General features: G+C 62.7%; 85 protein-coding genes and 3 pseudogenes. 48 read left to right on the top strand and 40 right to left on the bottom strand.

Annotation, left to right across the window (positions count from 1 at the left end):
* Positions 1-306 (bottom strand): annotated as a pseudogene (locus tag AC1D05_RS32530) (IS630 family transposase); the annotation flags it as partial.
* Positions 307-562: 256 nt separating this feature from the next.
* Between AC1D05_RS32530 and AC1D05_RS32525 the strand changes: the two are divergent.
* Positions 563-868: a YbhB/YbcL family Raf kinase inhibitor-like protein gene (locus AC1D05_RS32525; protein WP_477446635.1), complete on the top strand. Its 306-nt coding sequence runs from the start codon at positions 563-565 to the stop codon at positions 866-868.
* Positions 869-928: 60 nt separating this feature from the next.
* Here the strand turns inward: AC1D05_RS32525 and AC1D05_RS32520 are convergent, their stop codons facing one another.
* Together AC1D05_RS32520 and AC1D05_RS32515 are read right to left on the bottom strand one after the other, a co-directional pair.
* The gene (locus tag AC1D05_RS32520) at positions 929-1819 is read right to left on the bottom strand and encodes an alpha/beta fold hydrolase (protein WP_477446633.1); all 891 of its coding nucleotides are present in this window, start codon (positions 1817-1819) and stop codon (positions 929-931) included.
* 155 nt (positions 1820-1974) lie between these two features.
* Positions 1975-4005, bottom strand: coding sequence for a lytic transglycosylase domain-containing protein (locus AC1D05_RS32515; protein ID WP_477446631.1), 2031 nt, complete (start codon positions 4003-4005; stop codon positions 1975-1977).
* 361 nt (positions 4006-4366) lie between these two features.
* Between AC1D05_RS32515 and dapA the strand changes: the two genes are divergently transcribed.
* The 3 genes from dapA to AC1D05_RS32500 all read left to right on the top strand — a co-directional run bounded on the left by dapA (position 4367) and on the right by AC1D05_RS32500 (position 6529).
* Positions 4367-5248 (top strand): 4-hydroxy-tetrahydrodipicolinate synthase, encoded by an 882-nt coding sequence (gene dapA / locus AC1D05_RS32510; RefSeq protein WP_477446629.1) that lies wholly within the window; start codon positions 4367-4369, stop codon positions 5246-5248.
* A gap of 25 nt (positions 5249-5273) precedes the next feature.
* Entirely contained in the window at positions 5274-5753 is a 480-nt protein-coding gene (gene smpB, locus AC1D05_RS32505) for an SsrA-binding protein SmpB (RefSeq protein WP_172230692.1), read from the top strand.
* 65 nt (positions 5754-5818) lie between these two features.
* A complete protein-coding gene (locus AC1D05_RS32500) occupies positions 5819-6529 on the top strand; it encodes a glycoside hydrolase family 25 protein (RefSeq protein WP_477446626.1) in 711 nt (236 codons plus the stop codon).
* A gap of 96 nt (positions 6530-6625) precedes the next feature.
* Here AC1D05_RS32500 and AC1D05_RS32495 read toward each other — a convergent pair whose 3' ends face one another.
* Entirely contained in the window at positions 6626-7516 is an 891-nt protein-coding gene (locus AC1D05_RS32495) for a DMT family transporter (protein WP_477446624.1), read from the bottom strand.
* Between the two features lie 140 nt (positions 7517-7656).
* On the opposite strand from AC1D05_RS32495, the gene AC1D05_RS32490 reads away from it, so the two are divergent.
* Positions 7657-8130: an Lrp/AsnC family transcriptional regulator gene (locus AC1D05_RS32490; RefSeq protein ID WP_477446622.1), complete on the top strand. Its 474-nt coding sequence runs from the start codon at positions 7657-7659 to the stop codon at positions 8128-8130.
* Between the two features lie 27 nt (positions 8131-8157).
* Here the strand turns inward: AC1D05_RS32490 and AC1D05_RS32485 are convergent, their stop codons facing one another.
* Entirely contained in the window at positions 8158-8520 is a 363-nt protein-coding gene (locus AC1D05_RS32485; protein ID WP_027045275.1) for a winged helix-turn-helix transcriptional regulator, read from the bottom strand.
* A 110-nt stretch (positions 8521-8630) separates the two neighbouring features.
* Here AC1D05_RS32485 and AC1D05_RS32480 point away from each other — a divergent pair.
* Positions 8631-9643 (top strand): annotated as a pseudogene (locus tag AC1D05_RS32480) (zinc-binding alcohol dehydrogenase family protein).
* Positions 9644-9663: 20 nt separating this feature from the next.
* Here AC1D05_RS32480 and AC1D05_RS32475 read toward each other — a convergent pair.
* The gene (locus AC1D05_RS32475; protein ID WP_477446620.1) at positions 9664-10320 is read right to left on the bottom strand and encodes a uracil-DNA glycosylase; all 657 of its coding nucleotides are present in this window, start codon (positions 10318-10320) and stop codon (positions 9664-9666) included.
* A gap of 11 nt (positions 10321-10331) precedes the next feature.
* Positions 10332-10913: a LabA-like NYN domain-containing protein gene (locus tag AC1D05_RS32470; RefSeq protein WP_172230683.1), complete on the bottom strand. Its 582-nt coding sequence runs from the start codon at positions 10911-10913 to the stop codon at positions 10332-10334.
* A 326-nt stretch (positions 10914-11239) separates the two neighbouring features.
* Between AC1D05_RS32470 and rpoZ the strand changes: the two genes are divergently transcribed.
* The 19 genes and pseudogenes from rpoZ (at position 11240) to AC1D05_RS32375 (ending at position 30340) form a co-directional block, all read left to right on the top strand.
* Positions 11240-11641 carry a DNA-directed RNA polymerase subunit omega gene (gene rpoZ / locus AC1D05_RS32465; protein WP_013896382.1) on the top strand — a complete coding sequence of 134 codons (402 nt, stop codon included), beginning with the start codon at positions 11240-11242 and terminating at the stop codon, positions 11639-11641.
* 128 nt (positions 11642-11769) lie between these two features.
* Complete coding sequence (locus AC1D05_RS32460; RefSeq protein WP_172230677.1) at positions 11770-13998, top strand: RelA/SpoT family protein; 2229 nt, start codon at positions 11770-11772, stop codon at positions 13996-13998.
* Between the two features lie 30 nt (positions 13999-14028).
* Positions 14029-14607 (top strand): orotate phosphoribosyltransferase, encoded by a 579-nt coding sequence (pyrE, locus tag AC1D05_RS32455; RefSeq protein ID WP_477446618.1) that lies wholly within the window; start codon positions 14029-14031, stop codon positions 14605-14607.
* 46 nt (positions 14608-14653) lie between these two features.
* The gene (locus tag AC1D05_RS32450; RefSeq protein WP_477446616.1) at positions 14654-15055 is read left to right on the top strand and encodes a VOC family protein; all 402 of its coding nucleotides are present in this window, start codon (positions 14654-14656) and stop codon (positions 15053-15055) included.
* Between the two features lie 261 nt (positions 15056-15316).
* Complete coding sequence (locus AC1D05_RS32445; protein WP_477446614.1) at positions 15317-15916, top strand: DUF2062 domain-containing protein; 600 nt, start codon at positions 15317-15319, stop codon at positions 15914-15916.
* Entirely contained in the window at positions 15913-16326 is a 414-nt protein-coding gene (gene acpS / locus AC1D05_RS32440) for a holo-ACP synthase (protein ID WP_027045284.1), read from the top strand. The genes AC1D05_RS32445 and acpS overlap by 4 nt, the downstream gene beginning before the upstream one ends.
* 78 nt (positions 16327-16404) lie before the next feature.
* Positions 16405-17154 carry a signal peptidase I gene (gene lepB / locus AC1D05_RS32435; RefSeq protein ID WP_027045285.1) on the top strand — a complete coding sequence of 250 codons (750 nt, stop codon included), beginning with the start codon at positions 16405-16407 and terminating at the stop codon, positions 17152-17154.
* A 2-nt stretch (positions 17155-17156) separates the two neighbouring features.
* Complete coding sequence (rnc, locus tag AC1D05_RS32430; protein WP_477446612.1) at positions 17157-17870, top strand: ribonuclease III; 714 nt, start codon at positions 17157-17159, stop codon at positions 17868-17870.
* Complete coding sequence (era, locus tag AC1D05_RS32425) at positions 17855-18787, top strand: GTPase Era (protein WP_477446610.1); 933 nt, start codon at positions 17855-17857, stop codon at positions 18785-18787. Before rnc ends, era begins: the two co-directional genes overlap by 16 nt.
* Positions 18788-19678, top strand: a complete 891-nt coding sequence (locus AC1D05_RS32420; protein ID WP_477446608.1) for an aminoglycoside phosphotransferase family protein — start codon at positions 18788-18790, stop codon at positions 19676-19678. It begins immediately after the preceding gene.
* 598 nt (positions 19679-20276) lie between these two features.
* Positions 20277-21442 (top strand): annotated as a pseudogene (locus tag AC1D05_RS32415) (porin).
* Between the two features lie 133 nt (positions 21443-21575).
* The gene (gene recO, locus AC1D05_RS32410) at positions 21576-22352 is read left to right on the top strand and encodes a DNA repair protein RecO (RefSeq protein ID WP_477446606.1); all 777 of its coding nucleotides are present in this window, start codon (positions 21576-21578) and stop codon (positions 22350-22352) included.
* Positions 22349-22867: a PaaI family thioesterase gene (locus AC1D05_RS32405; protein ID WP_477446604.1), complete on the top strand. Its 519-nt coding sequence runs from the start codon at positions 22349-22351 to the stop codon at positions 22865-22867. Before recO ends, AC1D05_RS32405 begins: the two co-directional genes overlap by 4 nt.
* Positions 22868-22950: 83 nt before the next feature.
* Positions 22951-25689, top strand: coding sequence for a DUF2339 domain-containing protein (locus AC1D05_RS32400; RefSeq protein ID WP_477446602.1), 2739 nt, complete (start codon positions 22951-22953; stop codon positions 25687-25689).
* A gap of 174 nt (positions 25690-25863) precedes the next feature.
* Complete coding sequence (locus AC1D05_RS32395) at positions 25864-26382, top strand: RNA polymerase sigma factor (RefSeq protein ID WP_027045295.1); 519 nt, start codon at positions 25864-25866, stop codon at positions 26380-26382.
* The gene (locus AC1D05_RS32390) at positions 26379-27170 is read left to right on the top strand and encodes an anti-sigma factor family protein (protein WP_477446600.1); all 792 of its coding nucleotides are present in this window, start codon (positions 26379-26381) and stop codon (positions 27168-27170) included. The genes AC1D05_RS32395 and AC1D05_RS32390 overlap by 4 nt, the downstream gene beginning before the upstream one ends.
* A gap of 207 nt (positions 27171-27377) precedes the next feature.
* Positions 27378-28484: a peptidase C39 family protein gene (locus AC1D05_RS32385; RefSeq protein WP_477446598.1), complete on the top strand. Its 1107-nt coding sequence runs from the start codon at positions 27378-27380 to the stop codon at positions 28482-28484.
* Complete coding sequence (locus AC1D05_RS32380) at positions 28481-29947, top strand: RimK family protein (RefSeq protein ID WP_027045298.1); 1467 nt, start codon at positions 28481-28483, stop codon at positions 29945-29947. Before AC1D05_RS32385 ends, AC1D05_RS32380 begins: the two co-directional genes overlap by 4 nt.
* Before the next feature lie 120 nt (positions 29948-30067).
* Positions 30068-30340: a DUF3303 domain-containing protein gene (locus AC1D05_RS32375; protein ID WP_475451620.1), complete on the top strand. Its 273-nt coding sequence runs from the start codon at positions 30068-30070 to the stop codon at positions 30338-30340.
* Between the two features lie 14 nt (positions 30341-30354).
* Here AC1D05_RS32375 and AC1D05_RS32370 read toward each other — a convergent pair whose 3' ends face one another.
* Positions 30355-31287 carry a LysR substrate-binding domain-containing protein gene (locus AC1D05_RS32370; protein WP_477446595.1) on the bottom strand — a complete coding sequence of 311 codons (933 nt, stop codon included), beginning with the start codon at positions 31285-31287 and terminating at the stop codon, positions 30355-30357.
* 113 nt (positions 31288-31400) lie between these two features.
* On the opposite strand from AC1D05_RS32370, the gene AC1D05_RS32365 reads away from it, so the two are divergent.
* Positions 31401-32291, top strand: coding sequence for a fatty acid desaturase family protein (locus AC1D05_RS32365; RefSeq protein WP_477446593.1), 891 nt, complete (start codon positions 31401-31403; stop codon positions 32289-32291).
* A gap of 16 nt (positions 32292-32307) precedes the next feature.
* On the opposite strand, the gene AC1D05_RS32360 is transcribed toward AC1D05_RS32365, so the two are convergent.
* From AC1D05_RS32360 to ygfZ, 3 genes are all read right to left on the bottom strand, one after another.
* Entirely contained in the window at positions 32308-34449 is a 2142-nt protein-coding gene (locus tag AC1D05_RS32360; RefSeq protein WP_477446591.1) for a putative bifunctional diguanylate cyclase/phosphodiesterase, read from the bottom strand.
* A 65-nt stretch (positions 34450-34514) separates the two neighbouring features.
* Positions 34515-35150, bottom strand: a complete 636-nt coding sequence (locus AC1D05_RS32355; protein ID WP_477446589.1) for an HD domain-containing protein — start codon at positions 35148-35150, stop codon at positions 34515-34517.
* Entirely contained in the window at positions 35150-36010 is an 861-nt protein-coding gene (ygfZ, locus tag AC1D05_RS32350) for a CAF17-like 4Fe-4S cluster assembly/insertion protein YgfZ (RefSeq protein WP_477446587.1), read from the bottom strand. Before ygfZ ends, AC1D05_RS32355 begins: the two co-directional genes overlap by 1 nt.
* 75 nt (positions 36011-36085) lie before the next feature.
* On the opposite strand from ygfZ, the gene AC1D05_RS32345 reads away from it, so the two are divergent.
* The gene (locus AC1D05_RS32345; protein WP_477446585.1) at positions 36086-37417 is read left to right on the top strand and encodes a dihydroorotase; all 1332 of its coding nucleotides are present in this window, start codon (positions 36086-36088) and stop codon (positions 37415-37417) included.
* Between the two features lie 33 nt (positions 37418-37450).
* Here AC1D05_RS32345 and AC1D05_RS32340 read toward each other — a convergent pair whose 3' ends face one another.
* The 4 genes from AC1D05_RS32340 to AC1D05_RS32325 form a co-directional block, all read right to left on the bottom strand.
* The gene (locus AC1D05_RS32340; RefSeq protein WP_477446583.1) at positions 37451-38242 is read right to left on the bottom strand and encodes a hypothetical protein; all 792 of its coding nucleotides are present in this window, start codon (positions 38240-38242) and stop codon (positions 37451-37453) included.
* A 55-nt stretch (positions 38243-38297) separates the two neighbouring features.
* Positions 38298-38555, bottom strand: coding sequence for a hypothetical protein (locus AC1D05_RS32335; RefSeq protein WP_015318556.1), 258 nt, complete (start codon positions 38553-38555; stop codon positions 38298-38300).
* A gap of 379 nt (positions 38556-38934) precedes the next feature.
* Positions 38935-39312 (bottom strand): TIGR02301 family protein, encoded by a 378-nt coding sequence (locus AC1D05_RS32330; RefSeq protein ID WP_477446581.1) that lies wholly within the window; start codon positions 39310-39312, stop codon positions 38935-38937.
* 92 nt (positions 39313-39404) lie between these two features.
* Positions 39405-39839: an NUDIX hydrolase gene (locus tag AC1D05_RS32325; RefSeq protein ID WP_477446579.1), complete on the bottom strand. Its 435-nt coding sequence runs from the start codon at positions 39837-39839 to the stop codon at positions 39405-39407.
* 126 nt (positions 39840-39965) lie between these two features.
* On the opposite strand from AC1D05_RS32325, the gene AC1D05_RS32320 reads away from it, so the two are divergent.
* Positions 39966-40727, top strand: a complete 762-nt coding sequence (locus AC1D05_RS32320) for an SOS response-associated peptidase (RefSeq protein WP_477446577.1) — start codon at positions 39966-39968, stop codon at positions 40725-40727.
* Positions 40728-40855: 128 nt separating this feature from the next.
* On the opposite strand, the gene AC1D05_RS32315 is transcribed toward AC1D05_RS32320, so the two are convergent.
* Both AC1D05_RS32315 and AC1D05_RS32310 read right to left on the bottom strand, forming a co-directional pair.
* Entirely contained in the window at positions 40856-41011 is a 156-nt protein-coding gene (locus AC1D05_RS32315; RefSeq protein WP_081294303.1) for a hypothetical protein, read from the bottom strand.
* Positions 41012-41121: 110 nt separating this feature from the next.
* Positions 41122-41262 (bottom strand): hypothetical protein, encoded by a 141-nt coding sequence (locus AC1D05_RS32310; RefSeq protein ID WP_477446575.1) that lies wholly within the window; start codon positions 41260-41262, stop codon positions 41122-41124.
* Between the two features lie 166 nt (positions 41263-41428).
* Here AC1D05_RS32310 and cysS point away from each other — a divergent pair, with 166 nt between their 5' ends.
* The 8 genes from cysS to rarD all read left to right on the top strand — a co-directional run bounded on the left by cysS (position 41429) and on the right by rarD (position 48398).
* Entirely contained in the window at positions 41429-42862 is a 1434-nt protein-coding gene (gene cysS / locus AC1D05_RS32305; RefSeq protein WP_477446574.1) for a cysteine--tRNA ligase, read from the top strand.
* A complete protein-coding gene (locus AC1D05_RS32300; protein ID WP_477446573.1) occupies positions 42859-43245 on the top strand; it encodes a VOC family protein in 387 nt (128 codons plus the stop codon). The genes cysS and AC1D05_RS32300 overlap by 4 nt, the downstream gene beginning before the upstream one ends.
* 6 nt (positions 43246-43251) lie before the next feature.
* Positions 43252-43743, top strand: a complete 492-nt coding sequence (locus AC1D05_RS32295) for a GFA family protein (RefSeq protein WP_477446571.1) — start codon at positions 43252-43254, stop codon at positions 43741-43743.
* Positions 43740-44216: a GFA family protein gene (locus AC1D05_RS32290; RefSeq protein WP_477446569.1), complete on the top strand. Its 477-nt coding sequence runs from the start codon at positions 43740-43742 to the stop codon at positions 44214-44216. The genes AC1D05_RS32295 and AC1D05_RS32290 overlap by 4 nt, the downstream gene beginning before the upstream one ends.
* Complete coding sequence (pip, locus tag AC1D05_RS32285) at positions 44213-45163, top strand: prolyl aminopeptidase (protein ID WP_477446567.1); 951 nt, start codon at positions 44213-44215, stop codon at positions 45161-45163. The genes AC1D05_RS32290 and pip overlap by 4 nt, the downstream gene beginning before the upstream one ends.
* Positions 45160-46782 (top strand): citramalate synthase, encoded by a 1623-nt coding sequence (cimA, locus tag AC1D05_RS32280; RefSeq protein ID WP_477446565.1) that lies wholly within the window; start codon positions 45160-45162, stop codon positions 46780-46782. The genes pip and cimA overlap by 4 nt, the downstream gene beginning before the upstream one ends.
* A gap of 4 nt (positions 46783-46786) precedes the next feature.
* Positions 46787-47326, top strand: a complete 540-nt coding sequence (locus AC1D05_RS32275) for a hypothetical protein (protein ID WP_477446563.1) — start codon at positions 46787-46789, stop codon at positions 47324-47326.
* 136 nt (positions 47327-47462) lie between these two features.
* Positions 47463-48398, top strand: coding sequence for an EamA family transporter RarD (rarD, locus tag AC1D05_RS32270; RefSeq protein ID WP_477446561.1), 936 nt, complete (start codon positions 47463-47465; stop codon positions 48396-48398).
* Here the strand turns inward: rarD and AC1D05_RS32265 are convergent.
* From AC1D05_RS32265 to AC1D05_RS32250, 4 genes are all read right to left on the bottom strand, one after another.
* Positions 48373-49371, bottom strand: coding sequence for a transporter (locus AC1D05_RS32265; protein ID WP_477446559.1), 999 nt, complete (start codon positions 49369-49371; stop codon positions 48373-48375). The two genes, rarD and AC1D05_RS32265, sit on opposite strands and share 26 nt — an antisense overlap.
* Positions 49372-49524: 153 nt before the next feature.
* Positions 49525-52242, bottom strand: coding sequence for a class I SAM-dependent methyltransferase (locus AC1D05_RS32260; protein ID WP_477446557.1), 2718 nt, complete (start codon positions 52240-52242; stop codon positions 49525-49527).
* Between the two features lie 94 nt (positions 52243-52336).
* Positions 52337-53410, bottom strand: a complete 1074-nt coding sequence (locus AC1D05_RS32255) for a glycosyltransferase (RefSeq protein ID WP_477446555.1) — start codon at positions 53408-53410, stop codon at positions 52337-52339.
* 149 nt (positions 53411-53559) lie between these two features.
* The gene (locus AC1D05_RS32250; protein ID WP_477219411.1) at positions 53560-53850 is read right to left on the bottom strand and encodes a muconolactone Delta-isomerase family protein; all 291 of its coding nucleotides are present in this window, start codon (positions 53848-53850) and stop codon (positions 53560-53562) included.
* A 110-nt stretch (positions 53851-53960) separates the two neighbouring features.
* Here AC1D05_RS32250 and AC1D05_RS32245 point away from each other — a divergent pair, with 110 nt between their 5' ends.
* On the top strand, positions 53961-54851 hold the full coding sequence (locus AC1D05_RS32245) for a LysR substrate-binding domain-containing protein (RefSeq protein WP_477446553.1): 891 nt from the start codon (positions 53961-53963) through the stop codon (positions 54849-54851).
* Between the two features lie 63 nt (positions 54852-54914).
* On the opposite strand, the gene AC1D05_RS32240 is transcribed toward AC1D05_RS32245, so the two are convergent.
* Entirely contained in the window at positions 54915-55526 is a 612-nt protein-coding gene (locus tag AC1D05_RS32240; protein WP_477446551.1) for an LOG family protein, read from the bottom strand.
* A gap of 143 nt (positions 55527-55669) precedes the next feature.
* On the opposite strand from AC1D05_RS32240, the gene AC1D05_RS32235 reads away from it, so the two are divergent.
* Complete coding sequence (locus tag AC1D05_RS32235) at positions 55670-57313, top strand: LysM peptidoglycan-binding domain-containing protein (protein ID WP_477446549.1); 1644 nt, start codon at positions 55670-55672, stop codon at positions 57311-57313.
* 12 nt (positions 57314-57325) lie between these two features.
* On the opposite strand, the gene AC1D05_RS32230 is transcribed toward AC1D05_RS32235, so the two are convergent.
* Positions 57326-58123, bottom strand: coding sequence for an NAD(P)H-dependent oxidoreductase (locus AC1D05_RS32230; RefSeq protein ID WP_477446547.1), 798 nt, complete (start codon positions 58121-58123; stop codon positions 57326-57328).
* A 93-nt stretch (positions 58124-58216) separates the two neighbouring features.
* Between AC1D05_RS32230 and AC1D05_RS32225 the strand changes: the two genes are divergently transcribed.
* The 4 genes from AC1D05_RS32225 (at position 58217) to AC1D05_RS32210 (ending at position 61909) form a co-directional block, all read left to right on the top strand.
* The gene (locus AC1D05_RS32225; RefSeq protein WP_477446545.1) at positions 58217-59149 is read left to right on the top strand and encodes a LysR family transcriptional regulator; all 933 of its coding nucleotides are present in this window, start codon (positions 58217-58219) and stop codon (positions 59147-59149) included.
* Between the two features lie 67 nt (positions 59150-59216).
* On the top strand, positions 59217-59564 hold the full coding sequence (locus tag AC1D05_RS32220; protein ID WP_477446543.1) for an ArsR/SmtB family transcription factor: 348 nt from the start codon (positions 59217-59219) through the stop codon (positions 59562-59564).
* A gap of 25 nt (positions 59565-59589) precedes the next feature.
* A complete protein-coding gene (locus AC1D05_RS32215) occupies positions 59590-61473 on the top strand; it encodes an ABCB family ABC transporter ATP-binding protein/permease (RefSeq protein WP_477446541.1) in 1884 nt (627 codons plus the stop codon).
* Between the two features lie 88 nt (positions 61474-61561).
* Complete coding sequence (locus tag AC1D05_RS32210; RefSeq protein ID WP_477446539.1) at positions 61562-61909, top strand: antibiotic biosynthesis monooxygenase family protein; 348 nt, start codon at positions 61562-61564, stop codon at positions 61907-61909.
* Positions 61910-61995: 86 nt separating this feature from the next.
* On the opposite strand, the gene AC1D05_RS32205 is transcribed toward AC1D05_RS32210, so the two are convergent.
* Positions 61996-62862, bottom strand: coding sequence for an SMP-30/gluconolactonase/LRE family protein (locus tag AC1D05_RS32205; protein ID WP_477446537.1), 867 nt, complete (start codon positions 62860-62862; stop codon positions 61996-61998).
* A gap of 293 nt (positions 62863-63155) precedes the next feature.
* On the opposite strand from AC1D05_RS32205, the gene AC1D05_RS32200 reads away from it, so the two are divergent.
* The 3 genes from AC1D05_RS32200 to AC1D05_RS32190 all read left to right on the top strand — a co-directional run bounded on the left by AC1D05_RS32200 (position 63156) and on the right by AC1D05_RS32190 (position 66259).
* Positions 63156-64448 (top strand): DMP19 family protein, encoded by a 1293-nt coding sequence (locus tag AC1D05_RS32200; protein ID WP_477446535.1) that lies wholly within the window; start codon positions 63156-63158, stop codon positions 64446-64448.
* 290 nt (positions 64449-64738) lie between these two features.
* Positions 64739-65437, top strand: a complete 699-nt coding sequence (locus AC1D05_RS32195) for a phosphatidylserine decarboxylase (protein ID WP_477446533.1) — start codon at positions 64739-64741, stop codon at positions 65435-65437.
* A gap of 3 nt (positions 65438-65440) precedes the next feature.
* Positions 65441-66259, top strand: coding sequence for a CDP-alcohol phosphatidyltransferase family protein (locus AC1D05_RS32190; protein ID WP_172230557.1), 819 nt, complete (start codon positions 65441-65443; stop codon positions 66257-66259).
* A gap of 27 nt (positions 66260-66286) precedes the next feature.
* Here the strand turns inward: AC1D05_RS32190 and AC1D05_RS32185 are convergent, their stop codons facing one another.
* Together AC1D05_RS32185 and AC1D05_RS32180 are read right to left on the bottom strand one after the other, a co-directional pair.
* The gene (locus AC1D05_RS32185; RefSeq protein WP_477446531.1) at positions 66287-68509 is read right to left on the bottom strand and encodes an AMP-binding protein; all 2223 of its coding nucleotides are present in this window, start codon (positions 68507-68509) and stop codon (positions 66287-66289) included.
* A 137-nt stretch (positions 68510-68646) separates the two neighbouring features.
* Complete coding sequence (locus AC1D05_RS32180) at positions 68647-69054, bottom strand: tautomerase family protein (protein ID WP_477446529.1); 408 nt, start codon at positions 69052-69054, stop codon at positions 68647-68649.
* A 112-nt stretch (positions 69055-69166) separates the two neighbouring features.
* Here AC1D05_RS32180 and AC1D05_RS32175 point away from each other — a divergent pair, with 112 nt between their 5' ends.
* On the top strand, positions 69167-70030 hold the full coding sequence (locus AC1D05_RS32175) for a LysR substrate-binding domain-containing protein (protein WP_477446527.1): 864 nt from the start codon (positions 69167-69169) through the stop codon (positions 70028-70030).
* Positions 70031-70199: 169 nt separating this feature from the next.
* Here AC1D05_RS32175 and AC1D05_RS32170 read toward each other — a convergent pair whose 3' ends face one another.
* Both AC1D05_RS32170 and AC1D05_RS32165 read right to left on the bottom strand, forming a co-directional pair.
* Positions 70200-71108, bottom strand: a complete 909-nt coding sequence (locus AC1D05_RS32170) for a DMT family transporter (protein WP_477446525.1) — start codon at positions 71106-71108, stop codon at positions 70200-70202.
* 54 nt (positions 71109-71162) lie between these two features.
* Positions 71163-72050 carry a DMT family transporter gene (locus AC1D05_RS32165; RefSeq protein ID WP_477446523.1) on the bottom strand — a complete coding sequence of 296 codons (888 nt, stop codon included), beginning with the start codon at positions 72048-72050 and terminating at the stop codon, positions 71163-71165.
* Positions 72051-72282: 232 nt separating this feature from the next.
* On the opposite strand from AC1D05_RS32165, the gene AC1D05_RS32160 reads away from it, so the two are divergent.
* The gene (locus tag AC1D05_RS32160; RefSeq protein ID WP_477446521.1) at positions 72283-72789 is read left to right on the top strand and encodes an OsmC family protein; all 507 of its coding nucleotides are present in this window, start codon (positions 72283-72285) and stop codon (positions 72787-72789) included.
* 109 nt (positions 72790-72898) lie between these two features.
* On the opposite strand, the gene AC1D05_RS32155 is transcribed toward AC1D05_RS32160, so the two are convergent.
* The 12 genes from AC1D05_RS32155 to rpsF all read right to left on the bottom strand — a co-directional run bounded on the left by AC1D05_RS32155 (position 72899) and on the right by rpsF (position 83918).
* A complete protein-coding gene (locus tag AC1D05_RS32155) occupies positions 72899-73117 on the bottom strand; it encodes a hypothetical protein (protein ID WP_027045347.1) in 219 nt (72 codons plus the stop codon).
* 159 nt (positions 73118-73276) lie between these two features.
* Positions 73277-74017: an SDR family NAD(P)-dependent oxidoreductase gene (locus tag AC1D05_RS32150; RefSeq protein WP_477446519.1), complete on the bottom strand. Its 741-nt coding sequence runs from the start codon at positions 74015-74017 to the stop codon at positions 73277-73279.
* 27 nt (positions 74018-74044) lie between these two features.
* On the bottom strand, positions 74045-75514 hold the full coding sequence (gene purF / locus AC1D05_RS32145) for an amidophosphoribosyltransferase (protein WP_477446517.1): 1470 nt from the start codon (positions 75512-75514) through the stop codon (positions 74045-74047).
* A 93-nt stretch (positions 75515-75607) separates the two neighbouring features.
* Complete coding sequence (locus AC1D05_RS32140; protein ID WP_477446515.1) at positions 75608-76270, bottom strand: CvpA family protein; 663 nt, start codon at positions 76268-76270, stop codon at positions 75608-75610.
* Between the two features lie 47 nt (positions 76271-76317).
* Entirely contained in the window at positions 76318-77721 is a 1404-nt protein-coding gene (gene radA / locus AC1D05_RS32135) for a DNA repair protein RadA (RefSeq protein WP_477446513.1), read from the bottom strand.
* 78 nt (positions 77722-77799) lie between these two features.
* Positions 77800-79296, bottom strand: coding sequence for a replicative DNA helicase (locus AC1D05_RS32130; protein ID WP_477446511.1), 1497 nt, complete (start codon positions 79294-79296; stop codon positions 77800-77802).
* A gap of 215 nt (positions 79297-79511) precedes the next feature.
* Complete coding sequence (locus AC1D05_RS32125) at positions 79512-80489, bottom strand: small ribosomal subunit Rsm22 family protein (protein WP_477446509.1); 978 nt, start codon at positions 80487-80489, stop codon at positions 79512-79514.
* A gap of 1 nt (position 80490) precedes the next feature.
* Positions 80491-80814, bottom strand: coding sequence for a YnfA family protein (locus AC1D05_RS32120; protein WP_477446507.1), 324 nt, complete (start codon positions 80812-80814; stop codon positions 80491-80493).
* 80 nt (positions 80815-80894) lie between these two features.
* Complete coding sequence (locus AC1D05_RS32115) at positions 80895-82187, bottom strand: class I SAM-dependent methyltransferase (protein WP_477446505.1); 1293 nt, start codon at positions 82185-82187, stop codon at positions 80895-80897.
* 175 nt (positions 82188-82362) lie between these two features.
* Positions 82363-82950: a 50S ribosomal protein L9 gene (gene rplI, locus AC1D05_RS32110; protein WP_477446503.1), complete on the bottom strand. Its 588-nt coding sequence runs from the start codon at positions 82948-82950 to the stop codon at positions 82363-82365.
* A 216-nt stretch (positions 82951-83166) separates the two neighbouring features.
* Complete coding sequence (gene rpsR, locus AC1D05_RS32105; RefSeq protein WP_006203718.1) at positions 83167-83415, bottom strand: 30S ribosomal protein S18; 249 nt, start codon at positions 83413-83415, stop codon at positions 83167-83169.
* A complete protein-coding gene (rpsF, locus tag AC1D05_RS32100; RefSeq protein ID WP_027045356.1) occupies positions 83415-83918 on the bottom strand; it encodes a 30S ribosomal protein S6 in 504 nt (167 codons plus the stop codon). The genes rpsR and rpsF overlap by 1 nt, the downstream gene beginning before the upstream one ends.
* Before the next feature lie 360 nt (positions 83919-84278).
* Between rpsF and AC1D05_RS32095 the strand changes: the two genes are divergently transcribed.
* Positions 84279-84437: transposase family protein (locus tag AC1D05_RS32095; RefSeq protein ID WP_477444718.1), on the top strand; the 159-nt coding region annotated here is incomplete at its 3' end.

The following is an 84437-nucleotide window of genomic DNA, read 5'->3' as shown; positions in this document are numbered from 1 at the left end:
CACCGCGTTGTGCGAGACTTTGACTCCGCGACCGGCCAACTCATCCTTCAGACCGTGCAGCGTCAGATGCGGCGTCTCACGGATGCGTGCCTCGATGAAGGCACGGTGCGGCTCCAGTACTCTCTTGCGGTGTCCACCCATCTTGCCTGGTGCCACCGAGCCGGTCGTTCCATGGCGCTGCAACAGCTTCACAGCGGCTGAAATCGAAATGCCAAACCGTTTGGCGGCCGACCGGCGGCTCTCACCACTCAAAACCGCAGCCACAACTCGCTCGCGAAGATCATTGGAAAGAGGTCGGGTCATCAGATGCTGGCCTCCACTCCAGCCAGCATCTTGAATCACAAATCCGACAAATCGGGAATCCCCTTCGATTCCATCAAGGCGTGAACCGCTCTAGCAGTAAATAGAGCGGGCGGCTTGCGGTCTAAAGTGGTAACCTATACTCTTGTCAAAGTGCTGTGATAGTGTTGTCTGGGCAATTTGACCTTGAGGGGGCAGGGCCGTGAAGGTATTGGTTTGTGCGGTTCTGCTATGCTGTTCTGTTGCGGCGGCCCAGGCTGGAATGTCAGTTTCTGTGGACTGGGGACCAACCAAAAAGTGCTTCGATAGTAAGTCACCACCTATGAAATTGAGTGGTGTCCCGGCCGGGACGGCCAAGCTTGACATTCGCATGTCTGATTTGGACGCGCCGGATTTCACTCACGGCGGCGGCAGAGTCACATTTTCCGGAAATTCCCTGCCTTACGGTGCATTTTCGTACAGAGGGCCATGTCCTCCATCGCCCCACACCTACCAGTTCACCGTCAAGGCGCTCGATGCCAGCGGCAAAACGGTGGGGATAGCGAAGGCAAGGAAACGCTTCCCGTAAGGGCTCGTATCGGGTGACGCGCCGGTCGAATCGAACTCGCGTCTTGCGCAGCCAATTCGATCAGTGACGAGCGTTTGCCTTGTCGATGAATTCAGCAATTCTCTGGGGCAAGTCGCCGGTCTCCAGGAACGGCGCGTGGCCCTGGCCACTAACGGTGATCGTGTCCATGCCGGGATGGCGCTTTTGCATGTCCTCAAGCGTTGCGGCGGAGAGCAGTTTCGACTTGCCACCACGTATGGCAAGCAGCGGGGTGGCCGCCAGCGCATCGAATTGCGGCCATAGATCCGGCAGCGGCTTGCTGAAGTCGACGCCGGCCAAGGTGTCGACAAGGGCCGGATCGAAATCCGGTATCAGCCCGGCGTCCGTCTTGCGATGGATGGCCCCCACCATCCGCGCCCAGTCCGCATGGGTTAGTGCCGGAAAGTCGTCGCCATGGGTGCGCCGTTGCGCATCCAATGCTTCATGGAATGTCTTCGGCTTCAGCGAGCGCTCAAGATAGGAGCGGATGTTGGCAAGGCCTTCGGCTTCGATCACTGGCCCGATGTCATTGAGCACAATGGCTTTTAGCGCGGCCGGCTTCAATGCCCCGAGCACATGGATGATCAGGCCGCCGCGCGAAGTGCCGATGAAAGCGGCGTGGTCAACGCCAAGTGCTGCGAGTCCCGCAAGGACATCGCCGGCTTCGACACCGACATTGTAGTGAGCGATCTCGGGATCGTAGGCCGACATCGCTCGCCCACGATAATCGAAAGCCACGACCTGGCGCGCAGTGTCGGCGCGCTGCGACAGATAGAGCGCAAGATCATGAAAGTCTCGAGCGTTGCGGGTCAGACCGGGCAGGCAGACCACCGGCCAGTGTCCGGAATTTGCTTCACCGTAGATGCGGGCGTGAAGTCTCAGCCCATCTGGCGCGGCGTAAAAGAAGTCGGAAAAGTCTTTAGTGCTCGACATCTGGACACGCTACCTTCTCGCCGCCTAATCCTCTCTGACTGCTACAGGCGAGGGCGGGGAGCGTCAATTCGGGGCTAGGTTAGCAATCTCCCCCTTGGGGGTCCTTTGGGGGATCGGCAGTTTCGGCTGACTCGCCTCTCGATCCGTCGGCTTCCTCAGCTGCGCCCGTTCACGAGATCGCCGACGATGTCGTATTTGCCGGAAATACGCATCTTGTAGACCTCGTAATTCTCCATCACGCGCTGCACGTAACTTCTTGTTTCCGTGTAGGGAATCCGCTCGATCCAGTCCACCACCGCATCGATGTCCTTGCCGCGCGGGTCGCCGTATTTCGCCACCCACTGGCTGGCCCGGTTGGGCCCCGCATTGTAGCCGGCGAAGGTCAGCACGTACGAGCCGTTGAAGCGGTCGAGCTGCTCGCCGAGGAAGGCTGAACCGAGAGTGGCATTATAGCCGGCGTCGGTGGTCAGCCGTGCCTGCGAAAACTGCAACCCGGCCTTCTTCGCCAGTTGCCTGGCGGTTCCCGGCATCAGCTGCAGAAGCCCGCGCGCGCCGGCACTTGATACGGCGCCGACGTTGAATTCGCTCTCCTGTCGGGCGATCGCATAGGCCAGCGCCTTGCCCGAGCCGGAAATGTTGACCGAATCAGGGATGACGCCGAGCGGGTGCGACAGCGCACCGACATCGATGCCACGTGCCCCGGCGATCTTTCCGACCTTCAGCGCCATGAAATGGTTGTCCTGCTTTTCGGCAAGGACTGCGAGCAGCGCCAGTTCGCCGGGGCTGGTCAACTGCCCGGCAAGGTCGCGATAGAGCGTCTCGGCATAGCGGTCATAGCCTGCCTCTTGCAATCGCTTGATGGCGCTGACGGCTTCGCGGCCGGCAAAATTCTGCCGGTCGGCGGCACTTGGCGTGGGATAGACGATGTTGAGCGCCTGCCGGCCGACACGCTCGGCGGCAAGCTGGCCGTAAAAGGTCGTACCGTAAGCGGCGGCGCGCCCAAAATAGTCCTTGGCATTGCCCGGGCCGCCGACTTCCGCCGCACGGCCGAGCCAGTAATAGGCGCGTGACAGCGTCATCGGCCCCTGGGCGAGGTCGGCAATGCGCGAAAAATGCGTTGCGGCAAGCTTGGGGTCGTTCAGGCCGCGCAGCGCATACCAGCCGGCATGGAACTCGGCTTCGGCCGCATTGGCAGCACTTTCAGCGGCATGCGTGGCGACGATCCGGTAAGCCGTCTTCATGTCGCCCTGGTCGACCAGTTCGCGCGACAGCACCCGGCGCTCGACCCACCAGGCGTCCGGATCGACCAGAGCCTCGCGGTCCGTCGGCGCCTTCATCACGACGGCAGCGGCGCCGGCAAAATCCTCCTGCTTGCGCAGATATTCCGCCTGCGCGAAGAAATAACCCGCCGAACGCTGGGGTGCCGGGACTGCCTTCAGCAGTTTCAACGCATTCTTGTCGCCTCTGTCGGCCGCGGCCCAGGCCTCGGCAAACTGCTGGGCGCCGGCAAGACCGGCAATGCGCAGCGCGGAATTCACCCGGTCGGCATAGAACATGCGGTCCATGCGAAAACGGTGGTCGGCGGCGGGGATCAGACTGCCGAATTCCTTGATCAGCGCCGTCTCGTCCTTGGCTTCCAGGACCGTGGTGCGCCAGAAAGGCGACAGCACCGAGCGTGCCGCCTTGACGTTGGCCGTCGCGACATAGGCGCGGGCAAGAACCATGACGCCTTCGAATGTCTGCGGCTGGCTGCCATCGAACGCCTGGATGACAACATCGGCGGCGGGGTTCTCGCGGCAGAGCGCGCGCTCGCTGTTCTTGCGCAGGGCAACCGTGCCCGGCCAGTTGGGCAGCATCTTCGCGGCAGCAGTGATGTCGCCGCTCGGAACCTTGTCGCCGCCATAAAGCGCGATCGCCCAGGCCAGTATGTGCTGGTCGAGCGATTGAGCGGGAAGCGCATCGCGTACGCCACGGGCGCCCGTGATATCGCCGGTCGCCAGAGCGTCCAGCCCGCTCTTCAACAGCGCGACGCTTGGCGAGGGGGCCTGCTGTGCGCTGTCCTGCGGGCTCGGCATCGGAATAGCCGAGGTGACCCGCACATCGACGCTGCCACTGATCGCCACGCCGGGCATCAGCCCGGCAATGGCGCCAAGCAGCGCGAAGAGGTGAGGCCGACTGGTCGGCATGATCTCGTATCTTTCCCTAATCCAGCATTTTATCAGCAGGCGAAGAAGCCTCGAAGCCTAAACTTAGGTCGTGAAGGGCTCGTAAACAAAGAGTTATCGAGGCCGTTCGAATTGCGCTTGCTGGCACCATGGCAATGCTTGCCGCGCAACCATGTCGAGACTATGGTGCGCCGCTTCGCTTTCGGTTAGAAGGCGCGCACGATAAACTGATCGACAAAACACCGATGCATGTTGCCTAAAAGTGGTTACCGGTTTTGGGACAACGACATGCATAAACAAGCCGAAGCATGTCGCCCAAAAGTGGATACCGGTTTTGGGGCAACGACATGCGTAAACAAAAAGTCCCAAGGAGTTGGACGACATGCTGAGAGGCTCGCTTACTGCGCTCGTGACACCGTTCGAAAAGAGCGGGCGTTTCGACGAGAAAGCCTTTCGCGCGTTTGTCGAATGGCAGCTAGGGGAAGGCACGACGGGTCTGGTCCCGGTGGGCACGACCGGCGAGTCGCCGACGCTGTCGCATGATGAGCACCGCCATGTCATCAAGGTCTGCATCGAGGTGGCCAAGGGTCGCGTCCCGGTCGTCGCCGGCGCCGGTTCCAACAACACCGAAGAAGCGGTCGGGCTTGTACAATATGCCGAGAAGGCCGGCGCGGATGCCGCCCTGGTCGTCACGCCCTACTACAACAAGCCGACGCAGCGCGGCCTCTACGAGCATTTCGCCGCCGTCGCCAGGGCGACCAAGCTGCCGATCATTATCTACAACATCCCGCCGCGCTCGGTCATCGACATGAGCCCGGAAACGATGGGCAGGCTCGCGCACGACTTCAAGAACATCGTCGGCGTCAAGGACGCCACCGGCAAGGTTGAGCGTGTCTCCGAGCAACGCATGACCTGCGGCAAGGATTTCATCCAGCTTTCAGGCGAGGACGCTTCGGCACTCGGCTTCAACGCGCATGGCGGCGTCGGCGCTATTTCGGTGACTTCGAACGTCGCGCCGCGGCTCTGCGCGGAGTTTCAGGAGGCGACCCTGTCCGGGGACAGCGCCAAGGCGCTGGAATTGCAGGATCGCCTGCTGCCATTGCACAAGGCGATCTTTATCGAACCCGGCGTTTCCGGCGCAAAGTATGCGCTTTGGAAGCTCGGCAAGATCGAAAACGTGCTTCGGTCGCCGCTTGTCACGGTCGAGGAGTCGACTGCGTTGAAGCTTGACGCGGCATTGAAGCACGCCGGCTTGATTAATTAGGGATGAGGCGCCACCTCTCCACATCATGAATCAAGTCAGAAAAGCCGATCCCAACAACAAGACCGTTTCGGAAAATCGCAAGGCGCGGTTTTCCTATGAGGTGCTCGACACGGTCGAGGCCGGCCTTGTGCTGACCGGCACCGAGGTCAAGTCGCTGCGTCAGGGTCAGGCCAACATCCAGGACAGCTATGCCTCGGTGGAGGGTGGCGAGATCTGGCTGATCAATTCGTATCTGCCGGAATATCTGCAGGCCAATCGCTTCAACCACGAGCCCAGGCGGCGCCGCAAACTCCTGCTCAACAAGCGTGAGATGGCCAAGCTGTCGCAGAGCGTTGACCGTGAAGGCATGACGCTGGTGCCGCTAAAAATCTATTTCAACGATCAGGGCCGCGCCAAGCTGCTGCTCGCCGTCGGCCGCGGCAAGAAATTGCACGACAAGCGCGAGACCGAAAAGCAGCGCGACTGGTCGCGCGAGAAGGGCCGGCTGCTCAAGGAGCGTGGGTGACACCAAGTTGCCATTCTTGGCAATGACAGTGCAGCAAGCCGGCTGACTTGCATGGGGCTGCTGATTTGAAAAAACGGTTGGTCCTTTGGGGGGCAGCGAGTCTGGTTTTCGCAGCGTTGGTCGTGGCCGGTGGCTTTGTCTACTTCCACACCTATTCTCCCGACCGTGGCAAATATCCGCTCAGAGGCATCGACGTTTCTCATCATCAGGGCGAGATCGACTGGCGGCGTGTTGCCGCCGACGATGTCGCCTTCACCATCATCAAGGCGACCGAGGGTGGCGATCATATCGATGATGCCTTTGCCACCAATCTGCGTGAGGCGCGCGCGGCTGGCCTTGCGGTCGGCGCCTATCACTTCTTCACCTTCTGCCGGCCGGGCGCCGACCAAGCGAAGAATTTCATCTCGGTCGTGCCGCACGATCAGCCCTTGCTGCCGCCGGTCGTCGATGTCGAGTTCGGCGGTAATTGTCCGCAGCGTCCATCGCCCGAACAGTTGAATGCCGAACTCCAGGCTTTCCTCGGACCGGTCGAGGCGGCATTCGGCAAGACGGCAATCGTTTATCTGACCGATGAGGCCGAGGCTGCCTATGCCGGGCAGATCGCCGCTCGCCCGCTCTGGCTTCGCTCACTGCTGGTGGAACCGGACCGCCACGACTGGATCTATTGGCAGTACCACAACAGGGGGCGCGTCGACGGTATCGCGGGTGATGTCGACCTGAACGTCCTTCAGGGCGGGCAGGACAGATTGGCGTCTCTGCTTGCGCCGGCGAATTGAGGTGTTGAATCGCCTGGGGAACTGCAAGCTCGAATCCGTTTCTTCATAAAACTAGCTATGCCATTGAAATAATTGATGATTTTGGTGACTTCACCGTTAAGCCTGTTGTGCAGCGCGTCTTGCCATTGCTGAAAAGCCCATCCCCGTGGCCATGATCGCTATGGCCGCGAATTGGATCGCAGTCGGTGCTTCGCCGAGCACGACCATGCCGACCGCCACCGTGGCGATCGGTACGCCCGGCATGAACAGCGATGCCGCCTGCGACCCGAGTTGCCCGACCATGTAGGTGTAGAGGAACATGGCGGCCGCACCGGCAAGAAGGCCCTGGATAACGACCTGGCTGACGATCTCGGCACCTGCCGCGGCATGGAAACCGCTTGGTGCGAAGAGGGCAAGAAAGGGCAACGGCACGCAAGACAGGAACACCACGCTCGCGGTCGCCGTGACCGGATCGACACGCCATTGCCGCACAAGCGTTGCGTAGGCGGAGAACATGAGGCCCGAACCGACGAACAGCAGATCGCCGAGGAGAATTTCATTGCTGCCGCCGCGTGCCGGCGCGATGAACAACAGCAGCCCGACGATTATGGTGGCGACGCCGATGGTGCGTTGATGCGAGGCGCGCTCCAAAAAGAGCGATAGCAGGAACGAGAAGAACACAATCGAGGCGGGGCAAAGTGCTGCGCCATGGACAGCGGGCGCATAGGTAAGGCCCCAATTGATGATCAGCGGATAAGGCAATCCGGCCAGAACAGCCAATACCAGTGCCCGCCGCCAGCCCAATGCCTTCATCCGTGAAACGCCGCTTCGCCAGACGATCGGCAGGAAGGCAGCAGCCGCACCGGCAAAGCGCAGGGTCGCCATGTCGGTTGCCGTCAGATGGTCTCTGAGGCTGAAGCGGGCGGCGACGAATTGCACCGCATAGATGCCGATCATGGTCAGCCCGGCGATGATTGCCAGCTTTGCGTTTCCTGAGCTTTCTGCCACGTCCGCCACCTGTAACCGACATCGCCGTCGGGCTGTCCCGAACATCACGGTAAGCACAGGATATTGCTGGCAAAGCCGTGATAGAATATGATTCTTTCAAGAAAATTAAGTGAAATTCACGCGAACAGGGCGGCAGAAAAGTGAATTCTGAATCAGGCGGTCTCGACGCCATCGACCGCAGTCTGCTGCGATTGCTGCAGGAAGATGGACGCCGCACCACGCTCGATCTGGCAGCCCGCGTCGGCCTCTCGCCGACGGGCACCAGCCAGCGCCTGAAACGCCTGTTCCGCGACGGGTTCATCACTGCTGTCAGGGCCGTGCTCAATCCGGCGAAGATTGGTCGCGGCACGCTTGTTTTCATCGAGGTGCGGCTGGATCACACGGCTCCGCATGTCTTTGACCGTTTCGCCGAGGCGGTGGCAAAGGCGCCCGAGGTTCTGGAGTGCCATATGGTCGTCGGCGGCTTCGACTATCTGGTGAAGGCGCGCATTGCCGAAATGGCCGATTATCAGGATTTTCTGAAACGTGTGATCCTGCCGTTGCCGGGGGTGAAGGAGACACACACCTATGCGTCGATCGGCGACGTGAAACCCGATGCCTTGCTGCCGGTGTGAACTTCGCCAGCCCTTACCGCCGCCGCTTCAAGCCGCTGCTTGCGAAACCTGCGGCGCCAGCGTCACATTCGCATCGCCCCACACTTTCAGGGCGGTGATCACCGGCTCCAGGCTTCGGCCGCGTGGCGTCAGGCTGTATTCCACCTTCGGCGGCACTTCCGGATAGATCTTGCGGGCAATCAGCCCATCAGCTTCCAGTTCGCGCAGCTGGTTGGTCAGCATGCGCTGCGTGCAGTTGGGAATGCGCCGGCGGATCTCGTTGAAGCGCAGCGTGCCCTCGAACAGATGGTAGAGCACGACGCCTTTCCACTTTCCGTCGATATAGCGGAGCGTTCCCTCCACGGTGCAGCCTGGGCTGCAATCGAAACGCTCATGGCGAATGCGCGGCATGACGGTATCCTGTTCGACACTATGTGCTTTATATGTGCATTCTTGCGCTTTGCGCACATAATCCGCATCTCTGCCCGACACAAAGCTCAACAGCAATCGCGGAGATCGAAATGCGCGCCGTCGGCTATCAAATCCCAGCCCCCATCACCGATGAGGCTTCCCTTGTCGATATCGACCTGCCCAAGCCGGAGCCGAAAGGCCGTCAACTGCTGGTCGAGGTGAAGGCGATTTCGGTCAATCCGGTCGACACCAAAATTCGGAAAAGTGCCAAACCCGAAGCGGGAGCGTGGCGGGTGCTTGGTTGGGACGCCGCCGGTCGGGTCGCGGCGACCGGTCCGGATGCCAGTCTGTTCAAGCCTGGTGACGATGTCTTCTATTCCGGTGCGCTCGCGCCGCAAGGCACCAATGCCGAGTTCCACCTTGTCGATGAGCGTCTTGTCGGCCGCAAGCCCGGCTCGCTCGACTATGCGCAGGCAGCGGCGCTGCCGTTGACGGCGATCACCGCCTTCGAGGCGCTGTTCGATCGAATTGACGTGAAGAAGCCTGTCGTGGGCGCCGCGAATGCCATCGTGATCATCGGCGGGCCGGTGGCGTCGGCTCGATTGCGGTCCAGCTTGCGCGCCAACTGACCGATCTGACGGTGATCGCCACGGCATCAAGGCCCGAGACACGCGACTGGGTGCTTGGACTTGGCGCCCATCATGTCATCGACCATTCCAAGCCGTTGGCTGCCGAAGTTACGGCCCTCGGCATCGGCGCACCAGCTTTCGTATTCTCGACAACCAACACCGACCGGCACCTCGCCGAGATCGCCGAATTGATCGCACCCCAGGGCCGGTTCGGCTTGATCGACGATCCCCAGACGCTCGACATCAATCCGTTCAAGCGCAAGAGCGTTTCGGTCCACTGGGAACTGATGTTCACCCGCTCGCTGTTCGAGACGCAGGACATGGCCGCACAGGGCGAGCATCTGAACGAACTGTCACGCCTTGTCGATCAAGGCACCATCCGCACCACCTTGGGCGAAACCTTCGGTGCCATCAATGCCGCCAATCTGAAGCGGGCCCATGCACTGATCGAGACCGGCAAAGCCAAGGGCAAGATTGTCCTCGAAGGCTTTTGATCCGGGTCGCCCGGCCGAATCTAACTTTGCAGGAAAGCTTCTATCTGGCCAAAAACATTGACGAACATCTCCTCCGTCAAGACGCCGGTATTGGTGTTGTAGCGCGAGCAGTGGTAGCTCGAAAACAGCGTGATGCCGCCGGCCGGCAATTGCCCGCCATGCTTGAACGGGTAGGCGGCGACGCGCCCGCCCAGTGCGCGCACGGTCGACTGGTGCGCGATCGAACCCAGTGCCAGCACGGCGCGCAGGTTTGGGAACCGGGCGATCGTCGGCACCAGGTATCTCCGGCAGGTGGCGATTTCGGCGCCGACCGGCTTGTTCTCCGGCGGTACGCAGCGCACCGCATTGGTGATCGCCGTACCGACAAGCTCCAGCCCGTCATCAGGCCGCGCCTTGAACTCCCCGCGCGCAAAGCCGTGAGCGATCAGCGTCGAGTAGAGCAGATCGCCGGCATAGTCGCCGGTGAAGGGGCGGCCGGTACGGTTGGCGCCGCGCAGGCCGGGCGCCAGTCCGATGATCAGAAGCTGGACGGTGTCCTCGCCCTCGAGCGGCAAAAAAGTCGGCACCGGCGCGTTGAACCAGGACGGCTCGCGCTGCCGCCATTCGGCAATGAAATCATGCAGCCGCGGGCAGAGCGGGCAGTCGCGGTTCGGTTCGGAAGCGGAGAGGGCGGTCAAGGCGACGGGCCTCAGTAGTCGTCCTCGTCGACTTCAGCCGGTTCGGGCCGCCGCACGGGCCGTTCGGAGGGATCGCGGCCGACTTCGCTCTTCAGCGTCGTCAGGTCGATGAAATGGTCGGCCTGGCGGCGCAGATCGTCGGAAATCATCGGCGGCTGCGAGGCCATGGTCGAGACGATCGACACTTTGCGGCCACGCCGCTGCAGCGCCTCGACCAGCGTGCGGAAGTCGCCATCGCCGGAGAAGATGACATAGTGGTCGACGACATCTGCGAGTTCCAGCGCATCGACGGTGAGTTCGATGTCCATATTGCCCTTGATCTTGCGGCGGCCGGTCGAGTCGGTGAATTCCTTGGCCGGCTTGGTCACCACCTTGAAGCCGTTATAGTCGAGCCAGTCGATCAGCGGGCGGATCGAGGAGTATTCCTGATCCTCGACCAGCGCCGTGTAGTAATAGGCGCGCAACAGATAGCCGCGCTTCTGGAAACTCGACAGCAGCTTGCGATAGTCGATGTCGAAGCCGAGCGCGCGTGACGTGGCGTAGAGATTGGCGCCGTCGATGAACAGCGCGATTTTTTCACGAGGGTCGAACATGGAAAATATTCCTTTTCGAAAAATGCGGCCGTCTAAACGAAATGCGGTAGCGACTATCGGTCTGGCTCATAATAAACCGGCTGACCTTGTCCATCCGAGATAACGCCAGTTTGGTGGCAATCCAAGGCGTGATGGGGCAATGCAAGCAATTGTGATCGCGGCGACGAACGCCATGAACACAACGGCGTTCCGCCTCAATCGGGTGTTTGACCGCGCGATTGAGTGTCCTGCAGCGCCGACTTTGGCATGATGCTTGTATTTTGGCGGCGTTCGGGTTATGGACCGCGCCTGTTTTCCATCAAATCCAGGCATGAAAGGGGCAGTCCATGGCCCGCGTAACCGTTGAAGATTGCATCGACAAGGTCGACAACCGCTTCGAGCTGGTGCTTTTGGCCGGCCACCGTGCTCGCCAGATCAGCCAGGGCGCGCAGATCACCGTTCCTCGCGACAACGACAAGAACCCGGTCATCGCCTTGCGCGAGATCGCCGACGAGACGCTGTCGCCCGACGATCTCAAGGAAGATCTGATCCATTCGCTGCAGAAGCATGTCGAGGTCGATGAGCCCGAAGCCGATGGCGAGGTGATCGCCGACCAGACCGGCGGTGCCGTTGCGGCCGCCGACACCGATGACGCCGAGGAGAATGTCACGTTCGATCGGATGACCGAGGAAGACCTGCTGGCCGGCATCGAGGGTCTGGTGCCGCCGGAAAAGAGCGACGACTACTAAGACAACGCTCCGGAAGCGCCTGGAACAATCCAGCGGCACTTCCGTCTGGGCAGTTTCGTGGCTATCTATGACATGCGCCGTACAGCAGTGCGGCGCATGATTCATTTCATCGCTGAGAGATTCCGCCCATGATGCGTCAGTATGAGCTTGTCGAGCGCGTCCAGCGCTACAAGCCTGACGTCAACGAGGCGTTGCTCAACAAGGCCTATGTCTATGCCATGCAGAAGCATGGCCACCAGAAGCGCGCTTCCGGCGACCCCTATTTCTCGCATCCGCTCGAAGTCGCCGCCATCCTCACCGAAATGCACATGGACGAGGCGACGATCGCTGTCGCTTTGCTGCACGACACCATCGAGGACACCACGGCGACGCGGGCCGAGATCGACGATCTGTTCGGTCCCGAAATGGGCAAGCTGGTCGAGGGCCTGACCAAGCTGAAGAAGCTCGACCTTGTCTCCAAGAAGGCCGAGCAGGCGGAAAACCTGCGCAAGCTGCTGCTGGCGATCTCTGAAGATGTGCGCGTGCTGCTGGTCAAGCTCGCCGACCGTTTGCACAACATGCGCACCCTCGACCACATGCCCGAGGCCAAACGCCTGCGCATTGCCGAGGAGACGATGGACATCTACGCGCCGCTGGCCGGGCGCATGGGCATGCAAGGCATGCGCGAGGAGCTGGAAGAGATCGCCTTCCGCTTTATCAATCCGGAAGCCTATCGCGCGGTCACCGCCCGGCTCGCCGAGATTTTCGAGCGCAACAAGGGCGTGCTGACCGACATCGAAAAGGCGCTGTCGGCGCTGTTTGAAAAGCATGCCATCAACGCCGGAGTGAAGAGCCGGCAGAAGAAGCCCTGGTCGGTGTTCCGCAAGATGGAGGCCAAGGCGCTGTCTTTCGAGCAGCTGTCCGACATTTTCGGCTTCCGCGTCGTCGTCGACAGCGTCGAAGACTGCTATCGCGCGCTCGGCGCCATCCACACGACATGGTCGATGGTGCCCGGCCGCTTCAAGGACTACATCTCGACGCCGAAGCAGAACGACTACCGCTCGATCCACACCACCATCGTCGGTCCCTCGCGCCAGCGCGTCGAACTGCAAATCCGCACCCGCGAGATGAACAAGATCGCCGAATACGGCGTCGCGGCGCACTCGATCTACAAGGACACCGGCGGCAAGACCAACGGCGCCGGCCATGCGATCTCGAAGGAGACCAACGCTTATGCCTGGCTGCGGCGCACCATCGAGCAACTGGCCGAAGGCGATAATCCCGAGGATTTCCTCGAAAACACCAAGCTGGAGCTGTTCCAGGACCAGGTGTTCTGCTTCACGCCGAAGGGCATGCTGATTGCCTTACCGCGTGGCGCCACGCCCATCGACTTCGCCTATGCGGTGCACACCGATGTCGGCGACACCTGCGTCGGCGCCAAGGTCAATGGCCGCATCATGCCGCTGATGACGGAACTGAAGAATGGCGACGAGGTCGAGATCATCCGCTCCAAGGCGCAGGTGCCGCCGGCGGCTTGGGAGTCAGTCGTCGTCACCGGCAAGGCACGCGCCGCCATCCGCCGCGCCACCAAGAACGCCATCCGCAAGCAGTATTCGGGTCTCGGCGCGCGCATTCTGGAGCGCGCCTTCGAACGGGCCGGCAAGACTTTCACCAAGGAAAGCTTGAAGCCTGTGCTGCACCGGCTGGCGCGCAAGGACATCGAGGATGTGCTGGCATCCGTCGGTCGTGGCGAACTGGCCTCTACCGACGTCATGAAGGCGGTCTTCCCTGACTACAAGGACGAGCGTGTCACGTCGGCAGCGCCCAAGCCGCGCGAGGAGGGCTGGTCGAAGATCCGCAATGCTGCAGGCATGCTGTTCCAGATTCCAGGCCGCGCCGCCCGCAAGGACAAGGACCAGCCGCGCGACGGTGCCGTGCCGATCCGTGGCGTGCGCGGCGACCTGCCGGTGCGCTTCGCGCCGGAAGGCGCGGTGCCGGGCGACCGCATCGTCGGCATCGTCCAGCCGGGGACCGGCATCACCATCTATCCGATCCAGTCGCCGGCGCTGCAGGCCTTCGACGACCAGCCTGAGCGCTGGATCGACGTGCGCTGGGACATTGACGAACGCACCAAGGAACGGTTTCCCGCGCGTGTCTCGGTCACCGCCATCAATGCGCCGGGATCGCTTGCCGATATCGCCCAAGTCGTTGCGTCCAACGACGCCAACATCCATACGCTGTCGATGGTGCGCACCGCGCCTGACTTCACCGAAATGCTGATCGATCTCGAAGTCTGGGATCTGAAGCATCTCAACCGGCTGCTGTCGCAGCTCAAGGACAATTCGAGCGTCAGCGACGCACGTCGTGTGAATGGCTGACGCGGCTGATCTATGAGGGGATAGGCGCAGATGAAGACCGATGAAGTGCTGGGCATTTTCCGCGAGGCGGGTGCTGTTCTGGAGGGGCATTTCATCCTGACGTCGGGCCTGCGCAGCCCGGTCTTCCTTCAGAAGGCACGGGTGTTCATGCACGCCGACAAGACCGAGCGTCTGTGCAAGGCGCTGGCGACAAAGATCCGCGCCGCGGTGCCGGGCAAGATCGACTATGTCGTCGGCCCGGCGATCGGCGGCCTGATCCCGGCCTACGAAACCTCGCGCCATCTCGGCGTGCCGGCGATCTGGGTCGAGCGGGAAGGGGGCGAGTTCCGCCTGCGCCGCTTCGAGATCGCCAGGGGTGCCCGTGTCGTCATCGTCGAGGATATCGTCACCACCGGCCTGTCGATCCGCGAAACCATTGAATGCCTGCGCGAGCTTGGCGCCGAGGTGGTGGCCGCCGCCTGCATCATCGACCGTTCGGCGGGCAAGACCCATGTCGGCGTGCCGCTGATCGCGCTCGCCGAATACGAGGTGCCAGCCTATCCGCCGGACCGGCTGCCGCCGGAGCTTGCCGCGCTACCGGCGATCAAGCCCGGCAGCCGCAACATTTGACCATGTATGTCGCCCTAAAGTGTGCAGCGGTTTTGGGAGTGACGACATGCCTGAAAACAAATTGGAAATGATCGTCGGCATCGATCATTTCGTGTTGACGGTGGCGTCGCTAGAAGCGACCTGCGCCTTTTACCAGCGCGTGCTGGGCTTTGAGCGCATCGATACGCCGGCCCGGCCGACAGCGCTGGCTTTCGGCAGCCAGAAGATCAATATCCATGAGGTGAACCGAACCTTCGAGCCGAAGGCCAAGTTGCCGACACCTGGGTCCGCAGATTTCTGCCTGGTCACCGACAGGCCGCTCGACGAAATCCGCGCCCATATCGAGGCCAATGGAGTGGTGGTGGAACTCGGCCCGGTTGAACGCGTCGGCGCCCGAGGCTCGATGCTGTCGGTGTATTTTCGCGACCCGGACGGCAATTTGGTCGAGGTCAGCGAGTACCGGTCTTAGGCGCCCGAAAGGCTAGGCCTTTCGGCCAAGCAGCTTCCGTTTCCATAAATTCGCCGCGATTGTCCGATGTTCGATCCAAAGAATGCTTGGCCCGAAAGTGCGGCAACAAGCACGCGCCGCTCAGGCGGTGTTCGGTTGTTCTTGCGCAAGCGCGTCGCTATATCAACGTTGCGATTGCCATCGGGCGATCGTTAAGCGCAAGATGATGTATCTCATTCCCGGCGGAAATTGCCGGCGCGAGAGTTGTGGAACGGGAACAGAGTGCTTTTTCGACGCCGCAAGCCTGATGGCCTTCTCGAACGGGTGCGTACCTACCTTTGGCCGCGCCGCTCATTTTCGCGCTCGCTTCAGTACTTGTCCAAGCGCATCCTGCGGTTGAAAGCCACCCCGCATGCGGTGGCCGCCGGTGTTGCCGCCGGTGTCTTCGCCTCGTTCTTTCCCGTCGGGTTTCATTTCGTCATTGCCTTCGTCCTGTGCTGGGTGATCGCAGGCAATCTGGTGGCGGCCGCTCTAGGCGCTGTTTTCTTCGGCAATCCGCTGACTTTTCCCATTCTGTGGGGCGCATCCTGGGAGACCGGCAAGCTCATCCTGCATGACCGACTGCCGGCGCATGGTCCGCCGGCACATCTGGGCGAAATGCTGCACACGCTTTCCTTCGCGAAACTGTGGCATCCCGTGCTGGAGCCCATGCTGATCGGCGCGGTGCCACTCGGGCTGGTGTTCGGCCTCCTGTTCTACGGTGTCACGCGCTGGGGTATGACTGTGTTTCGCGAGCAGAGGCGCAAACGGCTGGCAGAGCGCGCAAGCCGCCATGCGCAATCGTCCCATCCCGGCGGAAGCGTCGGTTCCGCCGCACAATGATCATCGGCATCGGCAGCGACCTGATCGATATCAGGCGCATCGAGAAATCGTTGGAGCGTCACGGTCAGCGCTTCGTCCAGAGAATCTACACCGAGGTTGAACAGGCGCGTTCGGAGAACCGTCGTGCCCGCGCCGCCTCCTATGCCAAGCGCTTCGCCGCCAAGGAAGCTTGCGCCAAGGCGCTCGGTACCGGTCTGGCGCAAGGCGTGTTCTGGCGCGACATGGGTGTCGTCAACCTGCCCAGCGGAGCGCCGACCATGGCGCTGACCGGCGGCGCATTGGTGCGACTGCAAAAAATCCTGCCGAAAGGCCATCGGGCGGCGATCCACCTCACCATCACGGATGATTTTCCGCTTGCTCAAGCCTTTGTGATCATCGAGGCGTTGCCCGTCGAAGAAGCGCCACATTGATTGCATCTGACGACCGGCATTGACGTTGCCCAGCGCGCGCCGAGACTCTATACCATCCAACGCACAATCGAGGACGACATGAGCGTGGCTGAAAAATCTCAGAAGAAATCCGGCGGGCTTGGCGAAACCGTCAGCGTCATCGTCCAGGCGCTTTTGCTCGCCCTGGTCATCCGCACGCTCTTGTTCCAGCCCTTTTCGATCCCGTCGGGATCGATGCGGCCGACGCTTCTGGAAGGCGACTATCTGTTCGTCACCAAATGGTCCTACGGCTACTCGCGCTATTCGCTGCCTTTCGGCCCTGACATTTTCTCGGGTCGCATCTGGGGCTCCGAGCCCAAGCGCGGCGACGTCGTGGTGTTCAAGTTCCCGCCAGACCCTTCCGTTGATTACATCAAGCGCGTGGTCGGCCTGCCTGGCGACAAGATCCAGATGAAGAACGGCCAGCTGTTCATCAATGGCGTCGGCGTGCCGCGCGTGAAGACCGGCCAGATCGACAATCCCGACATCACCGAAATGCCGCAGCCGATCGATGTCTACCGGGAAACCTTGCCCAACGGCGTCAGCTACGACACGCTCGACCTCAATCCGAATTCGATCGGCGACAACACGCGTGAATTCGACGTGCCGCCCGGCCATTATTTCATGATGGGCGACAACCGGGACAATTCCGCCGACAGCCGGTTCACCGTCGGCTACGTTCCTGCCGAGAACCTGGTTGGCCGCGCCAATCTCGTTTTCTTCTCGATTGCCGGCAAGGCAAGCCCTCTCGAAATCTGGAAATGGCCGTCGCTGATGCGCGCTTCGCGCCTGTTCCACTTCGTCAATTAGGGATGGCAGCGACGAAACGCCTGACCGCCGATGCGCTCGCCGAAGCGCTTGTGGAACGCACGGGCCATGCCTTTGCCGACCGCCAGCGCCTGCAGCGTGCGCTGACCCATGCCAGTGCCCGCAGCGCCAATGCTGGCACCGACTATGAGCGTTTCGAATTTCTCGGCGACCGGGTTCTCGGCCTGGTTGTTGCCGACATGCTGCTGGCCGCGTTCCCCGATGCGGCCGAAGGCGAGTTGTCGCTGCGGCTCAATGCGCTGGTCAATGCCGAGGCGCTTTCGGACATCGCCGAGGATATCGGGCTGCCGGAGCTGATCCGCGCCGGATCGGATGTGCGCGGGCTCGAAGGGCGCAAGCGAGTCAATCTGCGCGCCGACGCATTGGAATCGCTGATCGCCGTGCTCTACCTCGATGGGGGACTGCAAGCGGCACGCGCCTTCATCCACAAATACTGGCAGCCGCGTTCGCAGGCTTCGGGCGCGGCGCGCCGCGACGCCAAAACCGAATTGCAGGAATGGGCGCATCAGGCGGCGAGTGCCGTTCCTGCCTACCAGATCGACAGCCGCGAGGGGCCGGACCACGATCCGCTGTTCACCGTCAGCGTTAAGGTTGGTGCGTTTGAGCCGGCAACCGGCAGCGGCCGTTCCAAACGTGAAGCCGAGCAGGCGGCGGCGGCTGCCCTTCTGCTGCGCGAAGGTGTATGGAACGCGGCATGACGGATATTGAAACTGCTGAAGCCCCTGCCACCCATTCCGGCTTCGTCGCGCTGATCGGTGCGCCGAATGCAGGCAAGTCGACGCTGGTCAACCAGTTGGTCGGCGCCAAGGTGTCGATCGTCACCCACAAGGTGCAGACGACCCGCGCCATCGTGCGCGGCATCGCCACCCATGACAATGCGCAGATCGTCTTTGTCGACACGCCGGGCATCTTCAAGCCCAAGCGGCGCCTCGACACGGCGATGGTCACCACCGCCTGGGGTGGCGCCAAGGATGCCGATATCGTGCTGCTGCTGATCGATGCCGAGCGCGGCATTCGCGGCGATGCCGACGCCATCCTCGAACGGCTGAAGGACGTGCGCCAGCCGATGGCGCTGATCCTCAACAAGGTCGACCGGGTCAAGCACGAGACGCTGCTGGCCCTGTCCGCGGCTGCCAACGAAAAAGTGCCGTTTAAGCGCACCTTCATGGTCTCCGCACTGACCGGCTCCGGCTGCAAGGACCTGCTCGACTATCTGGCGCAGGCGCTGCCGGCCGGCCCCTGGTATTATCCGGAAGACCAGATCTCGGACCTGCCGATGCGCCAGCTGGCGGCCGAAATCACCCGCGAAAAGCTGTATCTGCGGCTGCATCAGGAACTGCCCTATTCCTCGCATATCGAAACCGAGAAATGGGAAGAGAAGCCGGACGGCTCGGTGCGCATCGACCAGACCATCTATGTCGAGCGCGACAGCCAGAAGAAGATCGTGCTCGGCCACAAGGGCGAAACCATCCGCGCCATCGGCCAGTCGGCACGCATGGAAATAGCGGGAATCCTCGAGCAGAAGGTGCACCTCTTCCTGTTCGTCAAGGTGCGCGAGAACTGGGGCGACGACCCCGAGCGCTACCGCGAGATGGGTCTCGAATTCCCGCATTAAATGGACGGCAAGGTCACCATCGATACGACGTTGGTCCGCCGGTTGGTCGCCACGCAATTTCCTCAGTGGAGGGATCTTGCCGTCAGGCCGGTTGCATCAGGCGGATGGGACAACAGGACCTTTCATCTCGGCGACGAGATGACCGTGCGGCTACCAAGCGCTGCCGCCTATTCCCTGCAAGTGGAGAAGGAACATCGCTGGCTGCCGCAGCTGGCGCCGCTTCTGCCGCTGCCCATCCCGGTGCCGCTGGCGATGGGCGTTCCGGCGGAGGGCTATCCATGGCATTGGTCCGTCTATGGCTGGATCGAAGGCGAGACCGCGAGGCGAGAGAACATCGCCGACCTGTCGAAATTCGCGGCTGACCTGGCCGGATTCCTGATTGCGTTGAAACGCATCGAACCGACTGGCGGCCCGTCGCCCGGGCAGCATAATTTCTTTCGAGGCGGACCGCTGACCGTTTATGACGGCGAGACAAGGCAAGCGATCACCGCACTCGGCAGCCGCATCGATGCCAGTGCCGCGAGTGCCGTTTGGGAAGCAGCCCTTGCCGCGACCTGGCAGGGACCGCCTGTCTGGTTCCATGGCGATGTTGCCTCGGGAAATCTGCTCGTCGAGGACGGCCGCTTGAGCGCCGTGATCGACTTCGGCACCTCGGGCGTCGGCGATCCCTCATGCGACCTCGTGATCGCCTGGACCCTGTTCGAGGGCGAGAGCAGGGAAGTTTTCCGCGCCGGCATCGCCGTCGATGACGCGGCCTGGGCACGCGGACGTGGCTGGGCGCTGTGGAAGGCGCTGATCATCGTCGCCGGTCATATAGACAACCCGGTTGAAGTCGAGAAATCGTGGCGCGTCATCGACGCGGTGCTGGCCGATCATAGGGATTCGGCGTGACGTGATTCCGTGATGCTCCTTGTTTCTCGCTCGCCTACGTTTATCGCGTTGGACTTGAGAAAGCGGTTCTGTACCGGCGCACGGTGAGCAACTGCCGTCACAATCGAGAGTGCCACAGCCCACGCCGGCGTGTTTCGACTGCCTTGGCGAGATTTGGCCGACCTGGCAGGCCACATTGGAATTTCCTCGCAACATTGCAGAGCGGAGGATGCCGCCTCATATCTGCTACACGCAAAATTGCGGTTACTTTTCGCGACAAATAGCCAAAAATGCCATTTTCAAGCAATTAATTGGAAATATCTCGCGCTGAAAGCATAGTTAGTCGGGAAGCTATATCAATATATATTGAATATATGACGTTGTGCCAATTGTGCCATCTGCTATGTGAGCAAGTTTTATTTGTGCAGTACAGCATTAAGTTGTTCACTGAATCGCTATTATTTCCAAAACCTTCATTGAAGGCGGAAGATTGATGGGTATGTTCGCCACGAAAAGGGGACGCGGTGCGCGCCTTTTTCGTTGTGGGGGTGAGGCGGGAAAACATATCCGCCAGCCACAAATCCGAAGCCATTTAAACTATGACTGGAGAGGTCAGAAAATGAACATCAAGAGCCTCCTTCTCGGCTCAGCCGCGGCCCTGATCGCGGTCTCCGGCGCTCGCGCCGCGGACGCTGTCGTCGTCGCCGAACCGGAACCGGCCGAATACGTCAAAATCTGCGACGTCTACGGCGCCGGCTACTTCTACATCCCGGGCACCGAGACCTGCCTGCGCATCGGCGGCTATGTCCGCTATGACATCGGCGTCGGCGATGCTGGTTCGTTCGATGGTGTCAACATGTTCCGGACCACCAGAACGCCGGCGACACGCACTCCACCTATTACAAGAACACCCGTTTCACGCTGAAGACCTGGGCGGGTCAGGAGACGGAACTCGGTACCCTGAAGACCTACACCGAGACCCGCTTCTACTACGGCAACAGCTCCGGCGACTATTTCAATCAAAAAGCCACCAACGCCGACGACTAGCAGGGCCGCAACAAGTCTCTTTCGCTACGTTTCGCCTGGATTCAGCTCGGCGGCCTACGCGTTGGTAAGGACGATACGGCTTTCGATACGTTCATCGGCTATGCCGGCAACGTCATCCAGGATACGATCGTGCCCTATGGCGGGCAGGAGAGCAACGTCGTTCAGTACTACTTCGACGCAGGCAACGGCCTCACGGCGTTAGCCTCTCTCGAAGAAGGCGCCGGCAAGGTCGGCACCATCGACAGCTATGTTCCGCATGTCGTCGGCGGCTTGAAGTACAAGGCCGACTGGGGCGCGATCACCGGCGTCGTCGCCTATGACAGCAACTACGAAGAAGTCGCCGGCAAGGTTCGTTTGGACGTGAATGTCAGCAAGGAATTTTCGCTGTTCATCATGGGCGGTTATGGCACGGACAACAATCTCACCGATTCGACCAACGCCATCGATGCCAAAGGTCGCGGCTTTTACAAGCAGTGGGGCGGCAACTGGGCAGTCTAGGGCGGCGGCACCTACAAGTTCAATGACAAGACTGCATTCAACGCCCAGGTCTCTTATGACGATTGGAAGAACCTCGGCATAGCCGCTAACGTTGCCTATACCGATGTGCCCGGCTTCACGGTCACGGCTGAAGTCGATTACCAGAACGTCGGCAATGACACCCCGGCGAACTCCATATGGGCTGGTGCCACCAAGAAGAGCAACGTCGGCGGCATTCTCCGCTTCCAGCGCAACTTCTAACAGACCGACTGACCTTATCAGGCCGCCCGTAGCGTATCGCTGCGGGCGGTTTTTTACGCGTTGTCGCAAGAGCCGGCCCCGGCGCCGGGCCCATACCTTGATTTCGTCACCCAACCGGTGACAAGCTCCGGGCATGGAATGGCGCGACGAGGGAATCGTTCTCGGCACCCGCAAGCATGGCGAAACCAGCGCCATTCTCGAGGTGATGACACGTGCGCATGGCCGTCATCTCGGCCTCGTCCGTGGCGGCCGCTCGCGCAAGCAGCAACCCGTTCTCCAGCCTGGCAATCGCGTCGATCTTCTGTGGCGGGCGCGGCTCGACGAGCATCTCGGCACCTTCCAGGTCGAGGCGATCGAGATGAACGCCGCGCGGCTGATGGACAGCGCTGTCGCCGTCTACGGGTTGCAGACCATGGCCGCGCATCTGCGCTTGTTGCCGGAGCGTGACGCCCATGGCGGCCTGTACGAAGCGCTCGCCGTAATGATCGTCCATCTCGACAATGCCGATGCCGCCGGCGAACTGGTGGCGCGCTTCGAGCTTCTGATCCTCGATGAACTCGGCTTCGGCCTCGATCTCAGCCAATGCGCCGCCACCGGCACAAAGCAGGACCTTGCCTATGTCTCGCCGAAGTCGGGCCGGGCTGTGTCGCGCGAAGCAGGCTTGCCGTGGCGCGACAAGATGCTGGCGCTGCCGGCCTTTTTGCAACGCGGCTCCGGCCTGCGCGCCGATCCAGCGGCGGTCGAGGATGCCTTCCGGCTCACTGGCTTCTTCTTTGGCCGCCACGTCTACGAGCCGCGTGCCATCGAACAGCCCGATGCCCGCGCCGGCTTTCTTGCCGCGCTGCGCAAGCACTATGCAGCGCGCAAAACCATTGCCGGAGAAAATGCAGCCAGAGAAATCATCACATGAGCGAAGTCGAGCTTTATCCGGGCCGGGTTTCGCCGCTCGGCCTCGGCACCATTCCGCACGCCGACATCCTGAAATACACTGGCCTGGAGTTGCTGCAGCGAATCATCGACGGCAAGTACCCGGCACCGCCGATCTCGTTCCAGCTCAGCTTCGCGCTGACCGAAGTGTCGGAAGGTCGAGCGATGTTCCGTGGCGTGCCGAATGAGCGCCACCTCAACCCGCTCGGCGGCGTGCATGGCGGCTGGGCGGCGACGCTGCTTGACTCGGCATTGGCTTGCGCCGTGCAGACGCTGCTCGAAAGAGGCGAGGCCTACACGACGGCGGAGTTCAAGGTGAATCTCACGCGGCCGATCACGCCCAGGACCGGCGAGGTGGTCTGCGAAGGCAAGGTGGTCCACAAAGGCCGCACGCTTGCCGTTTCGGAAGCGGCGCTCAGGGATGCCGGAGGCAAGCTGCTGGCTTTCGGCACCGAGACATGTTCGATATTTCCAGCCGCCAATCTGGCGGCACGTTGAGTTTTTCAGCCGTCTAGCCGCCGCATTTGAATGTCAGTGAGATGAAATGTCAGTGAAAACTGGCTTGGTTTGGGGGAACCGCCATGTTTGAAAGCCTGATCGGTCTTGTCGCCATCATCGCCTTGTTCGTCATCATTTCGCGCCAGCAGGGCCGCATCGGCCTTGTCGAACGCGAGCTTGGCGCGCTGCGCAGTCTCGTCCTTTCGGGCGCCGTGCCGCCGGTGGCCAAGCCGTCCGGGCAGGCCACGACGGACAGCGAACCCGCCGATGTGGTTCCAGCAGTAGCTGCCGCCGCCATGGCTTCGCCCGCGGTGAGCGAGGCCACCGCCGCGCCGGCGCCTGAGCCGGTAGCTGTGCCCAGCGAGGCTGTGTCCGGCCCGTGGGCCGCGGGCGAGCCGAAGGCAGCGGAACCCGCGGCGCCGACACCGCCGACCAAAGCGCCCGGCAAGCCGGATATCGAGACGGCGCTCGGCACGCGCTGGGCGGTTTGGGTCGGCGGCATCGCGCTGGCGCTGGGTGGCCTGTTCCTGATCCGCTACACCATCGAGGCTGGCATTTTCGGCCCCGGCGTGCGGCTCACCATGGCAGCGGTGCTCGGGCTGGTGCTGGTCGCCGGCGGCGAGTTCATTCGCCGCACCGGCTTCAAGGTGCCGGTGCAAGGCGTTGCCGGCGCCTATATTCCGGCAATCCTGACGGCGGCCGGTGCCTTCATCCTGTTCGGCACCGTCTATGCCGCCCATGGCATTTACGGCTTCATCGGCCCGGCGCTTGCCTTCACGCTGCTTGGCGCCATCGGCGTGGCGACCATCGCCGCCGCTCTCGTACACGGCCTGGCCCTGGCCGGCATAGGTCTCGTCGGTGCCATGGCGACGCCGGCGCTTGTGTCCTCGCAGGCGCCAAATCCATGGGCGCTGTTCGTCTATCTCGCCATCGTCCTTGCCGCCACCGCGGTGATCGCCCGCATGCGCGACTGGAAATTCCTGATGGCAGCGGCCTTCTTCGGCACCGGTCTCTGGACCATCGCCTACATGACGAATGCGCCCGGCGCCGACCTTGCCGTCATCCTGTTCATCGACGCGGTGACGCTGGCGATGCTTGCCCTTGTCTGGCTGCGCAGTCGTGGCGGCGAAGAGGAAACTGCAAGAACGGGTTTCGATTGGCCATCGATCGTGCCGGGCGTTTTTGTTGCGTTTTCGGCGCTGGGCCTGTCCGTCGACTCCACGCTTGTCGCGGCCGGCGATGCCTTGCCGGGCGCTTTGGTCATCGTCGCCCTTGTCGCCACCGCACTCTATCGGCCGCGCGCCGTGCCGCTGCTGCATGCCGCCGGGGTGGTGAGCGTGATGATCTATCTCGGCATCATTCCGCCAGCCACCATCGGCTCCGATTTGTCCCAAGGCAACATAGGCTTTGACGGCCTGCAGGTCGCGGCTGGAAATCCCTTGACGCTGCGCATCGGCATTGGCCTCGGCCTGGTCTTCGTCGGCGCGGGTTTCTGGGCTGCCCGCCGTTTCGCCGCCGTCGCGCAGATCCGCGCTGCATGCTGGGCGGCATGGGGCATTGCCGCGCCACTGGTCATTATGCTGGCGCTATGGCTGACCTACGGCAATCTCGATCGCGACCTTGCCTATGCCGCCGTCGCAGCGCTGCTGGTCGTGGTTTTCGCCGCCGGCGGCGAGTGGATCGCGCGCGCCGAAGAGCCGCCGCTCAAGGGCGGCATGGCAGTGTCGTTTGCCTTGGGCGGCGCGGCGATCGCCGGCCTCTTGATGCTGCACATGGCTTTCGACTCCGGCTGGACCACCATTTTGCTCGGTGCCGCGGCCATCGTGCCGGCGCTGGCGACGCGGTGGCGCTCTTATCCAGTGCTTGGCTGGATTGCGGTTGGCGCGGTGATTGCCGTGCTTGGCCGCGTCGCCTTCGATCCGACCATCGTCGGCGCCGAATTCCTCTCCAGGACGCCGGTGTTCAACTGGCTGCTGCCGGGATACGGCGTGCCGGCGCTCGCCTTCGGCTTCGCCGCGTGGCAGCTCGTCCGCACCACCAATGGCCGGCCGCGGCTCGCCATGGAAGCGGCGGCGGCGCTGTTTGCGCTGCTTGCCGTTGCCATGCTGGTGCGTCACGCCATGCATGGCGGCGTCATCGACACGGGTGCGATGACACTCGCCGAGCAGGCGATCTACACGCTGATTGCCATCGGGGCCGGCGCCATCCTGGTCGCCATCGACGTGCGCTCGCCAAGCTCGGTGCTGCGCTATGGTTCGATGGCCGCCGGCGTGGTTTCGGTCGCGTTCATCGTTATCAGGCACTTCGTGGTGCTGAACCCGCTGTTCACAGACGAATCGACCGGCCAGATCCCGGTGTTCAACCTGTTGTTCCTCGCCTATCTCCTGCCGGCGGTCGCTGCCGGTGGGCTGGCGCTGTACGCCCGCGACAAGCGGCCGAAATGGTATGCGCAGATGTTGGCCGTGGTGGCGGCCGTGCTTGCCCTTGCCTATGCCACGCTGTCGGTCAGGCGCCTGTTCAAGGGCGAGTTCATCGGCCTGTGGAGCGGGCTTGGCCAGCTGGAGACCTACACTTATTCGGCGCTCTGGCTGGTCATCGGCGTGGCGCTGCTCACCGCCGGCGTCTGGCTGAAGTCGCAGGTGCTGCGCATTGCGTCCGCCGCGCTGATCGCGATCGCCGTGCTGAAAGTCTTCCTCTTCGACATGTCGGAGCTGGAAGGTGTGCTCAGGGCGCTGTCCTTCATCGGTCTGGGCGCGGTTTTGATCGGCATCGGGCTGTTCTACCAGCGGCTTTTGACGCGCGCGGCGAAGGAAAATGGATAAAGGCAAGCAAGAACAATAAGATTTCAGTCCGGCCGGGAATAATTAGGCCAATGGGCTCGTTATCTCATTGCTTGGGTGACCGGGGCGGCGGACCGCTTCGCGCTGGCCGCTTGCGCCACGCCGGGAAGGCGCGTTCAATCGGGATCAACAAGGGCGACCTCAGAACCAGCGGTCATGGACGAAAAGAAGGCAGCAATCCTTGGCGAAATACCGCGCCTGCGCCGCTACGCACGCTCGCTTTTGCGCGACCGCGATTCTGCCGACGACCTCGTTCAGGACTGTCTCGAGCGCGCACTCATGCGGCTCGACAATTGGCAGACGGGAGAGAGCCCCAGGAGGTGGCTGTTTACGATCATGCATCATTTGTTCATCGACCAGATGCGCAAGGTGAACCGCCGCGGCGAAGCGGCGATGCTTCCCTTGGAAGCGGGCGAGGCGGTTGCCCAGCCGGCCGAGCAGTTGGAGGGCATCGCCTCACGCGAGATCATCGATGCGTTGCAGGCGATCAGCCCCGATCGCCGCGCGGCCCTTGTCATGGTTGCCATCGAAGGCTTTTCCTATGCCGAGGCCGCCAACATTCTGGGCGTGCCCGCCGGCACGCTGATGTCGCGCATTGCGCGCGGGCGTGAGGAGTTGCGCGGGTTGCTGGATGACACGGCGCGTCGCCGCACGATAAGGATCGTCGAGAAATGATCCGCCGCGATTTCTCCGAACGTGACATCCATATGGCGCTCGACGGCGAGCTGCCGGCCGACGAGCGTGCCGCTTACGATGCATGGCTCGACGCCAATCCCGAGATGAAGGCCAGAAGCGCCCGCTTCACTGCCGATCGGGAGGCGTTGCGCTCGGCCTTTGCCGGGGTGCTGGATGAGCCTGTTCCCGCGCGGTTGCGCAAGGTGGTGCTCGGCGAAGCGCCTGTTAAGGCTGCGGTGCCGCGCTCGCGCTGGTGGCTTGCCGCGGCCGCGGCCGTGCTTTTGGCCACGGGCGGATTTGGCGGCTACTTTGCCGGCATCGACGGCGCCGGACAGGAGGATCCGGCGGAGGATCGGCTCGCCGAGCAGGCGATTGCCGCCCATGTCATCTACGCCGCCGAGAAGCGGCATGCGGTGGAAGTGCCGGCCAGCGACAAGGATCATTTGCAGACCTGGCTGTCCAATCGGATCGGGCTGAAGCTGGTGGCGCCGGATCTGACCGCGAACGGTTTTCAACTGGTCGGCGGCCGGTTGCTGCCGGCCGGCGAAGCCAAGGCCGCGATGCTGCTCTACGAGGACGACAAGGGCGAGCGCATATCGCTCTTCGTCACGGCGGAATCGACGGAGAACGCCAAGGGCACCTATGCCTCGGCGCAGGACGGCCCGCAGGCAGTCTACTGGCTGGACAAGGGCTATGGCTGCGCCGTCGTCGGCTCGCTGCCGCGCGAGCAATTGGCGGTCGTGGCCAAGAGTGCCTATGGCCAGCTTCTGGCAGGCCTTGCAAGTTGAGTGGCCGCAACGACTCGCAGCCGGTGGCCCAGCAAAACAGCGATCCTGTTCAAAGCCCGCGCGCTTCCTTGCCGCCGCGGAAACTGTCACAATTCGGCCCTAATCAAGGAGCGATAGCGCTTGATGAATACCGGCGCTTCGGCCGGTGTTTGCGACGCTTTTGACCGGGGCCGTTTCCGCAACGCAATCGAGGTTTTCTCAAGTCGCATGCCTGCCGAGATCCGCACGGCCCGCGCGTCTGACGTCGATGATCTCGCCGCCATCGAGAAAGCCGTTTTCTCGAGCGATCGCATTTCCCGTCGCTCCTTTCGCCTGTTCATCGAGCGCGAGACCGCCGAGACGCTGGTCGCCAAAGTCGATGGCCGCGTCGCCGGCTATGCGATCGTGCTGTTTCGCAAGGGCAGTGGGGTGGCGCGGCTTTACTCCATAGCCACGGGTCCGTTTTTTGGCGGACTGGGTGTCGGCCGCATGCTGCTTGCGTCGGCGGAGGAGGCGGCCTTCGAACACGACCGCATGATGCTGCGTCTCGAAGTGCGCGAGGACAACAGCCGCGCCATCCGCATCTACGAACTGAGCGGCTACCGCAAGATCGGCCGTGAGCCGGGCTACTACGAGGACGGCGCAACCGCGATTCGCTATGAGAAAACCTTGCGCGGCGACATTCCGATCGCCACCAGGGTGCCGTTCTATCAGCAGACCTGCGAATTCACCTGCGGTCCATGCTGCCTGATGATGGCGATGGCCAATTTCGACCGGGGCTTCGTGCCCGACCCGGTGATGGAAATCCGCCTCTGGCGTGAGGCGACGACCGTCTTCATGATGTCGGGGCCGGGCGGCTGCGAACCATTCGGCCTGGCTGTTTCTGGATATGAAAGCGGGCTCGCGGCGGAGATCTTCGTTTCCTTCTATGGCGCGCTGTTCCTGCAATCGGTGCGCAGCGAGGACAAGCGCCGGGTCATGGAACTGGCCCAGGTCGACTTTCGCCGCCGCGCGGAACTTTACGGCATCCCGGTGAATTACCGCTCATTCAGCATCGATGACATCAGAGGCGCGATCGCCGAGGGAAAACTGGTACTGGTGCTGATCAGCGGCTTCCTGATGTTCGGCAAGAAGGTGCCGCACTGGGTGCTGGCCATCGGCGATGATGGCGACCATATTCTGATCCATGATCCCTGGGTCGAGGACGAGAGGCAGGAAACCATCCTTGATGCCGCCAACATTCCCGTGCCCTACGGCATCTTCATGAACATGGCGCAGTTCGGCCGCGACGGACTGCGTGCCGCCATCACTCTGGGGAAGCGCGACACACAATGACCTGGGTCATCCTTACCGGCCGGCAGAGCGATCTCGACCAGGTGGCGACACCGCACAAGATCATCACCAATCGTGACTATCTCGCGCATCCGTCGCTGTTCCGCGGCCAGCGGCCGAAGGTCATCAACCTGTCGAACAACTACGGCTATCAGAGCCGCGGCTACTATGCATCGCTGCTGGCGAGCTCGCGCGGCCACAAGGTCATCCCGACCGTCGAAACGATGATCGATCTGTCGGAGCGCAAACTCTACGAACATGCGCTGCCGGAACTGGAACTGGCGCTCAACAAATGCCGCAAGGACCTCGGCGGCGCCTTTCCGGCCAAGGTGTGTATCTTCTTCGGCATCGGACCGTCCAAGGTGTGGGACCGTTTCGCCAAGTTGTTGTTCGACTGGTTCCGCGCCCCGGCGCTTGAAGTCCACATCAAGGACAGCGCCGAATGGGCCTCGATCCGCAAGATCGGCTTCCATCCGCTGGCGCGGATGACCGAGGACGAAGAAAAAAGCTTCATCCAGTGCCTGGAGACCTACACCAACCGCGAATGGCGCGACACCAAGGGACGCACGCCGGCGCGCTACACCTTCGCCACGCTGGTCGATCCGCATGAAGAGTTGCCGCCGTCGGAAATCTCGTCGCTGCGCTACTGGGCCAAGATCGCCGAAAAGATGGGGGTCGAAATCGAGCCCATCACCAGGAAGGACCTTGCCAAGCTCGCAAACTACGATGCGCTGTTCATCCGCGAGACCACTTCGATCTCCAACCACACCTATCGTTTCGCCCGCCGTGCCCAGCAGGAAGGCATGCCGGTCATCGACGATCCGCTGTCGATGATCCGTTGCACCAACAAGGTCTATCTCAACGAGCTGATGGCCTACAACAAGGTGCCGGTGCCACCGACGGTGATGATCGCCGGCACCTCTGACCTCGAACTGGCCGCACAGACACTGGGCTTTCCGCTGGTCTTGAAGATCCCGGATTCCTCCTTCTCGCGCGGCGTCAAGAAATGCGAGAACCTCGAGGAGCTGACGCGGCTTGCGACCGAATGGCTGGAGGATTCCGACCTCCTCATCGCGCAGAAATTCATTCCGACTGAATATGACTGGCGCGTCGGCGTGCTCGGTGGCCAGCCGCTGTTTGCCGTGCACTATCTGATGGCCAAGAAGCACTGGCAGATCGTCAATCACAAGGCCAATGGCAAGCCCGACCAGGGTGGTATCAAGACCTTCACCCTGAAGGAGACGCCGGCCCATGTCGTCGAGACCGCGGTCAAGGCGGCACGCTGCATCGGCGACGGCCTTTACGGCGTCGACCTCAAGGAGACCAAGGACGGTGTCTTCGTCATCGAGGTCAACGACAACCCCAATCTCGACCATGGCTGGGAGGATTCGGGCGAGAAGGACGAGGTCTGGGTCCGGCTGACGCAGTGGTTCCTGGAGCGGCTCGACCGGCCGGGGCGACAATAGTTCAACCAGAGTGGTTCACCGTTTCACGGAAACGGTGAACCACTCTAACTCTTTGTTTTGATGCAATTCCGGACGGAAAACCGCTTCACACTTTTCCTGGAATCGCTCTAGGGGGAAAGCATGCAGTTCATCGTGATCGAGGATTTCACCGGCTGCGACCGCAAGGAGATCTACCGCCGCTTCCGCGATCGCGGCCGCCTGAAGCCGGATGAGCTTGTCGTGCACCACAGCTGGATCGCGGCGGATATGAGTCGCTGCTTCCTGCTGGTCGAGGCCGATGACGTCACAGTGCTGCAGCGGTGGGCTATCGAATGGAACGATCTGGTCGAGTTCGAGATCGTTCCCGTGGCAACGAGCAAGGACATGACAGCGGCATTGGCCAGCCATCTCTGACCGGCGCCTGCCGGTCAGAGGCTGTCGTGGGAACGCAGCGCCGGTGATCCAACCGATTGCCGGCATTCCTTGGTCAGCCAATCGCGGAATGCCGCCACGACATCGCGCTTGGCGCTGCGCTCTGGAATGGTCAGGCAATAGGGTTGGCGCAACGTGATCGCCCTGGCGGCGGGGCGGACCAGCCTGCTGTCCTCCAGCGCCTCGGCACAATAGACCCCTTGTGCCAGCGCCACACCCAGCCCCGAAATGGCGAGGTCGAGGGCCGCGCGCGACGAGTTGGCCGACAGGCCGCGCTGCGCCGCCGGGCCGGGCTGGCCACCAGCAGCCTCGAACCAGTTGCGCCAGGACGGAAACGAGGCGCCGGTCGGTCCCCAGTCGGTGTGGATCAGCGGCAGCCCGGCGAGCGGATCGCCATCCGCCTTGATCCCGCCGGCAAGTTTTGGCGCGCAGACGGGATAGACGGCGTCCCGGGCGATGTCCTCGGTCGGGTGCTCGCGATAGTGCGGACCGTAGGAGAGCCTGATGTCGATCAACTCGCGGTCGAACGGCACCGGGTCGTCGTCACCGCGCAGCGATATATCGGCGGCGCCGTGGCTGGCGACGAAGCCGGCGAGACGCTGCGAAAGCCAACCCATGGCCATGGATGGCGGCACCGAGACCACCAGGCGCGGGCGAAACGTATCGCCGCCCAGTTCGCGCGAGACGTTGCCGATTTCCTGGAAAGCCATGGTCAGCCGCGGCAGCATTTCCACGCCGGCCTCGGTGAGGACGACCCTGCGGTTGACCCGATGGAACAGCTTGCGGCCCATCTGTTCCTCGACGGTGCGGATGAGCTGGCTGACGGCGGCGGCCGAGACCGAAAGCTCTTCCGCTGCCGCGGCAAAGCTGCCCGTGCGCGCCGCGGCCTCGAAAGCTTGAAGTCCTTTCAGCGATGGAGATGTGACCATGATTGCCGGATAGATAAGATGAGCTTATCCAAATCGCAGGAATCGTCGTTTTTGGAAAGCTTTTTCACCGACTAGAGTGAGCCTCGTCAAATCGCCAGCCCGGATCGAAGCCGATGGATCATCGCGACATAATCGCCTCATTGACCCCCGAAGAGCGCAGTCGCCTGACCGCCAAGTCCGACGCTGCGGGTTTCGTTCAGCTCGGCACCCATTGGGGTGCGATCGTGATCCTTGGATCGCTGATCGCAGCGAAAGTGCCATTCTGGCCGTTGCTGATGCTGCCGCAAGGCATTCTGATCGTCTTCCTGTTCACGCTGCTGCACGAAACGGTTCATCGCACGGCCTTCGAGACGCAGTGGCTGAACGATGTCGTGGCGCGGGTATGCAGCGTGGCGCTGGCGCTGCCGGCCGACTGGTTTCGTTACTTCCATTTCGCCCACCATCGCTTCACGCAGGATCCGCAGAACGATCCGGAGCTGGCTTTTCCCAAACCGGAAACGCTGCGGCAGTACCTCGTGCATGTGTCCGGCATCCCGGTGTGGTGGGGCCATCTCAAGACGCTCTACGCCAATGCCTTTGGTAACAGCCAGGAAAGCTATGTGCCGCCGAAAGGCCGACCCAAGGTACGGGCCGAGGCGCGCGCCATGATTGCCTTCTACGCTGTCGTCATTCTGCTCGCCGTTTATTTCCGGCTCACCGTGCTTGTCTATGTCTGGGTCGTTCCTGCTTTGCTCGGTCAGCCCTTTCTGCGCCTCTATCTCCTGGCTGAGCACGGCCGCTGTCCGTTCGTTGCCAACATGCTGGAGAATACGGGAACCACGCTGACCAATTGGGTCGTGCGCAAGCTGGCCTGGAACATGCCGTTCCATGCCGAACATCATGCCTATCCCGGTGTGCCGTTTCATCAACTGCCGCAGTTTCACGCGCTGATCGAGCGGCATCTGAAGGTTGTCGAGCCCGGCTATGTCAGCTTCCATGAGAAATACCTGGGAACGCTGAGCTGACCTGGCGTCGATGCCATCAGCCCGTGTGGCTGTGCAGCGCACGCGACTTCAACAGACGCTGGATATCTGCCGCCTTTGACGGCACGCCGATCAGATATCCCTGTGCCTCGACACAGCCATTGTCGCGCAGCATGTCGAGCTGGACCTCGGTCTCGACGCCCTCGGCCGTGACAACGATGCCAAGCTCATTGCCCAGCCCGATGATGGTGCGGACGATCGCCGCCGTGTCGCGATTACCCATGTCGCGTATGAAGGACCGATCGATCTTGATCTTGTCGACCGGGAAACGCCTGAGGTAGCCGAGCGAGGAATAGCCGGTGCCGAAATCATCCAGCGCGATGCGGATGCCGAGATCGCGTAACTGTCGCAGCGTCTTCAGCACGGTTTTGCTCTCGTCCATCAGCACGGTTTCGGTGATTTCCAGCTCCAACTGTCGGGCCGGCACGCCGGAGAAGGCCAGCGCCGAGATGACGTCGCGGGCAAAACCGCCGCTTTTGAGCTGCACGGCCGAGACATTGACCGCGATGCGCAAGCCCGGAGGCCAGCTTGCCGCCGCCGTGCAGGCCGTCCTCAGCGCCCACTCGCCAAACGGCACGATCAGTCCGGTTTCTTCGGCGACCGGAATGAATGCGTCCGGCGCGACAGTGCCGCGCGCCGGCGAATGCCAGCGCATCAAGGCCTCCGCGCCGATGATCTCGCCGGAGGCGATGTGCATGATCGGCTGGAAATCGAGGTCCAATTCCTGGCGCGACAGCGCGGTCTCGAGGTCGACCTCGAGCGCCCGGCGGGCCTGCACTATGGCGTCCATTGCAGGTTCGAAGAAGCGATAGAGGTTTCGCCCTTCGCTCTTCGCCCGATAGAGCGCCGTATCGGCGTTTTTCAGCAGCGTATCGGCGTCCCTGCCATCGCTAGGGAAAATAGCGATGCCCATGCTGATGCCGACATGCATGTCCCGGCTCTTGTCGCGAAACGGTTTTGCGATTGCCTCGACGATGCGCTTGGCCAGTTTTTCAGCGTCGGCGGTGCCCCTGGAATTGAACTGCATGATGACGAACTCGTCGCCGCCGAAGCGGGCGACGATGTCTGTTTCATTGTGCAGGCAACGCTGCAGCCTCTCGGCCACGCTTTTCAAGAGCCAATCACCGGCAGGATGTCCCCAGGTGTCGTTGATCACCTTGAAGCGGTCGAGATCGAGCGAGAGGATTGCCAGCGGCGGTGCCGCCACATCCTCCAGGGCCAGATCGAGCCGTTCGCGAAACATCGAGCGGTTGGGCAGTGCGGTCAGCGTGTCGTGATGCGCAAGGTGAGTCATGCGCTCTTCGGTGCGGCGACGTTCGGTGACGTCGTCGAAGGTCACCACCCAGCCGCCGCCGCTCATTGGCTGTCGTGTGACCAGAACCGTCCGGCCGTCGGTAAGATAGCGATAGGCCGAATGCGGTTTTGCCGCCACCAGGCAGGCTTCGGTCTTGGCGACTTCGCTGTCGACGTCGATCTTCGTATAGATGCCGAGTTCCAGCAGTCGTTCGAGCGCGTCGCGGTGCGTTGTTCCGAGCGGAAAGTCTGCAGCGGTGACGTTGTAGAGCTCCAGAAAACGCCGGTTGCGCACGATCATCTTGCCGTCGGTGTCGTACATCAGCAAGCCTTGCGACATGTTGGCGAGTGCGGCGTCGAAACGGCGATGCTGCTCCTTGAGATCCTGCTCGGCGCGCCGCTGTTCGGTTATGTCCTCATAGATCGAGACCCAGCCGCCCAGGGCCAGCGGGCGGTGCGAGATGTTGATGATGCGACCATCCGATAGCGTTTCTTCGTAGGTCGAAGGTTTCGCCTGGTCGATATAGGGTTTGCGGATGGCATAGAGTTCGTCGGCGCTTTGCGAGGCGATGCCGATGTCGACGCTGTGCCGAAGGATGTCGATGAAGTGGATGCCCGGTCGTATCAGCTTGGCGTCGAGGCAGAAGATGTTGAGGTAGTTGCCGTTGCAGATGATCATGCGCTCGTCGGCATCGAACATGCACAGGCCATGCGACATGTTCTCGACAGCGGCTGAAAAGCGCTCATTCTGTTCGCGCAGCTCGTCTTCCATGTGGCGAGAGCGCTCCACGCCTTCGGCCACCCGCTCCGGGACGACCGAACCAACCTTGACATCCACGACGGGCATGAGGCGCGCCTGCGGTGTTTGATCCAACACCGCACTGTTGACGTTTCCGGTTAATTTAGCGTTTTCTACCCTACCGCGGACGTCGCAACTGGGTGTCGCGAGGTCTCGATCGCCGAAAATCGCTCCAGGAAGGCATTCTGTGCCCAGGTCACGGAGCGCGGGGTGAAGTCGAAGCGCTCGGCGGAAAAACCGCGCGGACGGCCGAAGAATTCGGTCGCCTCGGCGGTCGAGAAGCCGGCAAGCAGCGTCGCCTCGAAATAGGCGGCGATCTGGTCGGCGCGCTTGATGTCCCTGCGCAGCGCCGCGGCCGGTTCGGACGGCAGCGAGAAGCGCTGATGAATGGCGCGCTGCAGGCGCAATTCGCAGTCCTTGTAGCTGCCGCCCATCACCGACTTGAACGGCGAGATCATGTCGCCGATGACATATTCAGGCGCATCGTGCAGCAGCGCGGCGAGCCGGTCGCTGGCCGAAGCCTCCGGCACCAGATCGTTGAACAGCGACTCGACCAGCAGCGAATGCTGGGCGACCGAAAACGCATGCTCGCCGCTGGTCTGGCCGTTCCAGCGGGCGACGCGGGCGAGCCCATGGGCAATGTCCGAAATCTCGATGTCGAGCGGCGAGGGGTCGAGCAGGTCGAGCCTGCGGCCGGACAGCATGCGCTGCCAGGCGCGTGGCGGCGCGCCGGTGCGGTCCGCCGCCATCAGGCTTCCTCCGCGCTGACGGTTTCCTGAGGAAAACTGAATTTGGCCCAGCCGGGAATGGCCACCGTCACTGGCACATCGCCCGCCAGGATCGGCTGGCCGGCATCCAGCGCCGCCTTGACCCTGTCGATGCGGGCAATGGCAAGCCCTGATGTGCCGGCACTCGAGCCGAGTGTGCCGACCAGTCGTCCATCGACGGTGAGTTCGGTGCCTGAGGCGGGCAGGGGAAGCCCGGCCTGGACAATCAGCACGCGCCGCCTGGCCGTGCCGCGATGCTGCATGCGCGAGACGACTTCCTGGCCGACATAGCAGCCCTTCCTGAAGCCGACGCCGTCCGTCTCGTCGAGCAGCACGTCATGCGGGAAGGCGTCACCGAGCGCATAATCGGCACCGCTTTCGGCGATGCCGTGGGCGATGCGGAAGGCCTGCCACGCGGCGATGTCGCCGGCGTCCGCAACGCCGGCATAGGAGCGCGTGACGCTCTCATCGCGAAAGCGCCTGTCGGCAGGCGCGGTTGAATCATTTTCTGAGGCGATTGACTCTTTTCCCCACCCGACAGTGACAAGCGTCTGTTCCGACTTGGCAATCTCGACCTTGGCGCGAAGCTTGTAGAGCATCAGCCGGCGAACGAAATCGTCTGAAATGTCGACACGGCATTCGAGCCGGAAAGCGTTTTCACCGGCACGCGAGATCAGGAAGTCGAACAGGATCTTGCCTTGCGGCGTCAACAGCGCGCCAGGCTTTGCTTCGCTTTCGCCGAGTGTGTCGAGATCGGTGGTCAGGATGTTTTGCAGAAAGTGTTCGGCATCCGGGCCGGAGACGATGATGAGCGCGCGGTCTTTCAGCAGGGCAAAGGGCATGGGGCGGATAAAAGCCTGATCTTGCAAAACGGTTGGCCATTACGTAAGCCGCTGACACTCCCCCCGCAAGAGAGCATGACCATGACCTACGACCTCATCCTGACAGGCGGCACTGTGGTCAACCATGACGGCGAAGGTGCTCGCGATATCGGCGTGAAGGACGGGCGCATCGCCGCAATAGGCGATCTGCGCCAAGCCTCGGCCGGCGAGACGATCGACTGCAGCGGATTGCACATCCTGCCTGGTGTCGTCGACAGCCAGGTGCATTTTCGCGAGCCGGGACTGGAGCACAAGGAAGATTTGGAAACGGGTTCGCGGGCGGCGGTGCTTGGCGGCGTCACCGCCGTATTCGAGATGCCCAACACCAATCCGTTGACCACCAGCGAGGCAACGCTTGCCGACAAGGTCCGGCGCGGCAGCGGCCGCATGCATTGCGATTTCGCGTTCTGGGTCGGCGGTACCCGTGACAATGCCAGGGATGTCGGCGAACTCGAGCGGTTGCCGGGAGCTGCCGGCATCAAGGTCTTCATGGGCTCGTCCACCGGCGACCTGCTGGTCGAGGATGACGAAGGTGTAGCCTCGATCCTGCGGAATACCCGCCGCCGTGCCGCCTTTCATTCGGAGGACGAGTTCCGTCTGCGCGAGCGCCTTGGCGAACGCATCGAGGGCGACCCGTCATCGCATCCGGTCTGGCGCGACGAGATCGCCGCCTTGCGCTGCACCGAACGGCTTGTGCGCATCGCCAGGCAGACCCGCGCCCGCATCCACGTCCTGCACATCTCGACCGCCGATGAGATCTTGTTCCTCGAACAGCACAAGGACGTCGCGACCTGCGAGGCGACGCCGCATCATCTGACGTTGAGCGCCGACGACTATCCCAGGCTCGGCACGCTGATCCAGATGAACCCGCCGGTGCGCGCCTCCCGCCATCGCGACGGCGTCTGGCACGGCATTGCGCAAGGCATTGTCGACGTGCTCGGCTCCGACCACGCGCCGCATACACTGGCCGAAAAGGCAAAACCCTACCCGGCTTCACCCTCGGGCATGACCGGCGTGCAGACGCTGGTGCCGATCATGCTCGACCACGTCAACGCTGGCCGGCTGACCCTGCAGCGCTTCGTCGACCTGTCCAGCCACGGCCCGCAGCGCATTTTCGGCATGGCCAGAAAAGGTCGCATCGCCGCCGGCTACGACGCCGACTTCACCATTATCGACATGAAGCGGCGCCAGACCATTACCAATGCACAGGCCGGTTCGAAGGCCGGCTGGACTCCTTATGACGGCAAGGAAGTGACCGGCTGGCCGGTCGGCACCGTCATTCGCGGCCAGCGAATCATGTGGGAAGGCGAAATCGTCGCGCAAGGCCAGGGCAGGGCGGTGGAGTTTTCCGAGGCACTGCCTGCCTAGCCTTCCTTACTCTCCTTACGGGAGGGAGGCCGCTCAATCGCCTGCAACAAAAAACGTCCACTGCCCAGCAGGCGTTATGCCGACGCGGTAGAAAATATAGGCCCCGAACTGCTTCATGTCGTCGAAATCGCCGGCGGTGACGATCTTGAACAATTCGACCCGCTGCTTGGCGTCGAGCTTATCCAACGGCAGTGCGAAGAAATACGGCCAGACATAGAGTTCCTGCGGCGTTCCGGCGTCGACATGGACATAGCCGGCGCTGAGCACTTCCTCCAGAATGGCCAGGATTTCCTGGCCGTCAGGGTCGCCGGACAGGCCTTTGAGGAAGGTGATGGCGTCGCCTTCGATGTCGGCGAGCGAGAGCTGGGTCATGCTGTCGCCCTTGCCGATCAGGGGCCTCAGCTTTTCGATGTCGCCGCTCTTGCAGGCTTCGATGATCAAATCATGCATGCGCCGCACGGGTTCCGGCAGCTTGCCGAGGTCGTAAACGACTTCCGGCAAGGGCGCTTCGGGATCGACACGCGGCCTGTTGGTGCCGCCATCGGATGGGCTGTCGGGCTCCGCCGCGTCCGGAGCGGCCGGCTGCTGGCCGGTCGAAGGCGGGGTTCCCACCGGGTCAGGCATGGGAATCGCGCCGCCGGGCGACGAAACGTCGTCATCCGTCGACGGTGTGACAGGAGCGGGAAGCTCTTCGCGTTTGATCTCGCTCAGCGCATAGGCCGGGCTGCTGGCCAGGCACGTCACAAAGGCAATCGCGGCACAGCAAGCAGCGAGGCGGATGTAGAGGACCAGGCCCTTCGGCCCGCCTGACATCGGAAAATTCACTGCCCGTATCTCCTTGGCTCCCGGGCAATCGATCGTCAAAGAACCGGATGTCGGTTCAGTGGCGCAGCCGCTCGGGTTCGAAGGCGCCAGCAATCACCTTCTCGCGCATGCGGTCGAGCAGGGCAAGAGCCGAGGTCTCGCCGTTGGCGCGCAGCATTTCGCCGAATGCGGTCTCGAGCGCCGCTTCGGCAATGATCTCCGGCTCGATGCCGGCCGACAGACCCTCCGCCCAGGCCTCGCTGTGGCTCTCCACCGCGGTCAGGCGCTTTTCTTCCCTGACCAGGGCATCGATGTCGTTGGCAGCATGTTCCATAAGCGATGTCCACCTTTTCAAGCGGCAATCCGCCAGTGCGGATCAGGCTTGATCTGTTCCGTTTGCCCGCAGCGTCGAAGTAAGTATCTGTAAATACGACATTTTTTTGATCGTCTTTTACAGGAGACGGCTGTATTTGGCGAAGCTGCGTTTCAACCCGGATCAAACTTAGCCGATTAGGCCGGCCTGCGGGGCGAAAACCTTCAGTTTGAGTTAATTCCGCATTCGTGCGCTAACGTTTCATTAACGCTGTTGCAGAAGTGCAACATCAGGATTGCACCAAGACACAGACCGGTACAAGCCGGATTTGTCCGACATGCCCGGCGACGGCCCGGAGATCTGTTGATGGATTGTCTAGAGCGCGCCGCATCGAAACGGGTTAGTTGCCATAGCGCGAGGCGATGTCGCGTGACAGCGTTTCGCCTTCCTTCATATAACGGCTGATGGCTTCGGTGGCCGAAGCGGTGCACTGGGTATAGGTGCCGCCGAAGGAGCGGTAGCCGCGGTTGAAGCTGGCGATGAAACGGGCGCGGCGCTCCGGATCCGGATTTTCCGAATCGAGCAGTTTTTCCATCTCGCCACGCCACTGGTCGCCCTTCTCCCCGCACAGATTGCGCAGGAAATGCAGCGACCCCAAAACCTCCGCCAGCCGCATCAGCCCCGGCTCGAACGGCGACTCGGCACTGAACGCCGGGCGCATTGGCACGGCCGCGCTGACCGCAAGGCAAATGACAAGGAGTATTGACGGACGGTTCATAACGCTTCTCTGCCTAACAGCTAGGCCGTTATGGCTGGCCAGACAGTGTAAGCCTTTGTGGCGAAACAATTTGTCGCCTGCAAGGCGATTTTTCAGCGCTGCGCCGAGGTGTTTGAGTGCGGACCGAGGAGTTCCTCGGCCACCGCGAACACCGAACCGGCAAGCGGCAGCGCGGCCATCTCACGCAGCGTGTAGAAAGCGGCTGTCTCGGCATCGTCGCTGGCCACGGCCTCGCCGCCGGCATAGGCGGCACCGAAGACTGTGAGGCGGTAATCGACCGGATGGGAGTCGTCCCTGCCGTCGATATGGATCTCCCGAAGCGGGCGGAAATCGGCGGCATGCAAGCCGGTCTCTTCCAGCAGTTCGCGCCGTACCGCATCCTCCAGCGTCTCGCCGGCCTCGACCTTGCCGCCTGGGAAGGCATACAGCCCCTGTGAGGGCTGCCGCGCTCGCTTGACCAGCAGCACGGCGTCACCACGCACGACGGCCACCGAGACGGCCGGAAGTGTCTTGCGCTGTTCGTTCATGGTTTCCGATCGGGCTCGATGGCAGGTCTGTTGTGGACCGCCCAGCATGAGGAAGCTTTAGCGGTTGCGCAACGCCGCTTCCATCGCCACCTTCAACCCGAACCATTCGAAGGGCGCCAATCGACCATGTGCGGACGTTTTGCCTTGACCGCGACGCCGGATCAGACCGCGGCCTATCTGGACGTGGCGGGACTTGAGGATTTCCCGGCGCGCTACAACATCGCGCCGACGCAGCCGATCCTGGTTGCCAGCGCCGGCGCGCCGCGGGCGCCTGGCTCCAATTTGCCCGACCGGCAGCCGATGCTGGTGCGCTGGGGGCTCATTCCCACCTGGGTGAAGGACACCAGGGAGTTTCCACTGCTGTTCAATGCGCGCTCGGAAGGCGCAATCGAAAAGGCCTCTTTCAAGGCCGCCATGCGCCATCGCCGCGCGCTGGTGCCCGCGTCAGGCTTCTATGAATGGCGGCAGACCGGGGGCAAGAAGGGGCAACCCTATTGGATCCGCCCCAGGCATGGCGGGCTGGTCGCCTTTGCCGGCCTGATCGAGACCTATGCGGAGCCTGGCGGCTCGGAAATGGACACCGGCGCCATCCTGACGGTCAACGCCAATGCCGACATCGCCCATATCCACGACCGTATGCCGGTGGTGATCGATCCCAGGGATTTCGCCCGCTGGCTGGATTGCCGCACATTGGAGCCGCGCGATGTCGCCGACCTGTTGCGGCCGGCGCAACTCGATTTCTTCGAGGCTATCCCCGTCTCCGACCTCGTCAACAAGGTCGCCAACACCGGTCCGGAGATTCAGGTGAGGGGCGAGATCGGGCCGGAGCCCGAGAAGGTCAAGCGCCAGAAGCCCGGCGCGGACGACAGTCAGATGACGCTGTTTTAGAGCATGATCCTGAAAAGTGGCCCCGGTTTTCGGGGAAGATCATGCTCACACAAAAGATCGAAGCTGTTATCTGGAGGCGTAGATCAGCGCCTCATGCCCGGCGCCTTTGGCGCCGGCCGCACACTGCTTCAGGCAGCGCGGGGCGATACGATCTTCGGTGCCGGCTTCTTCTTCTTCGCGGTGTGAAGAAGGGCGGCGACGATCGCGGCCGGGCCGATCGCGCGATAGTGGCTGGCCAGCGCCGGTTGCTTGGCGCGGGTGGCGTCTTGCTTGCTTCGAGACATGTTTCTCTTCCCAGGTAACGTTTTCGTGTTCGCGTTTGACCGTTGATTCCGACCAAATCGTGACGCTTGGTGATCTAGCCGGCGAATGTTTCATGACTGTGCCGACATGTTTAATAAAATGTTTCACTGGCTGATTCCGCGTGATCGGGCGACGGGTTTGCCGGTCCTGTCGACGTTTTTCCTGGGATCAGCGGCTTGACGGCAACACTGGCCAAGGCGATAAAGCCGCCCATGAAAACGTCTTTCGCCATTTGTGGCATTTGCATTATTGGCTAGCCTCGCGCTGGTCCGGACGTTTTCGCCTCATCTTTCCCCAGATTGGACAAACGCCCCGGCCAGCAGGCTGGAGTCTGATTTGCGCCTCGGCGCGCGGCTGGCTCCATCCAGATAAGAAGTTCTGAACCGGGAAGGCATGGAATGTCAGACGCATCGCAGGGCCTGCGCCTCTACAACACGCTGACGCGCACGAAGGAAAGTTTCGTTCCGATCGATGCGCTGAACGTGCGCATGTATGTCTGCGGCCCGACCGTTTACGACTTCGCCCATATCGGCAATGCCAGGCCGGTCATCGTCTTCGACGTGCTGTTCCGCTTGCTGCGTCATCTCTATGGCGAGACGCATGTCACCTATGTTCGCAACATCACCGACGTCGACGACAAGATCAACGCGCGTGCGCTGCGCGATTTCGGCGGCGAGATCTCAGCCGGAAAACTGTCGCTCAACGAAGCGATCCGGCGGGTGACCGAAAAGACCGCCGACCAGTTTCACAGGGATGTGGCTACACTCGGCTGCCTGGAGCCGACGGTCGAACCGCGCGCCACCGAGTTCGTCGAGCCTCGCGCCGACGGCAAGGCCGACATGATCACCTTGATTCAAAGCCTGATCCAACGCGGCCATGCCTATGTTGCTGCGGGTGAAGTGCTGTTCGACACCGCGTCGATGCCGGATTACGGGCAATTGTCGAAGCGCAATCTCGACGAGCAGCAGGCCGGCGCCCGCATCGCTGTCGACGCGCACAAGAAGAACCCCGGCGATTTCGTGCTGTGGAAGCTGTCGTCGCCGGAAGAGCCGGGCTGGCAGAGCCCATGGGGCAGGGGCCGGCCGGGCTGGCACATCGAATGCTCGGCGATGTCGGCGGCCTATCTCGGCGAAGTCTTCGACATCCATGGCGGCGGCCTCGACCTGATCTTCCCGCATCATGAGAACGAGATCGCCCAGTCGCGTTGCGCCCACGGCACATCAGTCATGGCCAAGGTCTGGATGCACAATGGCTTCCTGCAGGTCGAGGGCCAGAAGATGTCGAAGAGCCTCGGCAATTTCTACTCGATCCACGAATTGCTGGCGACCGAGACCTTCGGCGGTCGCAGCTGGTCGGGCGAGGTTCTGCGGCTGGCGATGCTGATGACGCACTACCGCGAGCCGATCGACTTTTCCGTGCGCAAGCTGGAGGAGGCGGAGAATACGCTGCGCAAATGGAAACGCGCGGCGGACCTGGCGCCGACTGCCGGGCAGGTACCAGTGGAGGTCATCGATGCCTTGTCGGACGATCTCGCTACCTATTCCGCCTTCCAGGTGCTGACGCAATTGGCCAGCGAGGCCGCGGACGGCAACGAGGCCGCCGCTTCGTTGAAAGCGTCGCTGCTGTTCCTTGGTTTCGACATCGCGTCGGCAGAGGTGGATGAGGACAAGGTCGCCAAGGCCATCGCCGAGCGCCTCGCTCTCATCGCCGCCAAGAACTGGGCCGAAGCCGATCGCATCCGCGACGACCTTTTGGCGCAAGGTGTACAATTGAAGGACGGCAAGGATCCGGCCACCGGCGAACGCATCACCACCTGGGAGGTAAAAAGATGATTGACCATCTCGGCATCGACGTTGCCGATTTCGACGCTTCGAAGGCTTTCTACGACAAGGCGATGGCGCCGCTCGGTGCCTCGCTGCTCTATATGGTGCCGCTGGAATACACCGGCGGCGCCAAGGTTGGTGGTTACGGTCGCGATCGGCCGGTGTTCTGGCTGCAGGAAGGCAAAGATGGGCAGAAGGCCCATCAACACGTCGCCTTCACCGCGCGCAGCCGTGCCGAGGTCGACGCCTTTCATGCCGCGGCCCTTGCCGTCGGCGGTAAGGACAATGGCGCGCCGGGGCTGCGCCCACACTATCACCCGAACTACTACGGCGCCTTCGTCTTCGACCCCGACGGCAACAACGTCGAGGCCGTCTGCCATGATCCGGAGTGAGACGTGATGAGCCTCGACAACCGGCCGGTCTACACAGGCGGCTGCCAGTGCGGCGCGGTGCGCTTCCGCGTCGAGGGCACGCTTGGCGACGCGTCGGTCTGCCACTGCCGCATGTGCCAGAAGGCGAGCGGCAATTTCTACCTGCCGCTGGTCTCGGTGCGCGGCGCCAAGGTCGACTGGACACGCGGTGAGCCCAAGCGTTTCCGTTCCTCCAATGCCGCCTGGCGCGGCTTCTGCGCCGAATGCGGCACGCCGCTGACCTTCGAGGCGCCGGACGGCATGGCGCTGGCGATAGCTGCCTTCGACGATCCCGCCGATATCGCACCGACCATCCAGTGGGGCACGGAGGCAAAACTGCCTTATGTCGACACCATTCCGCAATTGCCGGGCGAGGATACGATGGCGGACATGGGGTCGGCTCCCTATCTCGCCGAGCTTGTCTCCTACCAGCATCCTGACCACGACACCGACCAATGGCCGCCGGAGGAAAGACCATGACCGAGACTGTCCGAACCGGCGGCTGCCAGTGCGGCGCCGTGCGCTTCCGCATCAAGGGGGCGCTCGGGCGCCCGTCCATCTGCCATTGCCGCATGTGCCAGAAACAGTTCGGCTCGTTCTTCGGCGCGCTGGTGACCGTGCCCAGGGATGGTGTCGAATGGACCCATGAGGAACCGAGCTATTTCCAGTCGTCGGTCAACATCGATCGCGGCTTTTGCGCCCGCTGCGGTACACCGCTGACCTACCGCCAGCCCGGCGGGCTCGAGATCGCCATCGGCGCCTTCGACGATCGCTCCGATCTGGCGCCGCAGATCCAGGTCAACTACGCCGCGCGGCTGCCTTGGGTGGAGACGATCTTCGATCAGCCCGTCCATCAGGATCCTGACTTCTACACAAGGCAGGAGCAGATCATCTCCTTCCAGCATCCCGATCACGAAACGGCCAACTGGCCGCAACAGGGCCTGAAACTATGAGCTTGCGCACCCTCTACCCGGAGATCGAACCGTTCGATAGCGGCATGCTCGATGTCGGCGATGGCCACATGGTCTATTGGGAGCGTTCCGGCACCAAGGGCGCCAAGCCGGCAGTGTTCCTGCATGGCGGACCGGGCGGCGGCTTTTCGCCCAAACACCGGCGGCTGTTCGATCCAAAGCTTTATGACGTCATCCTGTTCGACCAGCGCGGCTGCGGAAAATCGACGCCGAATGCCTCGCTGGAGGCCAACACGACCTGGCATCTCGTCGCCGACATCGAGCGCCTGCGCGCAATGGCCGGTTTCGACACATGGCTGGTGTTCGGCGGCTCCTGGGGCTCGACGCTGGCGCTCGCCTATGCCGAGACGCATCCCGATCGCGTCAGCGAACTGGTGGTGCGCGGCATCTACACGCTGACCCGGGCCGAACTCGAATGGTACTATCAGTTCGGCGTCTCCGAGATGTTTCCCGACAAGTGGGAACGCTTCCTGGCGCCGATCCCCGAAGCCGAGCGCGGCGACATGATGGCGGCCTACCGCAAGCGGCTGGTCGGTTCCGACCGCAAGGCGCAGATAGAGGCGGCTCGCGCCTGGAGCCTTTGGGAAGGCGAGACGATCACGCTGCTGCCGGAGCCTGAAACCAGCGACAAGTTTGGCGAGGACGACTATGCCATCGCCTTTGCCCGCATCGAGAACCACTATTTCGTCCATGCCGGCTGGCTGGAGGAGGGACAGCTGCTGCGCGACGCGCACAAGCTCGGCGATATTCCCGGCACCATCGTCCACGGCCGCTACGACATGCCATGTCCGGCGCGCTACGCCTGGGCGCTGCACAAGGCCTGGCCGAAGGCCGATTTCCACCTCGTCGAGGGCGCCGGCCATGCCTATTCGGAGCCCGGCATCCTCGACCGGCTGATCCGCGCGACGGACAAATTTGCAGGCAAATGACCATGACCCGCGAGCGCCTCTATCTCTTCGACACCACATTGCGCGATGGCCAGCAGACGCCGGGCATCGACTTTTCCGTCGAGGACAAGATCGCGATTGCAAAATTGCTCGACGAATTCGGTATGGATTATGTCGAGGGCGGTTATCCCGGCGCCAACCCGACCGACACGGCATTCTTCCAGAAGAAGCGCACGGCACGCGCCAAATTCGTTGCCTTCGGCATGACCAAGCGGGCCGGGGTGTCGGCATCCAACGATCCTGGCCTTGCAGCGCTTGTTCAGTCGAAATCGGACGCCATCTGCTTCGTCGCCAAGAGCTGGGATTATCACGTCCGCGTCGCGCTCGGCTGCACGAACGAGGAGAACCTCGACTCCATCAAGGTCTCGGTCGAGGCGTCGGTCGCTTCGGGCAAGGAAGCGATGGTCGACTGCGAACATTTCTTCGACGGCTTCAAGGCCAATCCCGACTACGCGCTGGCCTGCGCCAAGACCGCATACGACGCCGGCGCGCGCTGGGTGGTGTTGTGCGACACCAATGGCGGCACGCAGCCGTCGGAAGTGCGCGTCATCGTCGACAAGGTCATCGCCTCAGGCATACCGGGCGATCATCTCGGCATCCACGCCCATGACGATACCGGCCAGGCGGTTGCCAATTCGCTGGCCGCTGTCGAGGCCGGCGTGCGCCAGATCCAGGGCACGCTGAACGGCATCGGCGAGCGCTGCGGCAACGCCAATCTGATCTCGATCGTGCCGACGCTGGCACTGAAGCCCGCCTTCGCCGATCGCTTCGAGACCGGTATTTCGGCCGAAGCGCTGACCGGCATTTCACGTCTGTCGCGTGCTTTCGACGAACTCTTGAATCGTGCCCCGGAAGCGCAGGCGCCTTATGTCGGCGCCTCGGCTTTCGCCACCAAGGCCGGCATCCATGCCTCCGCGCTGGCCAAGGAGCCGGCGACCTACGAGCATGTGCCGCCGGAAACGGTCGGTAATCGCCGCCGCGTCATGGTCTCCGACCAGGGCGGCAAGGCCAATTTCCTCGCCGAGTTGAAGCGGCGCGGCATCGAGGTGCCCAGGGACGATCACCGGCTCGACGCGCTGATCGCTGTCGTCAAGGAACGCGAGGCCGAGGGCTATGCCTATGAGGGCGCTGACGCCTCCTTCGAGCTCTTGGCGCGCAAGATGCTGCATGGCCTGCCGGAGTTTTTCCACGTCACTTCGTTTCGCTGCATGATCGAACGCCGCTTCGATGCCAATGGCCAGCTGAAGACGGTGTCGGAAGCGGTGGTCAAGGTGCTGGTCGAGGGCGAGGAGAAGATGTCGGTGGCGGAGGGCCATGGCCCGGTCAACGCACTCGACATCGCGTTGCGCAAGGATCTCGGCAAGTACCAGAACGAGATCGCCGATCTCGAACTCGCCGACTTCAAGGTCCGTATCCTCAATGGCGGCACCGAGGCCATCACCCGCGTCCTGATCGAATCGCATGACGGCACCGGTGCGCGCTGGTGGACGGTCGGGGTTTCTGAAAACATCATCGACGCTTCGTTCCAGGCGCTGATGGATTCGATCATCTACAAGCTGATGAAGAACCGCGAGATGGCGGGGCTGGTGGCGGCGGAGTAGGCGCGTGGGCTTCTCGATAAGCTGGTTTGGCTTCCGCGCTTACGGGATCAAGGAAGCTGCAACCTTGTTCGGTAGGGAAGTCGGTGGTTCGTCAGAAGATTTCGATGCCACGGTCAACGCTTATAGCAGCGAAAAGAATTGGGCGATTATCATCCTGGGCTACTGCAGCTTTCCAAATCCTCCTGACAGCTATCTGTCGGCGTTCTCGCAGGGCAGGGAAATGGTCGTGGTGCACATAGAAGAACATACTATGTTCGCTCGCGCCGAATTCTGGAGCAGCGGAAAGAACATCTGGAAAGTATGGCATACCGGGGACAAAAACGTCAGGGACCTTCATGCCGCAGGCGACCTCCCGACATCCTTTGAAGGCGTAAGGCAGGAGGCCTTTTCAAAACAGGATGAAGAAGATGCCGAACGCTCAGGAGTCGACGTCGTTTTCGACATTCCTCTCGATCTTGCCGCCGAGCTGACGGGCTTCAGGCATGATGAGGGCGCGCCCGACCGGCTTTTCTTTGAGCTTGTCGAGAAGCCGGTTCAGAAATGAGCTGACAGGCTTGTTGCCATAGCTCTCGGGAATGCAGTTCTGCGAAGGCAGCCGCTTGAACCATCACCAAAAGTCCATTGATCCATCACAACTTTGCGATGGTCTTGCCAAGGTTACTGGGCCATAGCGTTGGCCCATGGTCGCTAAAGCAATTGCCCTGGATGCAGATTCAAAAGCCCGTCGCGGCTTCTTGCTGGCGCTGGGTGCCTATCTCTTGTGGGGATTGCTGCCTTTCTACATGAAGGCGGTGGCGCATCTGCCGCTTGCCGAGGTGATCGCCCACCGCATCGTCTGGTCGGTGCCGATCGCCGCCGCGGTTCTGGTCTGGGCCGGCCGCACGGCGGATTTCAAGGCGGCGATTCGCTCACCCCGCACCATCGCCATGGCGGCGCTGACGGCAGCGCTCATCTCGGTCAACTGGGGCATCTATGTCTGGGCGATTTCCGTCGACCGCACCGTCGAGACCGCGCTCGGCTATTACATCAACCCGCTGGTGGTGGTCGTGGTCGGAGCCGTGCTGCTGGGCGAAAGGCTCGATCGGTTGCAGATCGCTGCTGTCGCGCTAGCGGCGGTCGCCGTCACGCTGCTGACCATCGAGGGCGGCAAGCTGCCTTGGGTATCGCTGGCGCTGGCTTTCTCTTTCGCCGCCTATGGCTTCTTCCGCAAGACGCTGCCGATTGGCCCAAGCCAGGGTTTTCTGCTCGAAGTGCTTTTGCTGTCCGTGCCGGCTCTCGGCTACATCGTCTACCTGATCACGACCGGGCAGGACCACATCGTGTCCAGCAACGGCACAGACACTGCCCTGCTGATCGGCTGCGGCCCGGTCACATCGATACCATTGCTGTTGTTCGCCTTCGGCGCCAAGCTGCTGCGGCTCTCCACCATCGGCATCATGCAATATATCGCGCCGACCATGGTGTTCCTGATTGCCGTTCTGATTTTCGATGAACCGTTCGGCACGGCACAGGCCATCGCCTTTGCCCTGATCTGGGCAGCCTTGGCGATCTATTCCTGGTCGATGCTGGTTACGGCCCGCCGGGCCGCCGCTACAACCCGCGGCCAAGCCGCCTGACGAACAGGTAGGTGGCCAAAGCGATAACCACCGACACAGCCGTCACCACCCAGAAGCCCGCTGGCGTATCGACCAGCGGCAGCCCGCCGACATTCATGCCGAACAGGCCCGAGATGATGGTCATCGGCAGCAGCACTGCCGTCATGACGGAGAGAACATAGAGGAGCTGGTTCGACTGCATGGTCAGCTTGGCCATCAATTCGTCCTGCAACAACCTCGTGCGCGCCTGCAACTGCTCGCCGTCATTGTAGAGGGTGAGCGCCCGATGCGAGAGCCTCGCTGCCATGTCGTTGATCAGATCGGGCAGCTCGTCGCGATGCGAATGATCGAGATGGCGAAACAGGTTGGTGAGCGTCGCCATCTGCCGATGGATCACCACCAGCTGCCGGCGCGCCTCGACCAGCGACTGGCGTTCATTGTGCCACGCGTCGCGCACGACGCGGTCCTCGATGCCGTCGAGCGTGTCGCCGAGTTTGCCGAGCTCGCCCGACATGCCGTCGAGCGACTGACCCATGACCGCCTCGATCAGTTCCGCTGGCGAGCGGAATTTCCGCGATCCGTTTTCCACCGCCTTTCGGACCGCGTCGACCGACTCCAGAGGCTGCTTGCGGGCGCCGATCAGCATCGTGTCGTTGAAGGCGAAGCGGAAATGGACGAGCCCGCGCGCTTCCGAAAAATCGTGCCTGAGGTCCGGCAGGTCGCCAAACAGCCAGTCATCCTCGTAGTCGATGTGGCAGCCATGGCTGGGCGCGAGGAAAGCATCGCGCGCCGGGGCCGGCAAAGCCTTCTCGGCGGCGATTTCCTGGCGGGCGTGCAGATCGGTGATCTGGTAGCTGCGCCAGGTCCATCGCGCTTGCGCGGGGTCCTTGGTGCGCACGCCCCCAGCGGTGAAATGATAGATGAAGAACAGCCCGTGCTCGTCGGGCAGGTAAGGCGACAGGTCGGTGCCTTCCGGGGCGAGGGCGATATCCATGGGCGTAGTGCCAGATGCAGGTTTCGACAGCTGGCGCCGCGCAGCGGCACCTCTGCAATTCCTAGCACGAGCGAACCCGGTTTCGTGTGACGGTTTCTTGACAGCGGGTCACAGTGTGTCGAGCAGGGAGAGGCCTCGATCCACCAATTGCCGTCATTTTCGACGCTTGGATGGACTTCGCATCCACCGCAATGGGGCTGTCAATCGTAGCCAGGTGGGCGATGCGAGCAGCGCGGCGCGTTCGGCAGCGAGATTGTCTCGGTCGCGCACCAATGCGTTCCGTTCGAGGCCGAGCTCATGACAGGCGCGGTTGATTGCGTCGCGCTCGCCGCGCAAATGGTCTGACTCGGCCGCCGCCGCGGCCCCCACGACAGCGCAACTTTCGTCGAACTTCGCCCGCATAAGGTCCAGCTCGTCACGCAATTTCTGGCTGTCGCCGTCGTCCGCCATGGCACATAGAACGTCGTAGGCGGTGCGTATCAGCGGTGTCACATCCGGATGGCTCTGTAAGTCTCCGACTGTTGCCCGTTCACGGTGCAGGTCCGCTGTCAGGAAGCGCCCTATCTCGGCTTCCACTAGGTCGGAGGGTGCCGGCCAGACGATCCCGGTCTTCTCCGCCGCACGCTCGACATGATGTCGCCAGTCGATCAGGAATTGTTCATGGCGCATGAAATGACGTGGCATGTGCCGTGAATGAAATTCCGCATCGAGCACGTGCCTGAGCCAGAGCAAAAGGGATTTTGCCAGCGGCAATCCATCCCGCCGCTGCAGTGAGTAAGCGACCTCGAGGGGGTTGCGGAGCGGAAGCAGGGCAACCGGCTCGACCTCCATTTCGGCTAGGATCGACGACATGAACGGAACGAACCGGCAAATCCTGGGATCCTTGACGAAAAACAGCGGTTCATCGCCGTATTCGCTTGCCAGGATCGCCTTGATCTTGTGGCGGTGACGCTCCGCCGCCAGCGATTGCAGCCATTGCGGATTGAGCGGCCGCCAGTCATGCCACGAGGAGGCAGCCGCTGCGAGCAGTTCGTCGTTGGCGAAATTGAGCGGGGTGCTTTCCCAGTATCCCCTGGGATTGTTGCCGTCGGCGCGCAACGGTCTTTTGGGGCCGGCCGATCCCAATGCGGCGATGGTGCCGGCAAGCATCGAGGTCCCGCTGCGGTGCATCCCAAGCACGAGGATCGCTTTTCTCCGGGAGTGGCGCGCGCGGTTCGGCATCTGCACGGCCTGCGCAGGGGGCTTGCGCAATGGCAACCGGGCCTCGAGCCATTCGGCTATTCCCGCAGGCAGCGCAAATGTTCCGTCCAGCAGGGGGTTCGCGGCAGCCGACCCCTCGTTGAACAGTCCATGATAGTGGATATGGACCAGCCGGGCCGGGTCGGGCGCCGAGGCCGGGTTGAAGTTGTGAAGCGGAAAATTATGCGTGGCCGGCAAAAGCCGCACGGAATGGTTGCCGGCGGTGGCCGCCAGTGAGAAAGCAGCCTGGCTCGTGCCCCAGAAGGCCGTGGCCTCCCCTTGCAGGATGCCGGTCCCGGTGCCGTAGGTTGGCTCGGCGCCGGCCCATGGTTTCATATTGGCGGCCACCAGCTTCCGGAAAATATCCTCGGTGTGCTGAAACAGGCCGCTCGCCCTTTTTGCGGCGATGAGCCCGCCATTGTAGCTGGCGCGCACAGCGAGGCCGTCGACGCTCGTGCGCACGATCGGCAGGTGTTCGTAGTCGACACCGGCAAGGACGCATAGCTGTCGCCAGTAAGCGTCGAATGGGTCGCCAGGGCCGGTCGTGCACATCCCCTTGCTGTCCACCGGGCGAGCAGCGGCGGAGCATGTGCCCAACGAAAAGTCGGGCTCGGCTATGAATATCGCGTCGCTATCAAGCATGATGATGACCGGCGGCCCGGTCCGTCTTTCGACATGGGCAAGCGAATGGACCCGGTATGAAGGGCCATATTGCGGGCAGCGGCTGTCGATTTCGATCGGCAGATAGTCCACTCCCAGTTGCTCGAACCGGTCTATCGTCGACGCGGACGGGCGACGGCTGCTTCGCGGCGAGACCGCAATTATCGGGGACCGTGAATAAGAGCCGGCGAAACACCTTATGCTTTCGCACAGCAGCAGGGCCTGTGCTTCGAGAATGCCCGCCTCGGCGATCAGCACAAACTCGACGTCGTTTTCGGATCCGTCGGCTTTGGGCTTGTCGACGGGTTCTTCCCGAGGGACAGGAGGCGGCTGAGAAGAAATTACCGGGCGCTCGTTCCTGGCGACGCCGATCTTCTGGATGATGACTTGTTCTCCTCGGTACAGTTCGCGGTATTGGCCTGATTGCACCGACAGGAAACTGTCGATCCCGAGTTTTGGGCGCTCGACCTCGTTGGCAAAGAAAGTCCATTCGTAATCGTCGAAAATGACAATCCCGCCGTCCCGCACCATCGGCCAGGAGAACACGGCATCGGACTGGACGTCGGCGCTGTGATGGCTGCCGTCGACATAGACGAGGTCGAAACGCCGCTCGTCGGTGACAAGGCGGGCCAATGCCTGGGACGAGGGACTTTTGATCTTCTCGACCCGTTCGCCGAACGCGGCCAGGTTGCTGTCGAAGCGTTGCTCGACATGCGCAAGCTGGTCGCTCCATTTGTGGCGCAGCGTGTGTTCGGGACTGCCGGCGAATGTATCGATGCATGTCAGCCGGCATTTGCCGAAATAGTTGAGAAAGAAGATCGCCGACCGGCCCTCCCAGGAGCCGATCTCCAGGACATCGAGAGCCTCATCGCGGCGCGACTGCAGCAGCGTGGCCCAGAGGGGAAAGAAGCGCGAGGTCCAGTCGGTCGAAAGGCTCTTGCCTGCAAACCACGCGGAATAATCAGGGTTCATAATTCTCACTCTTTGAGGCAGAGACGGCACCTTCGGTTTCCAGAATGCTGTTCCTCGTCAATTGGTCCGGCACCGATTCAGTCAGCTGCTTCAGTCAGCTGCCTGTTTTGGGCAAGCTCGCCTTGAGCCCAATCGTCAGCCGCTTTGCCAGAGCACCGATTACGGTGCGCCAGTCGAGCGGCCAGCACAGATAGCAGACGCGCAGCATCTCCGTCAGACCCGGCGGCGGGCTGGCGAGCATGCGCGCGACGATGCCATGGGCCAGCTGCCTTGCCGCAACCGCATCCTCCGTGCGCCGGAAGGGCCGTGACGCTGCGAGAAAGGCCTTGAGCACGCCAAGCAACTTGCCGTAGGCGGCGGCGCGTCGGTCGACGGCAATCACGTGCCCGCGGATGAATCGGGTGAGGTCCTGGGCGAAGGCGTCGTCATAAAGGTCATAGGTCAGGCCGAGGCGCGCCCATGATGCCTGGCGGATCGGATGCGTGCGATTGCGGGCATTCGTAGCGTTTGTCGCAGTTAGCCCGAGTGCGTTCAGCCGGTAGCGCGTCAGCGGTTCGGCAAGATTTCGCGCCCGGCACAGAGGCAGCATGTCGAACCACAGATAATGGTCCTGCGAGACCAGTTCATCGATCCTGTAGCGCCCGGCGGCCTCGAAGCAGCCGCGGCGGTAGGCGATCGTCGAATGGTAGAAGGGATTGTGGAACAGGATCGTCCAGCGGATCTCCAGATCCGTCTCGGGCATAAGCTGCGCACCGACGACGCGGTCGGCTTCGTCGATCAGCGTTACCGCGTGTCCGACGAGGCCAAGTTCGCGATCCTCGTCCAGGGCGGCGACCAGTCGTCCGACATGCGCAGGCTCGGCGATATCGTCCGCGTCGAGGCGCAGGATGATCGCGCCTCGGGCGGCCTCGATGCCGCGATTGGCGGCAGCTGCGGTGCCGAGATTGGTCGGGTTGGTGATCAGCCGGATGCGTAGATCGCGACGCGCCAGCTCCTGGAAGACTGCGTCCTGGCCCGTGCCGTCATCGACAATGATGAGTTCGAGATCATCGAACTCCTGAGTCAGGATGCTGTTGACCGCGGCATCGAGAAAGCGCTGGTCCGTATAGACGGTCATGACGACGGAGGCGCGTGGAACGCGATCCGCATCGCCGTCTGTCCTGTTCACCACCGTTCAATCCCCCTTGCGCATCTCCCCGATAACCAACCAGGAGAGTCGCCGCAAATGGAAATCGCCGGAGCGTCCGCGAGGCTTCTACCTTGCCGCTCGACCAGCGGCCGGCGGTGAGCGCCGCCGACCGCGCCGTCCGATGCGGTTCAGCGCTTCGGCCCAAACCCGGGGTAGGGGTTGAGCGGCACGATCGCGGCGATGTCCATCATGCCGGCCTTGATCAGTGGCAGAGTGGCGAGATGGCCGCGCACTTCGGCGTCGTCTGATGCCTCGAACATCATGCCGCTGCCGGGAATGTCGCCGCGGTTCCAGACCTGGCGCACCGCGCCCTCGGCGTAGAGCGTGCGCCGCTGTTCGGCTTCGCCGGGCAGAAGCGGTGCAAAGTCGGCGTCGCCGAACTTTGCGGTGTTGCGGGTGAGAAGGGCAAAGAACTGCATATCGGTCTCCTCTAGGTTGGGATGGCCGACTATCCCAGTGACTAGTCAGACTGTCCAAGACTGATTAGGCTAAAGTTGAGACCTGTAAGGACGTAAACTTTCGGATAAAAATGTTCGACCTGCGCCAGCTCCGCTACTTCATTACTGTCGCCGAAACCGGCAATGTCGGTCGTGCGGCCGAACTGCTGCATATCTCGCAATCGCCGCTCAGCCGGCAGATCATGCAGCTTGAGCAGCAGCTGGGCGTCGCGCTGTTCGAACGGGCAAAGCAGCGCGTTCATCTCAATGCCGAGGGCCGCGCCTTCCTCACCGAGGCCAGGATGCTTCTCGCAGGCGCGAAGCGGCTGGAGGCGTTCGGCCGTGACCTTGCAACGGGTGCCGCCGGCCGTCTCGCCATCGGCTATGTCGAAGGCGCGGTGCATGCCGGTCTGGTCGCGGGCATGCTCAGGCAGTTTCGCCGCGACCGGCCGCAATTGAATCTCAGCTTGATGAGCCTGCGCTCCGCCGCGCAGTTGGAGGGGCTGCGCCAGCGCACGCTCGATCTCGGCCTGGTCTATTCGCCGCCGCCGGCCGACTATCCCGAAATTGCCTCGATGCTGGCCCGCCGCGAGCCGTTGGTGCTGGCGATGCCCGAGGGTGATGCGCTCACGGCTGTCGCCGACATCCGCCCGCATCATCTCGATAGTCGCACGTGGATCACCGTGGTGCGCCAGCCCGCCGACACCAATCGCGGCCAGTTCCTGGCCGCTTGCATCGAGGCCGGCTTCGTGCCCGACATCGCCTATGAGACCGCTGATCCCTTGACCTCGCTCGGCCTGGTCAGCGCCGGACTGGGCCTAGCGACGGTGCAGGAGAGCCTGCGAAGTGCGGCGCCGGCGGGGATCGTCTTCCGCGACCTTCCCTGGTTCAAGCGCAGCGTGGCGATCCATCTCGCCTGGCGGCGGCAGGATCGGCGGGCGGTGATTGGGGATTTGCGGAGGGCAATAGGCAGTAGGCAGTAGGCAGTAGGCAGTAGGCAGTAGGCAGTAGGCAGTAGGCAGGCCCTATTCCCTACCGCCTATTCCCTACATTTTGTCGATCACCGACTGCATGCCTTCGGTCGGCGCATCGACGGACGAGCCTGCCACCATGATGGCGGCGACGATGGCTTCCGGGTCGTTTATCACCAGCGGCTGAACGCGCTTTGCCGTGTGGATGAAGCCCTCTGCCGCCATGTGATCAAGCAACGACAGCATCGGATCCCAGAATCCGTTGACATTGCCGAAGACGATCGGCTTGCGGTGATGGCCGAGTTGCCCCCAGGTCATGACCTCGACGATCTCCTCGACTGTACCGATGCCGCCCGGCAGCGCCACAAAGGCGTCGGATTTCTCGAACATCTTGTGTTTGCGCTCGTGCATATTGTCGGTGATCAGCAGTTCGTCGAGCCGGTCGAGCGCGGTTTCGGTTGCTTCCTTGTTGATCAGGAAGCGGGGAATGATGCCCGTCACCTTGCCGCCGGCCTTGAGCGCGCCTTCGGCGACGGCGCCCATAATGCCTTTGGTGCCGCCGCCATAGACCAGCCGCAGGCCCGCTTTGGCAATCGAGCGCCCAAGCAGGTGCCCGGCCTTCGCATAGATTTCATCGCGGCCCGGCGACGAGCCGCAATAGACGCAGACGGATCGAATCGTGTTCATACGGATGATTGGTGATTGGGTCTGAAAGCGGGGTCAAGCCCAAAGGCTTGACAAGTTCGGGCTTTTTCTTGTCGGCCCGTTTTTCTTGTCGGCATTGGGAAAACACGCTAGACCGGCATTAGGTGGCTAAGGGGTAGGGAAATATGGCAATTAATCCATTGAAGGCGTTCCTGTTCGCGGCGGGTGGGACCGTCGCGGCCGCGGGAACCGCCTATGTATCGGGCGCACTCGACCCGTATCTTCATCCAACGCCGCCGGCGCAGGTCGCGGCCTTGACGCCGCCCGAGGCGCCGAAACCGGCTGATCCCGGCACCGAAGGGCGACTGCCGGCGCCGGCGGTGCCGGCCGCTCCCGCCGCGGCGCCCCAGGCGATCGCTCCGGCCGCGCCTGCGACGGAAGCCACGCCCCCGGCAGCGCCTGCAACCGATGCGGCGGCTCCGGCGGCGCCAGCAGCGGCCGGCCCGATCGCGCCGACCTTCGATGTCGTGCGCGTCGAGAGCAATGGTTCGATCGTCATTGCCGGCAATGCGGCGCCCAATTCAAAGGTCGAGATCCTCAGTGGCACGACCGTGCTTGGTTCGACCGTGGCTGGCCCCGATGGCGCTTTCGTCATCGTGCTCGACGATCCGCTGAAGCCGGGCGACTACACAATTGCCCTGCGTTCGGCGGTCGGCACGGTGGTGACCGTCTCGGTGCAGACCGCCGTCGTTTCGGTTCCCAAGAATGCCGCCGGCCAGGTGCTGGCCATGGTCGAGGAGCCGGGCAAGCCGGCCGAACTGCTGACGGTTCCGGCGCCCGAGACCAAACCGGCGGCACCTGCCACCGGCGACCAGGCTGCTGCACCGGCTGCCCCGGCGCCAGCTCCGGCCGCCGAAGCGCCCGCAACGGCTGCTCCGGCGCCAGCCGCATCGGCCCCGGCGCCAGCCGTCGTCGAGGCTGCACCGGCTCCCGCCGCGCCGGCAACACCGCCCGCCGCAGCCGTGGCCGAACCCAAGATCGTCGTCGAGGCGGTCGAGATCGACGGCAACAAGATCTTTGTCGCCGGCCTTGCCGATCCGGGCCGCAAGGTGCGCGCCTATGCCAACGACATCCTGCTCGGAGACGCGCAGACATCGCCGGACGGTCATTTCCTCGTCGAGGCGACGCGCGACATTCCAGTCGGCAGCTACACCATCCATGTCGACGGCCTCGATGCCGACGGTGTGAAGGTGGTGGCCCGCGCCGCCGTGCCGTTCGAGCGCGAGCCGGGTGAAGCGGTTGCCGCCGTGGCGCCTGCGGAGGTCAAGCCGGCAGAGGTCAAGCCGGCCGAGACCAAGCCTGCCGCACCTGCCGCCGAAGCCCCTGCCGCTCCCGCTGCTGCCGCGCCTGCCGTTGTTGCGGCTGCCCCGGCCGAGCCAGCGCCGGCTCCTGCCTTACCGGCCGCTGAGGCGCCGGCTGTTGCCGCCGCTCCGGCACCCGCTGCACCCGCCACTGAGGCTCCGGCCGCCGTCGCTGCGGCCACGCCGCCAAGCGACGTGCCGGAGGTCGTATCGCCCAAGCTCGAACATGCCGACGGCGCTGTCATCATCCGCCGCAACGATACGCTGTGGCGGATTTCGCGGCGCGTCTATGGCCATGGCGTGCGCTATTCCACCATCTATCTCGCCAACCAGGACCAGATCAGGGATCCCAATCGCATCTGGCCAGGACAGGTGTTCAAGGTCCCGGAAAAGTCCAAGGAAGGCGAAGCCGCCGACCTCAAGGCGATGGGCGAGCAGGCGACGACAGCGCCGGCCAAGACGGAGTAGAAGCCACCTTGATCAGCCGACATCGCCTGCTTGGTTGGAGTGAAGCGTGAAACCGGTTGCACCGGGATCACCCAGCTCAGGGCGGAGATTCATGCTCGGGATGAGATAATCTCCGCCATTTTGCCGACGGTATGGGATGGGCGGCGTCGTCGCCAGTGTCCGCATCCTGTGACGCAGGCGTTCGGCCACGGGTTCGAAGCCGGCCTCTTCGAGACGATCGACCTTGTAGACCACGAACGGCGGAAGCACGTCGTATCCCGGGTAATAGAGGATCCCGTGGTTGATCGGGAACAGCAGGTCGTGGATAGGTCCGTTGATACCGCGCGGCGTGTAGTGCTCCTCCCAGCCGCCGGCGGTCACGATCAACATCGCGCGTTTCCCGACAAGGGTCCCCTCACCATAGCGATCGCCCCAGCGCCGATCGCTATGCTCACCAACGCCATAGGCGAATCCATAGGCGAACACACGGTCGACCCAGCCCTTGAGGATCGCAGGCATGGCGAACCACCACAGCGGGAACTGCAAGATCAAGGTATCGGCCCACATCAGCTTTTCGATCTCGGCCTTTACATCCCCGGTTAGCGTGTTGGCCTCGAAACCCTTCTTGGAAGCCGCGACCGGGATGAAGCGCGCATCAGGGTCTTGCGATGGGAAGTCGGCACGATCGACTTCGGATTTCCAGCCATCGGCGTACAGGTCCGATACGTGCACCTCATGTCCCTGAGCCTCGAGTTCCTTGACGGCGACGTCACGAAGGGCGCCGCTCAGCGAGCGTGATTCAGGGTGAGCGAAGACGAGCAGAACTTTCATGGGTCAGATCCAACGTTGAGGAAACTGACGGGAAGGTAGCCAGTGACAGAGTGATCCGCTATATGCAGGTAATGCATAATATTGTGCCGAATAATGGATAAGTCAGACATTACATTCGAGCGCATGCGCACCTTCGTTCGCGTGGCCGAGCGTGGCAGCCTGTCGGCCGTCGCGCGCGAATTTGGGGTCGGGCAATCAACGATCACGCGGCACCTGCGGGAGCTCGAAGCCGCGGTCGGCGTGCCTTTGCTCAGCAGAACGACCAGACGTGTGACGATGACCGCCGAAGGCAGCCGCTATTATGCCAACAGCGTTCAGATCCTGCGTCTTGTCGAACAGGCCAGCGATGAGGCCCGGGGCACGCGTGGCGCGCCTGCCGGCACGATCCGGATAAGCTGTACGGCGGCCTTCGGTGTCTTGCATGTCAGCCGACTGATCTTCGCTTTTCAGGACCGTCATCCTGACATCGGGGTTGATCTCAGCCTCACGGATGAGCGGGTGGATCTCGTTCGCGAGGGCGTCGATATCGCGCTTCGCCTGGGACCGCTCACCGACAGCTCGTTGAAGCTGCGGGCTCTCGGCCAGTCGCGGCGTCTGCTCGTAGCGTCTCCGGATTATCTGGCGGCGCGGGGAAGACCGGCTGTCCCCTCGGATCTATCGCGGCATGAGGGCATCCGGATGTCGAACGTGGCGGGCAGCGAAACACTCATTTTGCGGGGCGCCGGTGGCGAACGTCATATGGTGCCTTTCACGGGGCGACTGCGTATCGATCATGGGCTTGCCGCGCGGCAGGCCATGGTCGCCGCTCGCGGGATCGCGCCGGCGCATCGATGGCTTGTGGACGATCTTCTGGCGGCGGGCCTGCTCGAGACAATCCTGGCGGATTATACGCTGCCGTCCGTCCCGCTGAACATGTTGATTGTCCCGGAGCGCGCGGGCGTCGCAAGGGTCCGCTTGCTGGTCGAGTTTCTGGCTGAACAGATCGCCGCCATTCCAGGGATCGAGAAATCCATACCGGAGTACTAGCCGCCGTCCGATCTGCCCGGAAGAGTAGCTTGCAGCGGTGCCGTCCATCGTCTATCGCCGATGAACGATGACACAATCCGCCCTTGAACCAGACCGCGCCACCAGCGCTCTACCCAACTGCATCTCCGACAGCCGCGCGGTCGCGGCGCGTTTCGCGGCGTTGTCGCATCCGGCACGGATTGAGATACTGAAGCACCTCTCAGCTAGCAATTCGTGCTGCTGCCGCGAAGTCGTCGACCGTTTCGATCTGGCGCAGTCGACCGTCTCGCAGCATCTGAAAATACTGGTCGAGGCCGGTCTGGTCCGCTTCGAGCCTGATCGCCAGCGCTCGCGCTATGCGGTCGATCATGCCGCGCTCGCCAACCTGTCCACATCGCTGAACGCGCTCGTCAATTCCTGCTGCTCCGGCCGCTGACCCTCTCACCCAAAAGGCAAGAAAAGTGGTCGAAAAAACCGTCTCCGCCGACACCTCAACCCTCACGACTTTGCGCAACCTCTGGCCCTATATGTGGCCGGCCGACCGCGCCGACCTCAGGGCGCGCGTCACCTGGGCGACGCTGCTGCTGGTCGTCGCCAAGCTGACACTGGTCGCCGGTCCCTATTTCTTCAAATGGGCAACCGATGCGCTGGCGGGCGGCTCCAAGGTGCCACCGCCGCTGCCTTCTTTCATGCTTGCCCCTGTGATGCTGGTCGTTGCCTACAATGTGCTGAGGCTGGTCCAGCTCGGTTTCAACCAGCTGCGCGATGCGCTGTTTGCCCGCGTTGGCCAGCATGCGGTGCGCCAGCTTGCCTTCCGCACCTTCGTCCACATGCACCAGCTGTCGCTGCGCTTTCATTTGGAGCGCCGCACCGGTGGTCTGTCGCGCATTATCGAGCGCGGCACCAAGGGCATCGAGACGATCGTGCGCTTCATCATGCTCAACACCGCGCCGACCATTCTCGAATTCGCGTTGACCGCCGGCATATTCGGTTTCACCTATGGCTGGAAATACGTGGCCGTCGTCGCAGCCACCGTCTGCCTCTATGTCTGGTTCACGGTCAAGGCGAGCGACTGGCGCATTTCGATCCGCCGCGACATGAACGACAGCGACACCGACGCCAATACCAAGGCGATCGACTCGCTGCTCAATTTCGAGACGGTCAAATATTTCACCAATGAGCGCATGGAGGCCGAGCGCTTCGACCGCTCGATGGCGCGCTATGAGGTCGCCGCCACCAAGACCTGGACCTCGCTCGGCTGGCTGAATTTTGGCCAGGGCGTCATCTTCGGCCTCGGCACGGTCGTCGTCATGTGCATGTCCGCGCTGGAAGTGCAGGCTCACACGCAGACCGTCGGCGATTTCGTCTTCATCAACGCCATGCTGGTGCAGCTTTCCGTGCCGCTCAACTTCATCGGCTTCATCTACCGCGAAATCAGGCAAGGGTTGACCGATATCGAGCACATGTTCGACCTGCTCGACGTGCCGCAGGAGATCGTCGACAAGCCTGGTGCGAAATCGCTGGTCGTCGGCGCCGGCAAGGTCGAGTTCCGCGACGTGCATTTCTCCTATGATCCGAACCGCAAGATCCTGAAGGGTGTTTCCTTCGAGGTGCCGGCCGGCAAGACGGTTGCCATTGTCGGGCCGTCGGGCGCGGGCAAGTCGACCATCTCGCGGCTTTTGTTCCGCTTCTATGACGTGCAGGCCGGTCAGGTGCTGATCGACGGCCAGGACATCAGGGATGTCACCCAGGACAGCCTGCGCGCGATGCTCGGCATGGTGCCGCAGGATACGGTCCTGTTCAACGACACCATCGCCTACAACATTCGCTATGGCCGCGTCGGTGCCAGCGAGGAGGAGGTGCGCAAGGCGGCCGAACTCGCCCAGATTGGCCCGTTCATCGAAAAACTGCCCGACGGCTACAAGTCGATGGTCGGCGAGCGCGGCCTAAAACTTTCGGGTGGCGAGAAGCAGCGCGTGGCGATTGCCCGCACCATCCTGAAGGCGCCGCCGATCCTGATGCTCGACGAAGCCACCTCGGCGCTGGACAGCCACACCGAGCAGGAGATCCAGGCCGCGCTCGATCTGGTCAGCAAGGGGCGCACCACCATTGTGATTGCCCACCGCCTGTCGACGGTGATTTCCGCCGACGAGATCATCGTGCTGAAGGACGGCCAGATCGCCGAGCGCGGCACCCATGTCGAGCTGATGCGAAAGCATGGCCTCTATGCCTCGATGTGGGACCGCCAGCGCGAGGCGACCGAAGCCGAAGAGCGGCTGCGTCTCGCCCGCGAAGGCGACGAGCTTGGCGTCATCGTTCGCCGCCGCACGTCCGAGGTAAATTGATTTTTGCGCTTGACCTCAACTTAGGTTGAGATTGTACGCCCGTTCCTGGAGCCCGAGAACACCATCATCCAGGAACGGAACAGTTGAAATGAACGACATAAATCAGAATGTTAACGGCGGCAGCGTGTTCAGGGTGGATAAGTTCGTCGTCCCGGCCGCCGCCCGCGAGGAGATCCTCGTCAAGGTCAGAACGACGCATGAATTGCTGCGCCAGCAGCAGGGCTTCGTGCAGGATTTGCTGCTCGAACAATTTTCGGGGCCAGGTGAATTCAACCTGGTGACGATCGTCGAATGGGAAAGCCAGGCGGCCATCGACAAGGTGGTGCCGATCGTCAAGGCGGCGCACGAGCGCGTTGCGTTCAACCCGCAGGAGACGCTCGCACGGCTCGGCGTTCGGGCCGACATCGCCAACTACCAGCGGGTTCCCGGGCTCTAATGCATGTCGCCCAAAAGTGTGTAGCGGTTTTGGGACGACGACATGCATAAACAAAAGGAGGCTAAAGGGCGTCGATGCGACGCGCTTTAGCCGGGCCAGCCGACGCCAGGTGCCGGCGCCTTCATGCTGAGCACCTGGCCGGTGCGGGCATCGCTGACCATGTGCTCGAAGCCGCGCCATTGCGCGGCGACGATGAACAGTGTTTGCCTGTCCACACCGCCCAGCATGCAGGCAAAACAGCCGCGATCGACGGTAACGGTCTGCAGCACCTCACCGCCTTCACGCACCCGCACGCAATGCTTGTTGGGGACATCCGCGTACCAGATCGCCCCTTCGGCATCGAGACAGATGCCGTCGGGGTAGCCGTCGAGATCGGCCCAAATGCGCCGGTTGGACAGGGTGCCATCGCCGGCGATGTCGAAGGCGGTAAGCCGGTTGCCGTGGGATTCGGCAACGATCAGCGTCTTGTTGTCTGGGGTCACCGCCATGCCGTTGGCAAAGGCTATGTTGTCAGCCACTTGCCGGACCGCACCGTCCGGCGTGATCAGCACGATCGCGCCGGGACCGAAATGCTCACCGGGAGCCGGCGTCGGCCCGCCACCATTGACATAGATGTTGCCGCGCCCATCGACGACGATCTCGTTCCACGGGCCTTTCGACAGGCCACGCAGATCGGCATGGGTGACGAGCCCGCCATCAGCTTCTTGCCGAAGCAGCAGGCCTTCTCGGCCTGAGACGACCAGCAGGCGTCCATCCGGCAGCCAGTCGATGGAATAGGGCAGGACGGCCGGCACGGTGAGCATGATCTCGCGATTGCCCTGAGCATCGATGGCGATGATTTCACCCGTGCCCCAATTGCAAAGCCACAGGCGCCCGTCATGCCAGCGTGGCGATTCCCCGAAGGCAAGGCCGGCAGTGACGAGACGTGCTTGATGGGCTGATGGTTTCTGCATGTGGGTGCTCCTAGTTGTGCGCGTCATTCATGGCCGGGCGGTCCATTAATGACGTTGCCTCACCAAGGACGGGTGACGGCGCGCGTTACCGACAGGCATCGCGCAACAATTCAGCTCAGTCGCCGCAACGCTGAGTCTAAGCACCCTCGAAGTCGGTGTTCCTTAGAATATTGCGAGTTTGACATGGTGAAAATGAATTTCAAGGTGCCTTCTATCCGCTCTTCCAGGTAATATTCTGCCAACGGACTCTGATCTATAGGTACTGCTCTGCTGCAGGTAAGAAGGCCGCTGGAATGTTCGGAATTTTTTCACGGAAGAAACGGCTTCAGCACCGAGCAACGGTTTCGGCAGACCGTTCTGAGCAGGCGGTGGCCAGCCCACACGTATCTTCAGTTATTGTCCCGTTTTCAGCAGTCGAGCGCGCTGCCAAGGAAAATTACGCCGCGGATCTCGTGACGGCGGTCATGGATTTCGTGAACGCAATGCTTGACCAGGGCCTCTACAAGGATCACGAAATACCGGCCTCGGCGAGGCAGTTTTTTCACACTTACCTATACGGCATGGAAGTAGCTAACGGCGGCCATAGCCAATTTATCCGCAACTACCGTGGTGGCCTCGACAAAATTACCTCTGATGCGCGTTTGGCTCTGGCCGGAATGCGAGCAGCAAACCATTTGGCTGTGTTAGAACAAATGGTTGCTTGGGTCCGGGAATATCCAAAGGAAGCGGAGGAACAGACTGGATTTGACGGCGGTCGCGCTGATTTCCTTGATAAACTCGACGATCTTTTTCACGAGGAGGAAGATACCGTCCCGCTGCTTGCGCGCGCAGTGGGTTGGATCGCCTCGTGGCCTGAACTGGAGATTGTCGACGATGCCGAATGCCAGGAGGCCATCCTCGACGTTGTGATGGCTAATCATAGACGCGAGCCTCGATTGCGCCATCGCTCGGTGTTCCATCTGAAAGCAGTGATGACGAGCCGACTTGAGGTGGGCATCGGTCTCGCCTGCGCAGGTTTGCCGCAACCCGAGGTTAAGTTAGGGTTAGGCGAAGGAAGGATGTTGGGCATAGACGGCGAGAAGCAGATGGCTTTTCCTGTCTTAACCAATGCCGGTAGGGTGCTTCTGTGCGTAGTCAATTCAACGCATGCGGCTGCGTACCGGTACCTCGCCGCTGATGGCACGGAGCCGCAACTCGACGTCGGACCGGTCGATAGCGTCGATGAGTTACTTGGCGAAGTTGCTCCACGTGTCGGCCCGAAGCTCTCGCATGTAGGCGCTGATACAATAACGACTGTTATAAAATTGGCTGAAGCCTATCACGCACCAGCAGCCCTCGACCTCCTTTTGCGTAGGGCCGAAATAGATACGGCAGGAGCAGTTGCCTTACCATCGATGCTGATTCCGAGAGAGGGAGGGGCGGTCGTCAGTTGGACAATCGCTGCTGGCGATAGGCTATTGTTGTTGCTGTCGGCTCCCAATGGGAGCGCGCTCTTGAGATCGGGTGCCGAAGATCCGCTGGTGGATGCCCACAGACTGGAAATCGAAGAGCATTGTGCGCGCGCCGAAGCCGATGGTGCCAACTAATCTGGACTGGCTGTCTCCATTGTGCCGCGCTACTTCTCCGTCAGAAAAAAATTCCATCGACATGGCCATTGAGGGTCGCACTGTTCGGCTTTCGGATCATCGACGGCCAGCCTTTTCCCCGAGCTGTGAACCGGCAGTGTGCTGAATTCTGACGGCAATGATGCCGGCAGGCAAGCATACCGCCGCTTCTCCTCCTTTGCGGCCAGTGCGGCCTTGCCGATTGTTGCGTTGCGGCGAAGGGGGCTTTCGGCTATTGAGGCCGGACTTGAAACGGAGCCCGCCCCAGACCGATGAGCCTTGTCGATACGGTCAAGAACGCGTTCGTACCGATCCATCGCGAAGGCTATCCCTTCATCGCGGCCTTTGGCGCGGCAACGCTTTTCCTCGGCTATTTCTCCTCGATCCTGTTCTGGATCGGCCTGATCCTGACCGCCTGGTGCGTCTATTTCTTCCGCGATCCCGAGCGCGTCACGCCGGTCGACGACCGCCTGGTGGTGAGCCCCGCCGATGGCATCATCTCGGCAGTCGGTCCGGCCGTGCCGCCACGCGAGCTTGGCCTCGGCAATGTCGAGATGACCCGCATCTCGGTGTTCATGAATGTCTTTTCCTGCCATGTGAACCGAGCCCCGGTGCGCGGCCGTATCGCCAAGATCGAGCATCGGCCGGGAAAATTCCTCAATGCCGAACTCGACAAGGCCAGCACCGAGAACGAGCGCAACGGCCTGGTCATCGAGAGCCCCAACGGCACGGTCGCCGCCGTCCAGATCGCCGGCCTGGTGGCCCGCCGCATCGTCTGCTGGGCCGAGGCCGGCGCTTCGATCGGCACGGGCGAGCGTTTCGGGCTGATCCGTTTCGGCTCGCGCGTCGATGTGTTCCTGCCTTTGACCGCCACGCCGCGTGTCGCCGTTGGCCAGACGGCGGTCGGCGGTGAAACGGTGCTGGCCGAATTCGGCGGCGTCGCCGGCACCCCCCTCGTACGGATTTCCTGAGCGGTGGGCACGCAATACAAAAAGTTCGAGGCCCATGCCAGCGGCGGTCCGCGCATCCGCGAGATCCCGATGCGCATGGTGCTGCCCAATCTGGTTACCGTGCTTGCCATCTGCGCCGGCCTGTCCGGCATCCGCTTCGGCTTCGAAGGCCGCTTCGAGCCGGCGGTGGTGATGGTGCTGCTTGCGGCCTTTCTCGACGGCATTGACGGCCGCCTGGCGCGGATGCTGAAGGCGACCTCCAAATTCGGCGCGCAGATGGATTCGCTGGCCGACATCGTCAATTTCGGCGTGGCACCCGCTTTGGTGCTCTATGCCTTCCTGCTCGACCGTGCCGGTTCGCCGGGGTGGATTGCTGCCCTTCTGTTCGCCATCGCCTGTGGGCTCAGGCTTGCCCGCTTCAACGTGCTCGACGACGAGAAGGCCGAACGTCCCCTATGGCAGTCCGAGTATTTCGTCGGTGTGCCGGCGCCGGCGGGCGCGGTGCTGGTGATGCTGCCGCTCTATCTCTATTTTCTGCGGCTTGGGGTCGAGCCCAGCCGCCCGGCCGCCTTCGTCGCCACCGGCTTCACCATCCTGGTCGCTTTCTTGCTGGTCAGCCGGTTGCCCGTCTATTCCGGCAAGAGCATCAAAATCCCTGGCGACAGGGTGCTGCCGGTCATTCTGGCCGTCGTGCTCTACGTCCTCTTGCTGATGACCTATCCCTGGTACACGCTGACTGCCTCGGTCGCGGGCTATCTGATCTTCCTGCCGTTCTCGGTGCGCGCCTACTCCAAGCGCGCCAAGCTCGAGGGCGAGAAGGTGCCGCCTTCGGACATAGGTTAGAACGTTCGCCGAAGTCGTTGATCCGACTCAGGCCGCGACACCCAGCCCCAGCCTGTCGATCGCCAGCTTCCTGGTCGAAACATAGTCGGTCTTGCCGGACCCCAGCACCGGGATTTCCTCCACCTTGACGATGTCGTTGGGCACCATCAGTTCGGCGGCTCCGGCTTTCTTGCCGAACTGACGGAGCTCTTCGGGATTGGCGTCGTCGGCGGTGGTGACCAGCACGATGCGTTCGCCACGCCTTTTGTCGGGCACCGCCACCGCCGCATGGCGTTCTTCCGGCCACAGCGACTGCACCAGCATCTCGACCGCGCCCAGCGACACCATCTCGCCGGCGATCTTGGCGAAGCGCTTGGCGCGGCCGCGAATGGCGATGAAGCCTTCGCGGTCGACGGCGACGATGTCGCCGGTGTCGTGCCAGCCGGTCAGCGGCTGCAGCTCACCGGGGCGGTCCGCGGTCATGTAACCCATCATCAGATTGGGTCCGTCGAGCCACAGCTGGCCGGCGTCCGAGATGCCTTCGACTGGTTCCAGCTTCATGCGCATCGCCGGCAGCAGCCTTCCGACCGTACCGTCGCGGCCATGGATGGCGGTGTTGACGGCAACCACGGGTGCGGCTTCGGTCAGCCCAAAACCTTCGATGATCTCGGCCTGGAAACGCTCGCGATAGGTGCGGCGCGTTTCCGGCTTCACCGCCTCGGCGCCGGCAACGACAAAGCGCAGGCTGGAGAAATCGCCGTCCTTGGCGGTGCGCGCATAGTTGGCGAGGAAGGTGTCGGTACCGAACATGATGGTCGGCTTCACCTTGCGCGCGATCTCGGGGATGATCTTGTAGTGGAGAGGCGAGGGGTAGAGGAACAGTTTTACCCCGGTGACCAGCGGCAGGATGGTGCCGCCCGTCAGCCCAAAGGAATGGAACACCGGCAGCACGTTGAGCAGGATATCGGCCGGCGAGATGGTGATGCGCGCCTCGGCCTGCATGGCGTTGGCGAGCAGGTTCTTTTGCGACAGAACCACCGCTTTCGGCGTGCCTTCAGAACCCGAGGTGAACAGGACCACGCCCGGCTTGGCTGCATCCTGCCGCTGCAGCGGCAGGCGCCACAGCAAGGCGGCGGCAAGCTTGTCCAGCGGGGTGACGCTGGTGCGAATATCTTCAAGCCACAGCAGCCTGGCGCCGCCCTTTTCGACCGCCGCGACGATATCGGCGAGATCGGCCTTCTCGACGAAGGCGCGGGAGGAAATGACGGTACGGATGACGGCTGTGCGTACGGCGGCCGTGACGCTCGCCGGCCCGGCCGTATAATTGATCATCGCTGCCACCCGGCCTGCCGACAGAAGACCAACCAACGACAGCACGACGCCATTGGCGTTGGGCAGCATCACCCCCACCGCTTCGCCCGGTGCTGTCACTGCTTCGAAGCGCCTGCCCAGCACGCGCGCGCCGATGAACATCTTGCGGTAGCTTAGCGCGCCCGAGATGACGTCCTCGATGATCGGATGTGAGGCGCCGACTCTGGCTGCCGCATCGCGCATCGCCAGGAACAGGCCGCGATCGAGATTGGTGCCGAAAAGCCGCGCTTCGGCGACACGATCGAACAGCGCATTGGTGTTCGACGCCTGGTCCGGGTTGCGCGCCACCAGTTCGGCGATGGTCATCGGCTCCAGCACGCTGATCGAGAGCTGCGGAAACCAGTGCCGCGGCGCCTTGTTCGCCGGCGTCAGCGACACAGGCAGGCTGCGCGCGCCGGCGACGAAGATCGGCACGATGCGGGCGTCGGCCTGCATGGCGATGCGGGTGACGGCGCGAAACAGCCGGAACGTCTTGATGTCGGGCTCGACCGCATCCGGCAGATAGACGGCGAGCCGGCCCTTGCCCTTCAGCACGCGCACCAGCCGGCGGCTGACGAAGAGATGTTCGGCATTGAAGGCGATGCTGCGGCCAAGCTCACGCCAGGGTTCGAGCCAGGGCGAGCGCGCCGAAACCTCGTCGAGGATGTGCAGCGTGTCATCCGGCAGCAGCGACAGCATCAGCGCCGGTTCGAAACGCGACTGGTGCGAGATGACGTAGATGACGGGAGCCTGCGCCTTGCGGGCGATGCTGATGCGGTTGTCGCTGATCCGGTAGGCGAGCTTGAACGGCACATAGAGCAGCGCCTGCGTGAAACGCAGGCCGAGGCGGAATTTCTCCACCACGCCGATCAGCAGCCAGGCCACAACGAGACCCGCAAGCAGCGCCAGTGTCAGGATCATGCCGCGTCTCTCCCAACGTTTTTGTCATCGCGGCTCTGCGGCCGCTTCGGAGGCAGAGGGTAGCGGAAGTGGGCCGGAGGTCAATGTGGGAAGAGGAGGTGTTCCTTCTCCCGCCGGATGGAGAAGCAACGAGGCCCTCATGCCGCCTTCAGCCGCCCGCTGATGAACCGGAACTCCTGCGTCTTGCCGCCATAGCCATAGGCGGCCGCCGGCACTTCATGCACGAAGGCATAGCTTTCCTGGTGCACACCGCCCAGCAGGCGGCCGAAGGCATCGAAGAGAGCCTTGAGATAGGCTTCCAGCTCGAGCTTGGTGTTGGTGCCGTCGACCACCTTGATATCCAGCCAGAACGTATTGGTGCCATGCTCGGCCAGCGACTTGCCGCCGGCGAACCAGTGCTGCGGATCGATATAGGACACGGCAACGGCGGTGATCGTCGGATCCTTGCGCAACTGCGTGGCGGTGATTTCGGTGATCTCCTTGGCAATCCTGGCGGACAAAGCGGCGTCCGGCTTTCCGGTGACGTTGATGTTGATGATGGGCATTTTTCTTCTCCTTGGTTTCTGGCGGCGTGGTTGCCGTTGGAGAGACCATGTCACCATCCTTGAATCAAACAAATCGAATTGTTTTTGACTGAAGATTCGATAATATCGAATTATGGAAGCGCTCGATCCGGATCTGCTCAAAACCTTCCTCGCTTTCGTCGACAGCGGCTCGCTGGCGCAGGCGGCTTCCAGTGTCGGCCGTTCGCCTTCGGCGGTGACCGCCCAGATGCAGCGGCTGGAGGAGATCGTCGGCGAGCCGCTGCTGGCGCCGCAAGGCAGGGGTCGTGGCCTGACGCCGGCAGGCGAGGACCTCGTTGGCCACGCCAGGCGCATTCTTGCCGTGCATCGCGAGGCATGGCTGGCGCTGAAGGGGGCGCGGGCTGCCGGGCGTGTCGCCATCGGCACGACGCAGGATTTCGCCGACAGTGGCCTGCCGGACCTGCTGCGTGCCTTCGCCACCAGCCATCCGCGCGTCAGGATCGAATTGCGGGTCGGTCGCTCGGCCGAACTGGCGCAGGCGCTGCAGGTCGGCAGCCTCGACCTGGCGATCGTCATGCGCCAGATCGCAGCGCCGGACGAATCCGGCGTCCTGCGCGAGCCGATGATCTGGCTGTGTTCACAAAAGGGATTGGCCTCGCGCCAGGAGGATCTGCCGCTGGCGCTGCTCGATCCCTATTGCGGGTTTCGCGAGGCCGCGCTCGCGGCGCTCGATGCTGACGGCCGCCGCTACCGCATCGCCGCCGGCAGCGCCAGCCTGGCCGGCCTGCGCACTGCTGTGAATGCCGGCGTTGCGCTGACCTTGCGAACGCCGCGCTTTGCCCATTCCGGTATTGTCGAGGCGCCGCGCGAGCTTGGTCTGCCGCAAGTTCCGATGGCTGAATTCGCGATCCGGCTGCGCGCTGGCACCGATGGCGCGGCGGCCGATCTGGCGGCGCTGCTCAGCGGCAACCTCGCCCTATCCGGGCACTTCGGGTGAAGCCGTGGGCTTCCACCCTCCTGCGCCTGTCCAAAAGGCAAAGAAAAAGCCGACCTTGCGGTCGGCTTGGAAGTAGGACGGGCCGAGGGGTTTGGGGGGACTTGGGGGGGTGGCCCGTCGCACCAATAATGCCTGACCCCGATGATGGTTCCATGACTGTGTCACTTTTTTAAGAAATATTTGACGCCGCCTGCTGCGAGCGGGCCGCCAGCCAGTCGCGGCCGGCATGGGCGAATACCGCGCAGAGCACGATGGCGCCGCCGGTGAGGCTTGCTTGTGGCGCAATCTCACCCAGAAACAGGAAGGCAAACAGGATCGCGAACGGCACTTCGGCCGAGCCGAGCAGCCCGGATTCGGCGGCCGGGATGAGCCGTGCGCCTTCCGTCCACAGGATCGACGACAGCGCGAAGGACGCGCCAAAGGTGACGAGCAGAGCGGCATCCCTTGGCGAAACCGCCAGCGGATCGGTAACGAACCAGCCGAGCACGAACAACAGGAAGGCCGATACCGCGCCAGCCCAGACCACGGGTGTGTCGCGAAAGGCCCGCACCATGATCATGTAGAGAGCGCTGCCGATGGTCATCAGCAACGCCAGTCCGTCGCCGAACAAATTGCCGGTGCCAAAGCTGGACCAGACCATGATCGCCACGCCGCAGAGCGACACGGCTGCCGCGACCATCGTCTGCAAGCGGAATGGTTCACGCGTCAGAACCCAGGCCAGCAGCGCGGTGACGAACGGTGCGGTGGCGTAGATAACGGTGACGTTGGCAACGAAAGTGAATTTGAACGCCGAGATGAAGGCGATGCTGGCCAGTGCCCCTTCCGCCGCCAGCAGCCAGCCGCGCCACCCCAATCGCAGGCTCCCGCGCCCGCCGGAGCCGCGTCGCCGCCACAATACATAGAGGCTGATCAGGATCGAACCGACAAAACCGCGCCAGCAGATGATGGTCAGCGGATCGGCATGGATCGATTTTGTCAGCACGCCGGTCAAGGCAAACACGGCCGCGGAGCATGACACGAGAATGATGCCAAGCGTGCGCTCGGCGACGGTGTCGGTGGTGGCTGTCACATCAGTCATGCCGCCAGCCTACGCCGCTCCGTCCTGACATCGTAGGGTCAGCAGTCATGCACATCACAGCCGCTTGCGGAAATGCTCGCCGCCGACGATCAGCAACCCGGTGGCGATGATCAGGGCGGCACCGAGGAACACTTCGCGGCGCGGCACGTCGCCCCAGATCGCAAAGCCGAGCGCGAACGCCCACAACAGCGAACTGTATTCAAGAGGGGCGAGGATCGATGCCGGCGTGCGCTTCATGCCTTCGAAGAGGAGATATTGCGCCAGACCGCCAAGCGCGCCGACGCTGGCAAGCAGCAGCAACTGGGTCAGGTCGGGCGTATGCCACCACAACAGGGCCGGCACCGCCGAAAACACCAGGAAATAGAAATTGTTGAGGAGAAGCTGGATCATCGAGCGCTCGGCAAGCGCTGTCTTGCGTAGGAGCACGATGGCGATGGCCCACAAAAGCGCGGCGGCCAGCACCAGCAGCACCGGTACGGACAGGCCGAGATGGGTGGGATCACAAGCGACGAAGACGCCGACAAAGCCGATCAGCACCGCCAGCCAGCGCAGCATCGGCACCTTTTCGCCGAGCAGGAACACCGAAAGCACGGTGACGATGATCGGGGCTGCGTAATAGACGGTGGTCAGTTCGGCGAGTTGCAGGCTGCGGGCGGCGTTGTAGTAGCAGAGCCAGGCAGCGAGCGTGAAAGCGCTGCGCACCAGCATTGGCCGCACGATCGGCGAGCGCACCGTGTCGGCAAACAGCGCCCGCCCGCCGATTGCCGCGCAGGCGCCGAGAATGGTGATGCTGCGGAAGAACATGATCTGCCAGACGGTCATGCCGGTAACCAGCAGCTTGATCGAAGCGTCCTGCGTCGAAAACAGCAGATAGGCGGCACCGGTCAGCAGGATGCCAGCGAGAACCCTTTCGCGTGTTTCGAGAATGGCGACATCGGCCATAGGCGCGGACCAAAGTTGCAGAAAGCGGCAGAGATGCTGCGAGGCGGCGCAAGGGGCTTGGAAGGTCAGGCGCTCACCAAAGCTATACGGTCGAAAGTTGGCACAGCGCTACGCCAGCTCTGGGCTTGCGTTGGGGCAGGACATGGCGGTCTTGCTTCCAGGACACGATCGGCACTTATATCTGCCAAAGCCACGCTGCGCGCTGGCCCTAGATCCGAAAGAGGCAACGGAAATGGACGCAACCGAACTGAAAGCCATGCAGGCGCCGCTGAAGCAGGCTTACCGCGACGACGCCGCGCAGGCGCTGATCACGCTGAAGGCGCGGGGCTCGATCGACGACCAGTCGGTGGCTTGCAAGGTGGAGACGGGCAGGGCGATCGCCATCGCCGGTCTGCATCCGGCAACCGGCGGCTCAGGGCTCGAACTCTGCTCCGGCGACATGCTGCTTGAGGCACTGGTCGCCTGCGCCGGGGTGACGCTGAAGGCAGTGGCGACGGCGCTCGAGTTCAAGCTCGGCGCAGCCACGGTGGAAGCCGAAGGCGATCTCGATTTTCGTGGCACGCTCGGTGTCGCCAAGGATGCGCCGGTCGGTTTTCGCGCCATCCGGCTCAATTTCAGCCTCGACACGGATGAGCCGCAGGAGCGCATCGATTCGCTGCCGAAGCTGACCGAGCGCTATTGCGTGGTGTTCCAGACCATCAACCAGAAGCCGGAATTGACGGTGAGCGCCGGGCGCTAAAGCAATTCCAGGAAAAGTGTGAACGGTTTTCCGTCCGGAATAGCGTCATAACAGCTCTAAAATCACAAGGCCCGCAGCCAGCGGCCGCGGGCCTTGTTGTATCCGATGATTACTGCGCCGCCGGCTCTTCGGCATCGCCTTCGTCGGTGAAGGGCGAGGCGCTCGGAACGCACTGCACCGACCAGCCGGTGGGTGTCGGCTGCTTCTGATATTCGGTGATGGCGGCGGTGCACTGTTCGCGCTTGTCGAAGGTGCTGGGCAGCACCACCATGCCGCCCTGCGGGCCGGCGATTACCAGATACCAAACCAACGCTGCGGTCGTAGCCATGGGGATGTCCTTGTTCTGCCCAGCTCGGGCGCTCGTTGTTGTGGGAGTCGATGCGATCCTACCAACTCCATGGAAATGACGAAAGCATGACCGCCACGCAGCCTTTTACCCTGTGATCACAGCCGCGTGATCATCCAACGATGTGCGTGTTAGATGAAGCTATTCCGGCTGCCTGTAGGCGACGAAGCGATTGTGCTTGGCCTGGAAGATAAGCCCGGTCTCTTTCAGCTCGGGGCTGGCCAGCGGCACGATGCGCTTGGCGATCTCCGAGGGGTGCGGCAGCGTCTCCGGATCCTCGCCGGGCACGGCCTGGGCTCGCATGGCGGTGCGGGTGGCGCCGGGGTCGGCGGCATTGACGCGCAGCGGCAGGCTTTGCGTCTCATGCGCCCAGGAGCGCATCATGGTTTCGACCGCAGCCTTCGATGCCGCGTAAGGCGCCCAGAAGGCGCGCGCTGAGTGTGCCGCGTTGGACGACAGGATGATGGCCCGGCCGGCATCCGAAAGCCGCAGCAGCGGGTCGACCGAGCGGATCAGTCGCCAGGTCGAGATGACGTTGATGGTCATCACCTTCTCGAAGGTTTTTGCCTCGACATGGCCGATCGGCGAGATGACGCCGAGCACGCCGGCATTGGCGACGAGAATGTCAAGCTTGCCCCAGCGCTCGTGGATGGCGCCGCCCAGCCGGTCGATGCCGGCCATGTCGGCGAGATCGAGCGGCACCAGCGTCGCCTGGCCGCCGGCCGCCTTGATCTGGTCGTCGAGTTCTTCCAATCCACCGACGGTGCGCGCAACCGCGATGACATGCGCCCCGGCGGCCGCCAATTCCTTGGCGATGAAATAGCCGATGCCGCGCGAGGCGCCGGTGACGACCGCAACGCGGCCGGTAAGGTCGAGGGTCATGCGAGAATTTCCGTAAGGTGGTCTAGCTCACGCCCCATTGTTCGCCAGCAGCGACAGCGTGCGCACATTGTCGTGGCCTTCGAAGTCGAGCAGGCGGGTCGGGTACTGGCCGGTGAAGCAGGCGTCGCAGAATTGCGGCTGTTCGTCATTGCGGCTGGCCTCGCCGACGGCGCGGTAGAGCCCGTTGATCGACAGGAAGCCGAGTGAATCGACACGGATGAACTCGGCCATCTCTTCCACCGACATGCGTGACGCCAGCAGCTTCGACTTCTCCGGCGTGTCGACGCCATAGAAGCAGGAGGCGCTGGTCGGCGGCGAGGCGATGCGCATGTGCACTTCCTTGGCGCCGGCATCGCGCACCATCTGCACGATTTTCTGGCTGGTGGTGCCGCGCACGATCGAATCGTCGACCAGAACCACGCGCTTGCCCTCGATCATGCGGCGGTTGGCGTTGTGCTTCAGCTTGACGCCCATGTGGCGGATCGAATCGCCGGGCTGGATGAAGGTGCGGCCGACATAATGGTTGCGGATGATGCCGAGCTCAAAGGGAATGCCTGCCGCCTGGCTGAAGCCGATCGCCGCCGGCGTGCCGGAATCCGGCACCGGCACGACGATGTCGGCCTCTACCGGGTTTTCCTGCGCCAGCTCGGCACCGATGCGCTTGCGCACCTCGTAGACGTTGCGTCCCTCGACCGACGAATCCGGCCGGGCGAAATAGACATACTCGAAGATGCAGAAGCGGGTCTTCTGCGGCTCGAACGGGAACAGGCTTTCAATGCCCTTAGAGGTGACGACGACCATCTCGCCGGGCTTCAGGTCGCGCACGAAACGCGCGCCGATGATGTCGAGCGCGCAGGTTTCGGAGGCGAGGATCCAGGCGCCGTCGAGATCGCCCAGCACCAGCGGGCGGATACCCAGCGGATCGCGGCAGCCGATCATCTTCTTGGCCGTCATCGCCACCAGCGAGAAGGCGCCTTCGACCTGCCGCACCGCGTCGATGAAGCGCGAGTTGAGGTCGCGCTCCTTGCTGGTAGCAACTAGGTGCAGGAGCGTCTCGGTGTCGGAGGTGGAGGAGAAGATCGCGCCTTGCTTCTGCAGCGCGCGCTGCACGGTCATGGCGTTGGTCAGATTGCCATTGTGGGCGACGGCAAAGCCGCCATCGGCCAATTCGGCGAAAAAGGGCTGGATGTTGCGCATGCCGGCGCCGCCGGTCGTGGCGTAGCGCGTATGGCCGATGGCGCGGTTGCCTTGCAGGCTGTCGATGACGCGCTGCTTGGTGAAGGTGTCGCCGATCAGGCCGACATGGCGTTCGACATGGAACTGGGTGCCGTCATAGGAAACGATGCCGGCCGCTTCCTGGCCGCGATGCTGCAGGGCGTGCAGGCCGAGTGTGACGATGGCCGCTGCGTCCTGTCGGCCGAAAATGCCGAACACACCGCATTCGTCATGGAAATGGTCGTCGGCCTCGGCGGAAAGCACGTCGTCTGCGTCTGCCATCTTAAGCTCCGCTAAAATCGCCATATAAGGCGGTCACGCGCCGAAAGCAACGCACGCCGTGCAATCGTTCACACCATCGTCAGTTTTGGCGCGTCAGTTCGCCGGTGCTGCCGGTGCTGGCTTGGCCGTGTTATCCGCGGGCGCAGCGTCATTGTCGTCTGGAGCCGGTGCGTTGGCATCGTCGCCGCCGGCTGGCGCATCCGCCGCCGGTGCGTCAGGTGCCGCGGGCGTCTCGGCAGCCGGCTGATTCGGATTGAGCTTCTTCAGGATGGCGTTTTCCGGATCCTCGGGCAGCAGGCTTTCGAGCTTGGCGCCGATCTGTTCCAGCAGTGGCCGCGACTTGGCGTCCGTCACCCAAGCGGGAGCCTTGGCGCCGGCCAGCCAGTTGAAGAACAGCAGGGCGACAGCGACAACCAGGATGCCGCGCGCAGCGCCGTAGAGGAAACCGAGCGTGCGGTCGAGCGCGCCGATCCGCGAATCGATGATCCAGTCGGCAAGCTTCATGGTGATGACCGAAACGACGATCAGCGCGATGACGAAGACGACGCCGGCGGAGGCCGCCATGGCGATCTTCTCATTGTCGATATAGGGCTTCAGATAGGGCAGGACCGGCTTGTAGAAGAAGAAAGCCGCCGCCGCTGCCGCCGCCCACGAGACGACCGACAGGACCTCGCGCGAAAAGCCGCGAACCATGGCGAGCATCGCCGAGACCAGGGTGAAGCCGACCAGGATTCCGTCAAGCAGTGTAATCGGCATGTTTTTCGCCCCACTCCGATCTGTTTTTCACGGCTCGACGAGCCGCGTCACTCTTCATCGTCGACGCGACTGCGCCGTGAGCCGGCTATGCGCGCCACGAGGTCGGCAAGCTCGGTGGGCTGGAAAGCGCCGGCCCCGATCCCTCCAGCAAGTTCCTCGCTGCCCAAGGGCAGAACCGCGCTATCAAAACCCAGCTTTTCGGCTTCCTTGAGGCGCTGCTGCGCATGCGCAACCGGCCTCACCGCGCCCGAAAGGCTGATTTCGCCGAAATAGACGCAATCGGCGGGAAGGGCAAGACCGGTCAGCGAGGAAACCAGCGCGGCGGCGACCGCGAGATCGGCCGCCGGCTCGCTGATGCGGTAGCCGCCGGCTACGTTGAGATAGACGTCATGGCTGCCGAAGCGCACGCCGCAATGGGCTTCGAGAACCGCCAGGATCATCGACAGCCGGGCGCCGTCCCAGCCGACCACCGCTCGGCGCGGCGTGCCGAGCGAGGACGGCGCGACCAGCGCCTGGATCTCGACCAGAACCGGCCTCGTGCCTTCCATGCCGGCGAAAACCGCCGCGCCCGGCGATTTCGCATGCCGCTCGCCCAGGAACAGCTCTGAGGGATTGGCGACCTCGCGCAAGCCCTTGTCCGACATTTCGAAGACGCCGATCTCGTCGGTCGGCCCAAAACGGTTCTTCACCGTGCGCAGGATGCGGTAGTGATGGCCGCCTTCGCCCTCGAAGTAGAGCACGGCATCGACCATGTGCTCGACGACACGTGGACCGGCGATCTGGCCTTCCTTGGTGACATGGCCGACCAGCACGATCGCCGCACCCGTGGATTTCGCATAGCGGATCATCGCCTGGGCGGCGGCGCGCACCTGGGTGACGGTGCCCGGGGCCGAATCGGCGAGATCGGTCCACAGCGTCTGGATGGAATCGAGAATGACCAGATCCGGCCGCTTGCCGTCGGCGATGGTGGCAAGGATGTCCTCGACATTGGTCTCGGCTGCCAGTTCCACCGGCGTGTCGGCGACGCCGAGCCGCTGCGCGCGCAGCCTGATCTGGGCGACGGCCTCTTCGCCCGAGACATAGACGATGCGGTGGCCTCGCGACGCAAGCGCCGCTGCGGCCTGGGTGAGCAGCGTCGACTTGCCGATGCCGGGATCGCCGCCGACCAGCAGCGCCGAACCGCGCACGAAACCGCCGCCAGTGGCGCGGTCGAGCTCGCCGATGCCCGAGATGATGCGCGGCGCATCCTCGATATCGCCGGAAAGCGTGGTCAGTACGACCGCACGGCCCTTGCGGGCGTTGCGCGTATTGGCCGGGCCGGAACCGATACCGCCGGACGTGCCTTCCTCGACCAGCGTGTTCCATTCGCCGCAGGCGTCGCATTTGCCGGCCCAGCGCTGATGCACCGACCCGCAATTCTGGCAGATGAACTGGACGCGGGATTTGGCCACGCTGTTACCTTCTTGTCCGCTGGCGGGCGCCACAGGGCGCCTTTTGTCCGCGTTTCTGTTGCCACCTCGGACGGGAGCCTATTCGTCAAACCGCTCCGCGATATGGTGCTCTTCGGCCAGATCGGAGAAGCGGGTGAATTCGCCGTGGAAGGCGAGCGTCACCGAGCCCGTGGGGCCGTGGCGCTGTTTGGCGACGATGACCTCGGCCTTGCCGCGCATCTCGTTCATCTCGTTTTCCCACTTGACGTATTCTTCGGTGCCAAGCTTCGGCTCGCGGTTCTTGAGGTAATACTCCTCACGATAGACGAACATGACGACGTCGGCGTCCTGCTCGATCGAACCGGATTCACGCAAGTCGGAGAGCTGCGGGCGTTTGTCCTCGCGGCTTTCGACCTGACGCGACAGCTGCGACAGCGCGATGATCGGCACGGCCAGCTCCTTGGCCAGCGCCTTCAGGCCGGTGGTGATCTCGGTGATTTCCTGCACGCGGTTCTGCGAAGACTTGGCGGATGAACCCTGCATCAGCTGGATATAGTCGATGACGATCAGGTCGAGGCCGCGCTGGCGCTTCAGGCGACGCGCACGGGCCGAAAGCTGGGCAATGGAAATACCACCGGTCTGGTCGATGAACAGCGGGATCTTCTGCATGGTCTGCGAACAGGCGACCAGCTTTTCGAAGTCCATTTCGGTGATTTCGCCACGACGAATCTTGGACGACGAGATTTCCGTCTGTTCAGAAATGATACGGGTGGCGAGCTGCTCCGACGACATTTCGAGCGAGAAGAAGCCGACGACGCCGCCATTTGCGGCCTTGAACGAGCCATCGGCCTGCTGCGCCGGCTCATACATCTCTGCAATGTTAAAGGCGATGTTGGTGGCCAGCGATGTCTTGCCCATGCCTGGACGGCCGGCGATGATGATCAGATCGGACGACTGCAGGCCGCCCATGCGGCGGTCGAGATCGCGCATGCCGGTGGCGAGGCCCGACAGATGGCCGTCGCGCATATAGGCGGCATTGGCCATGTCGACCGCGGTCTTGACCGCGTCGGTGAAGCTCTCGAAGCCGCCATCGTAGCGTCCGGTTTCGGCCAGTTCGAACAGGCGGCGCTCGGCGTCCTCGATCTGCTCGGAAGGCGACATGTCGACCGGCGCGTCATAGGCGATGTTGACCATGTCCTCGCCGACGGTGATCAGCGCGCGGCGCGTCGCCAGGTCATAGATGGCGCGGCCATAGTCGGTGGCGTTGACGACGGTGACGGCTTCCACCGCCAGCCGCACGATATATTGCGCCACCGTCATGTCACCGACCTTCTCGTCGGCCGGCAGGAAGGTCTTCAGTGTGATTGGCGTCGCCACCTTGCCCATGCGGATGAGCTCGGCCGCGATTTCGAAGATCTTGCGATGCAGGGGTTCGTGGAAATGGCCTGGCTTCAGGAAGTCGGAGACACGGTAGAAGGCATCGTTGTTGACAAGGATCGCGCCGAGCAGCGCCTGCTCGGCCTCGATATTATTCGGGGCCTCACGATAAAGCGGTTGCTGCTCCGCCACGCCGAATTTTCGCGCTGCCTCTGCCATGATATCCCCGATTTCGATCCCGGCCTTTCGATATCAGAACGAGACGAAACCGTGCTGACCTTTCTGCATCACCGCACGACCAAACAGCCTTGATGCCCGTTGTTCACAGGGACGCCCGAGCCGTCCACAGGACAGTGTTCCTGTGTCCCGATTCCGGTTGACTCGGCAAGCGTGATTCTTAACCGCGGCGTCGGAACGAAGCAAGAACAATCAGCTCACGCGCTGCCTGGTTCCAGCCTGTCGCCCCAGTCCAGCCGCCGGGCCAGCTTGAAGTCCACGCCGTCACGCTTGGTGAAGAGTTGCTCCGTGGCCGTGCCGTCCTCCCGGCAAAGTTTCAGCAAAACCTTGCCGGAGCCGGATTTTGGTGGCGCGATCACCCGTGCGGCATGGGAAGCAGCCGGCTGGCGCGAAGCGGCGACAAAAATGAATTTCTCGTCTTCCCAAGGCACTTCGGCATCCTTGGCCAGCCGGTGCAGGCGCGAGCGGGCGACGCGTCGGGAAAAGTGGCACCAGTCGGGTGGATTGAGCGGGCACGGCGCCTCATGCGGACAAGGCGCCAGCAGATGCGCGCCGGCCGCGATCAACTGCGCGCGCACCGCCAGAATCCGCTGCCAGCCCGCCGGCGTGCCCGGCTCGATGATCAGCAATGTGTCTGTCGTCAACTGCCACAACCGGCCAACCATCTTGGGTAGGGATGCCGGCGCGATCTCGTCCAGCACAAAGGCGCATGTGACGAGGTCCGCCGGCTGAAGGTTAGCAAGGTCTGTTGTGACGTCGCCGGCCTGCCAGACGGTTCGGGCTGTGATGGCATCGGTGGCAAGCGTCTCGCCGACCTTGCGCACCGCCGCACTCGCTTCCAGCAAAACGGCCTGTTCGAGATCAGGCCAGAGATCGCTGGTGGCCCAAAGCACCGTACCAGGACCGGCGCCGACATCGAGCAGGGTTTTCGGCATGAAATCCGGCCGGGCCGCGTTCAGCGTGTCGAGGCTGGCGCGGACCGCGGCATAGGTCGCCGGCAGCCGCGTCGCCAGATAGGCTCTGACAGCCATGTCCTGTGCCATGTGCAGGCGGCCGTCGCGCAGTTCGGCGCGGTAGCGGTCGGAGAGTGTCTTCGCTGCTTGCTTCAGCTCCGGCAGCGGTACTTTTTCCAGGATACGATCGACAGCTTGTCGAAGAGAGGCCGGCAGTTCCACGCTAGGCTCCTCGCGGTGCGAGCAGGATGATCGAGGCGCCGGCTATGCAGAGCGCAGCACCGCCAAGATCCCAACGGTCGGGGCGTACGCCCTCCACCAGCCACAGCCAGGCCAGCGAGGCGACGATGTAGATGCCGCCATAGGCTGCATAGGCGCGGCCGGCGGCATTGGTTTCGACGAGGGCCAGAAGCCAGGCGAACAGAACGAGCGACACGAACCCCGGTGCCAGCCACAGCGGCGATCTTTCCAGCCGCCACCAGGCCCATACCGAAAAACAGCCGGCGATCTCGGCCAGGGCCGCGGCGGCATAGAGGAGATAGGTCATGAAAAAGGCCTCGCGACGATCACGAGGCCCTTTTCGGGGCAGGGGCCGGGAATGGCAAGCGCCAATGGCGAAAGGCGTTTCTACTCCGCCACCTTGCGGCGCCGGGCGGGCTTGGCGGGCTTCTCTATGGGAGCCGCTTCGCGGCGGCCCATGTCGCGCAATTCCAGCGCCTTTTCGCATTTGACCATATAGTCGCGGGTCATCGGCAGCGTATCGTTCTTCTTGGCGATCTGGAACTGGAAGATGACCAGATCCTGCCACCGGAAGGCGGCTTCCGAAGCGGCGAGATAGAATTCCCACATGCGGCAGAAGCGTTCGTCGTAGATCGCCTTGGCCTTGTCGCGGTTGGTGGCGAAGCGCTGGCTCCAGTGCTTCAGCGTGTCGGCATAGTGGAGCCGCAGGATCTCGACGTCCGTGACCACCAGGCCGGACTTCTCGATCGCCGGCAACACTTCCGACATGGCCGGTATGTAGCCGCCCGGGAAAATATACTTGCGGATAAAGGCGCTGGTCGCCCACGGCACGCCGGAGCGGCCGATCGTGTGCAGGAGCATCACGCCATCGGGCTTCAGCAATGTTGCCGCCTTGTCGAAGAAGGTCCGGAAGTGGTTCACGCCGACATGTTCGAACATGCCGACCGAAACGATGCGGTCGAAGCGTTCGTTGAGTTCGCGATAATCCTTCAGCTCGAAATGGACGTGGTTTTCCAGGCCTTGCGCATGCGCCCGGTCGGTGGCGACACCGTGCTGTTCGGTCGACAGCGTCACGCCTTGCACGTCGACATCGAACGCCTTGGCGAGATAGAGGCCAAGCCCGCCCCAGCCGGAGCCGATGTCGAGCACGGTCTGGCCGGGCTTCAGCCTGAGCTTGGCGGCGATGTGGCGTTTCTTGGCAGCCTGCGCCTCGTCGAGCGTCATGTCCGGCTGTTCGAAATAGGCGCAGGAATACTGCATGTCTTCATCGAGGAAGAGCCGGTAGAGGTCGCCCGACAGATCGTAGTGGCGCTGCACGTTGCGGCGCGAGCGCGAGGCGGTGTTGATCTGCTGGAGGCGGCGGAAGGCATGGCGCAGGCCTTCGATGGCTTTCGACCAGGTCGCGTCGATGCCGCCGCTGCCCATGTTCTGGAAGGCAATACGCATCAGTCCGAGCACGCCGCCTTCGAGAATGTCGAGTTCGCCGTCCATGTAGGATTCAGGCACCGCCAGCATCGGATCGAAGGTGATGGCGCGTTCGGCGTGTCGGGTCTTGATGTGCATGTGCACCGGCTCGCCGCTGCCGTCGCCGAAGATGAACGTCGAGCCTTTTGGCCCGGTTACCTTGAGATTGCCCGTGCGCACCAGGCGGTCGAGAACGCGCTTCAGCAGAATGTTCATAACCAAATGTCCCCTCACGGTCAGACTGGCTGCCTTAATTCTGCAACAATATATAGGGGTTCGAAAAGTTCCATTTGGTACAAAAATGCCCGGGCGAGAGGCCCGGGCATTGGTCCAGAAAGGCTGGATGACGACAAAGTGATCGAAGCCTTGCTCCAACCCTCGCGGCGTCAGATCAGGCGTTGTCTTCTTCGCCGCCTTCGAACTCGGTGTTCGGGTCGAAGAAGTTCTCCGGCCGCGCATTGTCGTTGATGTCGTCGCCATAGATGGCTTCGGCGGTGGTCAGCGTCTCGCCCTTGGCCTGGCGCTCGGCTTCATCGGCCGTACGCGCGATGTTGAGGCTGATGGTGACCTCGACTTCCGGATGCAGCGCGATCGCCACGTTGGTGACACCGATGGTCTTGATCGGCTGGTTGAGCAGGATCTGGTTGCGGTTGACCGTGAAGCCTTCGGCTGTCAGCAGGTCGGCGATGTCGCGGGTCGACACCGAACCGTAGAGCTGACCGGTTTCGCCGGCCGAACGCACGGCGATGAAGCTCTTGCCGTCGAGCTTTTCAGAGACCTGGGTGGCTTCCGACTTGCGCTCGAGGTTGCGGGCTTCGAGCTGGGCACGCTGGCCCTCGAACTTCTTCTTGTTGGCTTCGTTGGCGCGCAGCGCCTTGCCCTGCGGCAACAGGAAGTTGCGGGCAAAGCCGTCCTTGACCTTGACGGTATCGCCCATCTGGCCGAGGCGGGAAACGCGTTCGAGAAGAATCACTTGCATGGTCTTGTTCCTTCGTCTGGGCACTGATCGCGGGATCGGCGCCGAATGGAATGGAACAGGTCAGGAAGCTCGGGCGCCTTGGCGCCAGTGTCGCTGTCCTGCCTGTCGCGGCAGTTAGAGGCTTTTCACCTCAACTCGGGATTTTGATCGAGACCCATGCGGCGCCCGTCGCCGTGGGAGAAGGAAGCAGGCGGCGAACCGCCTGCTTTGGAAGTCTTAGCGGACCACGTAGGGCAGCAGGCCGAGGAAGCGGGCGCGCTTGATCGCCTTGGCGAGCTCACGCTGCTTCTTCTGGCTGACGGCGGTGATGCGCGACGGCACGATCTTGCCGCGCTCGGAAATGTAGCGCTGCAGCAGACGCACGTCCTTGTAGTCGATCTTGGGCGCGTTGGCGCCGGAGAACGGGCAGGTCTTGCGGCGACGATGGAACGGGCGCCGGGTCGGGATCTGGTTGATGTCGACCATTATTCTGCACCCCCTTCAAAGCCTTCGCGCGGACGGCGCGGACCACGATCAGCACCGGCGTCGCCGCCGAAGCTGCGCGGCGGACGATCGCCACGGTCGCCGCGATCACGGTCGCCGAACGAACGCGGGCCGCGATCGCCACGGTCGCGGTCGCCGAAGCTGCCGCGCTCGGAGCGCTCTTCGCGCTTCTGCATCATGGCCGAAGGACCTTCCTCATGCGCCTCGACCTTGATGGTCAGGAAACGCAGGACGTCCTCGGACAGACCCATCTGGCGCTCCATCTCGTTGAGCGCTGCCGGCGGGCAGTTGAGGTCCATGAGCGTGTAGTATGCCTTCCGGTTCTTGTTGACCCGGTAGGTGAGGGACTTCAGTCCCCAGTTCTCGACCCGGCCGACGGACCCGCCATTCGCGGAGATGACGCCCTTGTACTGTTCGACAAGCGCATCGACCTGCTGCTGCGAGAGGTCCTGCCGGGCAAGAAACACATGTTCGTAAAGAGCCATTATGTCTTCGTGCCTTTCTTCGTTTCTCTCCCGGTTCCCGGCGGCTAAAGCCTCTGCAACTTCTCTGACCCGCAAACCCTTGAAGGGTACGGGGAAGAAAGGAGCATTTCGAGACGGTCGAGAGCGGAGACACGGGAGGCGGAAACACTTCTGGCTTCACACGAAGGTTTTTGAAAAACCTACGGCCCTCCGTTCAGCCCCCAGCAAGGACCGGCAGATTGCGGGCGTCTATACAGCAATCCGCTGATAAGGCAAGGGCAAGGGGCGTGCCCGACAGGGCAATCGGGTGAGTTAACGCGTGACAAGGAGGTTGAGAGCTGAATCTGTCGAGATCATTTGATTCTGAGGGGGAATATCTGGATGGACGATGTGGCTTGCAACGCCGGTGCGTTCGCGGAAACGGTTGTTTTTCTGGGTCATTTCAAGGATCTGCCTGATGGTCGGCAGAGTGCGAAGGTAAGGTATCCGCTGGATGAGGTGCTGCTGCTGTGTCTTATGGCGGTGATCGCCGGGGCGGAA

It is taken from the genome of Mesorhizobium sp. P2_E9, from assembly GCF_056403815.1.
Note: the sequence above shows the minus strand (reverse complement) of the source record. Positions and strands in the feature narration are given on the sequence as shown.

Excerpts from the sequence above, each read along its gene's own strand:
- AC1D05_RS32525 (WP_477446635.1), top strand. The coding sequence starts at position 563 with ATGTCAGTTTCTGTGGACTGGGGACCAACCAAAAAGTGCTTCGATAGT.
- AC1D05_RS32520 (WP_477446633.1), bottom strand. The coding sequence starts at position 1,819 with ATGTCGAGCACTAAAGACTTTTCCGACTTCTTTTACGCCGCGCCAGAT.
- AC1D05_RS32515 (WP_477446631.1), bottom strand. The coding sequence starts at position 4,005 with ATGCCGACCAGTCGGCCTCACCTCTTCGCGCTGCTTGGCGCCATTGCC.
- dapA (WP_477446629.1), top strand. The coding sequence starts at position 4,367 with ATGCTGAGAGGCTCGCTTACTGCGCTCGTGACACCGTTCGAAAAGAGC.
- smpB (WP_172230692.1), top strand. The coding sequence starts at position 5,274 with ATGAATCAAGTCAGAAAAGCCGATCCCAACAACAAGACCGTTTCGGAA.
- AC1D05_RS32485 (WP_027045275.1), bottom strand. The coding sequence starts at position 8,520 with ATGCCGCGCATTCGCCATGAGCGTTTCGATTGCAGCCCAGGCTGCACC.
- AC1D05_RS32470 (WP_172230683.1), bottom strand. The coding sequence starts at position 10,913 with ATGTTCGACCCTCGTGAAAAAATCGCGCTGTTCATCGACGGCGCCAAT.
- rpoZ (WP_013896382.1), top strand. The coding sequence starts at position 11,240 with ATGGCCCGCGTAACCGTTGAAGATTGCATCGACAAGGTCGACAACCGC.
- AC1D05_RS32460 (WP_172230677.1), top strand. The coding sequence starts at position 11,770 with ATGATGCGTCAGTATGAGCTTGTCGAGCGCGTCCAGCGCTACAAGCCT.
- pyrE (WP_477446618.1), top strand. The coding sequence starts at position 14,029 with ATGAAGACCGATGAAGTGCTGGGCATTTTCCGCGAGGCGGGTGCTGTT.
- AC1D05_RS32450 (WP_477446616.1), top strand. The coding sequence starts at position 14,654 with ATGCCTGAAAACAAATTGGAAATGATCGTCGGCATCGATCATTTCGTG.
- acpS (WP_027045284.1), top strand. The coding sequence starts at position 15,913 with ATGATCATCGGCATCGGCAGCGACCTGATCGATATCAGGCGCATCGAG.
- lepB (WP_027045285.1), top strand. The coding sequence starts at position 16,405 with ATGAGCGTGGCTGAAAAATCTCAGAAGAAATCCGGCGGGCTTGGCGAA.
- rnc (WP_477446612.1), top strand. The coding sequence starts at position 17,157 with ATGGCAGCGACGAAACGCCTGACCGCCGATGCGCTCGCCGAAGCGCTT.
- era (WP_477446610.1), top strand. The coding sequence starts at position 17,855 with ATGGAACGCGGCATGACGGATATTGAAACTGCTGAAGCCCCTGCCACC.
- AC1D05_RS32420 (WP_477446608.1), top strand. The coding sequence starts at position 18,788 with ATGGACGGCAAGGTCACCATCGATACGACGTTGGTCCGCCGGTTGGTC.
- recO (WP_477446606.1), top strand. The coding sequence starts at position 21,576 with ATGGAATGGCGCGACGAGGGAATCGTTCTCGGCACCCGCAAGCATGGC.
- AC1D05_RS32405 (WP_477446604.1), top strand. The coding sequence starts at position 22,349 with ATGAGCGAAGTCGAGCTTTATCCGGGCCGGGTTTCGCCGCTCGGCCTC.
- AC1D05_RS32400 (WP_477446602.1), top strand. The coding sequence starts at position 22,951 with ATGTTTGAAAGCCTGATCGGTCTTGTCGCCATCATCGCCTTGTTCGTC.
- AC1D05_RS32395 (WP_027045295.1), top strand. The coding sequence starts at position 25,864 with ATGGACGAAAAGAAGGCAGCAATCCTTGGCGAAATACCGCGCCTGCGC.
- AC1D05_RS32390 (WP_477446600.1), top strand. The coding sequence starts at position 26,379 with ATGATCCGCCGCGATTTCTCCGAACGTGACATCCATATGGCGCTCGAC.
- AC1D05_RS32385 (WP_477446598.1), top strand. The coding sequence starts at position 27,378 with ATGCCTGCCGAGATCCGCACGGCCCGCGCGTCTGACGTCGATGATCTC.
- AC1D05_RS32380 (WP_027045298.1), top strand. The coding sequence starts at position 28,481 with ATGACCTGGGTCATCCTTACCGGCCGGCAGAGCGATCTCGACCAGGTG.
- AC1D05_RS32375 (WP_475451620.1), top strand. The coding sequence starts at position 30,068 with ATGCAGTTCATCGTGATCGAGGATTTCACCGGCTGCGACCGCAAGGAG.
- AC1D05_RS32370 (WP_477446595.1), bottom strand. The coding sequence starts at position 31,287 with ATGGTCACATCTCCATCGCTGAAAGGACTTCAAGCTTTCGAGGCCGCG.
- AC1D05_RS32365 (WP_477446593.1), top strand. The coding sequence starts at position 31,401 with ATGGATCATCGCGACATAATCGCCTCATTGACCCCCGAAGAGCGCAGT.
- AC1D05_RS32360 (WP_477446591.1), bottom strand. The coding sequence starts at position 34,449 with ATGCCCGTCGTGGATGTCAAGGTTGGTTCGGTCGTCCCGGAGCGGGTG.
- AC1D05_RS32355 (WP_477446589.1), bottom strand. The coding sequence starts at position 35,150 with ATGGCGGCGGACCGCACCGGCGCGCCGCCACGCGCCTGGCAGCGCATG.
- ygfZ (WP_477446587.1), bottom strand. The coding sequence starts at position 36,010 with ATGCCCTTTGCCCTGCTGAAAGACCGCGCGCTCATCATCGTCTCCGGC.
- AC1D05_RS32345 (WP_477446585.1), top strand. The coding sequence starts at position 36,086 with ATGACCATGACCTACGACCTCATCCTGACAGGCGGCACTGTGGTCAAC.
- AC1D05_RS32335 (WP_015318556.1), bottom strand. The coding sequence starts at position 38,555 with ATGGAACATGCTGCCAACGACATCGATGCCCTGGTCAGGGAAGAAAAG.
- AC1D05_RS32330 (WP_477446581.1), bottom strand. The coding sequence starts at position 39,312 with ATGAACCGTCCGTCAATACTCCTTGTCATTTGCCTTGCGGTCAGCGCG.
- AC1D05_RS32325 (WP_477446579.1), bottom strand. The coding sequence starts at position 39,839 with ATGAACGAACAGCGCAAGACACTTCCGGCCGTCTCGGTGGCCGTCGTG.
- AC1D05_RS32320 (WP_477446577.1), top strand. The coding sequence starts at position 39,966 with ATGTGCGGACGTTTTGCCTTGACCGCGACGCCGGATCAGACCGCGGCC.
- AC1D05_RS32315 (WP_081294303.1), bottom strand. The coding sequence starts at position 41,011 with ATGTCTCGAAGCAAGCAAGACGCCACCCGCGCCAAGCAACCGGCGCTG.
- AC1D05_RS32310 (WP_477446575.1), bottom strand. The coding sequence starts at position 41,262 with ATGGCGAAAGACGTTTTCATGGGCGGCTTTATCGCCTTGGCCAGTGTT.
- cysS (WP_477446574.1), top strand. The coding sequence starts at position 41,429 with ATGTCAGACGCATCGCAGGGCCTGCGCCTCTACAACACGCTGACGCGC.
- AC1D05_RS32300 (WP_477446573.1), top strand. The coding sequence starts at position 42,859 with ATGATTGACCATCTCGGCATCGACGTTGCCGATTTCGACGCTTCGAAG.
- AC1D05_RS32295 (WP_477446571.1), top strand. The coding sequence starts at position 43,252 with ATGAGCCTCGACAACCGGCCGGTCTACACAGGCGGCTGCCAGTGCGGC.
- AC1D05_RS32290 (WP_477446569.1), top strand. The coding sequence starts at position 43,740 with ATGACCGAGACTGTCCGAACCGGCGGCTGCCAGTGCGGCGCCGTGCGC.
- pip (WP_477446567.1), top strand. The coding sequence starts at position 44,213 with ATGAGCTTGCGCACCCTCTACCCGGAGATCGAACCGTTCGATAGCGGC.
- cimA (WP_477446565.1), top strand. The coding sequence starts at position 45,160 with ATGACCATGACCCGCGAGCGCCTCTATCTCTTCGACACCACATTGCGC.
- rarD (WP_477446561.1), top strand. The coding sequence starts at position 47,463 with ATGGTCGCTAAAGCAATTGCCCTGGATGCAGATTCAAAAGCCCGTCGC.
- AC1D05_RS32265 (WP_477446559.1), bottom strand. The coding sequence starts at position 49,371 with ATGGATATCGCCCTCGCCCCGGAAGGCACCGACCTGTCGCCTTACCTG.
- AC1D05_RS32260 (WP_477446557.1), bottom strand. The coding sequence starts at position 52,242 with ATGAACCCTGATTATTCCGCGTGGTTTGCAGGCAAGAGCCTTTCGACC.
- AC1D05_RS32250 (WP_477219411.1), bottom strand. The coding sequence starts at position 53,850 with ATGCAGTTCTTTGCCCTTCTCACCCGCAACACCGCAAAGTTCGGCGAC.
- AC1D05_RS32245 (WP_477446553.1), top strand. The coding sequence starts at position 53,961 with ATGTTCGACCTGCGCCAGCTCCGCTACTTCATTACTGTCGCCGAAACC.
- AC1D05_RS32240 (WP_477446551.1), bottom strand. The coding sequence starts at position 55,526 with ATGAACACGATTCGATCCGTCTGCGTCTATTGCGGCTCGTCGCCGGGC.
- AC1D05_RS32235 (WP_477446549.1), top strand. The coding sequence starts at position 55,670 with ATGGCAATTAATCCATTGAAGGCGTTCCTGTTCGCGGCGGGTGGGACC.
- AC1D05_RS32230 (WP_477446547.1), bottom strand. The coding sequence starts at position 58,123 with ATGAAAGTTCTGCTCGTCTTCGCTCACCCTGAATCACGCTCGCTGAGC.
- AC1D05_RS32225 (WP_477446545.1), top strand. The coding sequence starts at position 58,217 with ATGGATAAGTCAGACATTACATTCGAGCGCATGCGCACCTTCGTTCGC.
- AC1D05_RS32220 (WP_477446543.1), top strand. The coding sequence starts at position 59,217 with ATGACACAATCCGCCCTTGAACCAGACCGCGCCACCAGCGCTCTACCC.
- AC1D05_RS32210 (WP_477446539.1), top strand. The coding sequence starts at position 61,562 with ATGAACGACATAAATCAGAATGTTAACGGCGGCAGCGTGTTCAGGGTG.
- AC1D05_RS32205 (WP_477446537.1), bottom strand. The coding sequence starts at position 62,862 with ATGCAGAAACCATCAGCCCATCAAGCACGTCTCGTCACTGCCGGCCTT.
- AC1D05_RS32200 (WP_477446535.1), top strand. The coding sequence starts at position 63,156 with ATGTTCGGAATTTTTTCACGGAAGAAACGGCTTCAGCACCGAGCAACG.
- AC1D05_RS32195 (WP_477446533.1), top strand. The coding sequence starts at position 64,739 with ATGAGCCTTGTCGATACGGTCAAGAACGCGTTCGTACCGATCCATCGC.
- AC1D05_RS32185 (WP_477446531.1), bottom strand. The coding sequence starts at position 68,509 with ATGATCCTGACACTGGCGCTGCTTGCGGGTCTCGTTGTGGCCTGGCTG.
- AC1D05_RS32180 (WP_477446529.1), bottom strand. The coding sequence starts at position 69,054 with ATGCCCATCATCAACATCAACGTCACCGGAAAGCCGGACGCCGCTTTG.
- AC1D05_RS32175 (WP_477446527.1), top strand. The coding sequence starts at position 69,167 with ATGGAAGCGCTCGATCCGGATCTGCTCAAAACCTTCCTCGCTTTCGTC.
- AC1D05_RS32170 (WP_477446525.1), bottom strand. The coding sequence starts at position 71,108 with ATGACTGATGTGACAGCCACCACCGACACCGTCGCCGAGCGCACGCTT.
- AC1D05_RS32165 (WP_477446523.1), bottom strand. The coding sequence starts at position 72,050 with ATGGCCGATGTCGCCATTCTCGAAACACGCGAAAGGGTTCTCGCTGGC.
- AC1D05_RS32160 (WP_477446521.1), top strand. The coding sequence starts at position 72,283 with ATGGACGCAACCGAACTGAAAGCCATGCAGGCGCCGCTGAAGCAGGCT.
- AC1D05_RS32155 (WP_027045347.1), bottom strand. The coding sequence starts at position 73,117 with ATGGCTACGACCGCAGCGTTGGTTTGGTATCTGGTAATCGCCGGCCCG.
- AC1D05_RS32150 (WP_477446519.1), bottom strand. The coding sequence starts at position 74,017 with ATGACCCTCGACCTTACCGGCCGCGTTGCGGTCGTCACCGGCGCCTCG.
- purF (WP_477446517.1), bottom strand. The coding sequence starts at position 75,514 with ATGGCAGACGCAGACGACGTGCTTTCCGCCGAGGCCGACGACCATTTC.
- AC1D05_RS32140 (WP_477446515.1), bottom strand. The coding sequence starts at position 76,270 with ATGCCGATTACACTGCTTGACGGAATCCTGGTCGGCTTCACCCTGGTC.
- AC1D05_RS32130 (WP_477446511.1), bottom strand. The coding sequence starts at position 79,296 with ATGGCAGAGGCAGCGCGAAAATTCGGCGTGGCGGAGCAGCAACCGCTT.
- AC1D05_RS32120 (WP_477446507.1), bottom strand. The coding sequence starts at position 80,814 with ATGACCTATCTCCTCTATGCCGCCGCGGCCCTGGCCGAGATCGCCGGC.
- AC1D05_RS32115 (WP_477446505.1), bottom strand. The coding sequence starts at position 82,187 with ATGAACATTCTGCTGAAGCGCGTTCTCGACCGCCTGGTGCGCACGGGC.
- rplI (WP_477446503.1), bottom strand. The coding sequence starts at position 82,950 with ATGCAAGTGATTCTTCTCGAACGCGTTTCCCGCCTCGGCCAGATGGGC.
- rpsR (WP_006203718.1), bottom strand. The coding sequence starts at position 83,415 with ATGGTCGACATCAACCAGATCCCGACCCGGCGCCCGTTCCATCGTCGC.
- rpsF (WP_027045356.1), bottom strand. The coding sequence starts at position 83,918 with ATGGCTCTTTACGAACATGTGTTTCTTGCCCGGCAGGACCTCTCGCAG.